Below are 113,777 nucleotides of genomic sequence, written 5' to 3'. Positions count from 1 at the left end.
TCGATGGGGTGACCGCCAGGCAGCAACGCCGGACGGTAGGGCTGCGGGCGACGCTGGAGCGGGTCGGCCGGCGAGCAGCAACCGAACGGCCAACGGCGATAGCAGCCGGTTCGGGCGGAGTTCGCCCAACGGTCGCAGAACGCCTGACCTGGCAAGATCGCGTGCGCGCTCATCGGCATGTCAGTGATCCGGGCAGTCACCTGCGTGACATTCCGTAGCGAGCCGCATCGCGGCTACGTATTGACTAGACCTACGACCGCAGCCCGGCCAGGCTTGGTCGAGGTGACCGGTGGGGTCGCTCGCATCGCGGCTGCCCACAGCGGTTTGGTGTGGCTCACTCATGGCGTGCGTCCTGCCGGTCGCCGTGGCGCGGAGAGGCTCCAGAGGGGTCTGCCCTGCTCGACGTAGCGCTGCCCTCCTCGCCGACACCTGGATCGTCGGATCGAGAGGGACGGCATGGCACGCGTCATCATCGGCATGGACCCGCACAAGCGGTCCGCGACCATCGAGATCATCAACGGCCGGGAGAAGGTCCTGGCGCAGGGCCGGTTCGGCACGGACCGCGACGGCTACCAGGCGATGCTCAAGCTGGGCCGGCAGCACAAAGACCGGGTCTGGGCGGTCGAGGGCTGCAATGGCATCGGCCGGCACATCGCTCAGCGTTTGGTCGCCGACGGCGAGACCGTGCTGGACGTGCCCGCGAAACTGTCCGCGCGGGCCAGGCTCTTCGATACCAACCAGTCCCGCAAGACCGATCCCGCCGACGCCCACTGCGTGGCGGTCGCCGCCCTACGCGCGGCCGGGTTGCGGCAGGTCACGGTCGATGACACCACGGTGGCGTTGAAGCTGCTTGTCGATCGCCGTGACGCGCTGGGGCGGGCTCGGACCGAAACACTCAACCGGCTGCACCAGCTGCTGCTCGAGCTCGTGCCCGGCGGGGCGAAGCAGTTCCTGTCCGCGCCGCAGGCCCGTGCCCTGCTCAGCACGGTCCGGCCGCGTGACATCGTCGGTCGCACCCGCCGGCAGCTGGCCTCGGAACTGATCACTGAGGTCGCCGTGATCGACAAGAAGATCAAGGCCGCCAACGCGCAGCTGACCGAGTTGGTTGCCTCGACCGGCAGCACGCTGCAGCAGCTCAACGGCATCGGTCCGTCCGGCGCGGCTCGGCTCCTCGGTGACGTCGGCGACGTCGACCGGTTCGCCAGCCGGGACCATTTCGCGTCCTGGAACGGCACCGCACCCATCGACGCGTCCTCCGGTGACCATCGGCGTCACCGGCTGTCGCGGGCCGGGAACCGGCGCATCAACCGGGTCCTGCACATCATGGCCATCGTCCAGCTCCGCAACGACACCGAAGGCCGTGCCTACTATCGACGCAAACTCGCCGCGGGCAAGAGCCCGATGGAAGCCATGCGCAGCCTCAAACGCCGACTGTCCAATGTGGTCTATCAACAGATGGTCAACGACGCCAAACGGATCCGGACGGGCCCGGGAGGGCAAACGGGAGCGACTCTGCAATCCAGCGCGGCCGGCTCAATCCCGACAGCCAGCACTTCGGACAAGCCACTTCCCGGACCCGCTAGAGCCCACTCTAGAACACCGGCCCTGGCCTTCTCTTGACACAGAGGGGTGCCATGTGCGGATGCTCAGGCCGGTGGATCGTCTCGATAGAGCTGCGCTTTCACGCCTCGGCCGCCCCCGCGCGTCACGACGAGCTCTGGCCGTGGGCGGCTGGGTTCGCCGAACCCAGCCGTGTTCCTGCTGTCGGGCGCGGCGTCGTCCCAGTCGGCGATCGACGCGAAGGGGCCCGGAGCGAGATCGGCCTCAACGTCGTAGGCCTCGCAAACGACCATGGCCGGGTAGAGGCGCGTCTCCTGGGCGACATTGCAGTCGTCCGTCCGGGAAGCCATCACGGCGCCGCAACGCTCGCAGGCGACGCATGGGCTCGATCCCACCAGCGACCAGCAGCCAATGGCGACGAGGTCATGGACGAACCGTGTACCGCGGACGTCGCCGGGCGAGAGCACGAAGGTGCCGACGACCCGGTCACAGCCGTACGCGCGCTCGTCGATCGCATAGGTGCCCGGGTCGAGCAGCGGAGGGTTCACATGATGGTGGTCCAGCAGCGACCAGTGGGGCTGCGCCGGCAGCTCAACCAGCCGGACCGGAACGCTCACCGCGTTCCCGCACGTCGCGCACCGGAACGTTTCCATCGTGGCAGTGTGACGCACAGGCCGGGCGACGGCATCCGAAATCCCCTCATGCAAGGATTCGGCCAAATCTTCCCGGGTGGCGACCGCGGGATCAAACGCTGGCGGGTCGGCTGGGGGCGCTACGATTTCTCACCCTCCGGCGCCGAGGTCGAGACCGGTCGGGTCGAGTCGACCGACAGTGGTCGGCTAACGCTCCGTCGGGGGCGGGCGCAGGTTCGTGTTACTTGCCGGACTCCTGCTCGGCGATCCACGGTGGTGCCTGTTTGGATCGGACCTCGCCGTTCGATCTGAAGTCCGTCAGCCGGAACGCCGGCTGGCCCAGGCGACCCAGGTCAACGAGTCCCAGCGAAGGGCCCGCTGCACTCCTGTCGGTCCTTGATGCCGAGCCGGTCGTCGAAGGTGGCTGGCGCGTTCCGCGCGAGGGCATCAACTGCGGTTACCCGGGGACGCGCAGAGGTTGGTGCTGTCAACAGCATACCGCCGACATCGTCACCGGTCATTCGGTCATTCAGGCCTGTTGACCTGCGGTTTCTTCCGCCTAAACTCGCCGGGCCACCAGGTGTAAGGAGCACAGATGGCCGTTGGCGGGCAGGACACCGTGGGCTACGAACTCGAGACGTGGGCACGCACGATCCTGATTGGATCGCGCGGGCCGAGCCTCTACGAAAAGGTCACGGCATATCGGATCTTGACCCGGTCCGACCACCGCGCCTACCAGGCCCACCTGGCGAAGGCGCTGCTCGACCTCATCTACCAGGGCGGCCGCCATGCCTCGCCGCAGACCCGGCTGGCGTTGCTGGAGGAGGCAGCCGACGCCGCCCGAAACTCGCGACGCGACGATCCACGACGCGGCGAACTTGTCGTGCAGACCCTCGACTCCTACCAGCGCACCCTGTACGAGCTGGGCCGCCGCACTGAAGGGCTCGCGGTCCGCGAGGAAATGGCTACGGCGAACCGCCTCGCGTTCGCGGCCGGGGAACGCGGCTGGGTCGAATGGGGACTGCGTGCCTGGGCACACGGGCTCGCCGAGGAGGGCCGGCACGCCGACGCGGCGGCCGCCCTCACCGAACTCCTCGACGTCACCCTGCGGGAGGACGCCTGGCGCGCCTGCACCTGGGACCGGCTGAGCCTGACCGCCGAACTCGACGCTGCCGGCCACCCAGACACCGCGGTCACGACACTGAGCGCGATCCTCGACGAGGACCGCGCCAAACTGGCCACAGACGAGATATCCCTCAGCGACGTTTTCCACACCCTGATCTGGCAAGCCCTGCTCCTCGACCGCGCGGGCCGCGCCGACGACGCCGACGCGGCCCGCCGCGAGGCACTCGACCTGCTCCGCCGGCTGGCCGCGACCGGAGAACCCAAAGTCTGGAGCGGATATCAGTACACCTACGCCGGCGTGCTACTGGCTGCTCAGGCCCGCCACGCCGAGCCGCACACAACCGGCCAGTCCCAGCCCGCCTTCGGCGTCCACCCCAGCCACTGGTCACCCGACCTGCGGGAGCGCTACTTCGCCGAATCCGGAATCGCCCGGCGCGACGCCCCCGCCTCCGACCGACCCGACACGCTACGCGACAGGGCCCGCCGCGAACCCCGCCTGCCCGAACTCGCCGCGCTGCAACGCCGGCTAGCCATCCGTACCGGCGTGTACTGGCTGTGGCGCCACGGCCACCGCTTCCTCGAACCGGCCCTACCCGCCTTCAACGACAGCGTCGACGCCGCCCGCCGCCTACACGCCCAAACCACCGCAACCGGCCGGCCGTCGCTCATCCACGCTCTGACCGACCGGGCGATGATCCTCACCGCCGGACACCGCTACCCCGACGCCCTCACCGACTACCACGAAGCACTAACCCTGCACTCAACAACCTGACCGACCGGGCAGCCGCGTCGCCGGGCGGCGCCCCGGCTCGCGGCAGATCCGGACGCGTGCGCTGGGTTGGGTGTCACCGCCACGAGTACGGCCGGCGTCATACGGACGAAGGCAGGCGCGGCCCGTCACGAGCGCCCGTCCTGTCGCGCTCCGAACGGACGACTCATGCCCGGCCGGCCGAACTCAAGTTCACTGTCATCCGGCACCACCGGAAGCCCAACACTGCCAAGAGCTGCCCACGGTCGGTGACGATCTTTAGGCCGCCGCCGAGCGCCCGCAGCGGCATGTGCGGAAACCAAGATCGCCCCGCAGACATCTCGTGCTGGTCAACCATGACGGACGGTCGTCCGCGATGGAGGGCTGGTATTGGCGCACGTCCTGCAGCCATCGCAGATCTTGTCGGCCCTGCCATGGCCATGTACATTGCATCCATTCATGACGATGTGATGCCGGACGGATGGTCGCAGCTCACGCGCTGAGCGGCTGCGCGGGGGTTTGCCGCAATGGACCGACTACTGTCAGATGCGCGAGGGAACATGACACACATCAAGAGAAGAATCGTCAACGCGCTGGTCGCAGCTGCCGTGGGTGCGACATCCGTCGTGGCTCTCGCTGTACCGGCTGAGGCAGCCAACCTGGGCTCTGCCTTGACCAGGGACGAAGGGATGCATGTCGGCGACTACATCCAACGTTCCACCGCGTCGGGCCTGGTCCGGCTCACGCTGCAGGGTGACGGCAATCTGGTGCTGTCCCTTATAAACGCGAACACCGGCGCACAGATCAAGGCATGCTGGGGTGCCGCCACGAACCCCCTTGGCAACTACGCCGTCTACCAGGCCGACGGCAACTTCGTCGTATACAGCGGTACCTTCTACGACCCAAACCATCCAAATGGCTACAGGTACGCGCTGTGGGGCAGCAACACCTACGGCCTTCGGGGTGAGACGGTCGACATCAACGCTAACGGCGTGCTCTACGTCGGGTATACGGCAGTAACTCCCGCATGCCGCTTGTAGCTACAGATCTTAAATCGTCAGGTTGATCGATGCTCTGTCGGCGAGTCCGCGTGACAGTGATCGATGATCTCTCGTAGGCCAGAGGGATGAGGTACCTCGACGGTGGTGGCCCGACCGAGCAGGGGCGGGCAACACGAGAGGTGGCGGTCGACTCTGGCGCGCCGCCGCAGGTCATGGACGAGGCCTCCCGTCGACCGCGCGCGCTCGGCGGCAGAAGCGCGCACCTGATCGTGCATCGAAGCATCGCGACGACGCTCATCGCGATCCCTGCGAGGCCGGAACGTCCGCAGCGGGCGGTATCTTGCGCGGTGTGAAGCGGCTGAGGAACGCCACCGTCATCGTCGTCGTTCTCATGATCGGCGGGCTGGTCATGGTGGGCTTCAGCTACCTTTACCTGGCTGCTCACGTGGGTCCCTGGGCCGATGACCACAAGGCTGCGATCTCGGCCTCCAGCCAGCCTTATCTCAAGGAGGACGTCCTGATCGCCGGCATGATCATGGCCGTCGTCACGGGACTGTTTGCCCTCGCCGGGACTATATTGCTGCGGCTGTACCTCCAGGGTGAGCCCAGCGGGTTCAACGGACTGCGTATCACTGTCTCGCTGTGCCTGGCCGCCCAGTTGACATGTGGTTGGTGGGCGTCGGCGCTCGCGTCGTTCGACGCGGTCGACAGCAGCGGAGTGCCCGTCGTGCTCATTGACGATGCGCCGGGATGGCTGCTCGTGCTCGTGCACGGCGGCCCGATCGCGGTCGCGGTGTGTGCGGTCGTCGCCATGGCGCTGCTCCTGCAGCCGAAGGCCAGACACGGTGTCTACGACACCTTGACGCTGCGCCTGATACCTGTCAGCCGTTCGCGCATGCCGCGCCGATGACGTCGTCCGGGCCGATGATCCGCAGCGCCGGATCGCGGCCATGAGCGGATGTCGGCAACGGCTACCGTGATCCGTGGGTTGCACTCGGCGGACGGAGTGAGCGTGAGTTTGCACTACGAGTGGATGTTGACGCTGCGGCTGCGTCCCGATGTGCCGGCAACGTTCCTGGCCGAGTTGCGATTCCACCTCGGCCTCGCGCCTGAACCGCCTGAGGATCGGGAGTTGGAGTACGGCTGGCCGTGCCTGGTCGCGGACCCCGATGATGCACTGCCCGGCGGCAGCGTCCGGTCGCTGATTGAACAACGCCCGTACCTGGACCACGCCGCATCGTACGGGCTGTTTGTGCGGACGTTCGTGCTGGACGACGGTATGTACGAGTTGCTGAGTACGGTTCCTCAATGGTTGGCCGCTGGTCGTTGACCCAGGGATGGATCGGGTGCGCCCGGGAGGAGTTGGAGCTGCAGCCCTGGCTGCACTTCTACGTGCAAGACGGCCAAGCTTATGCCGGCGAGTCCGGTAAGCCAGTCACCGCACTGAACCGGGAGGCTGCCCCGTTTACCCTGCTGCAGACCAGCGACCTTCCCATGGGCAACGACGGCGACGGTGCTGATCACTTGGCCAGGCGTCCCATCTGAACGCTGGCCTGTGCAAGGCGCAAGCTCGGGGCACCCGTGTCTTCCCCCAGGCCACCGGCGCGCGAACGGCGGCAGACATCCGTGCACGCTTGCGGTCCGCTATCTTGGCGGCCCTTGGGTCAGAATGGCGCGTGATTCATCGAGTAGCAGTGAGCGATGTTCAGCTGTTCGATCGTGCCGCGGCGTCGTTCGGCGTGGTGTCGGGCGGGGGGGCAGACGTTCCTGGAGGCTCCGCATGCGCTGGCGTTCGTGGCTCGTCAGTCCGAACAGATCCTGGGATGGTGTTGGGGGGTATCACCTGGCCCGGCCCGATGCCTCCTCGATGCTTTATCTGCATCGGCTGGAGGTGGCGTCTGAACACCGCCGGCAAGGAATCGGTCGGGCGCTGCTGCGAGCATTCATGTCGGCCGGTGCGCAGGCCGGTGCCACCAAGATGTTCTTTACGACAGGCCAGGGCAACGCTCGTGCTCGCGCCCTGTACGAGTCGCTGGGCGGCGGTCTGGCCGCACAAGGTCCCACGGTGAGCTACTGGTTCCAGTTGCATCCCGTTGCGGGCCCCGAAGCCGTTCAGGCAGCTGCGTCTCGGGCGTTGCTGCTGACCGGTGTCGCCGGGGTAGGCAAGTCGACCGTGGCGGACGCGGTCGGGCGAGTGCTGACCGAAGCGGGTCATATCACGGCCGTCGTTGACACGGACATGCTGGCCCAGTTCGGGCCGCCCCGAAGTACAGGCCTTGCGGGTGGACGCTCCTATGACGAGCTCAAGCGCGTCAACCTTGCGTCCGTATGGTCGAACTTCAGGACGGCCGGTGCACGGTTCCTCGTCGCCGCTGCCATCATCGACACCGTGGCCGAGCGCGAACGGTATGCGCAGAGCCTCGCAGGCTGTGACGTCCTTGTGGTCAAGCTGATCGCGGAGGCGGGCACCGTCCGCCGCCGCCTGCGTCAACGAGACACCGGACCGAAGCTCAAACAGCATCTCGACACGCTGGAGCAGCACGGGACCGCACCAACATCAGCCGCTGTCGAGGACTTCACGGTCACGAACGATCGCGCCGCCGACGAGGTCGCCACCAGCATGCTTGTTCGAGCGGGATGGATCGGCCGTGACAACCAACCAACGGGCGGTCGCACACCGCAACAGTGATCACGTGCGCGCTCATCGGCTAAAGTCGTGCGCCAGCACGAGCGATGTCCGGCTACACCGAGTGACGGCCATACGCGCTCGTGAGCACCATCAGCGGCATGACAGCGCACCTGATCTGATGCGATGGGGTTGGCGGGGCGCGAGCGCCGGTCGGTGCTCGTCCGCTCTGGCGGAGCACCATCGTGTTCCGCCTGCGGTCGAGCAGTAGAGCGGGCCGGACTACCCATCGAGGGCGACGTATGGGAGCCGATGGGTCCGTGACGAGGACTGTCCGCCTCAGTCAGGTCGGCGTGCCGGATGACAGGGCCTACAAGTCTGCTCCGGTGGTGAACATCGCGGCCATGGCGGCGAACATCTGGGTGTGTGCTTGTTCGGCTTCGGTGGCCACGAGCCGCCGCAGCGGCCATGGCGCGTGGATGGTCAGCGTTTCCCGGATGGTGGTCCCGTCGCCGGTCGGGATGAACGTCACCTGCCCGACCAGCCGGATTCGCGGCGCCTGACGCGCGAGCGTGGCGATCGGACCGTCGGGTGGCGCGGACATCCGTACCCGGTAGGTAAAGCGGATCCGCAGGCCCGCCACGACCATCCGGTCGGTGACAAGGTAATCGGTGATCGCGGTACCGTCCGCTGCGAGGGCGGTGCCGACCTGGCGCACTGCGACGATCAGCGGGTGGACCCGGCACAGGTTGGTCAGGTCCAGGTACCAGGCGCGGACCACCGCCGGCCGGCCCGGGATGGTGGCGGTGATGACACGAGACACGATGCGCGACATGGCGCCTACACTGCCATCGAGGGCGTGGCGGTGGAACGGTGCAACGACCATCTACTGATGGCGCACCCTCACCGGCTTCTCCGGACGCCGCGCAGGCGCTCCACGAGGACCGAAACCCACGCGGAGTGACCGTGTGCGGTTGGGCCAGCGCGCACGGACAGCGGCATAGTCCGTGCACCCGATCTTGGGCTTGCGCTGCCGCTCTGACTGGCGCATTGCCATCATCAACGGCACCGCCAAGAGGCACGCACGAACGTGAGCTGAGCCGGTAGGCCGGTGAGCGAAAAGAGGAACCGACGAGGGCTACTATCCTCGGTCGTGCCGGCTCGGACGCCAACCGCTGCGGTGGTGCACCTCCGACAGTCCGACGGGAGGACACGATGGGCGTGCCGACCTGGATCGTGAAGCCGCCGAATATGCGTGTCCGCCTGATGGTCGTGGCGATCGGGTGGGTGGTCATCGGTGCCGTCGGGGCATGCGGTTCGGGATTCATGTTCGTGCCGGACTGGCAGGCCGCGCACGGCGGCGGCGTGACCGGCACGTTCACCCTTACCCAACCGCTGAGTTGCGATCGCTACCCGCCGCCGCGGCAGCGGTGCGGCTGGTTTGGAGATTTCCGCAGCGTTGACGGCACGACTGTGCGCCGGGACATGGAGTTGGCCGGAGGGCTGCCGCCGGGTGCCCAGGCGGGCGACACGGTTCCCGCCCGCGACACCGGCAGCCTGACGGCGATCTACCAGAGCAACGACAGCCAGAGTTGGCGGTCGTCGGCCAGTTTTCTCGCCATATTCTCCGCCGCGTTCCTGATCGGGATCATCCTGCTCCAACCGCGGAGGTGGCGAACCCGGTCAGGCAGGCCGCCGCGCCGGGACGCAGTGGCTGACGGCCGCTTAACCGCTGCCGGCCGCAGGCCGGGAACCGGAACTCCCAAACACACCGATCGGATGCATCCGGAGGACGCTGACCGAGGCGCGGCGACCAGCCGAGCGGTCAACCCGGTCGGCCCAGCACCCCCAAGGGACGCGTTCAGCGCAAAGGCAATCAAGCCGCGAGCGCCTCGGCTCCGTTGCGTTAAGCGTTGACAAGGTCGGGGCAGACTTGAGCGGTGAAGTCGTCGATCCACCTACGCCCGTGGCTGCCGCCGAGGTCGGCGTTCGCCGGCTTCAGGTTCCCGCCGGAGGTGATCGTCGTCGCGGTGCGCTGGTATCTGCGGTACAACCTGTCCTACCGGGACGTCGAAGAACTGCTCGTCGAGCGTGGCGTCGAGGTCGACCACGTCACGGTTTACCGGTGGGTGCAGCGGTTCACCCCTCTGCTGGCCGACGCTGCCCGGTTCGGCCGCCACGCGCCGGGCGACAGGTGGCACGTTGACGAGACCTACGTCAAAGTCAACGGCGTCTGGCGCTACGTGTACCGCGCGGTCGACCAGCACGGGCAGGTCATCGACGTGCTCGTCTCGGCCCGCCGTGACGCTGACGCCGCGCGGAGGTTCTTCCGCCGGGCGCTGTCCACGCTGAAAATTACGCTGAGCGAGGTGGTCACCGACGCCGCCGCGGTCTACCCCGCGGTCCTGGACGAGCTGATCCCGTCCGCGTGGCACCACGTCGAGCAGTACGCCAACAATCCGATCGAGGCGGATCACAGCCAACTCAGGCAGCGGTTGAGACCGATGCGCGGGCTACGAACGGACACGACCGCGCGGGTGATCATCGCGGGGCACGCCTTCATGCAGAACCTCCGCCGCGGTCACTACGAATTCGCCGTCGACGCCCCGCCGACAACGCGGGTCGCTATTGCGTTCTCCGAACTCGCCCAAGCGATCTGACCGCAAACCCAGGCACGGGTTCAACATGTCCGCCGGCCCACAACGCAACGGCGCCCGCATTGCAACGGCCGCCGCAGGACATCGCCGGGCTTCGGGAACTGTTGACCGGTCCGACGGTGCTCGACCCGCCGCAGGGTTGTACGCCCCAGTGAGTTTCAGCTTCTCGCCGGTGGAGCCGCTGTCGGCTGGGCATGCGGTGTCCGGGTTCGACTGCGGTTCGCCGGCCCAGTCGGTGTGGCTCGTCGAGCATGCCCTGCAGGCTCATCGGGCTGGACTGTCCCGCGTCTACGTCGTGCGCGACAACGACCATACCGATGGGCGTGTAGTCGGCTACTACGCCCTGGCGGCCGGCAGCGTGGCCCCCGCCGACGCTTCCCCGCGGCTGCGGCAGGGAGCAGGCAGCTGCCACCAGCCGGTGGTGATCCTGACCCGGCTCGGCGTCGATCTCGCGGTCCAAGGGGCAGGCCTGGGCCGAGCCTTGGTGGTCGACGCGCTGCGCCGCTTCGCCGGCGCCGCGGAGGTCATCGGGGTGCGGGCGGTGCTCATCCACTGCGAGACCGAGGCCGCCCGTGACTTCTACCTGCGCCTGGCCAAGTTCGAGGCCAGCCCCACCGACTCCATGCACCTGCTGTTGCTGATGAAGACCTGCGGCGGGCCCTCGACGGGTAGTGGCGCAGCCCAATGCCGTGGGCAAGCCCTGGGACCTGTGGCGGGCTGCACTGCCGAACGCCCAGAAGCTTCGTTGCGTTGAGCGTTGGCGCCCTCAAGTCTGCCTCGATCGTGCCGACGCGCAACGCAACGCAACGGAGCCGGCCGGACCGGGTCGCGGCCCGGCCCTCATGCCTGGATGAACTCCAGCAAGTCGGCGTTGATGGTTTCCGCCTGGGTGGTGGGCATGCCGTGCGGGAAACCGGCGTACGTCTTCAGCGTGCCGTTGTGCAGCAGCGCGGCCGACAGCGGGGCCGAGTCCGCGTACGGCACGATCTGGTCGTCGTCGCCGTGCATTACCAGCACCGGAACGGTGATCTTCTTGAGGTCCCCGGTGAAGTCGGTCTGCGAGAACGCCACGATCCCGTCGTAGTGAGCCTTCGCGCCGCCCATCATGCCCTGCCGCCACCAGTTCTCGATGATCGCCTCGGACGCCTCGACACCAGGCCGGTTGAACCCGTAGAAAGGGCCCTCGGCCAGATCGCGGTAGAGCTGCGACCGGTGCTGCGCCGTCTGGTCCTGGAACCCGTCGAAGACGCTCTTGGGCAGGCCGCCGGGGTTCGCCTCGGTCTGCACCATCAGCGGCGGCACGGCGCTGATGATCGCAGCCTTCGCCACCCGGGACTCGCCGTGGCGGGCGATGTAGTGCACGACCTCGCCGCCGCCGGTCGAGTGCCCGACGTGCACCGCGTCGTGCAGGTCCAGGTGCTCGGTCAACGCCGCCAGGTCGTCGGCATAGTGGTCCATGTCGTGACCGTCGGCGACCTGCGCCGAACGGCCGTGCCCGCGCCGGTCGTGCGCAATGACCCGATAACCGTGCAGCAGGAAGAACATGAGCTGCGCGTCCCAGTCGTCGGCCGACAGCGGCCAGCCGTGACTGAAGACGATCGGCTGACCGGAGCCCCAGTCCTTATAGAAAATTTCCGTGCCGTCCGTTGTGGTAATCGTTGGCATCCATGAACTCCCTAACTTCCAAGCGCGGCGACCCACGCGCACGGCAGGAAGCTAACCCCGATATTCGGTCGCACACGCGATCCGTGAGCGAAAAATTCCTCACCTATTCAGGTGAGGGGGCCACGCAGACGGTGACGTTCACTGATGTCGGTCGTGACCCAGTGGAGTTCGGCGCGGTCTCGTTCGAGGGCACAGGGGCCGGTTCGTTCGGCGTCGACGCCAACACCTGCACCGGCTGGGCACTGACCTGTGGGCAAACCTGCTCGGTCAGCTTGTACTCCAAGCCCACGGTGGTCGGAGGCCTTGTGCCGGGATGCTGCGGGAGGGCCGGGCCGGGTCGAACACGACCGCCGATCACATCACCGTGCTCGACGACGCGCTCACGCAGATCCCCGACGCCCACCGGCACGGCACCCCGATCCTCATCCGGTCGGACTCCGCCGGCTGCACCCAAGGGTTCCTGACCCACATCCGGGCCTTGCGCGAACACGGGATCGACACCCGATTCTCCGTCGGCATCGCGATCACCGAACCGATCCCGGCCGCGATCCGCCGGGCCTCCGACTGGATCCCGGCCCTGGACAGCGATGGAGACCTGCGCGACGGCGCGGAGATCTGCGAGTTCAGCGGCCGGCTCTGTTGCGTTCGCTGTTCGGCATGATCGAGGCAGGCTTGAGCAGTGAAATTTCCAAGCCGCCGACCGTCGTCGCCGCCGCCCCAGTCAGCGTTCGTCGGGTTCCGGTTCCCGCCGGCCTTGATCGTGGTCGCGGGCCGGCTGTACCTGGGCTACGGCCTGTCCTACCGCGACGTCGAGGAACTGCTGATGGTGGGGTAATCGGCAGCTGTGGCCATGTCATGCCGCCAGCGGCCACGACATAGTCGGTTCACCCGCCCTGTTCCATAGACGAAGGGGTGGCGTTCGATGCTGAGCACCGGACGCCACCCGTGACGGGTCGGCGTTACTTGCGGGCGCCGGTAACGGTGAATTCCTGTACGCCGACCTTCCCGCCACTGTTCGTGTTGCGGACGTACAGCCTGATGTTGGTGGTTGCCAAAGAGGCGGGGGGCTTGTAGACCACCGGAGCGGTCGTGTTGATGGCCTGGTAGGGCATGATGTCGATCCAGGCGTTCTGGCTGATACTCCAGCGCTGGACCTTCCAGCCCGTGATCATCCACGTGCAGCAGTTGTCCTGCTGGATCGTGAAGGTGAACGTCCGGTAGTCGGCCCCGAAGTCGAACTGCACCCACGCCTCGCTCTGCGGGGCGCTGGCCTCGCCGGTCATCGTGGTGCCGTCGAACAGCTTGAACAGCGAGGCATCCCAGGTGCTGCGGTTGACCGACAGGGTGGAGGAGTCGGCGAGGTTGTCGACCACCTTGAACCGCAGCGCGTCGTAGGCGGGCTCCAGTCCGGCTTGGTCCATGATGGACGTTGCCTCGGCCGGCCACGCGCCACCGCTGATCACGTGCGGCCCGCCGTCGCCGTCGAAGATGACCCCGCTTGTCGTGCTGTTGGACACGTCGGTGTAGTTGTGCGACGCGTACACCGCCAACGGACTGCGGTAGCGCGGCGACCAGAGAAACTGCCCGCTCTGCGACACGTTGTAGTCCCAGCGGGTCTCGTAGCTCTGGTTGTCGCTGTAGTAGTTCGCCGTCGACGTGTTGAAGTGCACGTAGTTGTGACTAAATACGCTACCCGGCCATGAGCCGAACGTGTAGACGGCGCCGGAGTCGCCGACACCCCAGCCCTTCTTGGACGTGGCGTTGAACACTTCGTTGTAGCTGAACGTCGTGTTCCCCACGCCGTCCACCCCGTCATCAAGCGTGAGCTCGTCCGATTTGCGCTCATGGAAGCCCATGTACGCGGTGTCGTAGATCAGGTTGTGGGTCACGGTCGCGTTGTGGGTGTTCATCAGGCTGATGCCGGTTGCCGGGAAGTAGTCATCACCGGTGTCCGTCACGATGTTGTCGCTAATGACGAGGTTTTTGGTGCGTGCCGCGCTGCCTACGTGCGCGTCCATCCACCGGCCGGCGATGATGCCGGCAGCGGTGAGGTTGTAGAAGACGTTGCCGGTGATGGTGGTGTTCTCGGCGCCGGTGAGGAGTTGCAGACCGCCGTTGCCCATCATTCGGACCGTGTTGTTCGTGAAGGCGATGTCGTTGGTGTTGGTCAGTTTGATCTGGCCAGGCACCTCGCCGCCGTAGCCGTCGTAGTTGGGCTCGGTGAACGGGTCGTCGGCGAACATCGCCTCTGCCTGGGTGCCGCCGATGAACTGGTCGCGAGGCAGCAGCCAGTTGCCGTGCTCGAAGGTGATGCCGTCGAACCCAATGGCCGTCGCCTTCGCCGTGGTGCTGCTACCCGTGACGTTCACCAGCGTCTCGACCACCGGCACGTACGCGCCGGCGGCGTTCACGTCCTCCCCGGGCTGGGGGTAGTAGTAGATCTTGTTGGTCGCGCGGTTGAGGTACCACTCGCCGGGCGCGTCAAGCTCCTCGAACGCATTGAGGAAGTAGTAGGTGTCGTTGTAGTTGAGCGATGAGCCGTCGTCGCGGTTCAACCGTGCCTGGAAGTGCGGTTGTGCGATCTGGACCCGCTTTTCAGTACCGCTGTTGGTGATGTTGACAACTGGGAAGTAGTCAATCTTGAAGCCGATCTTGACGTGGAGCAGCCGCAGGTCGGTGACGTTGGTGTACGCGGGCACGCTCGCCGCTGGAAACTGGATGCCGTCGTAGGAGCGTTCCGGGCGGGCCGGGTTCGCCGGCGGGTTCGGGATCGCAGGGTCGTCCCAGAACGCGTCGCCGATCGCGCCCTTGCCTATCGCCAGTTGGGCGCGCTTGCCGCCGACGTACAACTGCCGGAAGTAGTCCGCGTAGCCGGCAGACTCCGGCACGTCGGCGACGTAGTACGGCTTCCCGCTGACCTGGGCCCAGCCTGTGACAGCCTTGCCGCCGTCGACGATCGGCGTCTCGCCAGGATAGGCCCGGTAGATGACCCTGAACCCGTTCGACCCGGAGTCCGCGTCAGTCAGGTTGAATGTCGCGGTCCGGGTGTACCGGCCGCCGCGCAGGTAGACGACGATGTCGCCGGTCATGTTGCTGTTCAAGCTGTTCTGCCGGATGTAGTCCCGGGCCTTCTCCAACGTGGCCCAAGGGGAAGCGGCCGTGGTGCCGGTGTTGCTGTTGCTTCCGGTTGGCGACACGTAAAACGAGTACTGGGTGGCCGCCTGTGCTATGTCGACCGCCACGAGGCTGGCCAGAGCGGCCGCCCCGGCCACCACAGTGGCCAAAATCTTCGTTCTCCGTCTGGTCATCGTCAGTCTCACCTCTGCCTCTCGGGGGACGGCGCCTAGGCTGCCCGCCGGACCTCGGACCGATCGGCTCTGGACGGCGATAAAGCGGGTTCATCTAGCCGATTGTCTGAATACTCGGTAATAAACTCGCGTCAATTGGATGACTGTCGAGTCTAGCTCTGCGCTGACATACGTCAATAGCTGGTTAATCCGCTCGCCTCTCGCGTGCTTTGGCCCTCGCGGCGTGCCGCGCGGGGTTAACAATGCGGGGGAAATGAAGCTGAATCATCGCGTGCGGGTACGGCGTGCCGGCCGTTCAACCCACTCGGACCGTGGCTGGTGACTCCGGACGAGGTGGGCGGCCCGCGGCTGCTCTCGAAGACCGACAACCCCGAGGAGGAACGGGTCCGCCTCGCCGCCCGCCAGCCCACCGGACGACTGGTACGGGCCGAGGAGGTCGCCGCGGCCGTCGTGTACCTGGCCAGCCCGGCGGCCGGCGCGACGACCGGCACCTCGCTCGCGGCGGACGGCGGCATGGCCGGGCTGCGGCCGCCGCGGACCTGAGAGCGCAAAGTACGGGGCAGCCGACGACCTCGTGGCGCCCTTTCGCCTTGCTCAACCGGCTGCTCGGGCTGCCCGGCGTCACCGTGCGCGGGGTGTCGATGGTCGAGCCGGGCCAGCTGGTCATCGATGTGGTGCTGCGCGGCCGCCGGCTGGCGCGGCCCGGACTGTGGGGTGGTGACCGCGGCGGTGCCGTTCGCCCGCGGCCACGCTCGGGCGCACCCGCGACTTGCCGCGTTCCTGCGAACGGTGGTGTCAGACCGGCTGGACACTGACCGGCTCGAGGGCCTGGCACACATCGGGTGGACGAGTACAGCCGCCAAACCAACACCTAACGCGTGCACTATGAAGCTGCTCTATCTTGTGGGCTGTACCGTGACAGATGGACGAGCCGCGGGGGGCTCCACAACGGCGTAGCCAGGACAAACATGCGTATCGCTGAGATCGGCACCCACCGTCGTTGCCGACACGTTACAAAATAGAGCCTGTTGATCGTCGGCATGGCAGTGCTACGTTACCCGGCACGCGCAACATGTATGTGGTTCATCTCACGTCTGGATGGTTCAGACCTGGCTCGCCTTGGAGTACCGGTGCGCATCACCCACGTGGAGAGCTTTTCGATCGAGCTGCCGCCCCCCAATCCCCCGTACCAGTGGCGGAGCGGACTGCGCGGCTCGAGCGGCGGTGAGATTGGGGTGCTGCGCATCTGCAGCGACGCCGGCGTGGCCGGCGTGGCGGCGTCGTTCAAACCGGGTTCCGGTGCAACGCTGCAGGGTCTCGTTGACCGCGTCCTGCGCGACGAGCTCCTGGGACAGGATCCGCTGCAGCGGGAGCTGCTGTGGGAACGGCTGTGGAACATCGACCGGACCGAGTACCTGCCCATCCATCTCATCGGCCTGGTCGACACAGCGTTGTGGGACCTCGCCGGGCGGGTGTACGAAACGCCGTGCTGGCAACTGCTCGGCGGCTACCGCACGGAGATCCCCGCCTATGCCTCCACGGTCACCTACAAGACCATCAGCGAGTATCTCGACGTCGCGGACCAGTGTCTGGCGCTGGGCTACCCGGCGATCAAGCTGCACGCCTGGGGCGATGCACGCAAGGACGCGGAACTTGCTCTGGCGCTGCGCGCGCACGTCGGGCCGGCCGTGCCGCTGATGTACGACGGCTCGGCCGGATTCGACCTTCCGGACGCCGTGTATGTGGGTCAGGCGCTGACCGAAGCCGCGTACCTGTGGTACGAGGAGCCGATCCGGGAGTACAGCATCACCTCGTACAAGTGGCTCGCCGAACGGGTCGGTGTGCCGCTGAACGTGGCCGAGACGATTCCGGGCGCCCACATGAGCGCCGCCGACTTCCTCGCGTCCGGCTGCGTCACCTACCTCCGGACGAGCTCGGCGCTGCGCAGCGGCATCACCGGTGCCATGCGGATCGCGCATCTCGCTGACGCGTTCAGGCTGCGTGCCGAGGTGCACGGCAGCACCATCTCGGCACGGCATCTGTGCATGGCGATCTCGAACACCACCTACTACGAGTCGCTGGTGACGACCAACCCCGTACGCAGGGAATGGGGTGTGGATGCGAGTGGCATGGTGCAGGCACCGAAGGACCACGGCATCGGTCTGCCGCCAGGGCCCGACTATCCCGACGTGCTGCGCCCATACCTGCACTCGATCTGACACACCCCGACACACCCCAACCCGCAACGACCACCGCCAACGGAGGCCGAAATGAGCATCGCGACCCTACACACCCCTCCGACGCGACGAGCCTGTCGTGCCGTGGCGCTGTTAGCCACCGCGACCGCCGTGGTCGGCTTGCTCGGCGCGTGCGCGAACGCCGACCCGAACCGGGCCGACGCGCAGAAGCCCGCCGCGTCGTTCAGTCGTGCCCCGCAGGACGAGAACAGTGAGATCACCGTCTGGGTCGACGCGACTCGCGTTGCCGCGGTCGACGCCTACAAGAAGGCGCACCCGAACGTGAAGGTCAAGGCGGTGACCTTCGGCGGCGGGTCCGGCAACGAGTTGCAGACCAAGGTGACGCTCTTCGACCGTACCGGCGAAGGATGGCCCGACGTGGTCTGGCCCGGCAATCAGGACCTTTCCTGGGCCACTAGTGGCAAGACGCCCTTCGCCGCACCGATCAGCGAACTGGTCGACAAGTCGTTCCTCGACGGCTACGCCAAGGGCTCGTTGGACCAGTGCACGATCAACGGCAAGGTGTACTGCGTCCGCCACGACCTGGCCCCGAATGTCCTGTGGTACAACAAGCGGCTGATGGACCAGTTCGGCTACACGGTGCCCGCCACGTGGGAGGAGTGGCGCGACCTGGGCCTCAAAGTGTCAAAGGAGCACCCCGGGTACCTCGTCGGTGAGGTCGGCAGCCCCGGGACACCGGACGTCTACTTCTGGGGCAGCCAATGCCCCGCCAGCGTGCTGACCGGACCGCGAGCCGTCAATGTCGACCTGCAGGACGCCAAGTGCACCCGCGTCGCAACGATGCTCGACTCGCTGCTGGCCGCGAACGTTCTGGGCACCCGCAACAAGTATGACACCGGCTTCATCAAGGACCAGGCAAGCAAGATTCTCTTGATGCCCGGCCCGGCGTGGTACGGACAGACCCTGTTCAACACCACATACAAGACACCAGCCGGTGAGATTGCGGTTGCCGCACCTTTGAAGTGGGCCGGCGACGCCGAGGCGCACACCGGCGCGGTTGGCGGCGGCATGTGGTTCGTCTCGTCGCACAGCAAGAACCTCAAGGCCAGCGTCGACTTCGTGAAATGGGTGACCACCGACCCTGACTACACCGCCGGCACCGGCACCTTCCCGGCCTACACCGCGGCCGCCGACGCGTGGTTGGCCAAGCAGCAAGCCAGCGGGTACTTCGCGAACGACATCGGGCCGGTGTTCAAGGACGCCGCGCCGAAGATCTGGACCGGCTGGGCGGTGTCGACGACGTACTCGCAGGAGGCGATCTACGCGTCCACGATGGTGCCCGCGATCACGCAGGGCAAGACGATCACCTCCCAGCTCGGTCCCTGGCAGGACGCAATCGTCAACCAGGCCAAGTCGCTCGGGTACTCGGTGAACTGAACTGATGACCGAAAGCCAAACGTTGTCCGCCCGGGGACGCACCCGCGTCCCCGGGCGGGCACAGCCCACGCCCCACGGCCGGTCGGTGTCTGGTTCGGCAGGCAAAGCCAGCTACTTCTTCGTGGCCGGTTACGTGACGTTGCTGCTCATGTTCGGCATCGTTCCAGTCGTGTACGCCCTATGGCTGGCGTTGACCAATTCCGACGGACAGCTCGTCGGGGTCGGCAACTTCACCCGGGTTTTCGCCGACTACCGTTTCGTCCCGGCATTCAGCCACGTCGGCCTGTACATCCTGTACTGGTTGATCAGTCTCATGGTGCTCGTGGTCACCCTCGCGCTGATGCTGCACGGCCGGTTCCGCCGGACCACGTCGGTCATCCGCTTCCTGTACTACCTGCCCGGTGCGTTCGCCGGTGCGTCCAGCGTTCTGCTATGGCTCATTCTGCTCGACCCGGTGGCGAGCCCGGCCGGCTTCTTGCTGCGGGCGGCCGGCTGGAAGACTTCGGCGGAAACGATCGCGCCCGGCCATCTGCCCGTCATTTTCACGGTGATTGCGTTCTGGACCGGGGCCGGCAGTTGGATCATCATCATGTACGGAGCGCTCAACGGCATCCCGGAGGAGGTCCTGCAGGCGGCCCGCATCGACGGAGCGAACCCGTTTCAGATAGCAATGCGCATCCAGATTCCGCTGCTGCGCAAGTGGATCGCCTACATGCTCATCCTGGCATTCGCCGGCGGCACGCAACTTTTCGTCGAACCGCAACTGGTCGGCACGGCCAGCTTCGGCCAAGTTCCCGCCCACTGGTCGCCCAACCAGCTGTCGTACGTGTACGCCTTCCAGGCCGGTGACTTCAACGGCGCCGCCGCGATCGCCGTGTGCCTACTCGTCCTCAGCCTTATCTGCGCCGCAATCGCGGTGTTCAAGGCACGCCTGTTCGAGAGGGGCTGACCATGGCCACCGTCATGCTGCGTACCGACCGGCGCCCGGCCCGCCAGTCCGGCGGCACGGCACGACGAACTACGCCGCCGCAGACACTCGGCGCGCGCCTCGCGTGGGCCATCGTGATCGGCCTGTTCCTGGCCTTCTTCACGCTGCCCATCCTCTGGCTGCTCCTGGCACCGACGCGCAGTGACGCCGACATCATCCGGGGCAACCCGCTGGCTTTCGGCTCGTTGTCAGATCTCGGCGCCACCTGGCGGCATCTCTACGACTTCCAGTCGCATGCCATCGTCAACTGGGTCGAGAACTCAGCGGTCTACTGCTTCACGGCGCTGGCCATTATGCTGCCCGTGACCATCACCGCGGGCTACGCGCTGGCGATGACTGAGTTCCGTGGCCGCAAGGCACTACTGACCATCACGCTGCTGGTCATGCTCATGCCGACCGCGACGCTCGTACTGCCGCTCTACCTGGAGATGAACGCGCTGGGCCTGGACGGTTCCCGGTGGAGCGTCATCCTGCCGTTCTCGTTCTTCCCGTTCGGGGTCTACCTGACCTACATTTACTACTCGTCAACCGTGCCGGGCGAACTGCTCGCCGCGGCCCGCATCGACGGTGCCAACGAGTGGCAGGTCTTCCGCTACATCGCACTGCCACTGGCCCGGCCCGTCGTCGCGCTGGTCGCCTTCTTCAGCTTCCTGCACAACTGGAACAACTTCTTCCTGCCGTTCGTGATGCTGCCCGACAGCGACCAGTATCCGGCCACGGTCGGTCTGAGCAACCTGCTCACCTCGTCGCCGATGTTCAACTCCTCGACCGGCATCTCTTCGATCCTGCGGCCCGAGCTTGCGCTCGCAGCGCTGCTGACCAGCATCCCGGTTCTTGTCGTCTTCCTCCTCTCACAGCGCGCGCTCGTCTCGGGTATGACCGCCGGCGCCACCAAGGAATAACGTCCACCGATGGAGACTATTGATGCGCGGGGTGTCACCCAGACCGGTGCGCGGGGAACGGCCGTGGTGAGGACGAGAATCCTGCCGCGAGGGCTGTCCGTGACCGAGGTTGGCCTCGGCGCCGCGCAGTTGGGCAACCTCTACCGCGAAACAACCGAAGAACAGGCGGCCGAGACCGTGGAAACGGCCTGGAACGTGGGCATCCGCTACTTCGACACGGCGCCGCACTACGGCCTCGGGTTGTCGGAACTGCGCCTCGGCCGCCTGCTGGCAGACCGACCGCGGCGCGACTACGTCCTGTCGACCAAGGTCGGCCGGTTGCTGGAGCCCAACCCTGACCCCGATCCTGGCCGGGATGCCGGCTTCGCCGTCCCGGCCACGCTGATCCGACGGTTCGATCTCACCCGTGACGGCATCCACCGATCCATGGAGGAAAGCCTGAGCCGCCTGCGCACCGATTACGTCGACATCGCCTACCTGCATGATCCCGATGACATGGAGGATGCGGCGCTGGCCACGGCGTTTCCGGCCCTCGTCGAGCTGCGCGAGCAGGGTGTCGTGCGTGCTATCGGGGCCGGTATGAACTATGCGGCCCCGCTGGCCAGGTTCGTCCGCGAGGCCGACATCGACGTGGTGATGGTTGCCGGTCGGTTCACGCTGCTGGACCGTTCCGCGCAGGAAGAGTTGTTGCCGGCAGCGCTGGAGCGGGGGGTCGCGGTCGTCGCGGCCGGGGTCTACAACTCCGGGATCCTGGCCACCAGACGGCCCTCCGATGACGCGACGTACGACTACCACGCCGCCGACGCAACGGTACTGCGCCGAGCGCGGCTGATGGCGGACCAGTGTGAACAGGCGTCGGTCGAGCTGCCGGCCGCGGCGCTGCAGTTCCCGCTGCGGCATCCCGCAGTGGCCTGCGTCGTGGTCGGCGTCCGCGGCCGTAACCAGGTGCTGAGCACAGTCGATCGCTACAACCTCGGTGTTCCGGACGACCTGTACGACAGACTCGATGAGACGCAACGGTAGTTCCGCGCGCGGATCGGTTCCGACGGTCCGTCGGTCAGACCCTCGTGCTACTACCAGGCAGACAACCGATCTGCCCTTGACGACCGCGAATTCCGCGTCATTCGTTCCTCCTTGCATCCATCCGGCAGCAAGGAACCGTTCACGAGCCCAGCGGCACCGCCATTCGGAAGAGGTGCGCAGTGATGCGCGTGGCGCTGTTCGCCACGTGCCTCGAATACGCCGCGATGAGGGCGGCAACCGCCTCGCTCGCTGATGACCACTGAGGAGATCCATGCTCACCGCTGCCTACGTCGGCGACCGCACCATCGAGGTCGCCGAGGCCGATCCCGTCCCGCCGGCGCCGGGGGAGGTGCAGGTCGAGGTGGCGTACGTCGGGATCTGCGGCACCGACCTGCACATCCTGCACGGCGCGATGGACGCCCGAGTCTCGTTGCCGGCGGTGATCGGGCACGAGATGTCCGGCACCGTGGCCGCGCTCGGCGCGGGCGTGACCGGCTGGTCGGTGGGTGACCGCGTGACCGTGATGCCGCTGGACTGGGACGGCACCTGCCCGGCCTGTCGGGCCGGCCACCAGCACGTGTGCCAGCACCTCAACTTCGTCGGCATCGACAGCCCCGGTGCGCTGCAGGGCCGGTGGAACGTACGCGCCGACCTACTGGTGCCGCTGCCCGCCGGCCTGTCGCTGCAGCACGCCGCGCTGGTGGAGCCGGTCGCGGTGGCCGTGCACGACGTACGCCGGTCCGAGCTGGCCGCGGGCGACTTCGGGGTGGTGCTCGGCGGCGGGCCGATCGGCGCCCTCATCGCCCTGGTGGCGGCCGACGCCGGAGCCCAAGTGCTCGTCTCGGAGCCCGACGCGGGCCGCCGGGCGCTGCTGGGAGGGCTCGGGCTACGCACGTTCGACCCGGCCGCCGCCGACCTGGCGGCGCACGTCGAGGCCTGGACGGGCGGGGCAGGGGCCGACGTGGTCTTCGAGGTCTCCGGTGCGGCGCCCGCGGTCGCCGCGGCGACCGCGGTCGCGCGGGTGCGCGGGACGATCGTGGTGGTCGCGATCCACCCGAACCCGCAGCCGGTCGACCTCAAGCAGGTGTTCTGGCGCGAGCTGCGGATCCTCGGCGCCCGCGTCTACGAACGGATCGACTTCGAGCGCGCCGTCGAGTTGCTCGACGCGGCCGTGGTCCCTGCCGGCGCGCTCATCACCGAAGTCGTCCCGCTCGCCGAGGTGGCCGACGCGTTCAGTACGCTCGAGTCGGGCCAGGCCATGAAGGTCCTCGTGACCGTGCAGGAGCAGACTCGATGAGCCTGTTCGAGCTGACCGGCCGGACCGCCGTCGTGACCGGCGCCCGACGCGGGATCGGCCTCGCGATGGCCGTCGCGCTCGCCGAGGCCGGCGCCGACATCATCGGCGTCTCCGCCCAGCTGGAGGACGAGCCCGAGGTGGGCCGGCTGGTGACGGCCGCGGGCCGCACCTTCGAGGGCCGCCGCTGCAACTTCGCCGACCGGGACGCCGTCGTCGCGCTCGGGGAGGAGCTCGCCGAGCGCGCGCCCGACATCCTGGTCAACAACGCCGGCACCATCCGGCGCCAGCCCGCCGCGGAGCACGCGCTCGAGCTGTGGGACGAGGTGGTCGCGGTCAACCTGTCCTCGCAGTTCGCGCTGACCCAGGCGCTCGCCCGGCCGATGCTGGCCCGCGGCTCGGGCAAGGTGTTGTTCACCGCGTCGCTGCTGTCCTTCCAGGGCGGCATCAACGTGCCGGGCTACACCGCCTCAAAGTCGGGTGTCGCCGGGTTGACCAAGGCGCTGGCCAACGAGTGGGCGGCGCGCGGGGTCAACGTCAACGCGATCGCCCCCGGCTATATCGCCACCGACAACACCCAGGCGCTGCAGGACGACCCGGAGCGCTCCCGTTCGATCCTCGAGCGGATCCCCGCCGGCCGGTGGGGCCGCGGCGACGATCTCGCGGGGGCGACCGTGTTTCTCTGTAGCAGCGCGTCGGACTACGTCCACGGCATCACGCTCCCGGTCGACGGCGGCTGGCTCGGCCGATGAGGTTTCTTGACCGCTTGGCTCGAGACCGGCCGCTTCCGCTGGTCGCGCCCGCCAGTGCCGACGAGGCCCGCCACGCCGTCGAGCGAGCCGCCGCGGGCTCGTTGAGCCTGCTGGAGATCGCGCTGAGGCGCCCGGGCGCGCTCGACGCCGTGCGGGGCCGTGGCCGGTCGTTCGGACGTGCTGGTGGGTGTCGGGACCGTTCTGGACATCAACCAGTTGGACCAAGCCGTGGCCGCCGGCGCCGGGTTCGTCGTGACGCCCGGCTTCCACGCCCCGGTGGTAGAGCGCTGCCTGGAACTCGGCGTACCCGTGCTACCCGGAGTCGCCACCCCCGGTGACGTGATGGCGGCACGAACTCTGGGGCTGGATACATCGGCGTACGACGCCTCGGCGTACCCGCAACCTGGGTGGGCCGGGTCGGCGCCGACACGTGGGGACAGCGGGTGCTGAGCGAACTTCGCGCCGAGGACCTCACCGTGGTCGGGGTGGCCGACCCGGACGCCCCCACGGCGCTGATGACCAAGGAACGCTCGACCCCGCGCTGCGGCATCCCGCAGTGGCCTGCGTCGTGGTTGGCGTTCGCGGTCGTGTGCCCTTGATGACCGCGGATTCCGTGTCGTTCGTTCCGCCTGCGCCGTCCTTTCAGCAATACGGAAGCCAGGTATCGTTTGCGGGTCCAGCGGCACCGCCATCCGGAAGAGGTGCTCAGTGATGCGCGTGGCGCTGTTCGTCACGTGCCTCGCCGACGCGATGTTCCCGCAGGTCGGCCGGGCCACCGTGGCGCTGCTGGAGCGGCTGGGGCACGAGGTGGTGTTCCCCGAGGCTCAGACGTGCTGCGGGCAGATGCACGTCAACACCGGCTACCAGCGCCAGGCCGTCAAGCTCGTCGAGCACCACACGCGCACGTTCGAGCCGTACGACGCGATCGTCGCCCCGTCCGGCTCGTGCGTCGGCTCGGTGCGCCACCAGCACGCGGCCGTCGCCGAGCGCGCGGGCCGGCGCCAGCTCGCGGCCCGGGCCGGCGAGGTCGCCGGGCGCACCTACGAGCTGTCGGAGTTCCTCGTCGACGTGCTCGGCGTGACCGACGTCGGCGCGCGCTACCCGCACCGGGTCACCTACCACCCGACCTGCCACTCGCTGCGCCTGCTGCGCGTCGGCGACCGTCCGCTGCGGCTGCTGCGCGCGGTCGAGGGCATCGACCTGGTCGAGCTGCCCGCCGCCGAGCAGTGCTGCGGATTCGGGGGCACGTTCGCGCTCAAGAACGCCGACACCTCCGCGGCGATGCTCGCCGACAAGTTGCGCAACGTGCTGTCCACGTCCGCCGACGTCGTGTCCGCCGGGGACTCGTCCTGCCTGATGCACATCGGCGGCGGGCTCTCGCGGCGGTCGGTGCAGACTCGTCCGGTGCACCTGGCGGAAATCCTGGCCTCGACATGAGCGGTCCGGAGCGGCGCGGAGGTCGCATGAGCACGTTGCTGGGCATGCCGACGGTGGCCCCGCGCGGGGTCGGACAGCTGCGCGGCGACGAGGCGAGCCCCGGCAGCCGGCCATGGCCGCCCGCGGCCACCTGCGCCACAGGTTCCTCCAAGCGAAGGTCGCCGTGTCCGGCGCCGACTTCGCCGTCGCCGAGACCGGCACCCTCGCCGTGTTCGAGTCCGAGGGCAACGGCCGCATGTGCCTGACCCTGCCGCCGACGCTCATCACGGTGATGGGCATCGAGAAGCTGGTGCCGACCTGGACCGACCTGGAGGTGTTCCTGCAGCTGCTGCCGCGGTCCTCGACCGGAGAGCGGATGAACCCGTACACGTCGCTGTGGACCGGCGTCACGCCGGGCGACGGACCACAGGACTTCCATCTCGTGCTGCTGACCCCGATCATCGTCCCGCCCGTCCTGCCGTTCCCGGTCCCGGGCACGACGGTCGACGACGGCACGCTGGACGCGTCCGCCCTGGACGCCTTCGCGGCCGTGGTCACATGCTGCGCCGCGGCGGTGGCGGAGACCGGGACGATCGCGCTGAACGGCTCACCCGACCAGGGGCGGCGGGCTAGGCACCACCTTCCGCCGGCGAAGCGGGCGCCGGGGCCCCGACGTCGACCCGTGGACCGGATGCTCAGACAACGGCGACGTGCTGCCCGGCGGTGAGGGTCAGCCGCCGGGCGAGGCGTTCGCCGGCGCGATCCGGCCAGCGGACTTCGATCGTGGTGTCCACGGTCGCGGCCAGCGTCGCCGCCACGACGACCCCGCCGGACCAGGTCAGCTCCTCGACGGTGACTCCACCGCGGGCGCGCAGCCCGCTGACGGCGCCGTTTGGCCACTGTGGAGGCAGGGCCGGCAGCAGCTCGATCACCGGCGCGCCGTCCTGCATCAGATGGCTCTGGACCAGCATCTCCGCGATCGCGGCGGTGACGCCGAAGTTTCCGTCGATCTGGAATGGCGGGTGGGCGCACAGCAGCGACGGATAGACGCCGCCCGTGGCGTCCTCGTACTGGATGTCCTTACCACTGGCCGGGGTCAGGTATGCGCCGAGTAGCCGGTGCGCGGCGGCCCCGTCGCCGAGCCGGGCCCACAGGCCGATCTTCCAGGCGACCGACCAACCGGTGCCGGCGTCGCCGCGGTCCCGCAGCGACTGGCGTGCCGCAGCACGCAGCCGCGCGTCGCGGGCGATGATCTGCCCCGGGTACAGGCCCACCACCTGGCCGATATGCCGGTGATGCGGGTCGATCTCGCGGTATTCGGCCGACCACTCCAGGAGCTGACCACGGGAGCCGATCTTCAGCGGTGCCAGGCGGGCCAGTGCGCCACGAACCTCGTCGAGCGCGGCCGCATCCGTCGGCGTCACCGCCAACCCGGCGCTTGCCAGCGTCGCGTGCGCATCGAGAACGAACTCGAACAGCTCACGGGCCAGGGTCAGATCCATCGCGCTGCCCGCGTCCACGGCGGCCGGCCCCTCGTCGGTCAGGAACTGGTTCTCCGGGCTGGTCGACGGCGAGGTCACGAGGCTTCCGTCCGGGCCCTCGACGAGCAGGTCCAGCACGAAGCGCGCCGCGTCCAGGGCGACCGGCAGTGCCACCTGGGCGAGGAAGTCGAGGTTTCGGCCGAAGCGCCAGTGCTCGGCCAGGTGCAGCGACAGCCATGCGCCGCCCATCGGCCAGTATGCCCAATGCGCAAGGCCGTAGCCCTTGCCAACCGGGGCCGTGAGGCGCCACAGGTCGCTGTTGTGGTGGCAGGTCCAGCCGCGAGCGCCGTACACGGACCGGGCGGTCGCCTGCCCCGCTTGGGCCAGGTCCGCGATCAGGCGCAGCATCGGTCCGTGGCACTCCGGCAGGGCGGCGGTCTCCGCCGGCCAGTAGTTCATCTCGACGTTGATGTTGACCGTGTACTGACAGTTCCATGGCGGCGTCACCTGGTGGTTCCAAATGCCCTGCAGGTTCGCGGCCTGCGTTCCCGGCCGGGAGGACGCGGCGAGCAGGTAGCGGCCGAAAGCGAAGGCGAGTACGCCGAGGTGTTCATCGGGGTGACCTTCCGCGCGACGCGCCAACCGCACATCGGTCGGATGATCCGGCACCGGGGCGTCCAGGCCGAACCGCACTCGGTCCATGAGCGCGCGATGCTCGGCGACATGCGCCGCGCGGATCGCCTCCCAGCCGGCAGCGTGTGCCGCAGCCACGTCCCGGGCGCACTGCACCAGGCATCCTTCCGCGTCCGGGCCCGGCGGCACCTGCCAGCCCCGGAACCCGGTGCGGATCCCGACGTAGACCGTGACGCGGGCCGCGCCGCGCACCGCGACCACCGGACCGTCCGCCCGCTCCTCGGCGCGCGCGGCGGCCCGTTCGCCCTCGACCGCGACCGTGAACAATGCGGCCGCCCGCATCGACGAACGCTCATCGTCGTCGACAACTACGGTGAGCGGGCGGGGCCGTGGCGCGACGTGGCGGGGTGCGGCCAGCAACATGGCGAGCCCGTCGTCGCCGTGCACCCGCACCTGCGCTCGCTCCTGCGGCGTGGTCCAGCGCAGGTCCAGATCCAGGCCCTCGGGCCCGTCAGCGGACAGCCGTACCGCCACGACCTGATGCGCCACGGCGGCAAGCACCTCCTGCCGCCAGGGCGCACGGTCATGACTGGCCCGCTCCACCCGGGCCATCCCGTCGCGTAGGTCGAGTGACCGACGGTAGTACGTTGCGGCCGGCACGTCGGTGCCCAAGAACGTGATGTCCAGGTCGCCGACCGGCTGGTACGCCTCGGCATCTCCGCCCTGCGTCGCCCGCAGCAGGTTCCCCGCGGCCACCGACCGGCCGGTGCGGACGAGCTGGCGTACCTCGTCCAGCAGCTGCTTCGGCACGTCAGGCGCAGCGGTGTCGCCGGGACCAGACCAGAAGGAGTCCTCGTTGAGATTGATCCGCTCGGTCGGAAATCCACCCCACACCATCGCCCCCAGCCGGCCGTTACCCACCGGCAGCGCCTCCTCCCACGCCGCTGCCGGTGCCGCGTAGGTCAGTTCCAGACCGTCGTTGTCAGATTCTGTCGGCATGTCCCGCCTCTTTATTGAGCCGCACTTCAAACGGGTTGTGATCGTTGTCTTCGCATGGGCACCACGGCGTGGCAGCTTCCCCGACACCCATCACGAGGATGGTGGCCAAGGCGCCTCCCATGTCGGTTACCAGTCGTGCACGGTGCCGTCGGCGAGGCGGTTGTAGGGCAGGTAGGCCTGCGTGTAGGGGTACTTGCCCGCCTCGTCGAGGTCCAGCTCCACGCCGAGCCCCGGCTGGTCGCCCGGATGCAGGAAACCGTCCTTCCACGTGAAGGACTGCTGGAACACCTGGTCGGTTTTCGTTCCGTGCTGCATGTACTCCTGGATGCCGAAGTTGTGGATGGCCAGACCCAGGTGCACGGCTGCGGCCATGCCGACCGGCGAGATGTCCGTGGGTCCGTGCATGCCGGACTTGATCTGATATTGCGAGGCGTAGTCGAGGATCTTCTTCAGGTGCGTGATCCCACCGGTGTGGGTCACCGCGCTGCGCACGTAGTCGATCAGCTGTTCCCGGATGACCTGCTGGTAGTCCCACACGGTGTTGAAGATCTCGCCGATTGCCAGTGGAGTCGTGGTGTGCTGGCGCACCAGCCGCAGGGCCTCCTGATTCTCGGCCGGCGTGACGTCTTCCAACCAGAACAGGTCGTAGGGCTCGAGTGACTTGCCGAGCCTGGCCGCCTGGATCGGGGTAAGCCGGTGGTGCGCGTCGTGCAGCAGTGGCAGCTCCGGCCCGAATTCGTTGCGGACAGCTTCGAAGACCGCCGGCACATGGCGCAGGTAGCTGCGGGTGTCCCAGTCCTCTTCCTTCGGCCGGACGCCCCGCTGAGCCGGTTCGTAGTCGTAGCGGACGCCGCTGTTCGCCTCGAAGGTGGCGTTCGAGGAGATTCCGTAGATCGACTTCAGCCCCGGCACGCCGGTCTGCACCCGGATCGCACGGTATCCCTGCGCCAGGTGATGCTGAATGCTGTCGACCAGCTCGTCGAGTGTCGTGCCGGACGCGTGGCCGTAGGCCAGAAGGCCGTTGCGTGAGGCACCACCGAGCAACTGGTACACCGGCATCCCGGCCGCTTTGCCTTTGATGTCCCACAATGCCGTGTCCACCGCCGCGATTGCGGCCATCGTCACCGGGCCCCGACGCCAGTACGCGCTGCGGTAGAGGAACTGCCACGTGTCCTCGATACGGGCCGCGTCACGGCCCAGCAGCAACGGAACGACGTGATCCCGCAGATAGCTGACGACCGCCAGTTCACGACCGTTCAACGTGGCGTCGCCAAGACCGGTGAGCCCGTCGTCGGTCGTGAGCTTGAGCGTCACGAAGTTGCGGTCAGGGCTCGTCACGATCACTTCAGCTTTGTCGATGTTCACGACAGGCTCCCTTCGAAAGCTGGTTCGCCGTTCTCACGTTCGATTGCTTCGGCCTGCCGGACGACCTGCGCGACCACGTCAAGGTCCATGCCGAGGTTGGGGTCGAGGATCCGCAGCAGCCGGGGTACGGCGGCGGTGAGCGGACCGCCGGCGTCGGTCGCCCGGGCGTGCGGATCGTTGACCGGAGCCCCGCGACCGCGCAGGTGGCAGACCCAGGCGGCGAGCACCTGTGTGGCGGCCGATGAATGACTGCCGGTCGCATTCTCGGCCTGGAGCACGGGCAGGATGCGGACGGGCAGCTTCTGTGAACCGTCCGCCGCGATCTGGTCAAGGCGATGCTGGATCCGCGGGTTGGCGAAGCGGCCCAGCAACGCCGCCTGGTAGCCGGACAGGCCAAGCCCCGGCCCGGTCAGCTGCGCCGCCGCCTCGACCCACCACCGCTGCAGCCATGCCCGGCACACCGGATCCTCCAGCGCCTGCGCCACGGTGCGGTGACCGCGGATGCTGCCGAGGTACGCCAACAGTGAGTGCCCGCCGTTGAGCAGCCGCAGCTTGCGTTGCGCGAATGGGGAAACGTCGTCGGTGAACACCGCGCCGGCAGCCTCCCAGCGCGGGCGTCCGGCGGGGAACTCACCGGCGATCACCCATTCGGTGAACGGCTCGGTGACGACCGGCGCGGTATCGGTCAGACCGGTAGCCGAACGTGCGGTGCGGATGTCCGCGTCGTCCGCCCGCGGCGTGATCCGATCGACGACCGTGTTGACGAACGTCGCCGTGCGGTCGACGGCTCGTTCCGCCTCGGGTCCGACCTGGGCGGCCAGCTCGCGGAGCACCTGCGAAACCCGGTCGCCGTTGGCGGGCAGGTTGTCGCACGGGACGACGGCGATGGGACCAGTGCCGGCCCGGTCCCGGGCGATCAGACCACCCAGCAGGCGTGCCGGCACCGACCTGACCAGCGCCGCGGGATCATGACGCAACGCTGCGACGTCCGGGTGGTGCGGGTCATGCCGGTAGGCGGTTTCGGTGACCGTCATGGTGATGACGGCGAGTTGCGGGGAGCACATGTACCGTAGCCAGGCCTCGGAAGCGCTGGCCGAATGTACGTCCACCACGCTGCCGACGACCTCCACCGCATCGCCGTCAGGGCCGCGGGTGATCAGTGCATAGAGCCCGTCCTGGGGCCGCAGTGCGTCGGCGACATCGGGGCGCCGGCCGGTGAACGCGGCAATGCCCCAATGGGCGGCATCCGGCGCGTGCTGGGTGTACCAGGCCTGGTGGGCTCGGAAGAAGTTGCCCAGACCGAGGTGCAGCATTCGCACCGGCGCTGCGGGGCCGCTGGTTGCTGTCTGCCGGGAGAGCCGGTTCGCCGGGTGCCCGGCCACATGGTGCCCGGTCACAGCTTGAACACGCGGCGCGGGAGCGCGCCGACCATGTCGGTGGCGATCGTCGTCGCTTCGTCGATGCCGAGACGATGCTCGGCGACAAGACCGGCCAGGTAGCCCGCGTCGAGGCGGCGGGACATGTCGTGCCGGGCGGGGATCGAGCAGAACGCGCGCGTGTCGTCGATGAAGCCGGAGGTGCGGTTGAACCCTGCCGTCTCGGTGATCGCCGCGCGGTACCGCCGGATCGCGTCGGGGGCGTCCAGGAACCACCACGGTGCGCCCGCGTACACGGACGGGTAGAAACCGGCAAGCGGGCCGATTTCTCGAGAGAAGGTGGTTTCGTCCACGGTGAACAGCACCAGATGCAGGTTCGGGTGCGTGCCGAATGCCTCCAGCAGCGGCCGGAGCGCGAGCGTGAATTCGGCGCGGACCGGAATGTCGTGGCCGGTGTCCGGTCCGTGCCGCAGGTAGGTCGGTCGGTGATGGTTGCGGGAGATCCCGGGATGCAGGGTCATGACCAGCCCGTCCTCTGTGGACATCCGGGCCATCTGAAAGATCATGTGCCGGCGGAAGGCGGCGGCCTCCGATGCCGTGACCGCCTGCTCTCGTGCCGTGCGGTAGATACGTCGTGCCTCGCTGTCGTCGATCGGCTCGGCGCGGACGTCGGTGTGGCTGTGATCGGTGGCCGTCGCGCCGTGCTCCCGGAAGAACGCACGCCGTGTCTCCAACGCCAGCAGATATCCGTCGTAGTCGCCGGTGTCGACGCCGGCCACGTCCGCCAGCCGATCCACGGCCGCTCGCCAGCCGGACTCCGCCGGCTCCAGGTACCGGTCCGGTCGGAAGGTGGGAATCACCCGGCCATGCCAGGACGCATCAGCTGCCAACGCCCGATGCGCCGACAAGTCGTCACACGGGTCGTCGGTGGTCGCCAGGACCTCGATGCCGAACTTGTCGAACAGGGCACGGGGCAGGAACTCCGCGCGGGCGAGGCACCCGACGATCTCGTCGTAGATGCTGTCGGCCGAGGCGACCGTCGGCTGCTCACGCACGCCGAAGATGTCGAAGAGCTCCGACTCCAGCCAGTACCGCACCGGGGTGCCGGCGAAGGCGCCCCAGTGCTCACACAACAGGCGCCAGATGGACCTGGCGACGGACTCCGGCAACGGATCCTGCCCGGCACCCAGCCGGTCGAGCTGGACCCCGGCGGCGTGCAGGAGCCGGGTCACGTAGTGGTCCCGGGTCACCAGCAACGTTGCCGGATCGGAGAACGGCTGGTTCTCGACCAGCAGTTTCGGATCGACATGTCCGTGCGGTGAGATGATCGGTGCCCCGGCGACGTGCCGGTACAGCTCCCGGGCGATGGCCCGAACCGCCGGATCGACGTGGAGCAGCCGGTCGGGATGCGGCGCGAGCGGTTGGTGAAGATCGATCACGCCGCCCATGGTCGGCACGCCGTCACGCGACGGCAACTAGTTGCCGGTTGTTGCCGCCACCGGTGCTGGACCAGTCGAGCCACGGACGACCAGCTGCGTCTGGAAGCTCAGCGACACCGGCGCGGCCTGCCGGCCGACCAGCGCGGCATGCAGGACATCGACTGCGGACCGTCCGACCGTGCCGGTGGGCCCGCTGATCGTGGTCAACCCGGGGGTGACCATGTCGCAGCTGGCTACGTCGTCGCAACCGATCAGGCTCACCTGGGCGGGCACTCGGACTCCGTACCGCTGGAGCTGCTGCAGGGCGCCCAGGGCGATGAGGTCGTTGTAAGCGACCGCCGCGCCGATCCCGGCGCGAACGAGCGCGTCGGCGGCCTCGTACCCGCCCGACGGGTCAGGCACGAAAGGACCGAGCAGTCGTGCCGTAAGGCCGAGTGCGGCTGCTTCGTCGCGTACCGCCGACCACCGCGTGACGTTCGCCCAGGAGTTGCGCGGACCGTACAGGTAGGCAAGCATCCGGTGCCCGTGGGCGGCCAAATGCCGCACCGCTTCCCGCATCCCCGTCGTCGTGTCCGCGACAACGCTGGGCAGACCTTCGACCTGCCGGTTGACGACCACCAACGGCCGGTGCCGCGCCAACGTACGGATCACCTCGTCGCTCAGCCGGGAGGTGGCAAGGATGCCGCCTCGTGAGGTGGCCAGCAGCTGTCGGAGGTTCGCGGCTTCGATTCTGGGCGACTCGTCGCTGTCGGTGAGCACCAGTGTGTAGTTGCGCTCACGAGCCCGAGCTTCCGCTGATTTGATCAACGAGGTGTAGTACGGGTTCGCGATGTCCGACACCACGAGGGTCAAGGTTCGCGACCGACCGGCCGCCTCGGCCCGTGCCAACGGGCGCGGGGTGTAACCGACCTGCACAGCCGCGGCCTGCACCCGCGAGCGCATCCCGGCGCTGACTCGACTCGGGTTGCTGAACGTCCGCGAGACCGTCGACGCGGCCACGCCGCACGCCCGTGCGACGTCGTAGATCGTCGGCTGGTCCTCAGACATGACTCCTCCTGACGAGCTGGCGGTCCTTCGTCTGCGGAGGCAGGCCGAGTGGGCGGATTGTGCTCGGGACGAACTGGGGGCGGATCAGTGCGGGTGGCGCGGGAATACGCGACGTCCGATCTCCACCTGGTACCCGAGCCGGGTTCGTTCCAGATGGGCATACGCTGCCCGGCCGGCCGCCTCGGTGTCACCGTTGCGGATCGCATCGAGGATGGCAGCGTGTTCGTCGCGAGCGTTCATCAATGATCCGCCACTGAAGCCGCCGAATGCGATGACGACGACACGATGCTGCAGGGACTGCGCGGACGCGATGGACTCGGCGAGGAGTTGATTGTGCGAGGCGGCCGCCACAGCGTGATGGAAGGCTTCGTCCGCTTCTGTCGCTGCCGCGAAATCACCGCTCTCGGCAGCTGCGCTGTAGTCGGCGAGCGCGTTGCCGATGGCAACCAACTCCGCGGGGGTCGCCCGGTCCGCGGCGAGCTCGGCAGCTGCCCGCTCCTGAATGCTACGGAACTCGAACAACATCATCACGTGGTCGATGTTCGTCGGGATGAACGCGTTTATGACCTGCTCGCTGAAGTCAGTCGAGTCAGCGACGTAGATCCCGCGGCCTCGCTGGATGGTGATCCGGCCGGTGGCCGCCAGTGTCTTGAGTGCGTCTCGAGTGATGGACCGGCTGATCCCGAGCAGCTCCGCGAACTGTGCCTCGGTGGGCAGACGGTCACCCGGCCCGAACCCGCGCTCGTCGATGTATTGCATGATCTGCTCGGCGGCCCTCGAGTACCCCGGCCGGTACACGAGCCCCGCCTCGGCCACGGGTCCGACGGTTTCAGTCATCAACTACCTCTCAGTCGTCCATCACATATAAGCATGGTTCATGTGCAGGGTCCAACCCGCCTGCCGGGCCGCCGACCTCTTCCTGGTCGCGCTCGTCGCCGGCAAGACCGCGCAGCCGGATCAGACGCGGGTCAACGCCGACGGTTCACCCGCAAGGCCGCTCAATGAACCAGCCTCTTCGAGGCATGCAGCACTATAGCGGGTGAGTCGATCAGCTTCATCCAGGACCGTGAGCGGGCCACCGCCAAAGCTCGACACTGCTGGACATGATCCGATACTCTCCGGCCCACGCTCCGCTGATTCGGCTTCGAGGCGCCGCCTGCAACCCTGGCGCGACTGCTTCGCCGCCCGCAAGAAGCCGGTTCATCTCATGCGTCCGTGCACGACGAGGTGCAGGGTGCCGTCAGCGTCCGTACGACAATGGGAGCCAACGATGCAGCCGGTGCAGCCCGATGAGGCCAGACCAGCAGGCAGTATCAGCGAAGCGCTGCCGATCATCGATACGCACATCCACCTCTGGGATCAATCGCGCATCGAATATCCGTGGCTCGCGCGGTGGCCGCAGCTGGGTACGCAGGTAGCCGCGCACGACCTCGTGGCTGCCGCGCCGGCGTTGGCCGGCGCGGTGTTCATCGAGGCGTCCCCGAAGCCGGCAGACGTCGGCACGGAACTCGCCTGGCTGGCTGAGCAGGCAACCCGATGCCCGTTTCCAGTGCGGATCGTCGTCCAGGCGGATCCGTCATGTCCGACCTGGTGGACATCTGTCGCCGACGGCGCGCAGCTGGTGCGGGGTGTCCGGCAGGTGATGCACATGGCGCCGGAGGGATCGGTGTCCGACCTGGCATTCGTCGAGAGTGCCCGCGCGGCCGGTGAGGCCGGTTTGAGCGTCGACCTGACCGTCCGCTACGAGCAACTCGACGAGGTCGCCTACCTGTGCCGCGCCGTGCCGGCGACGACGTTCGTGCTGGACCACCTCGGTAAGCCGGCACCCCATGACGACCGTTTCGACACGTGGGCCCGCACCATCGAAAACGTCTCCGCGAGCCCGAACGTCGTGTGCAAACTGTCCTCCATCGCTGTGCATCCCGGCAATCCGCCATTCCGACCCGATGTTGCCGGGCGGCACCTGTCCCACGCGCTACAGGCGTTTGGCGCCGACCGATGTGTATACGGAACGGACTGGCCCGTCGTGACGCAGGCGACCTCGTATCAGGTCTGGCTCGAGCTGGTGTTGTCAGCCCTCGCGCCGGCCAGCACCCACGAACGTGCGGCCGTCCTCGCCGGCAACGCCCGACGCGTGTACGGCTTCGATCAGCAGTAGTTCACGTCTCTTCGAGTAATAGACGCGGTCAGTGGTCCGGCTCATCGCCCGACTCCCTCACGTGAGATTCTGCGGTCGCGTCACGGGGTGCCACGACTCGGTGCCCAAGGCCACCTCGCTGACGGCGTCGACCCTCTGGCGACCGAGACGGACGTATAGGGCGGCAGTGGACGAGCAGAGTGCGTCGGGCAACGTGTCCCCCGAGCCGGGACCGATCGGGGTTAGGCTACGCCCCGTGGCAACCCTGGGAGACGTTGCAGCCCGCGCGGGTGTTTCGATCTCAGCGGTTTCGCGGGTGTTTCCAACGCGCCGTCGGCCAGAGTCAGCGAGGCCACGCGACAGCGAATCCTCGATGCTGCGCGCCAGCTCCACTACCGCTCCAACTTCGTCGGCCGTGCGCTGAAGTCGGCACGAACTCAGGTGATCGGCGCCAGCACTGACCCCGCCCCTGGAACTGATCGTTCGAGAGTCGACCGCCTCGAGGTCGTCACCGACGACCGGCTCGACGAGGGCTGGCGCCCGGTGCCCTTCGAGGGCTCCTGGTTCCCCGACGCGTTCAGCGGCTCGATGAGCATCGTGCAGCGCTACCTCGAGGGCTCGATCCCCTCGTTCCCGATGTCCGTCGAGGACGTCTTCCGGACTATGGCGGTCGTCGAGGCCGCCTACGGGTCCGCGTCGTCCGGCGGCACGCCCCCACCGTACGATGCCTGACCCCGCACCTCTGGCCAACCTGCGACGGAAGGAACACCGATGAGACCCGCCCGCCTCGGGCTCCCAGGAGCCGAGATCCCGACCGTGTTCGTCGAGCGCACCGACCACGACCTGCGCCCGCTCCGGGACGGCGCCCATCTCGACGCCGGGTTCTTCGCCGGCGACGTCGTCGAGCTGGAGATTGCCGGCCTCGGCCGGTCGCGGCAGACGGTCAAGCAGGCGATCCGATGAGCGGCGAGTACGCCGGCCTGGTTGCCGCCGTCACCGGCGGCGGTGATGGCATCGGCCGGGCGATCGCCGAGGAGCTCGTCGCCCGGGGTGCCCGGGTCGCCGCGCTCGACCTCGACCCGTCCAGGGTCGCCGCCCCCGTGCTGGGCGTCACCTGCGATGTGACCGATCGGGCATCGGTGGATGCGGCGGTCGCGACGGTCGTTGAACGCCTCGGCGGACTTGACGTCCTCGTCAACAACGCCGGCATCAGCGCCGTCGGAACCGTCGAGGAGCTCAGCGACGAGGACTGGCATCGGGTGCTCGACGTGAACGTCGTCGGCATGGCCCGCGCCTCGGCGGCGGCGATGCCGCACCTGCGCCGGTCCGCGCACGCGGCGATCGTGAACCTCTGCTCGATCGGCGCCCTCAATGGGCTGCCGCAGCGAGTGCTCTACAACGCCTCGAAGGGCGCGGTGCTCTCGCTGACCTACGCGATGGCGACCGACCACGTGGCCGAGGGGATCCGCGTCAACTGTGTCTCGCCGGGTACCGTGCACACCGGCTTCGTGGACCGGATGCTGGCGAGGTTCCCGGACCCGGTGAAGGAGAAGGCGGCCCTCGACGCGCGCCAGGCCACTGGCCGAATGGTGACGCCCCAGGAGGTCGCCGACGCGGTCGCCTACCTCGCCAGCCCCCGCTCGGGCTCCACGACGGGCACAGCTCTCGAGGTCGACGGCGGCGTCACCCACCTGCGGCCCCGCGTCGTCCAGCAGACGCAGGAGGTGTGACCATCCTCGACTTCAGCCGGTTCCTGGCGGGCCTGGTGGCTGCGCTGCGGCTCGCCGATCTCGGCGCCCGCGAGGACGCCGCCGACGTGGCCCCGGCCTAGGCGTCCGTGACCGCCGACCGCGCCGCCACGGTCGTGCCCGCCGCCGCGCCGGTCATCAACGCGGTCAGGATCAGCTCAACCTCAGATACAAAGGTCACCTTCCGTCACAGGACGCGCCGATTGTGTCACCACCCGGCACGGACTCCCACCGACAAACGGCCAGCAACCCGGACCGGTCGGGGATGTGCGAATCGGCGATCCCTCGACCAGGCATGCGTGCTTCACGGTCCGGGCGCGTCATGGATGCGGGATGCGGCCTGATCGAGTTCGCCGACCAGCGCGGCGGCGCTGTCGATGGCCGCGTCGAAAGTGTCCGGTCTCAGGGATCATGTCGTTTGATCAACGTCTGACCTGGGGCATGACAAGTTGGTTGAGATGCGGAAGGCGTGTCCTGTCCCGCCCGCGAAGTGGGCAGGACAGGACGACCGGGCATGCCTCGGGCGGCGACGCCGAGTTCCGTGCGGGTGCGGTGGATGAGCTCACGGACGGCCGGCTCGCGCCGCCAGGGGCGAGGGCCCCGTTGAACTTGGCGACGTAGTCGACCTCGAATCCCCCCGCGCGGCCATGGATGCGCTCGACGACTCGGCCTTGGCGGCGATCGGCCTGGTGGTCGAACGACCACCGGCGCCGCCCTCCCCACGAAGCCATCCGCCGGTGCCGATGAGCGCCTTGACCTCCAGCGCCAGGGCGGTCATCAAGAAGGCCGTGAGCGCGACCACCCCTGATGGCAGGTCAACGTCGGCGAGGATGAGCCGCCCGGCCGGGTGCATTGCCGTCTCCCAGCTGTGGTCGGCCTCGATGCGGGCAACTTCGGCGTCGTAGGCCACGGCATCGAACAGCATCGTGCGCTGCTCGCCCACCCAACGAACGCCGCGCCGGTCACCCAGTTCCCAGCGGACGACGTCGCCCTCACGGCGGACACGCGCTTCGATCGCGCAGCATTCCGGGCCGCAGCTCGGGCAGCAGGCAATCGTCGCGGTCGTGAAGTCGTCGGTCGCCACAAAGCGGTTCACCGGCACCAAGGCATCCCACAGGTCTAGGCCGTCGTCGCCGTCAGCATGGCTGACGTCAACGCCGTCGATACGCACGATCACGCGCACATGCTCGGCAGACGGCGCATGCAATGCCCGCTCAATCGACAACGACAGCAACGACAGCACGACCGCATGCTACCGCTGTTGGCGCATGTGCTGCCGTGAATGTCGCTACGGAACGTAACGAACTGCCCGCGGCAGTCCACTCCCCGACATGCCGATGACAGTGCACGTGATCTGGTCGCGTTCGGCCGCCGGTCCGAGGCGAGACAGGCGGCACGCCCCACTCACGTTCAGTCGTCGACCATCGGTCGGCCGATCGTCGCTATGGTGCGATGCTGCGCAGAACGCAGAACTCGTTGCCTTCCGGGTCGGCCAGCACCACCCAGCTCTGCTCACCTTGACCGAGGTCGACTCGCCTGGCGCCGAGACGGATCACCCGCTCAACCTCGTCGTCCTGGCTCACGTCGATCGGAATCACATCAAGATGGAGCCGGTTCTTCTTCGTCACCTTGCCCTCAGGGACCTTGATGAACATGACAGTCGAGGGCATCGGCTCCCGACGTACCGCTTCCACGGTCGGCTCCCATGAGGCGATCTCGACCTGGTCGCCCTTGTCCTCGATGACCCGGTAGTCGAGGACGGCCGCCCAGAACTCTGCCAGCCGATGCGGGTCCTGGCAGTCAACCGCCACTTGCAGCAGCCTGCTCGTCATGCAGCCCCTCCTGATCAACACTGCCGACAGTGCACAGCGACCTGTCGGTCTTCGAACTCGAAGCCGCGGCGGCGCCCGATTCGCGCGATCGTAGCCGCAATCCAGAGCGAGTTCGACCCGTGCCCGCCTGCGATCTTGGCTTCCGCACATGCCGCGAGTCGAGCGCTATCCAACGCCACAATCCTGCGCCACCACAAATGGCCGCGAGTGGAGCACCCGCCGCCTCGATCCCTAACGGTATGAGCCGACGTCGCCCGGCATGCCGAGGACGCCGGGCTGTCGCACGTCGTCCTCGGTGAGCCCGTGCGGGTCGATACTCCAGGCGCCGGCCACCTGCATCACGTGCTCTTCGTCGCCGGCCAGGCGGAACCAAGTGTCGTACTCGTCGTCGCTCCAGGAGTCCAGCGGCACGACGCCGATACCGAGCTCACGTTCGATCGCGGTGGGCTCGCCGACGTTGAGGACCACGCCGTCGTCACCCGTGTAGGCGTATCCACGCTCCAGCGTGCCGCCGCGCGCCAACGCCCACGCGACATAGTCGACCGCGCGATGCGAACCGAAGAACTGCACCTCGCCCAAGCGAGCGCTCACCGCGCTCAGCCACTCGGGGAACCCGTCCATCGAACCGTCCACGCCGTGCCCGGGCAGGTGCTGGACTCCGTGAGCAAGCGTCCAGTCATCGCACACGGACACCACATACACACCACGCCGGTACGCCTCGCCGGTTCCATCGGCCCAACCCGCCGGCCGCCGATCGACGAGCCCGAGCTCGTCCGCCACAGCCGCTACCGAACCACGCCGTACCGCCAGCCATGACGTCTTGAAGCCGAATCCGGCCATCGCTCACTCCCGCGCCCGCATACCAGCGCGGCCACAACCCGGCACCTCTGCCAGACCGCGCGCCTGGACACATGATCGCATCCGATCCGGCAGCCAATCGACCTCGAACGGCGGATCGAATCGCCACAAGATCACGTGCGCTGTCATGCCGCTGGTCGAGTGCGTCGGAGCGGTCACCTGCCAGCGAACCAAGGAGACACCCCATCGCCGACCTTCAGCCATACGATGAACCGGCAGCTCGCTCGAGGGCGGTGCGGATCGGTCGACGTCGCTCAAGTACCACCGCGTAGCCGTCCTCCCACAGGCCCGGCAACGCCGAGTTGGCGCCGTCGATCCGGTCCAACGCCCGCAATGCCAGCGACGGCAGGCCGTCCGGCACGTCGACGGTGCCGCCCGCACGGACGAAGTCAGGCGCGTACGGGGAGTCAAGACGGGGGCCGCCGGGCAGTTGCGCGGCGACGACCGCCGCCGCCGCGATCGCCTCGACCGCGAAGTCGTCGTCCAGGTAGGCGCCGGCGTCGTGGCCGACCACGACGGTCAACGCGTCACGAATCATTGCCACCCGTTCGCCCGCCGGAGCGTCGTGCAACTCGCGGCACCAGTCGGCGGCGGTGTCGTTGTCCAGCGGACCGACATCCCAAGTACCCACGCCCTCGATCATCGCCGACCCGATGGTCGAGCCTGTCATCAGCCCTACCGTGCAACACGATCCGGGCAGGGTGGCTTGGACCGCCTCGATCAGGTGCGCGGACATGCCGCCGATGGCACGCGTCAGTCGAGCTGGGCGTGGTCGGGTCAGCGCATGTGGATCATGCGAGGTTCAGCGACGGCATGTCTCCGTGGGTACCATCCAGTCCATCCGGTAGCCCAGCCACAGGACCATCATGGAAATCCTCTCTGCACTTGAAGGCCGCGGCGAGGCGTCGCCGTTGTGACCGGCGTTGCTGTGCGGATATCGCCCTGGCTGCGGTGGTCGCTGGTCGCCGTGACGGCCTTGACGGTCGTCGCCGCGTTGGTACTGGCGCTCGTCAATCGGTCACTGGCCGGGCCACGTAAGCCGGTCGAGGCGCTCTTCGTCGCGCCGGCCGATGTGCAGCTGCTGGTGGGCGAACAGTGGCGGGCCGGTGCCTCGCTGAGCGACGGTGGTCTCACGGTTCGACGGTGGCAGAACCTCAGGACTCGGTCCAACTACGAGCAGTCGGTGACGGCGCATACGTCGGGTTTCGGTGCGCTGTACGACTACAGCGCCGCGGATCCCCGCATCAACGACCTTGAGGACTTCGGCAGCGAAGGGGTGCAGGACGCATCCCTGGACGTGACGTTGAAGGCGGATCAGGCCCGGATCTACTGTCGCCAGCTGATCCCTCCAGCCCGGGCCTCGGGGCCGTGCTCCGGCTGGGTCTACTGGTCGCGGTACGGGCGCTACACCATCGAGGTCGCCTACCGGGAGCCCGAGCTCGACGCCCGTCGCTTCCAGCAGATCATCCAGCAGGTCGACGCGAAGATCGCGACGACGCTGAGCCGCTGAAGCTACTGTCCATCGCGGGGGTGCAGCACTATCGGCAGGCCGTCGGCCGAGGCCGGCAGGGAGGTGAAGCGGGGCAGCCATGCGCGGGCCGCCATGACGAGGACCAGAACGCGATTGCGTTACCGCTCATGCCGCGTGGCGGCCCGCGCGATGATCGTCACTTTTCGTGATCGCACGCGAGGCGGCGTACCGCGACGTCGGCTCCCGCTCGTACCGAATTGAGGGCGCCGGGTCATGCAAGACCATCGCTACCATCGCTTTCGTGCCGGATGGCCGTGGTGATGCCGTCGGGCCGATGAGGCGCGGTGTGGACGAACGCCTACAGGGAGGTGCGGTTGTCGTTGCGCAAGCGCGGATCGTGGCCGTAGCCCGCTCAGACTCGGCGGGGCCACCGTTCGGTGGCTGCGCGGGCGTCCTGGGTGTCCGGATGGGTTGGACCTACCACGGCCAGCGCGTCGGCCAGGAGCTCGGCGGCGAGTTCGCCGGCGTGGCCGGCATCGCCCGCGGCCCCGACCGCGTCGACGAGCGTGACCCGGAGCGGCAGGGTCCAGGCGTGGGCCAGGCCGGCGGTTTTGACGGCCGCAGCGACTGCGCGTTGCGCCGCGTCACGGGCGGCGGCGGGTTCGTCAGTGTCCAGCCGGCAGTCGGCCAGGTTCCAGTAGCAATCGGCGAGCAGACCCCACGGTGTCGGATCGATGGTCTCGCCCTCGGCGGCGAGTTGCTCGAACGCGGCCGCGCCGGCCGCCGCGCCGTGCACACGTCGCGTCCAGATAGCGACCTCGAACCGCGCCGACAGCAGGTCACGATCATGCGGTCCGACCTGGGTGCGCAGACGGGCCGTGGCGTCGGTCGCCAGCGCCAGCGCCGCGTCGGGGTCGCCGAGCGCGCCGACCTGCCGGGCCAGCAGCTGCCGTGCGCGTAGCAGACCGACGTGCTCGGCACCGAGGGACGCCTCGGCGTCGCGGATCGCCGCGCGCAGGACCTGCTGTGCGCGGGCCGGCTGGCCCCGGCCGCCGATCTTTTCGCCGAGGTGCCAGGCCAGCACCCACTGCATCGATAGCAGGTCCTGCGGGCTAATCGCGGCATCTTGCCGCGCGGCCGCGACGACCGCTTCGAGGCCCGCGACCGCGTCGTCGTCACGCCCGGCTTCGCCGAGGGCGTGCGCGATGCCGGCCGCGGCCAGGTAGGCCTTGGCGCTCAGTGCGCGGTCGAACGCCGGGCCGGCCACCTCGGGCAGTCCAGCGATCGACGCCTGCCATACCACATCAACCAAGTCATCAGGCTCGGCGTGGTCCAGCACTGCCAGCCACGTGAACTCGGGCACGGCCGTTGTGCCCGGGTCGTTCTCGGCCGCGTCGACAAGGTAGTCGAAGGCTAAGTAGCCGCCGCCGGCCGCCGGTTCGAGCAGGCTGCTCGCGCCGTAGAGCGGCTGGGTTGCCCACTGCACCGCCTGCTGCCACGGTCCGGGCCGCAGTGCCGCGCCGCCGCGATCCTGCAGGTACCGCTCATGCAACTCCTGCAGCCGGCCGAGTGGGAAGGGCCGGTGATAACCGGTGCGCCGCACGTCGATCGCCGCGGTGACCAAGGCGGCGGCGCGGGTGTGCGGGCCGACCGCCCAGGCGTCGCGCAACGCCTCCAGCAGGCGTGGACCCGCAGCCAATTGCTCGGCCACGCCGTGCCGATCGGCACCGTCCAAGGCCTGGGAGATCCGCGGATCGTAGCGGACCCGGGCCGCCCGGGCCAGCTCGTCGTCGCTCCATTCCCGGTCCAGGCGGATCTCGTCGGTGACCGCGGCAAGCACGTCACGTCCGGTCCGGGCGGCGAGCCGCTCCCCGGCCAGGCGATCCAGGTCGTAGCGCTGGCTGAGCGCCTCACGCTCGTGCGCGCGGATCGTGGCCAGAACGACCACATCCCCGGCCGGGCCCAGCAGTTCGGCCAGCGTGGCCGCGGTCAACCCACCGGGACCCAGATACCGCTCCAGATCGTCCAGCCACAGCACGCTCGGTCGCTCCCGCCACACGGCGGTGAGCGCCGCGGCCAGCCCGTCCGGACCGGCCGGATCGACGCACCGCCAGTGGGGCAGCGCCTGACGCAACGCCTCCAGCGCCAGCCGGGTCTTACCCGCGGTCGAATCACCGCTGATCAGCACGAACCCGCCGACCCTAAGCGCGGCTACCACTTGGGGCATGCGGTCGCGCGGCACGAACGGCGGCACGCGGTCCCGGGTGCCCTCGAGCCGCTCCGCCGGGTGCACACCCAGCCGGATGGGATCGGCGATCCGATCCACCCTGGTGATGAACGGCCCGGGCGGTGTCGGTCCGGCCGCGGTGCCGCCAGCCGGGCCCGGCCACGTTCGGCGACCACCGCGGCGAGTGCGCCACCGACCGCGACGATCACCGCGGCGCCGAGACCGGTGTACCGATGACTGGCGGCAGTGAGCAGCGCCGCCACCACAGCGGCCGCGCTGAACAGCCACCACCCGCGAACCCGCACCCACCAGCCGCGCACCGCCCGCCGCACCTCGACGAACCTCATATCCAGCAGTATCTCTCCCTCGACGGCCCCCGTCGCGCCCTCGCCCCGACACCAACGAGCCCGCCCGCGTCGACGATCTCGACAGCTGTGAGGCCGGAGCAGTGCTCGGCCGGGCTATAGCTATAGAGCCTGTTTCGGAACCCTTTGGGCGGTGTGTGTTATGGGAGTTGGGCTCGGCGGCGACCGGGTTCGAGTTTGGATGCATCGTAGCGGCGATCGGTGCGCTGGCCGATGACGGACGTCCAGCCGGAGCGATGCCGACCCCGGCTACGGGAAATCGTCACGGTGTACGACCAGAGCGGCTTCTCGAACTGCTTCACCACATCCATGGGGAGGCGATGCGTCGACGCCGGCGGGGCCGCAACGGTGAGACGTTCGACTGCCCGGGACGCCTGCTCGGCTGTAGGCGGGAGAATTCTGGTCGCCGACCATGTCGTCGGGTTGGGCCATGTGCGGCTGCCATGTCGAGGGCCCCGGCGCGTAGCACCGGGGCCCAAGGGTTGTGGGTCAAACACCATCTACCGACAGGTTCGTCGGTTTGTCGTGTCCACACCGCGCGCCACAGACAGCGCCGGGTGTGAGGATCGCATAAGCGTGACCGGAGACCACCTCTCGTTCGATGGAAACCTGCGGTGTCCGCCCGGCTGAACTACGGCCGGTACGGGCGATCCAACGGTGTACGGCCCTCCCTTTCCTCTGCTTCTCTGTCGTGTTCCTTGTGCTGCTTCGTGCCGAATCCGCAGGTGCAGCGGGGTCCACGCAACTTCACGACCCCACCCGCGGGTGGAACTGTCCCACAGGCGATGCCACCAACATGATCTCTGGCTCACCTACTGCGGCCCCAGGTTTCCGGGCCTCCAGCTCCTACTGCCATGCCGAGCGGGCCTGTGGTACTGCTGGCCCTGCCCCCTCGCCCAGCGGATGGGGCGGTTCGTCAGCGTCTTTTGTGCTCTCTGTTCATGACCCGAGAAACGTTAGCTGACCGCAGTGAGCATGTCTAGTTCCTCCAGCATATATTTTCTATCTGGTTCGCTCCAGCTCGGGGCGACTTGCTGCTGCCTGGCGCGGTGCGCCGCCCCCACCCCGACATGCCGCCGCGGCGCCATACGAAGGACGCCAAGGAGCTGTAGGTGTGTTGGCTGACTGCGTGCTTGTAGTAGTTGGCCGATCCGCGCATGATCTGGTTGAGCCGGATCAGCACGTCCCTGGGGCGCTGCGCGACCACCTGTCGGTGAGGGCACGGACTTTTCCTTCAACGACCGGACCGGCCAGTCGGCGATGAAGGTGGAGACGTACCACTTGCTCGTGCCTCGCTTGCGGCGCCACTGGATGCGGAACCCCAGGAAGTCGAGCGGATCGCTCATGTGCACGATCAGGGTCTTGGGCGGCGACAGCCGCAGTCCCGGCAGAGCGAGCACGATCGCGATCTCTTCGTGCGAGGCTTGACGTCGTCGCGGGTGCCGTGCCCGAGGATGACGAAGTCGTCGGCGTAGCGGACGATCCGCCAGTTCGGCAGGCCCTTGGCGCGACGCCTGGCGCGTCGGCCGCGACGACCCCTCTTCTCCGACGACGCCGCCACCGCCATCCACCGATCCAGCCGCGGCTATCCCGCGCCGTCAACAACCTCGCCGTCCAAGCACTCATCGCCGCGTTCGCCGACGGCAAAGCCATCGTCGACGACTCCTCCACCCACGCCGCGATCAGCGAAGTCATGACCGGATAGCCCAATCCGGCACCACGAGCACCGCCATGTCACCACGATGACCAACGCCCCGCCCAGCACCCGCTGGCGGGGCGTTGCCCTGCCCATCCGTCTTCACCACGAACGACGGCTACGTCCTCATCGAATGCCGGGCAACAGCCGTTGATCGGCACGAATCGTGCTCGGCTCGATACATCTGGGGTTGCGCAGCGGCCTGCCGTTGTGCGCCGCGTCGAGTTGCGGGTGGCGGGCAGGTCGGTACCGTCGAACCCGCTCGCGGAAGGGATGGGAGTGGACGATGCCGCTGTCGGTCGAGTTGGGCACACCATCGGCGGGCCGGGTCCCGATCATCCTCAGCGGGGAGTTGGACCAGAGCAATGCCGGCCTGCTGCGCGACGCGGTCCGTGCGGCATTGCACCTGCGGCCGGCAGTTGTGTGTGTGGATTTCGCTCTGGTCACGTTCATGGACTCATCGGGTCTCGCATCGATCGTGGCCGCGAAGCGCTGGTGCAACGACGCCGGCTGCGGTCTGAGTCTCGATGCGTTGAGCCACAGCATGCTCCGACGGTTCCACATGAGCGGCTTGACTGAGCTGCTCGGTCTGCCGGCACCACCGCCGTGACGACGCCTGCCCAGTTGTGCAGATTTCGTTGCCCTCGCCGGCGAGACTCGCCTGCGGATTGGGCGCGACCTGCACGACTCGGCGGGACTTCCGGATGGGGACGCTGATCGGGTCGTGACCTCGCACGAAGGGTCGGCGCGGTGCCGGGAGTCGCCATGAGGCGTTGCGGATGTCGTTGGCGATGTACGCGTCAGTTCGGTGAGCCTCTCGAGGGTCTCCGGGTTGCTCGCCCGGTACCTCGGGTGGAAGGTATCGGCGCCGTCGCTCGGTAAGAAGATCAGGTTGGCTCCGGATTGCCGCGAGCCCGATGTCGCACATGACTCGATCGCGCCGTGGTGCGCCTTCCGAACCGCTCCCTCGATGGTCCGAAGTTGCCGATGGTCGCCGAGAAAATCTGTGCCCAAGGCGCTAGACATTCGGGACGTGTTTGGCTAACATTTGCGGGAGTTGACAACAGAGATCGCACAGACGCGGACGATCAGACCGAGCATGAAGCAGGGCCCGGATGTGTTCGTGGCTCGCTCGGCACAGCGGTGAAATACGTGTCACCGTTGCAGTGAACATGGCAGGTGCAAGGCAAGACCCTGACGTAAGTCCAGGTCAGGGCGCATCGGGCGGACTGAGATTGGTTGCGGTTCCGCCCGGAAGAACGTCCGCGGCACGGAAATGCGAAGCAGAGGAAAGGGAGGGCCGAACACCATTGGATCGCTCCCCATCAGCTCGTCATCTAGGCGCTGGGGTGGACACCGCGGTTTCCATCGAACGAGAGGTGGTCTCCGGTCACGCGTACGCGATCCTCGCACCCGACGCCGTCACTGACGGTGGGTGTGGATTCGAGAACCCGACGCTCCTGTCGGTAGATGGTGTTTTGACCCGTAACCCTTGGGCCCCGGCGCGCAAGCGCCGGGGCCCTCGTCACGGAGGTGTGCATGGCCCAATCCGATGACATGTTCGGCGACGAGGACTACCCCGCCTACACGATGGGCCGCGCCGCGGAAATCGTCGGCGCATCGCCGGACTTCCTACGCCGCCTCGATGAGGCGAAGCTGTTCACCCCGTTCCGCTCGTCCGGCGGGCACCGCCGCTACTCCCGCTACCAGTTGCGCCTCGCCGCACGGGCCCGGGACATGGTCGACCAGGGGACCGCTCTGGAAGCCGCCTGCCGGATCATCATCCTCGAAGACCAACTCGAGGAAGCCCTGCGCCACAACGAACACCCTCAGCGGCGTACAGACGCCGCCTGAACCGAAGCCCCTCGCGGTCCCTTCGCCGCCAGGAGAGGGGACCGTCCGCCGTACCCGTGGCCGGCTCGTCCACGCGGTTCCTGGACATTGGCATCCGCCGGTGAGTACCCAATTTGCCGGGCCGCGCACGGGCTGTCTTCCAGCCTGGTACCTGCCCCGCCACGGTGACGCTGCCGAGGTCATCGGGTCACCCTGCCCGGCTAGGCGATCGGGCACGGCTGCCGGGCGATTGCCACCCGGCTCCTCCCGCCGCCACCGCGCGCGGCTGGCTGCGCCGAGACCGTCCGGGCGGAAGGAGGCCGTGCTACGGCCGACGTTTCTGGCGCTGCAGTCCTGATTCGAGTCGTCGGATGCGCTGCCGAACATCATCCGGCGCCTGGGCGCATCGTCCAGGTCACCCTGATATGCGGCGGCGCTCGTCGGATGCGGCGACCTCTTCGGTGCTGCTGACGGTCCAGCGTTCGGTGCGGCTGTCGTAGAGGATGATGCTGCCGTCGTACAGGACGATCCGGTCGCGGTAGTCGTCGGGGTCCGCGGCGGTGGTGGCGTCTTGGTCGAACTCGGCGAGTGCGGGGATGACGTCGGCGAGCAGGATCGGCATCGTCATGGCGGGCTCGTCGAAGGCGCGGTTGAGCGTGTCGGCGATCTCGTGGGCGGTGGCGGTCATGGTGAGGCCCTTCGTCATGTGCGTGTGGGGGCAGATCGCCGTGTCGGCGTTCGGCGCCGGATCGCGGTCGCGGCCCGCTTCCGATGCGTATTGTCCGTCACGCCGTGGACCCCGCTTCATCGGCCCGTGAAGAGCCGGGGCGACCCGGACGAACGCGACCGCTGGCGCGCCAGCACCAGCACGCCACGGGACAAGGCATGCGCCGGTGGAGTCTGCTATTTACGTTAAGCGGGCACGTGGCCGCACGGGCCCAACGACGTGGAGGGGCGAACGATGGCCGGCACAACCAAGTCAGGTAACTGCGCTGACGTCCGGCGCCGTTCGTATGGATGCGTGTGATGGCCGGACTGGCGGAGGTGTCACTGACCACCCGCCAGGGTCGTGGCTGCACCGTCGTGCAGGTGGACGGTGCGCTGGATCTGGCGTCCGCGCCCGGCGCTGCGCGCGTACCTGCAGCAGGCCATGGACGAGGGCGCCAGCGTGATCGTGCTGAACCTTGCCGGTGTGGGGTTCATCGACTCCAGCGGGTTGGGCGCGGTCTTGTCGGGATACAAGGAGCTGCGGCAGCGGACGGGCCGGTTGTGTCTGGCGGCGGTGCAGCCGATTGTGCGCCGGGTGTTCGAGTTGACGTCGGTGGACCGGCTGGTGACCATCTATGACAGCGTCGAGGCGGCCGAGGCGGATCCGGGCGTCGGCAGGGAGCGTTGACAGGCGGTCCAGCGAGCTGATCAGTCGGCTGTTTCGTCGGTGAGGGGTGCGCTGGCTCGGGCCGGTTCGGCGCCGGCGGTGCTGTGTCGGAGCTGCCCGTGCCCGCCGTACCAGTCGATGATCATGATGGTGGCGTCGTCGGCGAGTGTCGGGCCGGCTACCTGCAGGACCGCGTCGCCCAGGGCGCGGGTCGCCTCTCGCGGGTGCAGATCGGTGAGCCGGCGGAGCTCGGCGGCCAGGTCCAGGGCGGCTGCCTGCCGTTCGCGCATTCCGTCGGCGAGGACGACGAGTCGATCTCCGGGCAGCAGTGTCACCTCGCCGGCGTGGTACGTCGCGTCCGGCAGCATGCCCAGGGGGAAGTTGTGGGGCAGCCGCAGCGGCTGCACGTCGCCGTCCCGGACGAGCAGCGGCGGCAGGTGTCCGGCGTTGAGGAACTGGCACACGCCGGTGGGCAGGTCTATCCGGCCGAGGATCGCGGTCGGGAAGGTGCTGGTGACGGCGGCGTGTTCGACCACGGCAGTGTTGGCGGTGCTGGCCTGTTCGGTCAGGCTGTGTCCGCGGTGGCGGCTGTTGCGGAGGCTGCCGACTCCCGGCGTCGCGGTCAACGCGCTGGCGACGCCGTGACCCATCGCGTCGGTGATGCTGAAGTGCAGCCGGCCGGCTGGTGTCCCGACGGGCCGCGGCTCAGCGAGCGGAGTGTTCGTCGCGGGCCGGTGCACCCACCTGGTGCAGGTACTGCAGGGCCTGCCGGTACGAGGTGATGAGGCTGGTCTGTTCGTAGGCGACGCCGATGTCGGCGCAGTACGCCTGGACGATCGGCTGGGCCCTGCGCAGGTTGGGGGCCGGCATGCCGGGGAACAGGTGGTGCTCGATCTGGTAGTTCAGGCCACCCAGCGCGGCGTCGGTGAGCCATCCGCCGCGGACGTTGCGGGAGGTCAGCACCTGCTTGCGGAGGTAGTCCTCGCCTCCGGTCGGGTGGGGCATGCCCTTGTGGTTGGGCGCGAACGTCATGCCGAGGTAGACGCCGAACAGCGCCTGGTGGACCAGCAGGAAGGCGACGGCCTGCAGGGGCGACAGGACGACCAGCAGCGCCGACAGATAGCCGACGGCGTGCAGGATCAGCAGCGTGGTTTCCAAGCGGGGGCGCTTGACCGTGCCGTTGCGCAGGGCCTTGATGCTGGACACCTTCAGGTCGATGGCGAGCAGGGTGAGCAGCGGGAAGAACAGCACGGCCTGGTGCCGGGTGATGAAGCCTTTCAGCCCACGCCGCCCCAGAGCTGACCGCTCGGCCCAGATGAGCACCTCGGGTGCGACGTCGGGGTCGAGGTCGTCGTGGTTGGGGTTGTTGTGGTGTCTGGTGTGCTTGTCCATCCACCAGCCGTAGCTCATCCCGATGCCAAGGTTCCCGGCGATGCGTCCGGCGACTTCGCTGGGGTGTTTGGTGCGGAACACCTGGCGGTGCGCCAGGTCGTGCGCCACGAGGGCGACCTGGGTGAACGCGATGGAAAGGAACGCTGCCGTCACCAGTTGCCACCAGGACGAGCCGATGAGGAAGAACGCGGTCCAGCCGCCGAGCAGCATGAGCGCGACGACGCTGATCCGGGCGAGGTAGTAGGCCGGTCGGCGCTGCATCAGCCCGTCGTCGTTGACCCGCCGGGCCAGGACGGCGAAGTCGCTGCCGGTGGTTGTCGGCGACTGCGTCGACGCGGTCGTCGGTGTCACGGTGGTCGTCATACTGCTATCAAACCGTTCGCGGTGCGGAACGTCAGGAGCGCTATCGCCTGCGGTGTGGTGGTGCTGGCACCACCATTGAACGGCGCGCCGCAGGGCACTATGTGACCTGTGGACGTCGTTTGGGTCGGTGTACGGATGGGCCGCTGGGCCCGGAGTGGTGTGCGCGGTGTCCTGCGCGGCATGGCCGCGATCGGTCTCGCGTTCACCAACATCGGGCTGCTGGCCGGGTCGGTCGTCGTGTTCGTCCTCACTCCGGTGCCGTTCCTCGGTCTGGCGCTGGTGCCGTGGATGATGACGCTGGTCCGGATGCGCACCGACCTGGAGCGCAGGCGCGCTTCCCGGGCCGGTGTGCTCGTGATACGGCCGTATCATCCGCCGCCGGAGCGTGCGCCCGCCGGCGGCTGGGCGCGCTTCCGATGGGTGGTGACCGACCCGGCGACCTGGCGCGACCTTGCCTGGCTCGGCCCGGGTGCCGTCGTCGGGTTCGCGCTCGGGACGATCGGCGTGCTGGTGCCGCTGTACGGGCTGGCGGGTCTGACGCTCGCACCAGTGTGGATCTGGCTCGGCACCGGCTGGTACGGCTACGGTGCCGTCTGGTTCATCGACACCCTGCCCGCCGGACTGCTCTGCCTCCCGCAAGGCGCCATCATCCTCGCCGGGGGGCTGTGGGTGGCACCGTGGCTACGCCGCGTCGATGGCTACTTCGCCCGGCTCTTCCTCGCACCGACCGGAACCGCCCGGCTCCGCCTACGCGTCACGGAGCTGACGCTCACCCGCGCCGACACGGTCGACGCCCAAGCGGCCGAGCTACGCCGCATCGAACGCGACCTGCACGACGGCGTCCAGGCCCGCCTCGTCTCGCTGAGCATCATCATCGGCCTTGCCGACACCCTCATCGACCGCAAGCCGGCCGAGGCCCACAAGCTGCTCGCCGAAGCGAGGGAGTCCAGCGGCGCGGCGCTGGTAGAACTGCGCCACCTCGTCCGGGGCATTCACCCACCGGTGCTCGCCGAACGCGGACTCGGCGGCGCGGTCCGAGCGCTGGCGCTCAGCCTGCGGGTCCCGATCACCGTCGACGTCGATCTGCCGGGGCGGGCCGAAGCGCCCGTGGAGTCGGCGGCGTACTTCGCCGTCGCCGAGGCGCTGACCAACATGATCCGGCACAGCCGCGCCCGCACCGGATCGGTGTCCATCCGGCACCTGGACGGCGCGCTGAGCATCGTGGTCACCGACGGCGGCGCCGGCGGCGCGGACCCCGCCGCCGGGACCGGGCTGCGCGGCATCGAACGACGCCTCGCCGCATTCGATGGCACGATCGTGCTGTCGAGCCCGCCCGGGGGACCGACCGTCATCACCATGGAGGTGCCGTGCGTGTTGTCATCGCTGAGGACCATGCCCTCCTCCGGGACGGGCTGACCCGGCTGCTGCAGGCCTTCGACTTCGACGTCGTCGCGACGGTCGACAACGGCCCTGACCTGCTGCCCGCCCTGATCAGGTATCGGCCGCAGGTCGCCGTCATCGACGTCCGCCTCCCGCCGACCTTCACCGACGAAGGTCTCCAGGCGGCCATCGCGGCCCGTAACCAGCTGCCCGGCCTGCCGGTCCTCATGCTCTCCCAGCACGTTGAGCCCCTGTACGCCCGCGAACTGCTCAGCACCCCGCACGGCGGGGTCGGCTACCTGCTCAAGGACCGGGTGTCCAACGTCGAGGAGTTCGTCGACGCCATCCGGCGGGTGGCCGGCGGCGGTACCGCCATGGACCCCGAGGTGATCTCGCAGCTCCTCGCCCGCCGGGAGCCCCTGGCGGTGCTCACCTCCCGGGAACGTGAGGTGCTCGGCGAGATGGCAGAAGGTCGATCCAACGCCGCGATCGCGGCCAAGCTGCGTATCACCGAGAAGGCGGTGAGCAAGCACATCAACAACATTCTCACCAAGCTGGACATGCCGCCCTCCGACGACGACAACCGCCGCGTCCTCGCCGTCCTGGCATACCTCAACGCCTGAACGCGATCGTGTCACGCTCCGGCGGTAACCGAACGGGCATCGAGGTCGGTGAGACAGAGCCGGCGATCCGCCGGTGGTGGCCAACCACTCGGCCCAGGCCTGGCGCGCGGCGGCCCGCGACGGGTAACTGCCACAGCCGGCGCGTTCCGGGCGGCCGAACGGGTTCGTGGCGGAGCGGTGGAAGCACCAACTGCCGCGCTCACCCCGCTGAACGGCACGCCGCGCGACGGCGTCTGCACGGGCGGCGCAGGGGTGTGGTACAACGCGCCGGGCGGCTTCTACAGGGTTCATGTCGTCACCACCGACAAGGCCGGGAACCGCCTCGACCGAACCATGCCGGACCCGGTCTTGGTCGCCGCCAAGGTCGGCGACTACACCGCGGCGGAGGTGTCGGACGCCAAGGTCGAGCCGGCGCAGATCGCGGCCGGTGCCACCACGACCGTGACGGCACATATCACCGACGACAACCCCATACAGCTGGCGCCCGAGGCGACGGCCTGGGTGGCCTGGCGCAGTCCGGGCGGCGAAGCCGGCGCGAGGTACGAAGCCGCCTCGTTGCGACCGGCGACACCTACCGTGCCGCCATCACTGTTCCCGCATATGCCCCCAACGGCGAGTACCAGGTGTACGTGCGGACCGTGGACATCGGCGGCAACACCAGGTGCAGCTGCTCAATCAGCGGCTGACGGTGCGGGGAGGCCGCGACGCCACGGAGTTCCCCGACGTCATGGTGGTCGACGCGCAGGGCACCGCGGAGGTGTCGAAGCTTGGGGCGGACGTACGGGTCGCGGCGTCAGCGGGGTCGCTGGCCGGTGTCCGGGAGTTCGTCGTGTCGGCGGCGCACACCAACGCCGACGACAGCACCGCACGCTACGAGGCGGCGTTCGCTACGACCTCGCCCGCCGCGTACACGGCGAAGATCGCGATCCCGGCGGCGCCGCGCGGCGCTTACCGCATGGATTTGCGCATCGTCGACAACGCCGGCATCGTCATCGACTTCGCACTGGGGGAGCGCCTGTCGGTGGTGTCCGCACCGCCACGGCCGCAGGTGCCGCCGCTGCTCCTCCCCGAGGACCTGACTGTCGAGGCCGTCGGCGCTGACGGCACCCGGATCGCCTTACCGGACGTGGGCTGTCGAGGGCTGCGCCGGGATCGGCCGGCACATCGCCCAACGCCTCGTCGCCGACGGTGAAACGGTGCTGGACGTGCCGCCGAAGCTGTCATCGCGGGTGCGGGTGTTCGACACCGGCCAGGGCCGCAAGACCGACCCGGTCGACGCGCACAGCGTGGCCGTGGCCGGCCTGCGCAGCCCCGGCCTGCGCCAGGTCCGGCTCGACGACGCCACCGTCGCGCTGCGGCTGCTGGTCGACCGCCGCGACGAACTCGGCCACGCCCGCACCGAGACGGTCAGCCGCATCCACCAGTTACTACTCGAGATCGTGCCGGGCGGGGCGAAGAAGTTCCTCACCCGCGGCCAGGCCAGCTACCTGCTGCGCACCGCACCGCAACCGGTCGGCATCGTGGCCGAGACCCGCCACCGGCTGGCCCGCGAGCTCATCGACGAACTCACCACCATCGACGACAAGATCCGAGCTGCCGACAAACAACTACGTGACCTGGTCGCCGCAGCCGGCAGCACCCTGACCGGACTCAACGGCATCGGCCCGTCCGGCGCAGCCCGCCTCCTCGGCGACATCGGCGACATCGACCGATTCCGCACCCCAGGACACTTCGCGTCATGGAACGGCACCGCCCCGATCGACGCCTCCTCCGGCGACCAGAAACGCCACCGGCTGTCCAGAGCTGGCAACCGGCGCATCAACCGAGTCCTGCACATCATGGCCATCGTCCAGCTCCGCCACGACACCCCCGGCCGGGCCTACTACCGGCGCCGCCTCGCCGAAGGCAAGACCACCATGGAAGCCATCCGCGCCCTCAAACGCCACCTGTCCGACGTCGTCTACAAACGCATGCTCCACGACAACCAACAGGCCCGGACGAGCGAGGCGGCGGGTCCAGCAGGACAACCGGGAACGACTCTGCAATCCAGCGCGACCGGCCCAATCCCGACAGCCGGCTCTTCGGACAAGTCACACGCTGAACCCGCCTCCGATCAGCCTAGAACATTCCCCACTCCAACCCCTTGACCTAGAGGGGCGCCATGTCCGGAAACGTGATCATGCGCGCCCGGCGGCATGAGCGGACGTCAAGATCGTTCTTGTCTGGCCGTAGTGTCCTCATCCGGTCCGCTTGAAGTCGTCGGGCCGTTCGGCGAGCTTGCGTTCCAGCGCTTCCCACAGAACTTCGTGATCGTCCACCACGATCATGCTCATGTACTCGCGCAGCAGGACCGAGTACTCGGTCACGAACGCCCGCTCTGGCAGCCGCCGGATCCAGGCGCCAAGGTGCGGCAAGCCGAAGTAGTCGTGTGCCGTGGCAGCCTGCTCGATTTCTACGGCCGTACGCTGCTCGACCGTACTCTCGGTGCCGTCCGCAGAGATCGCGGTGAAGAGGTCCACCACCGCCCACAAATGCCGGTCGCCCGCCAGTCCATCCGTCGGCGGCGCCGCGCACACCCTGTTCCACACGGCACGCGGGTCAAGCTCCATCCCAAGACTCTTGCACGGCCTCGGTATGCCCGAGGCCCCGCGCCCGACCCACTGCCAGACGGGGTTCAACAGCCACGACCAGCTGCATGCTCATCCGCACAAGCGGTGAGTCGTCCTCGCGCCGCGGCGTCAGGATCTCGACCGCGCATCGTAACGACCATCAAGGCGACCGGAGTGCTTGAAGCATGGGCCGCAAAGCTGCCGTTCCCGGTTGAGCCGAAGCTGTAGAGCCGCGGCTGCCAACGGCACGCTTCCCAGCAAGGTCGCCGGTCGTCGTTGGTCGACATCGGACGGCCTGGCGACGACCTGACGGCCCGGCGACGGCCTTGCGACGGCTTCCGTACCGATTCGACGTCTGAGCCCGTGAGCTACGGCCCAACGACGGCCGGAAAGCCGCCGTGCTCGTGCCGTGATTGGGACGTACGGCCCATTTGGTGGACGGTGCATTTCGCAGGCGGCAATTATCGTGTCGGTGTGGCTATCGCTGAGGACTACGCGTGGAAGTCGGCCATTGTCCGGGTGACGCTGGTCATCGTCGCCATCACCGCCGCCTTCGTGCTCCTCGACGTCGTCTGGCCGGAGACCCCCGGCACGCTCTGGCCGTTGGTGCTGTTCAGTGGGTTAATGACGGTCGGCATTACGCTCGGCCCGGCGTTTCGGGACAAGATCGTTCCCTTGGCACCGGCTGTAATCCTCGTCGGGTTGATCGTCGGTCAAGCCTGGCCTCTCGCCTCGCAGCCCGCGTGGGCCTATCACCTCAGCACCGCATTCGCGGGATGGGTGGGTTGCCTGGCCGTGATCTGGGTCAGCCAGCTGCGTGCCAGACGGCGGCGCGCTAAAGCAATTGCCAGCAGCAGCCCATCCCGGACAACGCACGAGCGATAGCGAAACCGCTGGCGCGGCTCAACGCGGAACTCGCAGCGACCCACGAAAACGTGCTGCGCACAGTGCGGGCAGTGGACAGCGCCGCTGAGGCGTTCGACGACCCCCTGCAGATGGCAAGGCACCAGGTCGGCTACATCCTCGAGGTGGATGTTCCGGCGAGCTTGCACGAGTACGCCGCCACCTGTGTCGCCGCGATCTCGTTCATCTACGCGGCCGACGACCTGGCAGCCTAACTGGGCGACGAGGGCGGCTGCCGCGGCTACATGTCGGTGCCCCCGGCGGATGCCTGCAAGCGGGGCGGCGCCTGAGCCGCTCACACCTGCCGCGGCGACGCGCTCGACTTGGAACCGTGTCATGTTGCCGGCGCCGTGTGCCGAGATGTTTGCGCGAACCGGCACCAATTGTGGATCTTGGATCCGGTGGTTCCGGAGCCCGTTCACCCTCCGTGCAATTAATCATGAACCGAGCCGGGGCCGAGCGCGCGGATCTGGCCGATGAGCGCGCACGTGATTTTGGCTGCTCAGCTGAAGTGGTGCGCCAAGAATGCCGTCCCATTGGCGGGAGTCTCATGGCGGATTGTCGAGTTCCTCGGGCTTTGTAGTCGCGGCCTCTGAATGAGGTGGGTAGTGGATTAGGCGCGGACTGTAGATCCGTTGCGAGAGCTACAGAGCTTCCCCACCAACTAGGCATGGCAGCCGCCGCGAGACGCAAGCCGTCCCGTGCCCGCACGGCCTCGGCCCGCCCGCCGTCCCTCTCGTCCCTGCTGTCCCTGAACCAGCTATGACCTGCGCATTCTTCAGGGACACCTTGATCACGACTTTCCCTGGCGCACGCGCCGGCTGGTGCAGAGGGGGCGCTCAAGTCTCATCTCGGCGGTTCTGATCTTTTGTAACGCGCGAGGCCGCTTGGCGCGGTTGGGAGTGAAGGGCGCGGTGCAGTCTCGTGCAGGCCCGTATTGCGTCCACGGGAAACCGGCTGGCCGTCCGAGGCGCCGGATGGCGCTCATGGCTCATCATGCGTGTTATGCGGAGAGGACGGATCGCGACGGTGCTGCTGACGGCCGCCGGGGTGCTTGCCGTGGCCGCGGTCCTCGGCGCGAACCGGGTCTCGGCCTGGCAGGTATGGGCGGCAGCTGGGCGAGCCCTACACGAACATCCGGTGGTCCGCGGGGCCATCGCGGGTTCGGTGCTGCTCGCGGCGGCCGGCGTTGTCCTGCTGCGGCGGCACGAACCGGGCGTGCAGCGCGGCAACGACAGCCCGCGTCGAGCCGGATCACGGTGGGCATGGCTGCTCACCGACCGAGGCGTGGCCACCACCGTGGCAGCGACGGTCGGTCTCGGCGTGGTGGCGCTGCTGTGGATGCTGACCGTGGCCAGCGCCGCCCCCGCCGGCAAGGACCAGGCCACCCTGCGTATCGAAGCAATCAAGTACGGGCTCGGCGCGATCGCGGCCAGCGGCGCGATCGCCGCGCTGCTGCTCGCGGTACGCCGGCAACGGCTCGCAGAGGAAACGCAGGCGCTCGCCGAACGTGCCCACGAGTTGGCCCGGCAGGCCCAGACTCACACCGAGCTCGACGCCCGAGCCCGGCGGGTCACCGACCTGTACACCAAGGCCGTCGAACAGGTCGGGTCCGCCGACGCCGCCGTCCGCCTCGGCGGTCTCTATGCACTCGAACGCGTCGCCCAGGACAACCCCGACCAGCGCCAGACCATCGTCAACGTCGTCTGCGCCTACCTGCGTATGCCGTACATCCCGCCGCAGCCGATGAGCACCACAAACCCGAAAGATCACAATGAGGCTGCACCCGACCCCGATACTCCCGAACCCCTACCCGTCGCCGCGCCACCGGTCCGCGATCCGGAGCAGGAGCAGCAGGTCCGGCTGACCGCGCAACGCATCCTCGCTACACACCTCATCGCACCAACCGGAACCGACCCCGAACAGGCCCAGCACGTCCCGGCACACCCCGACCAGGCGTTCTGGCCGGGCATCGACCTGGACCTGACCGGCGCCACTCTGCTGGACTGGCAACTCCACCGCGGCTCCCTCCAGGGTGCGACCTTCCACCGGAGCAGGTTCATTGGCCGTGCCGACTTCGGCGGGGCGGCCTTCGCCGGCGCCGCGGGGTTCGGCGAGGCGACTTTCACCGGCGACGCGTGGTTCGGCGGGGCGACCTTCGCCGGCGCCACGGGGTTCGGCGAGGCGACCTTCACCGGCGACGCGTGGTTCGGCGGGGCGACCTTCGCCGGCGCCACGGGGTTCGGCGAGGCGACCTTCACCGGCGACGCGTGGTTCGGCGGGGCAACCTTCGGCGACGCGTGGTTCGACGGGGCGACCTTCGGCGACGCGGGGTTCGGCAAGGCGACCTTCACCGGCGACGCGGGGTTCGGCGGGGCGACCTTCGCCGGCGCCGCGGGGTTCGGCGAGGCGACCTTCACCGGCGACGCGCGGTTCGGCGGGGCGACCTTCAAGCGCGCTGCGTGGTTCGGCGGGGCGACCTTCAAGCGCGCCGCGTGGTTCGGCGGGGCGACCTTCAAGCGCGCCGCGTGGTTCGGCGGAGCGGCCTTCACCGGCGACGCGGGGTTCGGCGGAGCGACCTTCGCCGGCGACGCGTGGTTCGGCGAGGCGACCTTCGCCGGCGCCGCGGGGTTCGGCGGGGCGACCTTCGGCGACGCGTGGTTCGGCAAGGCGACCTTCACCGGCGCCGCGGGGTTCGGCAAGGCGACCTTCGGCGACGCGTGGTTCGGCAAGGCGACCTTCACCGGCGCCGCGGGGTTCGGCGGGGCGACCTTCAAGCGCAACGCGGGGTTCGGCGAGGCGACATTCACCGGCGACGCGCGGTTCGAAAAGGCGACCTTCACCGGCGACGCGCGGTTCGATGAAACTCAGGTCATATTGCGCCCCGGCCGCAACGATGTATGGCCGGCGGGCTTGAGTATGCGGCCAAGCCTGACCAACCCGACGGCGTTGGGGCTGCTCACGATGTCGATCGCTGCCGCGGCCGCTGATCCAGGTCCAGAGCCCGCCGGGCAGCCCGGTGGTTAATGTGACTATCTGCTGAGCTGGCCGACATGAGCACCTCGTCCGCGGGGCGCCATTCTGACCGCGCCAGCTCCGTGAGACGGGTTGCAGCTGAGCGCAGAGTGCTGCGGTGTGCTGGAGCGTCGTTGACAGCGCGGCATGGGCTGACGAGGCCCGAGAGGGCTGGAACAGAGCGGTCCGCGCTCCGTCTGTTCCAGCTCTCTCGGGCCCGGCGCGCAGCTGCCATCTTGGGTCGCACGGAGATTGCACGGAGAAGGGCGACAATCGGACCTGTTCCACCGCAGGCCAAGTCCCGTTACGCGCATGGGCTGTAAATCCGTCGCATGTCAGCCAGCATCCGCTATGCCGCTGGTCCTGCGCGGCCGTCGGCCAGAGCACGTCACCGGTGGTGACCACCCCGCGAGACCGCGGCTTCCTGTCCTGTCCCGATGTGCGGATGCTGGCGCCACGACGTCAGCTTGTCGATGAGCAATCGACACATGCTGTGCTCTACTGCCAGCATGAAGCGACGGGCGGGACTGATTCTGAGCGTGGCGATCCTCCTCGCCGGAACTGCCGGCGTGGCTGGCTGGCGCTGGTGGCACAACCGGCCGCCGTACGGGCCTGACGCGCTGAACGCCCACGCGACGCTGCAACTCGTTAACCAGGCGACAGCCGACGGCCGCACTCAAACCGGTCAACGCGGTGGTGGCCGGTGACGGCGACCAGATCTTCCTCGGGCGCGTCACCTGGAACCGGCCGCCAGACCCGCAGAAGGGCAGTTCCTTTCACATCGTTGTGCTGGACAAGCGCAGTCATCTCATGCCGAGCTGCATCGCGGCGACCTCGGCCCGGCCCGACAAGGTCGTAGCAGGGGCGGACGGATCTCTCGACATCGCCGAGAAGCGTTACCCGTGGCTGCGAGGCATTGGCCTGCGGAAGATCAACGGGTCGTTCTCGAACCCGGGCTGCGCCGTGTCAGTGCGGTCGGTAGACGCATCACCGGTGACGTTCCAGACCGTACTCCGCCCAGCGCGCCCGGGAACACCGCCTGAGCACATGGTGGCTACGGCACCCGCGGCGGTGGAAGACCTGTTGATTGCCCTGATCAGCGTGGGCCCCGACGGCCAGGTCTATTGGGCGCAACGGCTTCTGCACTGACGAACGCCGGCCAGCGTCGGACGTCGGGCACCCACACGGGAGCGACTCTGCAATCCAGCGCGGACGGCCCAATCCCGACAGCCGCCTCTTCGGACAAGTCACAACCCGGACCCGCCGCCAAGAAGTCTAAACAAAGTCGCCATGATCCCTTGACCAAGAGGGGAACCAGATGCGTGCACCTGATCTCGGCGGTACGTACGTCAGGCGATGCGGCGGATGCGGCGGACGGCGAACCAGAGCAGCAGAACGGCGAGCGTTATGAAGAGGCCGGCCTCGATCAGTTGGAAGGTCCAGAACCGGTCGGCGGGTTGGAAGACGTGGTGGTTGTAGGCGCCGGGCTGCAGGCCGAGTCCGGTCTCGGCGGGGCATGAGGTGTTGCCGGTGGGGCAGCGGATGCTGCCGGTGGTGACGACCGTGCCGTCGGGCTGGCGGACGTCGCTGGACAGGAGCCAGCTGCCGTCCGGGATCGCGGTGGTGCCGGCGCCGAGAATCTGGTCGGCGACGGCGGGGCGCTGGTAGTGCGGCCGGGCGAGGAGCGCCACGAGCACGCGGGTGATGGTGAAACCCGCCAGGGTCAGCGCCATCGCCGGCAGGGACTTTGGCACGACGGTGCCGGCGAGGACACCCAACGCCACCGCGAACAGCGTGTAGCCCACCGGCGCGACGCCCTGCAGGTCGAAGAAGACCTCGGTGAAGCGGCTCTCGCGGACATCGATGTGACTCAGGGGTGCGTACCACCAGGACAGGCCGGCGCCGTAGACGACGGCGAACATGGTTGCCGCCGCCCCGAGCATGCCGCATTTCACCAAGGCCCAGTGCCGACGGCTGATGCCCTGCGTCCAGATCATCCGGTGGGTGCCGTGCTCCACCTCGCGGGCAACGACCGGTGCGCCCCAGAACAGGCCGACCAGGAGCGGGACGATCAGCAGCAGGACGCTGACGAAGACGAGCGGTCCGTATCTGTCGCCGAACTCGTCGAGGCTCAGTCTTCCGTACGCGGCGCGCATGGATGTTCCGGTCGGGATCAGGAACGCGGCTAGGGCTGCGAGCGCGGCTACCGTAGCCAATGCCTGCTTGCGGTGCTGCCGCCAGGTCAGCCAGATCATGCTGCAACTCCCCATGCGTCGTGGTTGGGTTTGGCGCCACCGTCCTTGAGGTACGCCAGGATGAGGTCTTCCAGACTGAGTTCGTGTGCCGTCCACGACGGATCGAGGACCGTCGCGTCGGTGCGCACGAGCAGGGTCGACTGCCGGTCGGTGTGCCGGGCCCGCACAACGGTCTCGACGCCGGCGATCGGCTCGCCCAGGTGTCGCGGGCCGGTCAGTTGCCGGTGTGTGGCCACCAGGTCGTCGACGCCGGAGGCCAGCTGCACCGTGCCAGCCTGCAGCAGCACGAGGAAGTCGCAGGACCGTTCCAGGTCGGCGAGGATGTGTGAGGACAGCAGCACCGTGGTGCCGCTGTCGGCGACACTGCCCATCAGCGACTGCAGGAACTCACGGCGGGCGAGCGGGTCGAGGCTCGCGACCGGCTCGTCGAGCAGCAACAGCCGGGGCCGTTTCGCCAGCGCGAGAGCGAGAGCGACCTGGGCCCGTTGCCCGCCGGACAGCTTGCCGACCGGTGTGCGGGGCGGGATGCCGAGCTGCGCAAGCCTGGACTTCGCCAGCGTGGCGTCCCAGCGCCGGTTGACCTTGCCGCACATCCGGACCAGTTCGTCGGCGGTGAAGTCCCGATAGACCGGCGTGTCCTGCGCGACGAACCCGATGTCCGCCAACACCGTCGTGTTCTCGAACGGTGTGGCGCCGAACACCCGCACCTCGCCGGCGTCAGGGCGCAGTAGACCCACCGCGAGGTGCAGCAGGGTGCTCTTCCCGGCACCGTTGGGACCGACCAGCGCCGCAACCCGCCCGGCCCGCAGCCGCAGCGCGCAGTCGCGCAGCGCCCACCGTCCCCCGTACCGCTTGCCGAGCCCTTCAGCCTCCAGCACGTGATCCATCTGTGGTCTCCTCCCGTTGTTGCTGGCGATCCGCGCGCATCGACGTGTCGATCAGCGCGGTGATCTCCACGTCGGCCAGGCCGGCCGCCTGCGCCTTGTGTAGCCAGACGAGAAACTCCGCGCGCAGCCCGGCCTGATCGGCGAGCGAGTCACCGGCAAGCGTCCCGGTGACGAACGTGCCGACGCCGGGCCGGCCCTCAGCGAGTCCTTCGAGCTCGAGCTGGCGGTAGGCCTTCAGGACGGTGTTCGGATTGATTGCCAGTGACTGCGCGACATCGCGGACCCGCGGCAGCCGGTCGCCCGGCACCAGCAGCCCGACCCGGAGCGCCTGCCGCACCTGCTGCACCAGCTGCAGGTAGGTGTTCGTCGCCGACCGGCCGTCCAGCACGAACTCGATCACCAGCAAACCCTTCCTCACTTGTCCTACGACAGTAAGACAATAGGACAAGTACTTGCGATCACGCTACGGCAGATGCACGGAACTCGGCACGATCGGAAGTCCGACCTCACTGACCGCACTCACGGTCGGTGACGATCTTCGGTCGGCCGCCGGGCGCCCGCAGCGGCATGTGCGGAAACGTGATCTAGCTATGGGCACCCGTAGCGGCTGCGTGCACCTGACCTTGGTAGACGAGCGCCGGGATTGCCGGGGCGTCGTGTCAGGCCGCATGATCGACTGATGGAGGCGCTCACGGACTTCTTGTCTCAGATGCACCTTGCCGCGGTGGAAGAGTCGCCGCTGTACGAGATCCCTCGGGGTTCTATCGACCTAATGCGCGACACGCCGGTAGTCCATGGCCCCTGGCCAGCAACTACGTGTGCGGCGGTGCTGAGGATCTGGTATGGCCTGGGCTGGATCGCTCTGTACTATCCCGAGCCACCGCCAGGGTGGAACATCACACCAGCCGATTGGTGCGCTCAGCTTGTAGACGGCGATGTCTTGCCTCAAGCGGTCGCGGAGACACTCCTGGACCACCCTGAACGCTGGATCGCCGACCATGCGGACGGTCAGGCCTGCCTGTACCAATCGGACGCGGGGGAAGCGACGCCGTGGCAGCAGTGGTACGAGGCGGTAGCGGCGACGGCTCAGCGGCTTCCGCTCGCCGACCCGAAGCATTGATCAGCTGCCGTTTCCGCTCTTCGGCAGGACAGCTGCGCCGCGAGGCGCCCTGGTGTATCCCCAGCACAGCTGGGAGGAACTCGGAGGGAGGTTCCTGGGTCTGATGGCTGACCTGGATCCGAAAGGTGAAGGGGACCAGAGCATGCCAGGAAAGCAGGGGCCGTGCCCAGGCGTGAGGGGCGGCGCGCTGCGGGACCCGCGGAATATGGCGAGAGCTGAATTGCCCGAAGCCAAATCTCCAGACGATGCAAGCCGACATCCACTGGCAAGGCGTCCGAAGCCGGTGCCGTGCTCTGCGCTGGTATTCCTGATCTGCCGGCGCACCCTTCGGGGCATGGGCGATGCCCAGTGAGGGCATTCAAGGAGATGAGTTGGCCGCCTACGTTCCGCTCGATACGTACAACAGGGACGAACGCGGGATCGCCTACGGGACGCGAGTCCTATGGCGACGGAGGCCTGGTAGTAGTCGCAGGAGTTACGACCTGCCAAGGGGTCCGGGAAAGCCGGGCACAGGGCGAAGCAGGCCAGGTGACCGGGCATCACCAGCCGGGAAGGTAGGCGTAATGCCGAGCGTCGAACCGGAACGTGATGCCCTGCGTGGACGCAGTCGTTGACCCGTCCTACGTGATGGTCGCTGGAGAGCCCGTTGCCGGGAAACTGGCACGGCGGGTTCGGGCCGGGGGCCGCTGGAAAAGGACCCGAAGGGGTACCTCGCCAGCGGCCTACCGGTGCGAAGCCTGGGTGCCGCTTCGGCCTGTCACTCACTGTGACGACGACGGTCCCGTCGCAGCGCAACACTTGCGGCATGAGCGTGCACCATTAGATGGGCCACCACGGCAGGTGGCCGACTCTGCCAGAACCCGACGGCGCCCGGTGCCCCCGCCGGGAGATGCGGTCGCAGCGGACAGGTCCTCGCGATCAGGCCGGGCACTGCTTCACGAGCCGGGCGCCTGGATGCCGTGCTCGTCGTGCCGTGCTCGTCGTCGCACGGGTGTGCTGGTGGCCTAGGGTCGTGGAGTGCGCGCACAGCCTGGTGCCCGGTGGTCCGCCGCAGCGTTCGATGTATCGGTCGCCGTGGTGGTGCTGCTGGTGTCGCTGGTCTTGGCGGCGGGCGCCGGTCGTAGCCAGCCAGGCACCCGACCGGTCGACGGCTGGGCCTACGGACTGGTGGTGGTGTCGTGCGCCGCGCTGCTGGTCCGCCGCCGCTACCCGCTGCCGGTCGCCGGGGTACTGGGTGCGGCGTTGCTCGCGTTCGCCGTGCGGGACTACCCCGGTGGCCCGCTGGTGGTGGCGGTGATGGTCGCCCTGTACACGGTGGGTGTGCGCCTGGGCCGCCGCCAGGCGTTGGCCGCCGCCGCGGTCGCCGCGGTGCTGGTCGCGGCACGGTCGGCGACCGCAGTGGCCGCGCATGGGCAGGTGTCGGCGTTCAGCTGGGCCGCGCCCGGCTGGGTGGTGGCCTGCCTGCTGGCCGGGATGGTCGTGCGGGCCCGCCGCCAGACGGTGCAGGCGCTGCGGGACCGCGCCGAGCTGGCCGAACGCAGCAAGGACGAGGAGGCCCGAGCCCGGGTGGCCGAAGAACGGCTGCGGATCGCGCGGGACCTGCACGACGTCGTCGGACACAGCTTCGCCGCCGTCCACGTCCAGGCCCGCGCCGCCGCCGCACTGCTGGACACCGACCCCGCCGCCGCCCGCCACGCCATGGCGGCGATCGAGGCCACCAGCCGGGACGCGCTACGGGAGATCCGCGCGACGCTGAGCACCCTGCGCCACACCCCGACGACCCCGGCCGTGCCGGCGGCCACCGCGCGACTGCACGGACTCCTCGGCACCGCCCGCGCGGCCGGGCTGACCGTGCACACCGCCATCGACGAGACCATCGCCGCGCTACCGGCACCGGTCGAGGAGGTGGTCTACCGGGTCGTGCAGGAGGCGCTGACCAACGTGCTACGCCACGCCGACGCCACCACGGTCACCGTCACCATCGCTACCGACGCGGACGGGACACGGGTGGACGTCCGCGACGACGGCCTCCGCGCACCCCAGACCGACGGCGGCCACGGGAACACACCCGGACACGGGCTCGCCGGGATGCGGGAACGGGTCGCCGCCGTGCACGGCCGGCTGGACACCGGCCCGGTCGAAGATAGGGGCTGGCGGGTCACGGCATGGCTTCCTGTGCAAAGCTGACCGGCGATGATCCGCGTCCTGCTCGCCGACGACCAGGCCCTGGTCCGCTCCGGGTTCCGGGTCCTGCTGCAACTCGCCGGGGACATCGACGTCGTCGGTGAAGCCGGCGACGGCCGCCAAGCCATCGACCTGGCCCGGCAGCTGCACCCCGACGTGGTACTCATGGACATCCGGATGCCGATGCTGGACGGGCTGGCCGCCACCAGAGCGATCAGCAGCGACGCGGACCTGACCGGGGTACGGATCCTGATCCTGACCACCTTCGACGAGGACAGCTACGTCTTCCAGGCACTCCGCGCGGGCGCCGCCGGGTTCCTGGTCAAAGACGCCGACACCGACGAACTGCTGCACGCAATCCGCGTCGTCGCCGGCGGGCAGGCACTGCTGACCCCGGGCGCCACCCGCGCTCTGATCGAGGCATACGTCGCCCGACCCGAACCCGCCACACCACCCACATCCGACACGGTGCTGCGGGTGCTGACCGACCGGGAACGCGAAGTCCTCGCCCTCATCGGCGTCGGCCTGTCCAACGACGAGATCGCCGCGAAACTCGTCCTGTCACCGGCAACTGCCCGCACCCACGTCAGCCGGATCATGACCAAACTCGGCGCCCGCGACCGCGCCCAACTCGTCGTCACCGCCTACGAATCCGGCCTGGTCCACCCGGGCCAACACTGACCCACCCCGGACCGGGCGGTCGCCTGGTGACGTACCTGGGGCGGCGGGCGTACGTCCTGGCGCGTATCCGCAGGTGTCGCCCGCCGCTGGACGCGAGCTACCCCGCCGGTCGCGATGCTGGCCCCATCACCCGAGCAGCGACCCGAAGGGCCACCACCATGGACGCCACGACCACGACCACGTCCGCATCGCCCAGCCGGCGCCACTCACCGTGGCTGACCGCCGCCTGGATCGGGCTACTCACCCTCGGCGGCCTCTACGTCTTCGGCGCGACCAACGACCTGATCGCCGACGCCCGCACCGGCCTACCCGTCGACCACACCGCCACCTTCACCGCCGTCACCGCCACCAGCTGGAGCACCGCCCAACACACAGACCCCGGCGTCACCGGCTACGTGACGCTCCTGGAACGCGGCTACGCCCTGCACGAACTCGTCTTCGCGTTCCTGTTCCTGATCATCGTGGCCGTCCCGTTCCGCCGCCGGCAACCATGGGCCTGGTGGGCGTGCTGGATCCCCACCATCGCCAACGCCGGCTACACCCTCAGCTTCGGCGCCCACGACACCACGATCCTGTACCGCAGCCTGATCGCCCTCATCGGACTACCGCTCCTGCTCCTGGTACACATCCCCGCGTTCCTCACCCGCCATCGCCAGCCCCAATAGCCACGACCTACGTCTTCGTCGTTCGCCTCACCGCTCTGCGGCCCACGTACCTATGCTCGCCACCGGACGAGCGGCAGTCGACAACGAGCAACCCGACAGCGGACTTGCCGAATGAACGGGTGGCGGGAGCCACAGCCCGGCGTTGACGTGGTCGACGAGCAGGATCCGCCCGTCCGCGGCGACCGGCACCACGTAGGACACCAGGTGCTGCGGCGGGGACGCTGGTTTCACCCGGCGGAACACGTCGTCCGTGCTCGCCAGCCAGGCCAGCGCTGCGGCGCCGAGCTCGTCGAGCGGTGAGAACCGGGACACCAGGTCATGGACGACCGCTACGGACTCACGCATCCGGGAATGCTGCCACGAGCGTCGCGGCGTTGTAGAACCGGCGCGCGTTGTTTGCGGCATGACCGCGCAGCCGATCAAGCGATCCCAACGGCCGGGCCGCCCACGATCGGCGGCACAACGGAAACCTGACGCCACCCTTCTGTTACGAGCGCTCCGCGGCATGGGCAGTCGGCAAGCCTGAGGAGTTGGCTCGAACTCAGGTATGGCAGCAGCCGGACTATCCGCCTGATCCACGGAGAGTGATGGCGCCTCTGCGGCCGACGCACTCGGACGGCGGCATAGCGTGCACTGAGGCTGTTTAGTATCGGGCAGGCTCGACAACTTCGGGAGCACGCATGCGGGACCTCAACGCCACGTTGACGCCGGCCGGGCGCCGTCAGGCGGCGGCGCTGGCCGGTGTGCGGTACGCGGCACTGACCGTCGGCATGCCGCCCGTACGCGGGCTTGGCCACGTCGACGCCCACCTGCGTCGGTTTCTCGAAGCGCTTGCCGCCGAGGTGCTTTCGCTCGGTGACCCGGCGGTGGTTGGCGAGCTGAAGCGGCGTGTCGAGGGGTACCTCGACGCCTTCGACGAATATGAGGAGGTGCCGACCGGCGTCGGCTACTACCCGTACGAGTGCGTGATGCAGCTGCTCAGGGCAACGGAGGTGCTTTCCGGGCGGCCGCTCGCTGCGCGGTCGTTTGACAACTTGTGGGAGTACGGCGAGCGGTTCGCGGGACACGTCGACTGGGAGTTGGAGCGCAGTGGGGTCGCGCACGACCTGGGGCAGCCGTTCGAGTCGGCGGAGCGCGACATTTGGCTCGCGCACGTCCGACTGACGGGCGCGGACGACGACGCGTACTACGGGGTGCGTGGCCTCGGTGAGCGCTTCGTCCGGGCGGCGGTCGACAGCCTCGCCGCGGTCTATCGGGCGTAGGGCCAGCTCTGCGAGCCCGAGCCCTTCCAGGATTCCGCCAAGTTCCTCGGCACAGGCCTCGTGGCGAATACGTCCTAACGCGAGAGAAGTGCCTGCTGATACATCCGCTCATCAAACAAGATCGGGTGCGCGCTCATCGGCCAGAGTCGTGCGCCTGTGGGACAGGTCGACGGCCGGGCCGGACTCCCCGGAGAGTGACGGGCGCTCTGCGGCCACGCGCGAGGTCAGCGGCAGATCCGTGCGGCGTGCCGGCATGTCGTCTGGTCCTGATCCGGTGGCGGAAATCGGATGGCGGTACGGCCCGGGCCGTTGTAACTTCTCTGAAGCCGTGGCAATGCGAGGAGGTGAGACCCATGACGCTGTACGCACGTGGGTGCTCCCTACCGGTCCACACGGCTGGCGGTTGACGTAGGAGTCACCGGGAGCGCCCGATCATTGCGGCACTCCCGAAGGGCAAGTCCTATGAAATCTATGCGTTTCACCACGAAGGCTTCATCGAACGGCGTCGTCGAACGCGAGTTCACCCTCGGCGACATCACCGGGGTGCAATGGTCCCCGGAAACCTCCACCAACCGCGCGCCCCTGGTGTTGATGGGTCATGGTGGCGGCCTGCACAAGAAGACACCCGGCCTGGTGGCCCGGGCCCAGGAGGCCGTGACCAGCTGGGGCTTCATCGTTGTCGCCATCGATGCCCCTGGACACGGTGATCGCGTCCGCACCGGCGAGGACGAACAGGCTCGTGGTGACCTGCGGCAGGCTGCGACGGCAGGCGATACCGAGCGCTTCGCGTCGGTCAGCATGCGCTACATGGACTCGTTGGCCGAGCGTGCGGTACCCGAGTGGCGGGCGGTCCTGGACGCGTTCCAGGAGTTGCCCGAGATAGGCGCCGACGCGCCGATCGGCTATGGCGGTGGCATGTCGCTGGGCAGCGCGATCGGCGTGCCGCTGGCGGCGGCAGAGCCGCGGATCGCCGCTGCCGTCTTCGGCGGCGGGTTCTTCGTGTCCGAGGCGGTGCTTGAGGCGGCGCGACGGATCACTGTTCCGATCCAGTTCCTGCTCCCGCTGGACGAAGAGAACGTCGACCGCGGATCTGTTCTCGCGTTGTTCGACGCCTTCGCGTCGAAGGACAAGACGTTGCTCGCCAACCCGGGCACGCATCGCGCGATGCGGTGGGTCGGCGTCGACAAGGAGTTCCTGACCCGGCAGCTCAGTCAGACCGGCGCTTCGCCGGTCTAACCCGACAAGTATCGGCGTCCGGGTGCCCACCCGGACGCCGACACCAGCACCCAGCCCACGGTCCGACATCCGCTCATCGGCTTCGAGCGGAAGCCCTGCCGCAGAAGCTCGACCACTCGTTGTCACGATGGATCGAGCGCCGGCGAGCGCGGTCGGCGGCATAGCGGATGCCATGCCGCACACTGTTGATCGTGTGGTTGGGGGGCGACGGTCACGGCGTAGCGTTGCGTGTAGTTGGATACCAGTTCCCGGATGCGGACGCTCCAGCCCAACGCTTCAGCTGGCACATGCTCGAGGGAAGCGCGACTTGCGTCGACGGTTCCTGGCAGTTTCGCTACCCAGCGTTGACATGTGATGAGTCACCGCGGGTCGGTGGATGGCTGCGCAATGTCGCGGCAGGTTGCGTGATGGCCGTCGCCGTAGGAGACAGTGGATCATCGGCCGAGCTGGCGTTTACCGAGCCCAACCTGTCGTTGGCGGCGTTCCCATCTGGTCGGGCCACCGCGATGCTCGACATCGGCCTGGCCCTGGAGTTCGCGCCGCCTTGGTGGTCTGGACATGGGGCCGATGCACCGTACGTGATCAGGTGCGAAATGAACCGCGAGCAACTCATGCAAGCGGCCGCGGATTGGGAAGCTGAGATCGGGCCGTATCCCGACCGCTGACAACGCAACGAAGCCGGTTTGCGGCATAGCGGATGCCCCAGCATTCGCGCTTGGCGTTCGCGGTGTCGGCTGAGGCGGGCGATCTTGGTCGTCTTGTTTTGTGAGACTCGTTCGGTTAGAGATGTCTCGTGCCTGCGAGCCGTGATCCGCTGTCGGGGCTCGGGGAGGTTCCGTGGGACAGGCTGTATGGCCTGGACGGCTCGTCGAGCCGGGTGCCGTCGTGGCTGTGGACGTTGTCGGCAGCGGACGCGTCAGACCGGGAGGAGGCGCACGCCGACCTGGCCGGGCACATCTGCGGGCAGGGGCGGTGGCCGGTCAGCGCGGTGGTGGTGCCGTTTCTGGTCGGCCTCGTCGACGAGGCCACGACCCCGAACCGGGCGGATCTGTTGGACACGCTGGCCAGCACGGTGCTGGGCGACTGGGACATCGTCGCGTTGCCATTCTGCGCCGAGACGTTCTACCCACAAGCCGACGACCTGACCGATGAGCAGGAGCAGCGGCTGATCCAGTGGTTGTATCACCAGGACGGTACCGACGCGGACGAGCCGTTCTTCTGGGACCTTTCCGGCCCCGATCGCTGGGCGTACCGTGCGTACCAGGCCTGCGCCGAACGTTCCGCGACCGTCGCGCGGTGGGTCAGCGACCCCGATGACGAGGTTGCGGCCCGCGCGGCGGCGTTGCTGGCCTGGTTGCCGCCGACCAGGTGGGCCGTCGATGCGTTGCTGGCCGCGGAAGGTCGATTGGTGCAGGCCAGCGCCAACCTTGCCCTGGCCACCCTGCACGTCCGTGATCGGCGCATCGATGAGCGACTGCACCAGTGCTTGCATGCCGATGACGGCTGCGTCGCGGCGACCGCTGCCGTCGCCCTGTCGTACCGGCACGGTCCAAACGTGTCCGCCACGGTACGACGCATACTCGCCGACGCCGCCGAGCCGGACCTGCCGCAGCCGGCGCGCTTGGCCGGCTGGGATGACCGCCGCCCGCCATGGGAGAGCCGCGCGCTGCGGTACTTCGCCTCGACCGCGCTGGCCCGCGCCGGGCGAGCGGATCTGCCGTGGAGCCTGGTGGTCGGCTTCACGCCACGTACGCCGACCGACAAGGACGACGTCAACGCCGCCCTCGCTGGACAGGACGCCATCATCATCACGTCGCACGGATACGACGGATCAGACCTCATCATTCGCCTCGAGACGACCCGTCCCATGCCCCGAGAACACGCGCTACGGCTCGTTGCTCGCCTGTTGCGTGGCGCCGGCCTGCCGGAAACGACCTCTGTCGACATTACGGAGACCGGTGAACGGTTCTGTCTGACTGACATCCCCTGAAGCAGCGACCCATAGGCCACCAACGCGCTACTCGGCGGTGGACGTGCCGCGGCTGTGGTCCGTGGAGGTGACCCCGGGACTGCGCGCATGGCGGACTCACATGCCGCATAGCAGCAGGCACATGAACGACCTGCTCCAAGACGGGCATTCCCTCCGCTAGCACGCGCAGGGCATCGATGCTGCGGGGCAACGAACCGGCTCGACGCCACGAAGCGTGACGACCTCCGAGCCGACCGCGCGCAAGACCTGCGGCATGAGCGCGAATCCGATCTTGCTTCTATTGATGGCGCCGCGGCGAATGAAGCCCCGTACCTTCAGGGCGTGGACATCTACCTGCTGCGGCACGTGCGGCACGCCCCCTTTTGTGACGGAAGACCGACTCGCCACCGCAACGAAGAGGGCACGTTGGAATGGGACGAAGAGGACGGTGACGACCTGAAGATCCTCGGGGCCTACTCCACACAGCACAAGGCTGAGGAGCGGGTTGTCAGTGCACGATCGTTGCCCGGCTTTCGTGACGAGCCTGACTGCTTCCTGATTGATCACTACACGCTCGACGAAGACCGGTGGACCGATGGCTTCGCCACCATTCCACGGGTCGACCAGGCGGGCCGCGACGGTTGATCGCCGGCAGCGGCCCCATAACGCCTGCATCGGCGGCAGCACACCGGACTCAGCCAATGCGGTACACCGCCGATGGATGCAGCTGTCGGCGCCGCGTGAAAACTGGGCTGTAGTCGTCGCAACCTGCTCAGCTTTCAACCGTCGTTGACAGCAGCCGATCGATCTGATCGAGCGCATGTCAGCTGCACCACCGGATCGCGGCAGATCAGGATGTACAAAGCCGGTTGTGGTTCCCCTCGTAACGTGGAGGCCAGAACTTGAGGGATAGAGGTTCATGGCTGAGACGAGACGTCGGTTCGATCCGGAGTTCCGTGCGGGTGCGGTCCGGATCGTGCGGGAGACTGGGAAGTCGATCGCGCAGGTAGCGCGTGATCTGGGGATCAACAGCGGCACCCTGGCCAACTGGGTGCACCAGGATCGTGCGGCGCTTGGCGAAGCGGCTGCCGGGCTGCTGGCCGAGGACGAGCGGGCTGAGCTCGCGCGGTTGCGGCGGGAGAACGCCGAGCTGGCGACGGAGCGTGATGTCCTCAAGCGATCCGTGGTCCTGTGGGTCAAGGAAGCGACGGGCCGGTGAGCGTGGCCGCCTTCATCGCTGCCCAGAGGGCCGAGCATGACGTGCCGCACGCGGTGGCCTGCCGGGCCCTGGGGGTGTCCGAGTCGTGGTTCTACAAGTGGAGGGACCGGCCGCCGACACCCCGCCAGGACCGTAGGGCCGGGTTGACGGACGCGGTCCGGCGCGTCTTTGACGCCTCGGGCGGCAGCACCTACGGCAGCCCGCGTATCGGCCTCCAGGTGCGGGCGCAGGGCTGGCGGGTGTCGGACAACACGATCGCGGCGCTGATGGCCGAACTCGGCCTGGTCGCCCGGGTCAAACGGCGCCGGCGTGGGCTGACCCGGCAGGGCAAGCGATCAGCCGCCCCGGACCTGATCAAGCGGAAGTTCACCGCGCCCGCGCCGGACGTGGCCTGGTGCGGCGACATGACCGAGATCGTCACCGACGAGGGCAAGCTCTACCTCGCCACCGTCATCGACCTGTACTCCAGGCGCATCCTCGGCTACGCCATGGGCGACCGGCACGACGCCGGCCTGGTCGTCGCAGCGCTGAACATCGCCGCAGTCACCCGCGGCGGCGACGTCACCGGCGTGATTTTTCACAGCGACCGGGGCAGTGAATACTGCTCGGCCGACTTCGCCCGGGCCTGCGCCCGCTGGAAGGTGCGCCAGTCGATGGGCCGCGTCGGGTCGTGCTTCGACAACGCCGTCGCCGAGGCCACCTTCTCCACCATCAAGGTCGAGTACGTGCATCGGCGGCAGTTCCGCACCCGCGCCGAGGCACGACTCAAGATCGCCACCTGGATCACCGACTTCTACAACCACCGCCGCCGGCACTCCGTCTGCGACGGCCTCTCACCTATCGACTACGAACGATCAACAGCTTGGCCGCTGGAGGCTCAAGCCGCATAACGGAGTCCTCCACGATTCCAGGGGATTGACATCGGGCGGGCAGCGCTGCGAGTCCTAGCCGCGATCAACCAGTACTTACCGTAGGGTCTCCCGCGGTCCACTCGCGTGGCGACCAGCGCTCGCGCGCGACAGCGAGTCGCCCATAACAGCCATTTCGGTGCGCGGCTCGGCGCCCAGCAGCTGCTCGAACGTCGGCGCAGGCGAACGCCGGCTCACCGCTCAAGCATCCCCGATCTTGCGCACGGCTTATGCAACAGCGCCTGGACCTTCCGGTTTGCCCGTTGATGCCTGGACATCGAGGAGCTATGTGGACGCTTGGGTGATCGACGATGCTGTGGCGAGGCCTTCGGCTGGATTGAAGAAATCCTCCATCTGCTCTTCGCTGGGAAAGCCATGCCAGGTGATCCGCACGTGGCTCCCGCCTACGTCGGTCGGTGGGCGGTTTAGTAGCGCCAGAATCCGTTCAATACGCCGGACACGTTCGGCACTGTCGACAAGCTGCCGGTCGAGGTGGTAACGGGTGTCGTCGAGCGGGCCTCGACCAGGACGGGTGGTACGGGTCATGTCGTCCATGGCGGCATCACGACGCACGGTCAACTTTGTGTGGGTGTCACGCTGACGACGCAGCTCCCGCTCCGCGACATTGATCATGTCGAACAGCGCCAACCGATGGACCACGAGTTCGCGGATCCTGTGGGCGGGCGGCGCGGCGCTGTCGCTGGCCTGTAGCACGGTGGCGTCACTGACTGGAGCGTCCAGATACCGGCGTGCGTACCACAGCAGCGTCTGCGGCTGGGCCAGCACCAGCGGCACACCCGCGGCTTGGCGGGCCTCAGCCTGCAACGCCGGCAGCGCGCACATGGTCCGGCCCTTGATGGTCAGGAACCAGTCGCCCTTGTCGTCACTGGTCACGAACAGCAGCGGCAGGCCACGCCGTCGGGCCTCCTGCAACGACTGCGCCCACACGATGTAGTCGCCACAGGAATCGGGCTTGGCCCGGTCCTGGAAGCCCGGCGGGACCTGTTCCGCCACCCGCCGCCCAGCCTCGGCCCTCAGCTGCGCGGACTCTTCGCCACTGGGTGCTGGGCCGACCTTGCCGGCGAGGAGCTTGTCCAAGCGATGCAACACCGGGTCGTTGCTGGCCGAGCTGAGACCTCCGTCGTGACGTTGCCGCAGCTGCTCCAATGTGTCTGTGATCGCGGTGAAGCCGTCCGTCAGGTGTGTGAGCAGCAGGTCACGGGTGGCGTCGTCAATGGCCACCCGGTTCACCAGAGTGCGAATCTTCTGACCGAGCTTGTCCTCGGTGACCGCCCGGTGCTCGGTGACGGCATCGATGACTTGTTGGTAGGTGGTGTCCAGGCTGGCCATCACCGTCAGCCGGTTTTTGAAGAACTCGAGTGCCACCTGGTGCGGGATCCACAACCGCTCACCGAGACGCTCAAGCACACCAAACAGATCATCCCGGGTGGCCGGGTGGAATCGGTAGCCGTCGAGCAGCACGTTCGTGTCTAGCACGACCAGTCCGTGGACTACCGCGTCCTCGACGAGCGCGTCGTCCGGGACGAGGAAATGCTCGAAACCTTCGCTGAGACCGTGCATCGCGCGATATCCCTTTCGCACGTGATCAACACACAGAGGGCACCCGTGCGGGCGCACGCGCCCGGTTCCACCTTCTTCGACACTTTTGTCGGATGCGCCGTTCTTGGGGACATGTTCCGGTCGTAGACGTTCAGTGGCGCCGCGCCCTCGGACGGCGAGCACCTGGGTGGCGGCGGCCGCCGACCTCAAGCCCGCCTCGCGACCGCCTGAATGAGTGCGGCGACGCCGGACGGGATGGCCGGAACCACCACGCCAGTCATCATGCCGCCCTTCACCCAACAGAGCAAGTGCAAATGCAGGCGCGAATGCACGTGCAGTGGATTGTGCACCCCTCACGCCAGCGTTCACGCCTCGGCGTCGTGGCTGATCAACATGACCGCCATCGCAGATGACGGCCGATTGAGGGATCGACGCGGATGGCGATCCATCGTGACCGCAAGACATCAACCTCGTCATCTGCAATCGCGTCAGCCGGTGCTGACGCGACGGCCTGTGTGACCGCACCGCGCTCGCCAACGCACGCATCGGTATCCCGCCCCAGGTGGACAGCCCGGTGTCCCGAAGCGGTGTGTTTGTGTGCGGCGGCGGGCGCGAGCCCGCCGGTCGGTCGCGGTGGCGCCGTCGAAGACGCGGCTGCGGGGCAGGCATCGTACGCGGACGGGCCAAGGTCAAGCGGGCGAGGGTCGCCCAGGAGTTCAATGTCCGCGGACGGTAGATACTCCCCCGTAGGCGGCCATTTACCGCCCCGCTAGTGCCAGGGATCTCCCCGTGGATGGCCAGATATCTCCCCGCTGATCACGTTCATGTGCTGGTCGACAAGGGTCAATCAGCACATGGTTGCCCACAACGCAAAGTCTCGGGAAGCAGGGCAGACCCTGGAGACGCGGACGCATCGGACTAGTCCGATCGACGAGTACCTGCCGAGGACCGAGGAGCTGGTGGCCCGCTCGGGTGGGCGGGTCCGGGCGGACGTGGTGCGACTCGCCAGTCGGGCGGGCGTCGAGTCCGAGTCCACAGTGGATACATCGAAACTTCTGCATATGATGTGCCCTCGTCGAGCACGGCGGGGACAGGCCGGCGCCACGACAGCGACCACCTCGGTGGGCGTCACCATTGGGCTGGGCACCCAAACCGGGCGGTGACAGGCTCTTTCCGGCGTAGCGCCGGAGAGAGCCTTCGTCCCACCTTCAGTGCTCGCGCCGGTCAAACGCCAGCGAAAAGTGGTAGCTTCGCTCCGGTTGCTTGGCCCGGAGATAGGTCCGCGCACGTCGCCCCGGCATCCGCCACGGCTTGCCCATCGTTCTGTGCTACTACCGTCCGTGCGGGCAGTGGACCGCGTTGTCGACGGAGGCGCCGTGCCGGCCTCGAGATCGCAGCTCTTGTGGATGACCAGCGTGGCGGGGTCGGTCCTTGCCGCGCAGGCGGTCCAGCTTGCCTGGGCGAGCGTTGGGCCACGATCACCGACGACGGTCTGCAGTTCGCCGCCGGCGCGGGGCCGTCCACCGCGATCGCAATGTGTTCCGGCGGTGATCGGATGTCGCGCACGCCGCGAGCATCAACCGAACAGAACCGGCACGTCTGCCTTGGCCATCACCGTCAGGAATGATGCTTCGCCGCCGCGCCTCGCGTAGACCAGCGGCTACGGATGTGCGCTTCCGGAGCACAAAACCGTCCGTAACGACACGCTGGGACCCTTGTTTACCAGGGTTATAACTCTTCGAAAGCATCTGACTACGGATCAGATGCTTTCGACGGCGGATTGCGCTGCACGCGGTAACTAGCGCCGCTCTCCATGGGCGACTTAATTTACGACGTAAACCGCCAGCCACGAATTGCTTGGCTCCGTAACAAGTCAATGCGATACCGCCTTGACGGGACAAGCTGGGACCCATGCGCGAGATGGTTGCCGCTGGATGAAATTTGGACGCGGCCAGCCGATCACCCACGGAGCACCCGGAGATTGGGGGTGCATATGCAAACGGCTCCAACCCGGCGGTAATCGCAGGTCAGAGCCGTTTGAAGTGGTACGCCGCGTAGGACTTGAACCTACAACCCGCAGATCAAGAGCCAGCTTCGAACGTGCTTTTCCATTCTGCTGAGTCCCGCCGATCCCTGTTGTGTCCGACTCTTCCGTTTTCCAGCGCGCGGGAGTGCCGCACGGTCCAGCCCGTGCCGAGCCTGTCCTACGGCGACCGAGCACCCGTGGAGCACCCAATTGAGCGGTTCCGCTAGCGCCGCCCTGTCGGCGATGCGCAGACCTGAAGGACTTCGGACAGGTGTAAGCGCCCGCCGCCCGAGGTTCCCTGCAGGCGCCAAGGGCCCACGGCGCGGAGCGCAAGGCGCTCCATCAAGGCGGATCAGGTATGGCGCCTCCGGACTGTCCGCCTGCCCCGAGCGCGCAATATAAGTTTGGTTTATACTGTGGTCGTGTGGGAGGTCAGACTGCATCCCGAGGTTGAGGCGTGGTTCTTGGAGCTATGCCGGGCCGATCCGGTCACGTCCGACCCTGGTCGCCGAGGCGATCGATGTTCTTGCCGAACAGGGATCAGCACTCGGTCGCCCATTGGTAGATCGGCTGAAGGGCAGCCTGTATCACAACATGAAGGAGCTACGGCCGGGCTCGGCCGGCGCCACCGAAGTACGGATGATTTTTGCCTTCGATCCAGCGCGGGAAGCGGTCTTCCTGGTGGCAGGAGACAAGTCCGGCGAATGGCAGACTTGGTACCACAAGGCGATCCCGCTGGCAGACGCTCGGTTCACGGAGCATCTCACGGCGTTGAAAGAGGAGGGCGAGTCATGACTGAGGCCGCGAACTGGCGGGACGTCAAGGCGAAGGCCCGTGCCGCCGACCCCACCTGGGACAGCGCTGAGCGGGTGGCTCGCCGTCGGCAGATGCGCGAGCAGATGCTCGCCTCGGTTAGCGGCGCGCAACTCGCCGAGATCCGCCAGCAACTTGGGCTGACCCAAGTGCAGTTGGCGGAGGCTACCGGGCTGACGCAGGCCAGGATCAGCCAGATCGAGAACGGTGACGCCGTCGCGCTGGAGACGTTGCGCGCCTATGTCGTCGGGCTCGGGGGTCACCTCGACATCGTCGCTCGCATCGGCAACATCCAGCTCAACGTGGCCTGACCGGAGTCCTTGGCCCCGACGCGTGTCTGACCGAACTGCGAGTGCGGCACAAGCGGCGGCCGACGTTCCTGAAGACGTTGGACACGGCCGGGTTCTGGCCGTCGGCTACCAGCGGCAGAGTTGCTCGACCGTGTCGATCCCGGCGGCGCCGAGCAAGCGGGCGTACGCCTGAGAGACATCGGGGAGGGCGTCGTACTCGCATTCACCTTCGACTGCGGCGCACTCGCCGATACCGCCGCCATACGGCTCCCCGTCGACGAGCTGTCGACCTGGGCCTTCTTGGAGCCCGGCGACGCCATGATCCGACTCCCCGCCAACGTTGCGGTTGCCGAAAACTTTATCCGTGCAGGTCACGCGGCGTGTTCGTACTCGTGGAGGACGCCGCCAAGGCGATCGCGTCTTCGGATGTCGAGGCTGTCGAGCCGGGTCAGCCTGTCCGGGTCAGCGCCCGGTCACTGGGGTGAAACTGTGGCTTCTGGGAGCCGAGTTGCCGCTGCAACACGCTGAGCTGGTGGCGCAACGCGAGGCTCTCCGCGTCCTTGTCCCGGTTGCTCATCGGCAGTAGGCGCAGCATGGCGAACGCGTTGGTCACGCCGAGGTAGGCCAGTCGCAGCAGCACGGCTGACATCATGCCGTGGCGATCACCAGCCGCGCGTTCGCAGCGTACGGATCGACGTCGAGCACGATGCCTGTACGCGGGCCTTCACCAGGGCGGATGAGGTTTTCGGCAGGCGCAGGGTGCCGCTCGGCGTGGTGACCCTGGACGACGTGCTGACCGCGGTCGTCTGCCAGTCGGTGTCGGCCTACGCCTCGAGACGGATACCCTGAGGCGGACGATCGGCGGCCCGGCCGTCGATAGCTTCGGCGCATGCTGAGTCGCCGGCAGTTCCTCGAGGTGGCGGGCGCCGCGGTGCTCACGGGACTGCGGTAAGTGCGGTTGGCGGCGCATAATCCCCGCCGTGCGCAATCGAATCCTGGCCGGCGTCACGGCATCGGTCGTGACCGTGGCCGCGGGTCTCGCCATCTCGGCGGAGCCCGCGGCCGCGCTGACGCTCAAGCCACTCATCTACGTGACCGGCAGCGGGCCGGGTCGGCTGACGGTGCTCGACGCCGACACCGGGCAGAACGTCAACGACATCGACGCCGGCCACGGTTCCGGCGAGGTGGTCCTGGTGCCGGACGCCGGCTACGCGTTCGCCGCCGACGAGAGCTTCGACACGCTCGACGCGGTGCTGCTCGGCAACAGCCGGGTCGAGCGGGAGATCCCGGTCGGCCACAGCCCCCACGGTGTGGCGGTCGACGCCTCCCGCGAGCACATCTATGTCGCCAACTGGGGCAGCAACACCGTCACGGTCGTCCGCGGCGAGGACTTCAGCGTCGGGGCGACCATCGCGGTCGGCACGAACCCGCACGGCGTCGCCACCACGCCCGACAGCAAGCACGCCTATGTCACCACCGCCGACGGCCTGCAGGTCATCGACGCCGCCACCGGCGCGGTCACGACGACGGTGCCGGTCGGCGCCCGCCCCTACGGTGTCGCGATCACCCCGGACGGCAAGCGCGCCTTGGTCACCAACTGGGGCGCCGACACGGTCTCCGTCGTCGACACCGCCACGGACACGGTCACCGCCACGATCACCGTCGGCGCCAAGCCTTACGACGTGGCCATCACGCCGGACGGCACCCGGGCCTACGTCACCGCCCAGACCACCGGCACCGTCTCGGTCATCGACACGGCGACGAACGCGGTCGCGAAGACGGTGACCGTCGCGGCCCACCCGTACGGCATCGACATCCCGCCGGACGGCAAGCACGCCTACGTCACCGCCTTCGGCAGCGGCGGCGTCGTGACCCCGATCGACACGGCCACGAACACGGCGGGCGCGAACATCCCGGTCGGCAACAACGGGCCCGGCATCGCCGCCGGCACCTACGACGCGACCACCCCGGAGCCCACAGTCGCCTTCGACAGCCCGTCCGTGGGCGCCGACTATGTGGACTTCGACACCAGCGCAACGATGCCGGGGTTGGCCCGCGTGGTCTCCTATCAGCTGAACTTCGGTGACGGCACGCCCACGGTCACCCAGACGTCGCCGCACTTCCGTCACGCCTATGCGCACGGCGGCCACTACATCGTCACCGTTTTCGCCGTCGACGCCTTCGGCCAGACCGGCTACTCCATCCCGCACGGGCTCGACGTCCAGCCGCGGGTCGGGGTGATGTCGCTGCTGTCGCTGTCGAACCTGCGATTCGTCACCGCCGAGGCGGGCGGCAGTCAGCCGCTGGTCGCCAACCGCACGTCCATCGGCGAATGGGAGCGCTTCGACGTCATCGACCTTGGCGACGGCGATGTGGCGCTCCGGTCACACGCCAACAACCTCTACCTCGGCTACGGCGGCGGCAACACGCTGATCGCCGGCACGAACGGCCGGGTCCCGTTCCGGATCGTGCCCGGCGCCAACGGCACCTTCGCCCTGCAGGACAAAGCCTTCGGCCGGTACGTGAGCAGCAACAACGGCGCCGGGCCGCTGACCGCGGACCGCACCTCCGTCGGGCCGTGGGAGCTGTTCGCCAATGCCACGACCGCTGACGTCACGATCACGGCCGGGGCCAACGGCCGGATCGTGACCGCGGAGAACGGCGGCGGCGCCCCGCTCGTCGCGAACCGCACGGCCGTCGGCACCTGGGAGACCTTCGACGTCGTCGACGCCGGCGACGGCTGGGTGGCGTTCTTCTCCCACGCGAACTACCGCTTCGTGACCGCCGAGAACCAGGGCGGCTCGCCGCTGATCGCCAACCGCGCCGCGGTCGGCAACTGGGAGCGGTTCAAGGTGGTGCGCAACGCCGACGGGACGCAGTCGCTGCTGGCGAACGCCAACGGCCGCTACGTCACCGCGGAGAACGGCGGCACGCAGCCGCTCATCGCCAACCGCACGGCGATCGGGCCGTGGGAGCAGTTCACGGGACTGCGGTGAGCGGGGTGCAGCCCGCATAATGCGTCCGTGCGCAACCCCTTCATCGCCGGACTGACGGCGGCGGCGGTCGGTGCGTCGGTGGCCCTGGTGGCCATCGCCGAGCCGGCCGCCGCCGCCACGCCAAGGCCGGTCATCTACGTCGCCGCCGCCTCGTCGCTCACCACCGGGGTGCTCGACGGGGCGACCTACCGCGACGTCAACACCCTCACCGCCGGCGGCGGCGAGGGCGAGATCGCTCACAACCCCGCCGAAGGCCTGACGTTCGTGGCGAGCGGCAACTACGGCATCTCCGTGATCGAGGCCGCCACGAGCCGGCTGCTCTACAGCGCCATGGTCGGCGCCGACCCTCGCGGCGTGGCCGTAGCGCCGAACGGCCGGGCGGCCTACGTCGCCGACTTCGGCAGCAATGACGTATACCTCCTCGACGGCCGCGGCTATCCCGCCGGACGCCACCCAGTCGGGGCCGGCCCGCAGGACGTCGTCGTCAGCCCGGACAACCTGCGCCTTTACGTCACCACCGCGGCCGGCGTGCAGGTCGTCGACGCCAACCGGTTCACCGTCACCGCGACCATCCCGGCCGGCACCCGTCCGTACGGCATCGCGCTCACCCCGGACGGGAAGCGTGCCTACGTCACCGACTACGGCACCGACAACGTCTCGGTCATCGACACCACCACCAACACGGTCACCTCGACGATCACGGTCGGCGCCAAGCCCTACGACGTGGCCCTCACGCCCGACGGCAAGCGGGCCTACGTCGTGAACTCGGCCGCGAACACGGTCTCGGTCATCGACACCACGTCCGGCAGCGTGATTGCCACGGTGCCGGCCGGCCCCGACCCGCACCGCGTCGCGATGGCCCCGGACGGCCGGCACGCCTACGTCACCACGACGGGCGGCGGCGGCCGGCTGATCGCGATCGATACCGCCGGCAACACCGCGGCCGCCCCGGTCGCCCTGGGCTTCCCGGCCATCGGCGTCGCCGTCGGGCTCGTCGACCCGGCCGGGCCGCAGGTAGTCCTCGACGTCTCGACCAGCGAGGGCGACAACCTGGTCTACGCACACACCTGGGGCACGAAGTCCGGGCTGGCCCGCCTCTCGACCTACACGATCGACTTCGGCGACGGCACCGTCGTCGGCGGCGCCTACGACAACCCGAACCTCGGCGCCGGCCACACCTACGCCGCCCCGGGCGCCTACACGGTCACGCTGACGCTCACCGACGTCGACGGCCGGGTGGGCAGCACGAGCCGGCCTGTGCGGATCACGACGTTCGTGCGCTCGACGGCGCTGCTGTCGTTGTCGAACCTGCGCTACGTCACCGCCGAGGACCAGGGCCGCCGCCCGGCGATCGCCAACCGGACCGCGGTCGGCGCCTGGGAGGGCCTGGAGCTCTTCGACTACGGCGGCGGCGCGGTCGCGCTCCGCTCGAAGGCCAACGGCCTCTTCCTGTGGGTCGACCCGGACACGAAACAGCTGATCGCGTACCGCACCGAACCGATGCCATTCGACCTGCTGAAGGCCCCGAACGGCGTGCTGAGCCTGCGCGATCCCGCCACCGGCATGTACGTCAGCAGCAACAACGGCGCCGGCCCACTGACCGCGGACCGGCCTGCGATCGGCCCGTGGGAAAAGTTCAGTGCCGTCCTCGGTACCGCGAACGCCGCCCTCCTGGGCGTGAAGGGCTATGTCACCGCCGAGGCCGGAGGTACTCAGCCCCTGCGCTCCGACCGTTCCCAGATCGGCCAGTGGGAGACCTTCGACCTGATCGACGCGGGCGACGGCCAGGTCGCGTTCCTCGCGCACGCGAACTACCGGTTCGTCACGGCGGAGAACGGCGGCGCGGCACCGCTGATCGCCAACCGCACGGCCGTCGGCGACTGGGAGAAGTTCAGGATCGTCGACAACCCGCTGGGCCTCGGCAGCAAGGCCCTCGTGGCGGCCGCCAACGGCCGGTACGTGACAGCGGAGAACTCAGGCTGGCTGCCCCTGATCGCCAACCGCACCCAGGCGGGCGACTGGGAACGCTTCTGGTTCGAGTACCACTGACGAACGGCCAAGATCGGCGCCGGGGACAACGCCCCCGGCGCCGATCTTGCATGATCGCGCCGTGCAGAAGCCTCATCTCGTAAGGCTCACCGCAACCGTGTGGGGTGTCTTTACTTCGCTTCAGTGCTGACCTGGACTTCTATGCGGCTCGTTCGTACTCGTTGACGAGGCCGCCGAGGATCGGTCGGCGTTTGATCCGTTCCTGGGTTAGATCGACTGTTGGGCGTTCAGATCGGGGTTGTTGCAACTCCAGGGCGCGGTGAGGTCTCCATCCGTTGTAGTGGGGCGTAGTCGGCCAGGACCCTGCGGAGGTGCTGTCCGCTGAAGATCAGCATCCGGTCGGTGACCTCCGTCCTGATGGTGCGCACGAATCGTTCGGCGTGGGCGTTCGCGCGGGGACACCGGGGTGGAATCTTGACGGCGGTGGTCCCGGCATCGGCGAGGGTGGCGTCGAAGACGGTGGTGAACTGTCCGGCCCGGTCGCGGATGAGGATCGTGAACTGGCTGGCGCGTTCGCCCAGATCCATGAGCAGGTTCCGGATCTGCTGAACGGTCCACGGTCCGTCCGGATTGGTGGTGATCCCGAGGATGTGCACGTAGCGGGTTCCGACCTCCATCACGAAGAACACGTACCACCCGCGCAGCGTGACCGCGCAGTCGACGTGGAAGAAGTCGCAGCTCAGCGTGGTCGATGCCTGGGTGCGCAGGAACCGTCGCCACGTGGTGTGATCGCTGCGGGTCGGTGCCGGCGGGATCCCGGCTCGGTTCAGGACTCTGCGGATCGTCGATGCGTCGACCCGGTGGCCCAGCGCCAGGAGCTCGCCGCGGATCCGCTGATATCCCCAGCCTGGGTTGTCCCTGGCCATCTGCCCGATGAGCGTGGCGACAACGGGATCCAGGGGTGGGCGTCCCGGCTTGTTCGGATAGGTCCAATGCACCGCGACGAGTCGGCGATGCCAGGCCAGAACCGTGGCCGGAGTGACCAGCCGATGCAACCGCAGCACTCGCGGGAGTCGCCGGATCAACGCGGCGAGAACGAACCGATCAGCCCAGTCCAGCTTCGGTGTGGGATTGCCCCGTCGCAGGACCGCGTTCTCGTGCCGCAGGACGAGAATCTCTGCTTCCAGGCTCGCACGGCTTCGTCCAAGGATGGTCACCCCGTCGAGGAGCCGGCAGAATGCAAGGTAGAACACTCGCATCGACACAGCCCCGATCATGCCGACATCCTGACAGGACGTCACGTCCACCCAGGTCAGACACCATGACCGAGTAAAGACACCCCACAGGCCGCCCTCGCCGGCCGAGGCGATCACTGGTGATCGGTGCACTGCCTGAGTCCTTCACCGAGGCGTCGCTACCGCCGACCCGGTCGCCACGATTGCCCGTCGGCACGGTGCCACCCGTACCCAGATCGCCCTCGCCTGGTTGCTGCACCGCTCGCCCGCCATGCTGCCGATCCCCGGCACGTTCTGATGCACCTACCTGGAGGAGAACATCGCCGCCGCGAGCCTCTCGCTCACCGCCGACGACTTCGCCAACTCGGCGGTTGAACGCAGGCACACCGAGGCACTCACGCGCACACCGCTGGATGCGCGACGCGGTGTCGCAGGAGGACAGCTTCGTTGCGGCAGGCGGCAGCGGCCCGGCCGGCTACACGTTGGCGAGGCGTTCGTCGAGCTCGGATGCCCGATGGTGTCCCTCGAACTCGTGGCAGAGTCTTCGGGCCCGTCCGTACATCTCCCGCGCGGCGACCGGATCGTCGCGAGCCGCAAGCACATCGCCTAAGCCGGACAGCGGGCACACCATGTTGTAGCGGTGGCCGTCCTGCTCGAACAGCTCCAGCGATCGCCGGTAGTGCGTTTCCGCCTTGTCGAGCTGCCCCAGCCGCAGATGGACCAGGCCGAGACTGTCGAGCACGAACGCGGAGCCATGGTTGTCGGCGTAGGACAGTTGCAGCGCGAGCGCCCGGTTGAGCGGGTCCAGCGCGTCGGCGGGCCTGCCCAGGTCGGCCAGTGTGCAGCCGTAGGTGTTGAGGCTTCGCGCCTCGTCGGCGGCGTCGCCGTGCCGGGCGCACAGCGCCGCCTGGCGCCGTGCGTACTTCAGGGCCTCGGCGTGGCGGTCCGCACGCGACATGGCGTGGGCGATGCTCCCGTACGCGTGTGCCTCGGCGACGTGCAGGCCGGCATCGCGGTAGATCGAGGCGGCGTCCGCGCCGGCGGCCTCGGCCGCGTCAGGGTCGCCGAGGCACGCCTGGGCCCACGCGATCCCGTCAAGGGCCAGCCCTTCGGCCAGCCGGTTCCCGTGCCGCCGGGCTCCCGTCACGGCGAGGCGGTGCAGTGCGAGGCCGTCGCTCCAGCGTCCGGTGCGCTGCTGGAAGGCGCGAAGCCAGTGGGCGATGCGGGCGGGGTATGCGGCGAGATCGGGGTCCGACAACTGCGTCACCCGCGACACGCACGCCATGAGCGTGCGGTACTCGGCGGTGAACCACTCCATCGCCTGGTCCGTGCCGGTGAAGACCGCCACGACGGCGCCGGGCGCCGCTGGGTCGAGCGGTAGTGGCAAGCGGAACGCGTCGAGCTGCCCGGCGGCGGCCGCGGCGCTGTGCACGTAGTGCTCGAGCAGCCGGTGCAGGGCCGTGGACGTCGTGCCGGTGTGCGGCGTCCCGGCCAGCTCCGTGGCGTAGGCGCGCAGCAGGTCGTGCAAGGCGTAGCGACCCAAAACCGGCTCCATGAGCAGGCCGGCGTGGTTCAGCTCGGCCAGCATCCGTCGGGCCGCCGCCGCCGGGACCCCGGCCAGACTGGCCGCGGCGAGCAGGCCGATGTCCGGGCCCGGATGCCGGCCGAGGAGCCGGAACAGCCGCGCCACCTCCGGGCCGAGGTGCCGGTACGACCACGAGAACACCGATCGCACATCGGTCGCCGGGCTCTCACCGGCGAGGACGTCGAGCGCACCATCCTCGTCGCGGAGCTGCCCGGCGAGCATGGCCAGCGACGACCGCGGATTGGTAGCGGCGCGGGCAGCGACGATGCTGAGCGCGAGGGGGAGCTGCGCGCACCGGGAGACGATCTCCTCGACGGCGTCCGGCTCGGCGGCCACCCGGTCCTCGCCCAGCCGATTGGTCAGGAGCTGCCGCGCGTCGGCCCGATCTAGTACGTCGAGCGTCAGCGGTTGCGCGCCGTCGAGCGCGACGAGATCGGCCATGCGGTTGCGGCTGGTCACCAGGACCAGGCAGGACGGTGAGCCGGGCAGGAGCGCCCGCACCTGCTCGGCGTCCCGTCCGTTGTCGAGCACGACCAGCATGCGCCGCCCGGCTGTGTGGCTGCGGTACAACGCGGCCTGCTCGTCGAGGTCGGCGGGGATGCGCCAGGCGGGGACGCCGAGCGCGTCGAGGAACCCGCGTACCGCCTTCGCCGGTTCTGTGGGCGCCTCCTCCGGGTCGAAGCCCCGCAGGTTCACGTAGAGCTGACCATCGGGGAACTGATCGGCCCGCAGGTGGGCCCAGTGCAGGGCCAGGGCGGTCTTACCGACGCCGGCCGTGCCGGAGACCGCCGAGATGACGACCGCCGTCGGCTGTGCGTCCCCGTTGTCGAGGACCGCGTCGAGGCGGGCGAGTTGATCGACGCGTCCGGCAAAGCCGCGTACATCCAGCGGCAGCTGCGCGGGCGCCGGCAGCGGTGCCGGCGCCCGGCTCGGGGATGACCCGGTCGCTTCCGGGTCGAGCAGCGCCCATGCGGCGTCGTCGTCGGCTGCGAGCACGGCCTGGCGCATCGCCTGCAGCCCGGGCCCAGGCCCCACGCCGAGCTGCTCGGCCAGGACGCCGCGGGCCTGCTCATAGGTCTCGAGGGCGGCGGCCGAGTTGCCGGTGAACCACGACGCGGCCACGAGCAGCGACCAGCCGCTCTCGCGCAGCGGCTCGGCTAGGACGTGGCGCCGCAGCCCGGCGACCGTGTCGGTGTCCGCGCGCAGGCGCAGCTTCGCTCGGGCGAGCCGCTCCAGGACGGCCGGCCGGCGTTCACCCAGCTCGGCCCGGACCGCGTCCAGCACCGGCCCGGTCCGCAGGCCCTCGAAGGCGTGGCCGCGCCAGGTCGCCAGGGCGCGCTCCCACTGCTGCGCCGCGGTGACGGGATCACCCGCGCTCCAGGCGGTGTTGCCGCGCTCGGCATGGCTCAGGAATCGCTGCAGATCGACCGACTCGGGCCGTGTATGCAGCACGTATCCGACGGCACGACGCTCCAGCGTGCACCCGGTGTCAGCGAGGACCCGGCGCAGGCCGCTCAGGTAGGTGATCACGTTCGGGGTCGCGGAGCTGGGCGCGTGGTCGGGCCACAGTTCGTCCACCACCCGGCTCACCGGCACCGGCTGACCGGGGCGCACCAGCAGCAGGGCCAAGACGGTGCGCTGCTTGGGACCGCCAAGGTGAAGCGGGGTGCCGCCATAGAGCGCATCCACCGGTCCCAGTACCCGGAACTCGACGTCCATCGGCCTCCCCAGGTGTGGTTCGACGCTCATGTATACCCGATTTCAAAGCCGATCGTGGACCCGGCCGTGCTACCCGGACGCCGGCCTATCGGATTTCTATCGACGCCTGCCGTACGGTCCCGGCTCGGGCCCATCGACACGGTGGAGCCCGGCGGAGGCCAGCCCACCGGCCCGTGGAAGGGCCCTTCTGGCCGATGACCACGGAGCCGGCGCCCCGCACCACGGGACCCCGGGCGGCCGGTATCCGCCACCGAACCTCAGCGACATGCCACTGTGAGGAGTTGCTCATGACCGACCATTGCACGGGAAGCCGGCGAAGATGGCTACGGACCTTGCTGGTGCCGCTGGCCGCGTCACTCGCCATCGCCACGCTGTCGGCCACGCCGGCCTCGGCCGTGGAGCTGCTCATGGGGGCGCCCGCGAACGCGGCGCCGCCGGGCGGTGACGACACCGGCTGGGCGGGTCGCGGCACCGCCGGACACGTGGCGCCAGCGCCGCGTGGGCTGGCGGTGGTGGCTCCGCCGCGGGCGATCAACGGGCGGGACGTGTCCAGCCACGACCACAACGGTGGCAGGACGGTCGACTGGCCGGCGTGGCGGGCGGCCGGCGAGGAGTTCGGGTTCGTCAAGGCGACCGAGGGCACGACCTACACCAACCCGTACTTCAGTGGCGACTATCGCGCCGCGAAGTCCGCCGGCATGTACGTCGGGGCATATCACTTCGCCCGGCCGGACCTGGGCGATCCGGTCGGGCAGGCGAACCACTTCGCCGACCAGATGCAGTGGACCCGCGACGGCCGGACGCTGCCGCCGTTCCTGGATGCGGAGTGGCCGTACGACAAGGGGATACCGGACTGCTATGGCCTGTCGCAGGCCGCGATGCGGTCGTGGATCAGCTCGTTCCTGAGCCAGGTCGAGAGCCGGATCGGCACGACGCCGATGATCTACACGAACGTCAACTGGTGGAACCCGTGCACCGGCAACAGCGGCGCGTTCGCCCGGTACCCGCTGGACATCAGCAGCTGCCTGAGTGCGCCGCCGTCTGCGCCGGGCTGGGGCGGCAACTGGACGTTCTGGCAGTACGACATCCCGGACTGCCGGCGGGGCGCGACGCAGGACTTCGACGTGTTCAACGGCACCCTGGCCGACCTCGCCGCGCTGGCCGGTGGCGGCGTGACCCCGACGCCGGGTTCGCCGGCCGGGGCGTCGGTGGTGCATGACGGGTACACCAGCGAGTTCACCGTGAACGCGGCCGACGGGCATCTGCAGGAGACGTACCTGGCCCGCCTCGGCGGGGCATGGGGGACGCAGGACCTTTCGGCGTCGGCGGGCACGCCGGCGGTCGCGGGGCAGCCGGTGGCCGTGGTGCACGACGGGTACACGAGCGTGTACACGGTCGACGCTGGCAACGGGCATGTGCAGGAGACGTACCTGGCCCGCCTCGGCGGGGCATGGGTGACCCAGGACCTGGGGGCGGTGGCGGCGGCGCAGACGCCGGCGGTCGTGGTCCACGACGGGTACACCAGCGTGTTCACGGTGACGCCGGGCGGGCAGCTGCAGGAGACGTATCTGCCGGGGCTGGGCGCGGCGTGGACGACGCAGCCGCTACCGGCGGCCGGGAGCGCGCCGGGGCTGTCGGCGGTCGTGCACGACGGGTACACCAGCGTGTTCTCGGTCTCGACCGGCGGGCAGTTACGGGAGACGTTCCTGGCCCGGATGGGCGGGTCATGGGTGAGCGGGGATCTGGGCGCGGCTGCGGCCGCGCAGACGCCGGCCGTTGCGGTGCACGACGGCTACACCAGCGTCTACACGGTGACGTCGGCCGGGCAGCTGCAGGAGACCTTCCTGCCCCGGCTGGGGGCGGCGTGGACGACGCAGCCGCTGCCCGCGACCGGGGTGACACCGGCGTTGTCGGCGGTCGTGCACGACGGATACACCAGCGTCTTCTCGGTGACGTCGGGCGGCCACCTGTCCGAGACGTTCCTGGCCCGGCTCGGCGGCGCCTGGATCAGCCAGGACCTCACCACGGGGGCGGGGACGCCGAACGCGGTCGGCCGGCCCTCGGCGGTGGTTCACGACGGGTACGTCAGCGTCTTCACCGTCGGCGCGACCAGCGGGCACGTGTCCGAGACCTACCTGCCCCGCATCGGTGCGGCCTGGGCCAGCCACGACCTGACCAGCACCGCCGGCACTCCGGCCGCGCGGCCGTGAACCGGCGAGAGGGAGCGACGATGTTCATCACCAGGACAATTACCGCGGTAGCCGTCACCGTGCTGGTCGCGCTCGTCGCGCCGGGCGTGGCGTCGGCGGCACCGGCCGGTGGGCCGGAGGTGGCACGGCCGCAGGGCGTGAGCACCGATGGACGGGCGCTGCAGCCGGGCGGCGCGCCAGCCGCGCCGAGGACCGGGCTCGCGGCGGCCGATCCGGGGCCGCGGCTCACCCGCGCCGAGATGCTGACCCGCGCCCGGACGTGGGCCGACAACCCGGTGCCCTACAGCCGGGAGGTGTTCAAGAACGGGTATCGCACGGACTGCTCCGGATACGTGTCGATGGCCTGGCACACCGACCGCAACTACTGGACCGGCGACCTGGACACGATCGGCGTGTCCATCGGGTACGACGACCTGCGCCCCGGCGACATGCTGCTGTACCACAACCCCGAAAACCCGGTGAACGGCTCGCACGTGGTGCTGTTCGACCACTGGACCGGTGCGGTCGGCGGGGACTTCCTCATGTACGAGCAGACGAAGCCGTCGACGAAGCACCGCACCTGGTCTCAGGCGGGGTACAGCCGCAGCAAGTACAAGCCGTTCCGGTACGTCGGCGTCATCGAGGACGCGCCGGCGGGCGGCTCGACCGGTGGGCAGTCGGTCGTCCATGACGGCTACACCAGCGAGTTCACGGTGAACGCGGCCGATGGCCACCTGCAGGAGACCTTCCTGGCCCGCCTCGGCGGGGCGTGGGGGACGCAGGACCTGTCCGCGTCGGCCGGTACGCCGGCGGTCGCGGGGCAGCCGGTGGCCGTGGTACATGACGGCTACGTCAGCGTGTTCACCGTGAACGCGGGCAACGGCCACCTCCAGGAGACGTTCCTGGCCCGCCTCGGCGGGGCGTGGGTGACCCAGGACCTCGGGGCGCTCGCCGGGGCGCAGGCCCCATCGGTGATGGTGCACGACGGCTACGTCAGCGTCTTCACCGTGACGCCCGGCGGGCAGCTGCAGGAGACGTACCTGGCGAGGCTCGGCGCGGCGTGGGCGACGCAGTCGCTACCCGCGTCGGGGGTCTCGGCGAACAGCGCGGCGGTGCTGCACGACGGCTACGTCAGCGTCTTCACCGTCGGCACCGGCGGGCAGCTGCGGGAGACCTTCCTGGCCCGGCTCGGCGGCGCCTGGACCACCCAGGATCTGGGCGCGGCGGCGGCGGTGCAGGCCCCGGCGGCCGTGGTCCACGACGGCTACGTCAGCGTGTTCACGGTGACGTCCGCGGGGCAGGCGCAGGAGACGTACCTCGCCCGGCTGGGCACGGCGTGGGGGACGCAACCGCTGCCCGCGACCGGTGTCACTGCGGCGCCGGCCGCGGCGGGGCACGACGGGTACGTCAGTGTCTTCACTGTCGGCACCGGCGGGCAGCTACGGGAGACGTACCTGCCCCGGATGGGTGCGGCGTGGGTGACCCAGGACCTGGGCGCCGGGACGCCGAGCGCGGCCGGCCGGCCCGCGGCGGTGGTCCACGACGGCTACGTCAGCGTCTTCACCGTCGGCGCGACCGGCGGGCACGTGTCCGAGACCTACCTGCCCCGCATCGGTGCGGCCTGGGCCAGCCACGACCTGACCAGCACCGCCGGCACCCCCGCCGCGCGGCCGTGACCCGGCACTGACCGGAGCAACCGTGACCGTCCGGGTGGCCGTGCGACACCGGCCGCCCGGACGGCACGTGCAGTTCCGCCCCAGCCCGGCCGCGCGCTCCCGCCGGGCCCGGGCGTCGGCGGCGTCGCTGCGGGCAGCCGAGGTCCGGCACAGCTCGCGGATCTCCTCTCGGCCGGCGGCGCCGAGCCGGGCGGCGCTCGGCCGGGCAGCCGCCCCGACGATCAGCGCGTCGACGATCAGCATGCCGTAGCCGTGCTGGCGGGCCAGGTCCGGCGCGCGACCGGCGTGCTCGACGGCGGCGCCGGTCTCCCCCGCGCCGCGTGCCCCTCCGCCAGCCCGATCGGGGCCCGGCCAGCTCGTCCGCAGCGGAACCAGCAGGGCCGACCGGGTAGCGTCCTGGCGCTGCTGCCGGCCGCGCTTGTACCGCCCCTGGCCTTGCCCAGCAAGGCCGACCCGTCCGGAAACCTACCAGTGCCGGGTGGCCGCTCCGGAGTTGCGGGTGATGGCCTCCGAGCTGGTGTGGTGGAACACCGAGGAGACCGCGCCCCGGCCTGGCCCAATGAGCCGCAGCCAGATGTTGCGCTGGCTGAACGACGAGCGCCATGAGATCCGCTGGGTGCCGCGCGGGTACTCCAGGTGCAGGTGCGTCTGGACCGACACGTCCCGGTAGAGCAGCGACCCCGGCTGCACCAGGATCGTCTCGCCCGGGGCCAGGTCGCGCAGGAACGTGTTGCCCGGCGAGTGCAGCAGCAGGCCGGGGCTCTGCTGGGCGGTGAACAAGTCGCCGAACTGCCCCAGCGGGTAGTGGGTCTCGCGGTCGTCGCCGGTGCCGGTGTCGTACCAAACGCCGGTCGGCTGCCAGGTGTAGGTGATGTTCCCGGTGGCGGTGAGGAACCGGTGCTCGCGGGTCCACACGTGCCGGCCCGGCATCAGCGGCAGCGCGATGAGCTCGCCCGGCCGGTCGCCGGACAGCGCCAGCCGGCCCGGGCCGCGGGCCTCCACCATGATCAGCGGCAGGCCGGCAAGCATCCGGTTCCAGCCCCCGGCGAGCGAGGTGTTGCCCAGCTGCACGCCGGCGTCGCTCCACAGCAGCGCGTGGTGCGAGAAGTAGATCCACTCCTGGCCGGACAGCGCGAAGTCGGCGACCGGCACGTACTTGCCCTCGAGCTGCACCCGCGACTGCCCGAACTGGATGCGGGCCATGTCCTTGACCGGCGGCTGCTCGATCCATCCTGAGCGGGTCACGATCTGCCGCACGTCCAGCGCCACGCCGCAGCTCGGGCAGGACGGCCCGCTGGGCGGGTGGGACATGCGGCAGTACCGGCAGACGACGTACCCCTCGGTCATCGGGCCCTCATTCCGACAGTCCGGGCGCCTGGGCGCGCAGGAACGTGCGCCAACTGGTGTCGATCTCACGCGGCGCGGGGCCGGTCCTTGATCGGGCGAGGATGCGGCGGATGGTGCCGGCACCGATGCGATGGCCGAGGCCGACGAGTTCGCCTTGGATGCGGCGATGTCCCCAGCCGGGGTTCTCCTTGGCCAGGCGCAGGATCAGGTCACGCACGTCGTCGCTGATCGGTGGTCGTCCGGGGTCGGTTCGGGTAGGTCCAGTGCCGGCGGACCAGCCGGCGGTGCCAGGCCAGCAGAGTGGCCGGGGTGACGATCCGATGCGTCCACAGTTCCCGCGGCAGAGCCCGGACCAGCGCGGACAGCACCGCCCGTTCCGGCCACGACAGCCGCGGCCGACCGACCTGCCGTCGCAACACGGCCACCTCGTGGCGCAGCACCAGCAACTCGGCGACCAGCGTGGACTCGCTCCGCGTGGCCTGCGGCAACCAGCCGAACACCCGCACCGCACTCAGGTACAGCAGCCGAACAAACACGCCTACCATCCTGCGCCACTGTCGCGAAACAGCAGCTCACACCATGTGCGACGAGTTTTGGCACGGTACAGGGCCTCGTTGTACCAGGCCACGAAGTCGGTCATGAACGCGCGGGCGTGGGCCAGGCCGGCGAACCGGTCGGGGAACACCGGGGCGTACTTGAGTGTCTTGAACCACGCCTCGCTGTAGGCATTGTCGGTACTTTAACCGGCCAACACCAGAAACCCGGCCCGTTAGCCGGTTAATGCCAACGACAATCCGTTTTCCGAGGCCCAGTTCAAGTCGTTGAAGTACCGCCCAGCCTTCCCCGGCCGGTGCGGCTCACTCGCCGACGCCCGCGCGTTCTGTCACACGTTCTTCAACCACTACAACCACGTCCACCGGCACAAGGCCCTCGGCCTGCACACCCCGGCCTCGGTGCACTACGGCACCGCCGCCGACATCCGCGCCAACCGCCAGGTCGTCCTCGACGCCGCCCACGCCCGCAACCCCGAACGATTCAGCAAACCACCCACCCCATCCCTACTGCCCGTCGCGGCGTGGATCAACCCGCCAACACCGGCCCCTCAGATACAGACCGCATAACCAGCCCGTGTCTCACTTGACAGCTTCCGATTTTCGAGCGATGGACCGACGCAACCATGAGCAAGTACGTCAGGTACGAACAGTCCGGCGACGGCGGCACCCACCACCGGGCCATCCCGTACCCGTACTTCGGCGGCTACCAGATGAGCCCGTACCGGTTCTCGAACTAGCGAGCCGATGTCGCCGGCTCAGGCGTTGCGCGGCTGGATTCGTCTCGATACACGCGTTACCGCCACGCTCCGTCGAACGGCGCTATTACTCTACCCGCACCACTCACTTGCTCGAAGGTTCATTTTGAACAATTTCCATCTATAAATGTCCATCTAGATCCGATAGTGTCCTCGCCGGACATACGCCTACGAGGGGATCGGATATGTCAAAGATCAGAGGGGTGGTCGCACTGATGGGTGCGATCGCCCTGTCGGTGGTGGTGCCGGACATGCCCGCACACGCGGCAGACGCTACGACCATCCGTGGCGGCGCGGTATCGGTATACACGCCGGTCGGCTTGTCGGCTCGCGGCGCCGTAACGTCCGGCTCCGTGTCGTCCGGTGATCTGGACTTCACCATCCAGAACTGTGGCGGGCGTTACGAGGAGTTCAAGGTCTTCAGCGACCGCTCGGTACAGCACCGCTGGCAGATCGCGGTCAACGGTGAATACAGTCGGTGGGACCCGCTCAACGGTCAGGTGCTGTACAGCGAAATCAGCGGCTTCGTGAACGACTGCCGGATCGAGATCTTCGGTGTCGGCCTCGACATGCAGATGTACACCACCTTTCAGTACCTCAACAGCGGCGCTACCCCGCCGGGAGGGACCGCCTGGCCGACTAGCTGGGCCAGCCTCGCTGGAGGGTTTCATGGCGGACCGACCAGCCGGCTCTGGTACACCGGCAGTACCTACCTCTACGGTGTCTGCGCGACAGGTCTTGACTACCAACGGTGGTGCAATCACCACACCCAGCCCTATGGCTCCCCTTGGACCGGTTGGTACCTCGATGCGTAGGTATGCCCCGTTCCCATACGCACCCGCTGCACTTGTCAACCGGAACCACGCCGTCCACGCCATGTGGTGAACAATCCAGCCGCCACGCCTGTCACTGCTGCGAGCGCAGCCGGCCCGGTGGCCAGAAACAGGACGCTGCACAACGCGAGCAGAGACAGAAGCGCGATCAGATCAAGCAGTCGCTCTCTCGGTGTCCGCGGCCGCGGCAAAGTCCCCGCTCGTGGCCAGTGAAAGTCCCCACCTCGCAGGGGATTAGTTGATCTTTGGGGTCCTTCGGGGCCGAGACATGCGGCGCCAACCAGTACGTCTGCAGGCCCCGAAGGACCCCCCGCGGGCATGGCCTCCACATGATCGGTTGCTCGCTGGCTGCTCGGATGTTCGCTACCTGGCACGGACGGAGCCGTACGGCTCAGGAACTTGCCCGTTCCATCCAAAGTGGGCATCGGCATTTGCGGAGACCCGAGCCCGCTGACCAGCACGGACGTAGTCGGACTACTTCGGAGGTGCCGAGTCCTTCACGGACTTTTGGTTGCTATGCTTGAACTTGAGCGAGTTTATCGTCCACTTCGGACTTTTAATCCGTTGGTCAGGCGAGTGAGGTCGGCGGTGTGGCCTCGTCCTTGCATTGCGCGGAATCCAGATCCCGGCTGCGCGCAGACGCCCCAAGGCACCGAAGATCCCGCCGCGGTTTCCGCTATCGTCCCCAGCACGCCCGCCCGGGGTCGCTCCATGCCGGGGGCCGCGAGGTACGCGCCACTTGCCTCCCCGCGTGCGTGGCGTGGGTCATGCCTACCGGTGGCCATGGGACTACGTGTATTGGCCACACCTCCGCAAGGCGCGGGTGTCCTCCGGTCCTTGCGATCGTACGGGGCCGATCACCGGTTCCCGCCCGAAGATCATCTTGTCGATGAGCCCATCCAGAGCGTCGCCCGTTGTCATGAGCTGGACGGCTGTGTTACCCGCTGCTCGACGGTCAGTTGAGACAATCGTCGAGCGCCGTCGAACGGGTGGGATGTTCTGTGTGCCCCCGGCAGGATTCGAACCTGCGCCCGCGGCGATATTGTAATCCGACCGTTGCCTGCGTTCATCCGGTGTCGGCTGATGCCGGCCCGTGACGCATTCTGCAGATCACACGAACGTCTATTGTAGATATGAAACAAGCCATGATCGCTGAGTATGTGCCCAGGTCATGGCTTGCGTAATGTTGTACGCCGCGTAGGACTTGAACCTACAACCCGCAGATTAAGAGCTTGATCTTCGGCGACTCGTTGCTGCTGCACGTCCAATCGGTGCCCGATTTGACCGCTATAAGGGTATAAGCGGCTCGCGCGTTGGGCGTTCGGTTCCGGCGCGTGTTACCTAGTCCCGGCGCGATGGAGCGCCCGCGGAGCACCCGCTGAACCGCCGTCACCACGCCGACCGTCGATGGTGCTGCTCCGCGGTGTCCACGACCAGGTCGGTGAAGTCGATACGGTCCAGCTCGACCGGTTGCGTACCGCGTCGTCGGTCAGGTGAAGCAGCGAAACCCGGCGCGTGATCCGGGCCGCGTGCCTCGTCATCGCCGGCGTGTGGCCGGCACACCATCAGTGCGGTGCTCGGGAAGCCGATCGGCACGCCGGCGCAACTCGTCGGCGTCGTGGCCCACGAGTTGGTCCCGATCCGCGAACGCGGTTATGACGCTGGCCCTGCTGAGCTCGTCGAACAGGTCGAACCCGATTGACGACTTCCAGCCGCGGACGAGCCGAGGAGGCACAGAAATGGGTCGTGTCGCCACGCGCCGCCACGACGATCTCGACTGGGTTCAGGCACGATCGGCGGCATGACAGTGACTACCGTGATGCTGGGGGCCGCGTGGGGCCTGTGGCACGTGCCGCTGTACTTCCTCAACGGAACCGGACAGCACGACGAGGGGCTGTTCACCCAGCAGGGTGCGGTGTTCTTCCTGGGGCTCTTTCCGCTGACCTGCCTGATGTTGTTCGTCGCCGAGCGCCTCCGCGGTGGTGTGCCCGCGGCGATTCTGCTGCACGCGGCCTGGAATCTCACTGACGCACTCGTGCGGCCCCTGGGCGTTGGCGGTACGTGGCTGAAGCTCGTCCTCCTTGCCGGCGCGGCAGAAGCGGTCGGCGTCTCTTGGCAACGAACAGAGCGATGAGCCGCCCTGCGGCGAGTCGACCGTCGCGCACGACTCTGCTGCGGCAGGTTGCGCAGATCGGCCGCGGTCGCATGAGCCGAGATGTCGATGGGTGACTCCTCCATTCGTCGTGCTGGCATGACCTTCACCGAGGAGCATGGCATGACGACCGAGGGCCCAATGACGCCGGAGGCAGCGGCACTCCGGCATTTCCTCGACGTTCAACGGACCAGCGCACTCGCCATCATCGACGGCCTGACCGAGGAGCAGTTGCGTACGCCGGTCCTGCCGTCAGGGTGGACGCCGCTCGGGCTGATCGAGCATCTGGGGCATGCCGAGCGGCACTGGTTCCAGGAGGTGGCTTGCGGAACAGCGGTGGATTTGCCGTGGCCCGATGAGGGACGGCCTCACGTCTTCAGCACCAGCCATCCGGCCGCAGAGGTACTCGCCTTCTACCGCGAGCAGTGCGAACGTGGCAACGCCGTCCTGGCGACCATGCCACTGGACGCCCAGCCTGTCGGGCGGCACGGCGGCTGGCTCGACGCGGAGGTCACCGACCTACGTCGCATCGCGCTCCACGTACTCGAGGAAACCGCTCGCCATGTCGGACATCTCGACGCCGCGCGGGAGCTTCTCGACGGACGCACTGGACTCGGATCCCGGTAGGTCAAGCCTGTCGCCGCCACTGCAGGCGGGCGCCCGCGGCGCGGGTCGTCACCGTGTCGAGCGGGCCGCGATCCGGGTTGTGCCCAACATCGCGGTCGGTGGCAACCCCTGCGACCTCAGTTTCGGCGCGAAGGGATCGTGGGCTAGTCGTCAGTCCCCGCATGAGCGAGCCAAGCACCGCTGCGAGCACGAATCCGCCGTCGCGGAGCGCCGCCGAGCCCCCGACGGCGCGGGCGCTCTCATCCGGGCGCAGCACCACGTCGTGGCCCTGGAAACCGCGGTCCTCGAGAGGTTCTCGGACGCCAGGCCGTGCAAGCACAAGACCCGACGGCGCCCACCGGCGCCGCGACGGCCGAGGCCGCCCGGCTGCGTGGCCTGTCGGGCGACCGAACCGGCCGCCGGGTGGTTATTGACATGTCGACCTACGCCGCCGCAGCTGCCCGCCTCGCCCGCCCCACACCGCTAGGCAGTGTCTTCAAAGGATCACGGGTCAGGCATGATCTGGGTCCGTTGCATTGATCGATGCCCTGCTCAGGCAGGCTTGAACGGTGAAGCACTCGAACCGCCGGCGCCCAGTCCAGCTACCGCGGTCAGCGTTCGCCGGGTTCCGGTTCCCGCCTGACATCATCGTGGTCGCCGTCCGGCTCTGCTTGCGCTACAACCTGTCGTACCGCGACGTCGAGGAACTGCTGCTCGAGCGTGGTGGCGAGGTCGACCATGTCACGGTCTTCCGGTGGGTGCAGCGCTTCACGCCGCTGCTGGCCGACGCAGCCAGATTCGGCCGGCATGCGCCTGGCGACAGGTGGTGCACCGATGAGACCTATGTCAAGGTCAACGGCGTCTGGCGGTACGTGTACCGCGCCGTCGATCAGGATGGCCAGGTCATCGACGTGCTCGTCTCCGCCCGCCGCGACGCCGCGGCGGCACGACGGTTCTTCCGCCGGGCGATGGCCACGTTGAAGGTGTGTCCCACCGAGGTGATCACCGACGCTGCGCCGGTGTACCCGGCGGTGCTCGATGAGCTGGTCCCGTCGGCGTGGCACCACGTCGAACGCCACGCCAACAACCGGGTGGAAGCCGACCATAGCCAGCTCAAGCACCGGCTCAGACCGATGCGCGGGCTACAGACCGACCGGACCGCGCAGACGATCATCGCAGGACACGCCTTCATGCAGAACCTCCGCCGCGGACACTACGAACTCGGCATCGACGCCCCACGCGGACTCCGCGTCGTAGCGGCGTTCACCGAACTCGCCACCGCCATCTGAAACCGGTCGGCACTCGCGTCAACGCGCCCTCCGATCGGCAAATGCAACGGCGCCCCTGGGTCGGCGGCGATGCGGTAGGCGTCGAGCGGACGGTCGCTCGGTCAGCCCCACGTATCGGGCGCATCGACGACAAAGGCCGGCGGGCCGGTCCGGGCGGCGACTGGCTCGGCCGCGTTGGCGGAGAGGACGTCCTCGACGCACGCACGCGGGGGCCGAAATCCGCATCAGCAGGTCGGCCTCCGGGAGCCTCTCGATCGAGCGGCGGCTCCCGCGCTGTGTACGGGTTGTGGGCGAAGACCTCAGGGGCTCTGAGGCATGGCGTTGCAGAGTGAGGTCAGGGTGGTTTCCCAGGCGCTGTCCGAGACGGCCGAGTAGTTGACTACCAGGGCGTCAGGTGAGGATGACCTGGGCAGCGATTCGTGGCGGAAGTCGGAGAGAGAGCTGATCTGCAGGCCGTGGCGACTGGCGGACGCCAGGACCGCGGGTTCGGTGTGCGATGGGAGCTGGAGTACTGCCTGGAGGCCGGCCGGGGTGTCGGCGACCCGCACGTCGGGGGCGTTGCGGGCCAAGGCGGCGATCAGGTGGTCGCGGCGGCGGCGGTAGGTCTGGCGGCGGGTGCGTACGTGGCGGTCGAAGGCGCCTGAGACGATGAAGTCGGCGAGGGTCAGTTGTTCGAGCACGCTGACCGTCTCGACGTGTCCCTTGGCGGCCGCGACCTCCGGCAGGAGGTGGCCGGGCACTACCATCCAGGCCACGCGGAGGGCCGGTGCCAGTGACTTGCTGGCCGTGCCGAAATAGACGACGCGGTCCGGGTCGAGGCCCTGCATGGCGCCGACGGGCTTGCGGTCGTAGCGGAACTCGCCGTCGTAATCGTCCTCCAGGATCAGGGCGCCGGTGGTACGGGACCAGTCGAGGACGGCCGCCCGGCGTTCCGGAGACAGGACAGCTCCGGTGGGGAACTGGTGGGCGGGGGTCAGCAGGGCGGCGCCGACGCCTTTCAAGGCGACCAGCTCGTCGACTCGCGCGCCTTGGTCGTCGACCGAGAGCGGTGGGATGGTCAGGCCGGCGTCGCGCAGAAGCGCACGGTACAGATCCAGGCCGTAGGCCTCGACGGCCACCGATCGGGTACCGCGTGCTTTGAGCGCCTGGGCGATCAGTGTCAGGCCGTGGTGAAAGCCGGAGCAGATGACGATGCTCTTCGGGTCGGCCGACACGCCGCGGACACGGGCGAGGTAGCCGGCCAGAGCGATGCGCAGTTCCATCCGGCCGAGGGGATCGCCGTACCCGAAGGCCTCGTGCGGCGCCGTGCTCAGCACCCGGCGGGCGGCGGCGAGCCAGGCGGTGCGCGGGAACTCTGCGAAGTCTGCGGCGCCGGGCATCAAACCCTGCGTCGGCCGGGGCCGCTTCGGTGCGGCCGCGACGGGCGTACGGCGTAGTTCGGCCCGCCGGGCGACCCGGGTGCCGGAGCCTTGCCGCGCGGTAAGCCATCCCTCCGCGACCAGTTCAGCGTAGGTCTCCGTCACGGTGCTCCGGGAGACGCCGAGGTCGGTGGCAAGCGTGCGCGACGCGGGCAGGCGCGTCCCCGGCGCCAATCGTCCCGAGCGAACCGCCTCGCGCAGGGCGTCGGACAGCCCCGACCGTAGTCCGCTGCCGGTCAGCTCCAGGTAGAGGTCGACGCCGGCTTCAGCGAGCGAATTGGTCTGCGATTTTCCCACAGAAATGGATTCTACTACCAAACCATTTGCTTCCTAGCGTGGAAGGTACAACGTCGGATCTAGGAGTTCCCATGTCGTCCCATCGGATTTCCCCCGGTCTGGCCCTGGCAGGTGCCGCGCTCGCGTTCAACAGCCTCTATCTCGCCGCGGGCGCCCTGACCCCGCTGCTGGTGGTCTACCGAAAAGCGTGGAGTTTCCCGCCGGTACTGCTCACGGTGGCCTTCGCGGTCTATGCGATCGGGTTCCTCGCCGCCGCCCTCACCCTGGGGTCACTCTCCGACCACCTGGGCCGGCGGCCGGTGCTGCTCGGCGCCCTGGTCGTGCAGCTCGCGTCAAACCTGATGTTCCTCTTCGCCCCCGGCATCGGCTGGGTGATCGCGGGCCGGGTCGTGCAGGGGGTGGCCAGCGGTGCGGCGACCGCAGCGTTCACCGCGGTCCTCGTCGAGCTCGCGCCGGCCCAGCGGAAAGGTCTCGGCCCGCTCCTCGGCAGTGTCGGGCTCACCGGAGGCCTGGCCGCGGGTTCCCTGCTCGCCGGCCTGGGCATCCAGCTCACGCCACACGCCAACACCATCGTGTTCGTTGCGCTCATCGCGTTGACCATCGTCGGCGGCATCGCCATCCTCTTGTCGCCGGAGACGATCGGCCGCGGGCCCGGTGCGCTCGGCTCGATGATCCCCAATGTCGCCGTCCCTCCCAGGGCCCGCACGGAGTTCCTCGCCGCCGCACCGGTGGTCGCCGCGGTCTGGATGCTCGCCGGGCTCTCCGGAGGCCTGGCCCCGAGCATGGTTCAGAGCGTCTTCCACCGCGACAGCGGCCTGCTTGACGGGCTCGCCGGGTTCATCGCGCCGGCGGTCTCGGTGGTCGTCGGCCTGTCGTTCGCCAACGTCCGCGCGCGTACGGCGATGACCGCCGGCATCATCGCGTCCATCATCGGTCCGGTCGGCATCGCCGTCGGCGCCGCGGCCGGCAGCCTCGCCACGATGTTCGCCGGGCAGGCGATCGCCGGCCTCGGGTTCGGTGCGGCCTTCACGGCCGCCTTGGGCCTGATCGTCCCGCTCGCCGACCCGGACCAGCGCGCGGGAGCCGTCGCCGGGATCTATGTCGTCTCGTACCTCGGACTCGGGGCGCCCGTGGTGATCGCCGGAGCGCTCACCAACGTTCTCGGTGTCGTTGCGACCGTCGGCGGGTACAGCGCCGTGGTCGTGCTCCTCGCCCTGATCAGCCTTACCGCACAACGACGCCTCAAGCGGCGTACCCACCGGGAAGAAAGCAAGGTAGACACATGCCCTCCACCCACCACCAGCGCGTATTCCTCGCCGGAGCGTCCGGCGTGATCGGACTGCGACTGATCCCCCTGCTCGTCAAGGCCGGCTATGTCGTCGGCGGCATGACCCGCTCGGCCGGCAAGGCCGAGCAGCTGCGCGAACTCGGCGCCGAACCGATCGTCTGCGACGTCTTCGACCGAGACGCCCTGATGGAGGCCGTTCGGGACTTCGCACCCCACGTGATCCTCAACGAGCTGACCGATCTGCCGGACGACGTGGCAAGCATCGGCATCCACGCGCAGCGGAACGCCCGCATCCGTACGGAAGGAAACCAGAATCTGATCGACGCCGCACGGCAGAGTGGATCACCCCGGATTCTGGCCCAGACCGTGGCATGGCAGCTACCTGAAGGCCCCGACGCCCAAGCAGTGCTGGAGCTGGAGCGCTCCGTGCTCGCCGAGGGCGGTGTCGTGCTGAGCTATGGCCAGTTCTATGGGCCCGGTACCTATAACGAGGATCAAACGCCAGCGGATCCGCGAGTCCAGATCGACCGCGCTGCCGAGCGGACCGTCGAGCTGCTGGACGCGCCGTCGGGCGTTATCGTCATCACCGACTGAGAGCTGCCGGGCCGGGTTCCCCGGCCCGGCTCGGGTGATCGTAGAACCGTCCTGTGGCGCCAGCCGTCATCTTGTGACGGCTCGCAACGGTGACCGGTAACTTTTGTCCGTAGCGGTGATCCTTTTCCGGCTTCCGCTGGAGCAAGATCCACCGGTGATCATCGCCCGTCGCCTTCTCGTTGTCGTCGCTGCCGCCGCGCTGTCGGGCTGCGGCAGCAGCAGTACCCCCACCAGTGCGCCCGCAGCCGCGCCGTCCGTCCCAGCGACGACCGCTTCGAGCCCATCACCGTCCCCGACCGTGGCGAAGATGGACGCCAAAGCCGCCGCCGACGCGCTTGCCGCCGCTGGGCTGCCTGTCACCAACGTCGCGGCGCAGGACGAAAACACCGACCCGAACAACCTCCTCGGCAGGCCCGGCGGCTACCTGTCCCGGGCATCGTTCGACGTGCCCGGCGGTGACAAGGACGCCGAACCGTACGACATCGATCACGGCGGGGTGGTCGAAGTCTTCGCCGACGCGAGTGCGGCACAGGCCCGGTCGAAGTACATCCAGGACGCCCAGAAGTCGATGCAGATACTCGGCACCGAATACCACTACCTGAACGGGTCTGTTCTGGTCCGGATCACCGGAAAGGTGAAGCCGTCAGTGGCCAAGCCATTCGAGGCGGCCGTCGCCGGATTGAAGGTGGTGTAGCGGTCGACACCGCCGCGACGGGCGGCCACCAAACCCGGACCTGGCCGCCCACACCACTTGAGGAATCGCTGGGTGAGGTAGGACGGGTGCAGTGGCTGGCCGTCGACGCGGGTGAACACGTAGCCGGTGCCCTGCCAGGCTCTGTCTGCGGCGAGTCGTTCGAGGCGTTGCCGACGGGCGTGCTCGCGGAGGGCTTGGACGGTATGCCGGTCCAGGGCGATGACGCGGCGGCTGGCGGCGCTCTTCGGCGGCCCGATGAGGATCTTGTAGCCGACGCAGGTGAGTTGCTGGGCGATGGTCATCGTGCCGTGTTCGAGGTCGACGTCGCACCAGCGCAGCCCAGCCACTTCGCCGCGGCGTAGCCCGCGCAGGGCGATGAGCCACCACATCGCAAAGAGCCGGTCGGCGGCGACCCGGTTCAGGAACGTGGCGAGGCTCGGCGGTCCAGACGGCGACCTTTTCCCGGACGCCTTGCTGCCGCCATGCCTCGACTCGCTGCGGTGTCCAGGCGATGGCGTCCGAACGGGACCGGCTGGGCAGCTCGATCCGGCGGCGCGCGGTCCGAATCACCGAACTCGCACTCGTCGCCCCTGTGGACGACGCTGTCGACGGCCGACCAACAACACGCTTGATCACGTTTCCGCACAAGTAGGCTCCCCTCTAGGTCAAGGGGTTGGGGCGGCGAATGTTCTAGGTTGGTTGGTGGCGGGTTCGGTTTGTGACTTGTCCGAAGTGTCAGGTGTCGGGATTGGGCTGGCCGCGCTGGATTGCAGAGTCGCTCCCGGTTGTCCTGCTGGGCCCGCCACCCCGGATCGAGCGTGTTTGGCGTCGCGTGCCATGCGTTTGAAGACCACGTCGGACAGGTGACGCTTGAGTGCGCGCAGGGCTTCCATGGTGGTCTTGCCCTCGGCCAGCCGCCGGCGGTAGTAGGCCCGGCCGGGGTGTCGTGGCGGAGCTGGACGATCGCCATGATGTGCAGGACTCGGTTGATGCGTCGGTTCCCGGCGCGGGACAGCCGGTGGCGGCGTCGGTCGCCTGAGGATGCCTCGATGGGGGCGGTGCCGTTCCAGGACGCGAAGTGCGCGGCGGTGGGGAAGCGTTCGATGTGACCGACGTCGCCGAGCAGCCGGGCCGCTCCGGACGGGCCGATGCCGTTGAGGTCGGTGAGGCGGCTGCCCGCCGCACTGACGGACTCCCGCAGCTGCTTGTCCGCGGCCCGGATCTTCGCGTCGATCGCGGTGAGCTCGTCGATGAGCTCGCGGGCGAGCTGGTGACGGGTTTGCGCCACCATGCCGACCGGCTCGGGTGCGGTGCACAGCAGATAGCTGGCCTGGCCACGGGTCAAGGACTTCTTCGCCCCGCCGGGCACGAGTTCGAGCAGCAGGTGGTGGATCCGGCTGACGGTCTCGGTGCGGGCCCGGCCCAGCTCGTCGCGACGGTCGACCAGCAAGCGCAGCACGACCGCCGTGTCATCGGCTTGGACCTGGCGCAGTCCTGGGCTGCGCAGGCCGGCCACGGCAACGCTGTGCGCGTCGACCGGGTCAGTCCTGCGCCCTTGCCCGGTGTCGAACACCCGCACCCGTGCTGACAACTTGGCCGGCACGTCGATGACGGTCTCACCGTCGGCGACCAGACGCTGGGCGACGTGCCGGCCGATCCCCGCGCAGCCCTCCACCGCCCACGTCCGCTCCGCGAACCGGCGGCCGGCCTCAAGCATCCGCGTGTAGCCGCCGGTGTCCGTGCCGTACCGGCCCTTCGCCAAGACCTGCTCGCGCTCGTCGATCACTTCGATCGTCGCTGACCGCTTATGCGGGTCCAATCCGATCACCACACGGCCTATCCGCTCCGCCTCCTCGTTCGTACACTGTGGACGATCGGCGAGGAGGGCAACGCTACTTCGAGCTGGGCAAGCCCCTCTTGAGCCACTCCCGGCCACGGTGACCAGCGGGCGCAGGCCAAATGAGAGTCACACCCAACTACTGTGGACAGCCGATGATGAGAGCAACCCGCTGATCACCTCGACCCAGCCTGGCCGGGCTGAGGTCGTAGATCAAATTGAACAAGTAGCCAGATGAGAGTCACACCCAAACTCAGGTGGACAGCCGCAGAAGAGAGCGATCCCACCGGCTACCTCGACCCAGCCTGGCCGGGCGCAGGTCGTAGATCCAATTAAAGAAGTAGCCGCCGGGCGCGAGCGCAAGGACGTCGGCGTCGGCCCGGATGTACGCGAACCGTTCGCCCGTCGGTGTGGTGGCCGCTGTCGTACGTCAGGTTGAGATCCACGGCGACGAGGTACGCGTAGCCGAGCAGCAGCACCCACAGGGCACCCAGTGCCGGCACTGCCGACACCCGGTCCGCGCTTCCGTCCGTCCGGTTGGCGTACCGGGCGCAGAGCACCATCGGGGCGAGCAGGAACACGCGATCGCCACGCCGCCCACCGCGGCCGGGACCAGCTCCTACGCGGGCCCGTCCGGTCCGCACAACACCAGCACGGCCAGCGTCAGCGCCGCCGCGGCCGCGACGCGCTGCCAGGCGCGGGCCAGCAGGACCGGGGCCCGGCCGGGCCGGGCGTCGGCGGTCCGCGGGCCCGGGACGCCGCGCACGGCCCCGACCAGCACCGCCCCGGCCGCGACGACCAGCGCCACGGTGGCCACCGCGAAGCACGCCACGGCCACCAGGTGCGGCGTGCGCCATCGGCCGGCGGCTCTTTACACTGCCAGCAGCAGTACCACCGCGGTCGGCAGCGCGAGCCCGACCGGCCACACCAGCGGCGAACGGACGCCACGGCGGTACGCCAGCAGCGGCGGCACCAAGGCCAGCACGCACAGGCCCGGCACCCCGGCCGCCGCGAACGCGTACACGTCGACGTTCGGGCTGTACACGCCCGTCTGCCAGGTCAGCCCGGCCATCCACAGCTGGACCACCGAGGCCGCCCCGAGCGCCGCCAGCGCGATCCACGTCGCCGCCACCGCCAAGCTCCCGCGCCGTGCCATCGCATCGCCTCTCCGTCTGCCGCCGGCCCCGAGCGGTCCGGCATCGGTGTCATTCTTGGCGCGGCCGCAGCACGGTGACTCACAAAATTGTGCCACCGGGGCGCGCAATGTGGCGCCGCCTCCACTCGTCTAACAGGCAGGAGGTGGACGTGACGTACGAGGACTTCGTCAACTCCCGGCTCGCGGCCCTGGCCAGATATGCCGTGATGTTGACCGGAGATCGACATGCGGCGGAGGACCTGGTGCAGGAGACGATGGTCCGGGCGCAGCTGCACTGGAAGAAGGTCAGCCGAGCCGACGTGCCCGAGCGCTACGTCAAACGGATGATGGCGAACCTGTACGTCGACTGGAAACGCGGTCCCTGGTGGCGGCGCGTGCTGCTGCGCGCCGAGCCCGACGCGACGGTCCCGGTGGCCGCCGACATCGCCGAAGGCGCCGCGGACCGCGACCTGCTGTGGACGGCCCTCGCGCGGCTGCCCCGCCAGCAGCGGGCCGCCGTGGTGCTGCGCTACTACGAGGATCTGCCGGACGCGGAGATCGCCGCGGCGCTCGGCTGCACAGTCGGCACGGCGCGGGGCTACATCTCCCGCGCGCTGGTCACCCTCCGATCCCGTCTGAACGGCCGGGATCTCATCGCGGAAGGAGCACGGTGAACGACGACGACCTGCGGGCCGCGTTCGCTCGCCCCGAGCTGGAGCTGCTCGACATCGCACAGCTTCGACGGAACATCGACGCCGAGGTGGTGCGCCGCCGCAGACGCCGCGCCGCAACGCTCACGAGCGTCCTCGCGGCCGCGGTCGTGCTGGTCCTCGGTGTACCCACGGCGGTGTGGCTCGGGGTGAGCCCGGAACGGAACATCGGCCTTCCCGCCCAGGGCGTCGCGGACAGCATGATGCCCGCCCGCCCGCTGAACATCCTGCTGCTCGGCATCGACCCCTACGAGTTGGGCCATTCCGACACGATCATGATCGTGCACGTACCGGCCGGCGGCACCCGGGTCGACCTGATCTCGATCGAGCGGGACGTGGTCACCGACATACCCGGACACGACCCCGACAAAATCAACAGCGCGTACCACGTCGGTGGGGCGGATCTCGCCACGAAGACGGTCGAGAAGCTGACGGGGGTGCCGCTCGACGGCGCGGTCGTCGTGCGCCTCGGCGCCGTCGAGAAGATCACCGATTCCGTCGGCGGTGTCCGGATCTGCCTGGAACGCCAGGTCACGTCCATCCACACCGGGCGGGTCTACCCGACCGGGTGCCAGACGATCGACGGCGCCATGGCGGCGGACCTGCTCCGCCAGCGCCGGGACCAGCCGCTCGGCGCGTACGACCGGGATCGCAACGCGCAGCGGTTCCTCGCCGCGCTCGTGGCGAAGGTCGTCGCGCTGAACCTGCTCACGGACTTCGACAAGGTCAACAAGATCGCCCGGACCGACGGGCTGACCGTCGACCTTTCCGGCGTCACGCTCTCGCAGCTCTACCTGCGACTGAAGGACGGCAAGGCCACCGACATCGTCGGAATCGGCGTACCCGAGTTCCACACCGTCGTCAGGGACGGCTTGAACAGCGAGGCGCTGCCGAAGGACGCCGCCCAGCTGTTCGCCGACGTCCGGGCCGACACCGTCGACGAGTTCGTGGCCACCCACCCGACGTGGGTAACGCCGATCCGGGTCTGACCGTCGGAGCCGCCGAACCGCCCCACCCGGTTTACGCAAGCACCCGGTGGGGCGTTTCCGGCCGCGGGCGCACCGCCTTCGGCCGGACATTGAACTACGCTGTCGTTTCCACCGAGCCGATCGACACCTCTGTCGCACACCCCGCGCGGCGTTACAACTACTGGCTCGGCGGCAAGGACAACTTCGCCGCCGACCGGGCGTCCGGCGACGCCATCGCCGTCGCCTGGTCGAGCGCGCCGATCGCCGCGCGCGAAAACCGCCGGTTTCTCCGGCGAGCGGTGCGCTACCTCGCCGGTGAGGCGGGCATCTGGCAGTTCCGCGGCGGAGGTTCTGCATGAACGCGACGGGCCCGTCCCGCGTAGTCCAGGTCCGTACGGGCCTGTCCCACGGCGACCGAGCACCCGCGGAGCGCCCAATCGGACGGTTCCGGTCAGCGCCGATCCTGTTGGGATGTGCACGCAGCCGGCGCGGGTCCGGCACCTGCCGCAACCGCTCCAGCAGCGACGACGCCACCGACAACGGCTCGGTCCCAGCAGGGCCGGCCGTGAGTTCGGCCTCCCACAACGCCAGATCAGCGAGGTGGTCAACAACCGGGTCGAAACATGATCTTCAGGCGTAGACACCCGAAAGATCATCAGAGTCGCGCTCGTCCCACAACTCCCGCCTCGTCCGGCCCCGGAACGAACAAAAGACCTCAAGCCGGAACAACGCCGGGGCCGTGGGGTTAGATCAGACCCCTGGGGGTAGCGCGAAATCCGCGCCGATCCGGGAGGATGTCATGGCCACAGTCGGTTTCGTGGGCCTCGGGGACATGGGTTCCCGCATGGTGCCCCATCTGCTGCGCTCCGACCACCGGGTAGTTGTCTTCGACGTCGTACGGGACCGAATTGATGCGATGACGGCGCTGGGGGCCGTCGCGGCCGATAGCCCAGCCGCAGCCGCACGCGACACGGATGTGGTGATCAGTACCGTGATGTCCGACGACATACCGGTGGCACATCTGGGACAGGACGGCATCCTTGCCGATATGCGACCCGGAGCAGCCCTGGCGGTCCTGTCGACGACGACTCCGGACATGCTGCAGTCGGTTGCGTCGAAGATGCCGGCGGGCGTACACCTCGTCGACGCCCCGCTCATCGGCGGCGTGCGTTATGCGTCGGAAGCCGCGTTGACCGTGTTGCTGGCGGGCTCCGACGACGCGATGGCGTTGACCGAGCCGATCCTCAGAACTTTCGGGGATGTCGTTCGTGTCGGGCCGCTCGGGTCCGGCGTGGCCTACAAACTGATCACCAATGTGGTCGTCATGGCTGCCGAGGCGGGGTTGCGCGAAGCACTCGACCTGGCCGACATTCTCGGTGGCTCGTACCAGACCACGCTCGATCTGCTGGCCCGCGGTCCGATGGCGGCGGTGGTGAAGCGTGCGTTGGATCGTGACAATCCGCGTCCCCTTCGCGATTCGGCCCTCGACTTCGATGTGCTGGTGGCCGCAGGCGGAGAGGACAACTTGCCGATCTCGGCGGCCGGGCGTCGCCGGCTCTGGGCCGCCGCGGAAGCCGCTTCCCCACCTCCGGTCTTCGTCGACCTGACCTCCCGCATCACAGCGCTTCCCAGGTTCCGCGGCGAATAGACAAGTGGTCGGCTGCGCGAACACGGGGGGTAAGCCCTCGCCGGTTGCGCCGCGATGAGGTACCCGCCCAAGGTCGGGCGCCCGTTTCGCCCGGACCACAGCGGGTAGCGCACATGCGAAGGCTGGTGACCATTCGGGAGAGCTTCTCCCGCTCGCTTTCACAGCTAGGAGGAATGCGATGGTAAGCCTGCCCAAGCGTGACCCGGCAAAGGACAACCTGCTCAGCCCGGGAAATGCGGCGCTCATCATCATCGACTATCAGCCGCCGCAGATCACCACCGTACGGTCCATGAACACCGGGCGGATGCTCAACAACATGATCGCGCTTGCGCGCCTCGCCAGGGTGTTCAATGTGCCGACCATTCTTTCGACCGTCAACGTGAAGTCGGGCGTGAACCAGGACACGGTCCCGCAGCTGAAAAACGAACTCCCCGACATTCCCTCGTATGACCGGACGCAGATCAACGCGTGGGAGGACAAGGAGTTCCTCGACGCGGTGAAGGCCACGGGGCGCCGGAAGCTGATCATGGGCGCGCTGTGGACGGAAGCGTGTCTGCTGTTCCCCAGCCTGGACGCGCTCAACGAGGGATACCAGGTCTTCCCGGTGGTCGACGCGCTCGGCGGTACGACGATCGAGGCGCACGAGAATGCTCTCGAGCGTATCAATCACGCCGGAGCGCAGCCCACGACGTGGAACTCGGTGGCGTGTGAGCTCCAGCGGGACTGGGCCCGCACGGAGACCGTGGAGGGCTTCCTGCAGACCGTCATCGACCAGAACGAGGACTGGGGTTGGTTCGAAGAAATGCGCGGGCGCGGCAAGCGCCAGCAGACTCCGGTCGCCGTGTAGCGCTGGACTCCGGTCGCCGTGTAGCGCTTCCTGGTTAGCCGGTGAGTCAGCCCGAACATCCAGCTACGGCGGCCGTCACCCGGCCGGCGGCACCGCACGGAGCCGCCGGATCGGCGTGGCAGCCGCTGCGGCTTTACGCGTTCCGGGTCCTGTTCGTGGCTCAGCGCGCGCACCGACGCGTACCTGGAGACAAATGTCGACCGCGAAGCACAGCGCGCTGGAGTTCCTGCTGACGTTGATGCTGCTCTTCGGCGTGACCACGATCGTGCGCTGGGTCGTCGGGCCGTCCGTCATCTCCGACGCGGTCCCGCAGATCCAGCTCCAGTTGCTGATCGTCGGCGTTTGCGTGGGGCCGCTCCTGGCCGGGCTGATCCTCAGCAAGCCCGGGAAGATCACGGGAGGCCACATGAATCCCGCGATCTCATTCGCCATGTGGCGGTTCAGGGTCTTTCCCGGTGCGTCCGTCGTGCCCTACATCGCCGCACAGCTCGCCGGATCCGTGCTCGGCGTGCTCGCGGCGCGGGCCCTGTGGGGCCGGGCGGCCGATGCCCCGCCGGTGGCCGACGCCGTGCTACGGCCAGGGCTCGGTTGGTCGGCCGGTGCGCTCTTCGCGGCCGAGGCCGCCAGTATGGGCGTCATCGTCTACCTCGTCGGGACGTTCCTGAAGAGCCCGCGAACGGCACCGCTCGTCCCGTGGTTGGTCGGGCTGCTCATCGGGGCGGCGATCCCCGTGCTCGGCACCACCACTGGAGGGTCGGTCAACCCGGCACGCCAGTTCGGCCCGGCGTTGATCTCGGGGCACCTCGACTACCTCTGGGTGTATCTCCTCGCCCCCGTGGTGGGCGCGGCGGTGGCCGCTACCGTGCTCGACCTCGTACACAGGCGCGGCGTCGTGCTCACCCACCGGCTCTGCGGCACCAACCCGGACGGCTCCCGCCTGCGCCGACGACCCGGATGACCGTGCCGCCGGGTCGCCCGGCAATCTGCGGCGTTCGTGCGTTCAGCCGATGCGGTCCAGCAGCGCGCGCAACGCTGCGCAAAGGTCTTCCTTGGCGTGCCAGGCTGTGGCGATCGGTGCGGCGATCGCCTCGGGCAGGTTGGACAGCTCGTCGAGGAGGGCGTCGACGTGTTCGCCGCGCATCCGGGGGCGTTGCGGGTCAGCCGGATACGTAGGGGTCATCGCCGGCGAACGGCACCTGACGAGCGTCCTGACCGCGTACACCGCGCACTACAACGGCCACCGCCCACACCGATCACTCGGACAACGACCACCCAACCCACCACCGCAGGTCGTTGACCTCGACGCCGCCCGCGTCCGACGACGCCCGATCCTGGGTGGATTGATCAACGAATACCCGCAGGCAGCGTAGCCGAATCTCATTTGCGAGCCCAACACGTTCAAACCCAACCAGTAGCTGGCGGCGCCACTCGCCTGTTCACCGGCGCGCAGTCGCTCCCCAGCGCACCGCCACAGCCGGAACCCCAGCCAGCTCGGGCCGGTGAGCGGCCTTCGCCAGCTCGTGGCAGAGTACGAAATTGATCGAGCGCGGGCACCGGCTACTTGAGCGGTCACGTGATCTTGGCTGTCTCCGTGTCCGATGGAGGGGTTGACTCGTTTGCAATGACGCATGATCGACTGTCGGGGTCACTGTGGGAAATCCGGTTGACCGGCGTGATGGGGTGGCGCCATGGTCAACCTCTCCGCTGGACTGTCCCCGGCTGCCCTGCATGCTATTGCTGATCTGGAGCGCCGTGTGGTCGCGGCCGACGGCGGGCGGCTGAAGCTGGAGTGGAATGCGTTGCGCCACCGTTCCGGGCAGGACGTCGAGGATGTCCTGTGGTGGGACGGTGAGCGGCTGCTGGGGTTCTTGGGTATCTATACGCACGGCGCGCCGACCATCGAATTGGCCGGCATGGTCGATCCCGCCGCGCGGCGGCGCGGGATCGGCACCGCACTGCTGGATGCCGGGCTACGGGTATGCCAGCAGCGCGAGCACGCCTCGGTTCTGCTGGTCGTGCCTCGCACCTCGGTTGCGGGAGGATCACTCGCGCAGCGGCGGGGCGGTAGCCTCGACCACAGCGAGCATGCCCTCCAGTTGCTCGGCGAACCCGCCGACGTCCCCGCCGATCCCCGTGTCACCGTCCGCACCGCCGTCCACGCTGATCAGCAGGCCGTACGAGAACTGCTGCGCCTGGGATTCGGTTGGGAGCCGCCCGAGGACGCCCTCCGCGACCCCAACACCCTCGTGGTCGAACGGGACGGCCAGCCGATCGGTACCGTCCGGTTGATCCGCGAAGGGGATCGGGCTGGCGTCTACGGCTTCGTCATCCACCCCGGCCACCAAGGACGCGGCATCGGGCGGGACGTGCTGCACCGCTTGTGCCGAACGGCCCGAGCCGACGGCGCCACCGCCGTCCACCTCGAGGTGGCCACCGGCAACGACCGAGCCCTGAACCTCTACACGTCCCTCGGCTTCCAGCCGGTGATCACCGAGGACTACTACGCGCTGCCCGGCCAGTGACGGCGACCCGCGTCGCCGGGCCGCGGGGTGCGCCGTGCAGGTCCGCGGAATCGCGGTCCGCGCTGGCCTTCGCGCCGGATGGTGTGCTGGCGCTCGCGGTGGTGGCGGCGGCGGCGAGGCAGAGTCCGTCGGGCAGAGCCCGCCCGCTCGCGGTAGAGCAGCTCGGTGATGGTCTGCCTGAGGACGTCGACGGTGCCGTTGCGGTAGGTGCGACTGCTGACCAACCCGTCCACCGTTAGCGTCGCGGACGTGCGGCAAGGCCCTGTCCGAAGATCGTGATGGTGGTGTGCGTTTGAAGCGCTGGTTGCGCAAGCCGGGCG

110 protein-coding genes and 6 pseudogenes are annotated in these 113,777 nt (G+C 68.6%); 76 read left to right on the top strand and 40 right to left on the bottom strand.

Translation table 11 applies throughout. The features are described from left to right. Positions 1 to 456: 456 nt before the first annotated feature. Complete coding sequence (locus ACPPVO_RS54420) at positions 457 to 1,620, top strand: IS110 family transposase (RefSeq protein WP_426505202.1); 1,164 nt, start codon at positions 457 to 459, stop codon at positions 1,618 to 1,620. Between the two features lie 26 nt (positions 1,621 to 1,646). Here the strand turns inward: ACPPVO_RS54420 and ACPPVO_RS54415 are convergent, their stop codons facing one another. Then, positions 1,647 to 2,213 carry a hypothetical protein gene (locus ACPPVO_RS54415; protein ID WP_426507392.1) on the bottom strand — a complete coding sequence of 189 codons (567 nt, stop codon included), beginning with the start codon at positions 2,211 to 2,213 and terminating at the stop codon, positions 1,647 to 1,649. Between the two features lie 574 nt (positions 2,214 to 2,787). Between ACPPVO_RS54415 and ACPPVO_RS54410 the strand changes: the two genes are divergently transcribed. The 6 genes from ACPPVO_RS54410 to ACPPVO_RS54385 all read left to right on the top strand — a co-directional run bounded on the left by ACPPVO_RS54410 (position 2,788) and on the right by ACPPVO_RS54385 (position 7,755). Further along, a complete protein-coding gene (locus ACPPVO_RS54410) occupies positions 2,788 to 4,089 on the top strand; it encodes a hypothetical protein (RefSeq protein WP_426507390.1) in 1,302 nt (433 codons plus the stop codon). A 536-nt stretch (positions 4,090 to 4,625) separates the two neighbouring features. Beyond that, the gene (locus ACPPVO_RS54405) at positions 4,626 to 5,105 is read left to right on the top strand and encodes a hypothetical protein (protein ID WP_426507388.1); all 480 of its coding nucleotides are present in this window, start codon (positions 4,626 to 4,628) and stop codon (positions 5,103 to 5,105) included. A 310-nt stretch (positions 5,106 to 5,415) separates the two neighbouring features. After that, positions 5,416 to 5,976: a hypothetical protein gene (locus tag ACPPVO_RS54400; protein ID WP_426507387.1), complete on the top strand. Its 561-nt coding sequence runs from the start codon at positions 5,416 to 5,418 to the stop codon at positions 5,974 to 5,976. Positions 5,977 to 6,078: 102 nt separating this feature from the next. Then, a complete protein-coding gene (locus ACPPVO_RS54395) occupies positions 6,079 to 6,396 on the top strand; it encodes a hypothetical protein (RefSeq protein ID WP_426507386.1) in 318 nt (105 codons plus the stop codon). After that, the gene (locus tag ACPPVO_RS54390) at positions 6,375 to 6,611 is read left to right on the top strand and encodes a hypothetical protein (RefSeq protein WP_426507385.1); all 237 of its coding nucleotides are present in this window, start codon (positions 6,375 to 6,377) and stop codon (positions 6,609 to 6,611) included. Before ACPPVO_RS54395 ends, ACPPVO_RS54390 begins: the two co-directional genes overlap by 22 nt. A gap of 235 nt (positions 6,612 to 6,846) precedes the next feature. Beyond that, the gene (locus tag ACPPVO_RS54385) at positions 6,847 to 7,755 is read left to right on the top strand and encodes a GNAT family N-acetyltransferase (protein ID WP_426507384.1); all 909 of its coding nucleotides are present in this window, start codon (positions 6,847 to 6,849) and stop codon (positions 7,753 to 7,755) included. Between the two features lie 307 nt (positions 7,756 to 8,062). On the opposite strand, the gene ACPPVO_RS54380 is transcribed toward ACPPVO_RS54385, so the two are convergent. Continuing rightward, positions 8,063 to 8,527 carry a hypothetical protein gene (locus tag ACPPVO_RS54380; protein ID WP_426507383.1) on the bottom strand — a complete coding sequence of 155 codons (465 nt, stop codon included), beginning with the start codon at positions 8,525 to 8,527 and terminating at the stop codon, positions 8,063 to 8,065. A gap of 380 nt (positions 8,528 to 8,907) precedes the next feature. On the opposite strand from ACPPVO_RS54380, the gene ACPPVO_RS54375 reads away from it, so the two are divergent. The 3 genes from ACPPVO_RS54375 to ACPPVO_RS54365 all read left to right on the top strand — a co-directional run bounded on the left by ACPPVO_RS54375 (position 8,908) and on the right by ACPPVO_RS54365 (position 11,103). Then, entirely contained in the window at positions 8,908 to 9,609 is a 702-nt protein-coding gene (locus ACPPVO_RS54375) for a hypothetical protein (RefSeq protein ID WP_426507381.1), read from the top strand. Between the two features lie 53 nt (positions 9,610 to 9,662). Beyond that, positions 9,663 to 10,352 (top strand): IS6 family transposase, encoded by a 690-nt coding sequence (locus tag ACPPVO_RS54370; RefSeq protein ID WP_426514872.1) that lies wholly within the window; start codon positions 9,663 to 9,665, stop codon positions 10,350 to 10,352. A gap of 148 nt (positions 10,353 to 10,500) precedes the next feature. Next, positions 10,501 to 11,103: an N-acetyltransferase gene (locus ACPPVO_RS54365; protein WP_426507380.1), complete on the top strand. Its 603-nt coding sequence runs from the start codon at positions 10,501 to 10,503 to the stop codon at positions 11,101 to 11,103. Between the two features lie 86 nt (positions 11,104 to 11,189). Here the strand turns inward: ACPPVO_RS54365 and ACPPVO_RS54360 are convergent, their stop codons facing one another. After that, the gene (locus ACPPVO_RS54360) at positions 11,190 to 12,014 is read right to left on the bottom strand and encodes an alpha/beta fold hydrolase (RefSeq protein ID WP_426507379.1); all 825 of its coding nucleotides are present in this window, start codon (positions 12,012 to 12,014) and stop codon (positions 11,190 to 11,192) included. Between the two features lie 307 nt (positions 12,015 to 12,321). Here ACPPVO_RS54360 and ACPPVO_RS54355 point away from each other — a divergent pair. Both ACPPVO_RS54355 and ACPPVO_RS54350 read left to right on the top strand, forming a co-directional pair. After that, a pseudogene (locus ACPPVO_RS54355) lies at positions 12,322 to 12,645 on the top strand (IS1380 family transposase); the annotation flags it as partial. Between the two features lie 48 nt (positions 12,646 to 12,693). Continuing rightward, a complete protein-coding gene (locus ACPPVO_RS54350) occupies positions 12,694 to 12,849 on the top strand; it encodes a hypothetical protein (RefSeq protein WP_426514950.1) in 156 nt (51 codons plus the stop codon). Positions 12,850 to 12,973: 124 nt separating this feature from the next. On the opposite strand, the gene ACPPVO_RS54345 is transcribed toward ACPPVO_RS54350, so the two are convergent. Continuing rightward, positions 12,974 to 15,289, bottom strand: coding sequence for a right-handed parallel beta-helix repeat-containing protein (locus ACPPVO_RS54345; RefSeq protein WP_426514871.1), 2,316 nt, complete (start codon positions 15,287 to 15,289; stop codon positions 12,974 to 12,976). Between the two features lie 351 nt (positions 15,290 to 15,640). Between ACPPVO_RS54345 and ACPPVO_RS54340 the strand changes: the two genes are divergently transcribed. The 12 genes and pseudogenes from ACPPVO_RS54340 to ACPPVO_RS54285 form a co-directional block, all read left to right on the top strand. Beyond that, positions 15,641 to 15,865, top strand: coding sequence for an SDR family oxidoreductase (locus tag ACPPVO_RS54340; protein ID WP_426507378.1), 225 nt, complete (start codon positions 15,641 to 15,643; stop codon positions 15,863 to 15,865). A gap of 587 nt (positions 15,866 to 16,452) precedes the next feature. Further along, positions 16,453 to 17,541 carry an enolase C-terminal domain-like protein gene (locus ACPPVO_RS54335; protein WP_426507376.1) on the top strand — a complete coding sequence of 363 codons (1,089 nt, stop codon included), beginning with the start codon at positions 16,453 to 16,455 and terminating at the stop codon, positions 17,539 to 17,541. Between the two features lie 102 nt (positions 17,542 to 17,643). Continuing rightward, positions 17,644 to 18,957, top strand: coding sequence for an ABC transporter substrate-binding protein (locus ACPPVO_RS54330; RefSeq protein ID WP_426507375.1), 1,314 nt, complete (start codon positions 17,644 to 17,646; stop codon positions 18,955 to 18,957). Positions 18,958 to 18,961: 4 nt separating this feature from the next. Next, positions 18,962 to 19,906 carry a carbohydrate ABC transporter permease gene (locus ACPPVO_RS54325; RefSeq protein WP_426507374.1) on the top strand — a complete coding sequence of 315 codons (945 nt, stop codon included), beginning with the start codon at positions 18,962 to 18,964 and terminating at the stop codon, positions 19,904 to 19,906. 2 nt (positions 19,907 to 19,908) lie between these two features. Continuing rightward, entirely contained in the window at positions 19,909 to 20,847 is a 939-nt protein-coding gene (locus ACPPVO_RS54320; RefSeq protein WP_426507373.1) for a carbohydrate ABC transporter permease, read from the top strand. Between the two features lie 9 nt (positions 20,848 to 20,856). Next, positions 20,857 to 21,870 carry an aldo/keto reductase gene (locus tag ACPPVO_RS54315; protein WP_426507372.1) on the top strand — a complete coding sequence of 338 codons (1,014 nt, stop codon included), beginning with the start codon at positions 20,857 to 20,859 and terminating at the stop codon, positions 21,868 to 21,870. Between the two features lie 271 nt (positions 21,871 to 22,141). Beyond that, complete coding sequence (locus tag ACPPVO_RS54310; RefSeq protein WP_426507371.1) at positions 22,142 to 23,167, top strand: zinc-dependent alcohol dehydrogenase; 1,026 nt, start codon at positions 22,142 to 22,144, stop codon at positions 23,165 to 23,167. Then, complete coding sequence (locus ACPPVO_RS54305) at positions 23,164 to 23,916, top strand: SDR family oxidoreductase (protein WP_426507370.1); 753 nt, start codon at positions 23,164 to 23,166, stop codon at positions 23,914 to 23,916. The genes ACPPVO_RS54310 and ACPPVO_RS54305 overlap by 4 nt, the downstream gene beginning before the upstream one ends. 159 nt (positions 23,917 to 24,075) lie before the next feature. After that, positions 24,076 to 24,366: a hypothetical protein gene (locus tag ACPPVO_RS54300; protein WP_426507368.1), complete on the top strand. Its 291-nt coding sequence runs from the start codon at positions 24,076 to 24,078 to the stop codon at positions 24,364 to 24,366. Continuing rightward, a complete protein-coding gene (locus tag ACPPVO_RS54295; protein ID WP_426507366.1) occupies positions 24,324 to 24,515 on the top strand; it encodes a hypothetical protein in 192 nt (63 codons plus the stop codon). The genes ACPPVO_RS54300 and ACPPVO_RS54295 overlap by 43 nt, the downstream gene beginning before the upstream one ends. Positions 24,516 to 24,627: 112 nt before the next feature. Next, a complete protein-coding gene (locus ACPPVO_RS54290; protein ID WP_426507364.1) occupies positions 24,628 to 25,353 on the top strand; it encodes a (Fe-S)-binding protein in 726 nt (241 codons plus the stop codon). 106 nt (positions 25,354 to 25,459) lie between these two features. Further along, positions 25,460 to 25,783: pseudogene (locus tag ACPPVO_RS54285) on the top strand (LUD domain-containing protein); the annotation flags it as partial. Between the two features lie 244 nt (positions 25,784 to 26,027). On the opposite strand, the gene ACPPVO_RS54280 reads toward ACPPVO_RS54285, so the two are convergent. The 7 genes and pseudogenes from ACPPVO_RS54280 to ACPPVO_RS54250 form a co-directional block, all read right to left on the bottom strand. Continuing rightward, positions 26,028 to 28,532 carry a glycosyl hydrolase family 95 catalytic domain-containing protein gene (locus ACPPVO_RS54280; protein ID WP_426507363.1) on the bottom strand — a complete coding sequence of 835 codons (2,505 nt, stop codon included), beginning with the start codon at positions 28,530 to 28,532 and terminating at the stop codon, positions 26,028 to 26,030. 39 nt (positions 28,533 to 28,571) lie between these two features. Continuing rightward, positions 28,572 to 29,810, bottom strand: a complete 1,239-nt coding sequence (manD, locus tag ACPPVO_RS54275; RefSeq protein WP_426507362.1) for a D-mannonate dehydratase ManD — start codon at positions 29,808 to 29,810, stop codon at positions 28,572 to 28,574. Next, positions 29,807 to 31,123 carry a mannitol dehydrogenase family protein gene (locus tag ACPPVO_RS54270; protein WP_426514870.1) on the bottom strand — a complete coding sequence of 439 codons (1,317 nt, stop codon included), beginning with the start codon at positions 31,121 to 31,123 and terminating at the stop codon, positions 29,807 to 29,809. The genes manD and ACPPVO_RS54270 overlap by 4 nt, the downstream gene beginning before the upstream one ends. Positions 31,124 to 31,203: 80 nt before the next feature. After that, the gene (uxaC, locus tag ACPPVO_RS54265) at positions 31,204 to 32,625 is read right to left on the bottom strand and encodes a glucuronate isomerase (RefSeq protein ID WP_426507360.1); all 1,422 of its coding nucleotides are present in this window, start codon (positions 32,623 to 32,625) and stop codon (positions 31,204 to 31,206) included. A gap of 36 nt (positions 32,626 to 32,661) precedes the next feature. Further along, positions 32,662 to 33,468, bottom strand: a complete 807-nt coding sequence (locus ACPPVO_RS54260; RefSeq protein ID WP_426514869.1) for a LacI family DNA-binding transcriptional regulator — start codon at positions 33,466 to 33,468, stop codon at positions 32,662 to 32,664. Between the two features lie 111 nt (positions 33,469 to 33,579). After that, positions 33,580 to 33,672, bottom strand: a pseudogene (locus tag ACPPVO_RS54255) (LacI family DNA-binding transcriptional regulator); the annotation flags it as partial. A gap of 84 nt (positions 33,673 to 33,756) precedes the next feature. Beyond that, a complete protein-coding gene (locus ACPPVO_RS54250; protein WP_426507359.1) occupies positions 33,757 to 34,509 on the bottom strand; it encodes a FadR/GntR family transcriptional regulator in 753 nt (250 codons plus the stop codon). A 433-nt stretch (positions 34,510 to 34,942) separates the two neighbouring features. On the opposite strand from ACPPVO_RS54250, the gene ACPPVO_RS54245 reads away from it, so the two are divergent. The 4 genes from ACPPVO_RS54245 to ACPPVO_RS54230 all read left to right on the top strand — a co-directional run bounded on the left by ACPPVO_RS54245 (position 34,943) and on the right by ACPPVO_RS54230 (position 37,539). Next, entirely contained in the window at positions 34,943 to 35,830 is an 888-nt protein-coding gene (locus tag ACPPVO_RS54245; RefSeq protein WP_426507358.1) for an amidohydrolase family protein, read from the top strand. A gap of 420 nt (positions 35,831 to 36,250) precedes the next feature. Then, positions 36,251 to 36,541, top strand: a complete 291-nt coding sequence (locus ACPPVO_RS54240; RefSeq protein ID WP_426507356.1) for a hypothetical protein — start codon at positions 36,251 to 36,253, stop codon at positions 36,539 to 36,541. A gap of 39 nt (positions 36,542 to 36,580) precedes the next feature. Next, positions 36,581 to 36,772, top strand: a complete 192-nt coding sequence (locus tag ACPPVO_RS54235) for a hypothetical protein (RefSeq protein WP_426507354.1) — start codon at positions 36,581 to 36,583, stop codon at positions 36,770 to 36,772. Then, positions 36,769 to 37,539: an SDR family NAD(P)-dependent oxidoreductase gene (locus ACPPVO_RS54230; RefSeq protein WP_426507352.1), complete on the top strand. Its 771-nt coding sequence runs from the start codon at positions 36,769 to 36,771 to the stop codon at positions 37,537 to 37,539. The genes ACPPVO_RS54235 and ACPPVO_RS54230 overlap by 4 nt, the downstream gene beginning before the upstream one ends. Positions 37,540 to 38,119: 580 nt before the next feature. On the opposite strand, the gene ACPPVO_RS54225 is transcribed toward ACPPVO_RS54230, so the two are convergent. From ACPPVO_RS54225 to ACPPVO_RS54210, 4 genes are all read right to left on the bottom strand, one after another. After that, the gene (locus tag ACPPVO_RS54225; protein WP_426507350.1) at positions 38,120 to 38,800 is read right to left on the bottom strand and encodes a hypothetical protein; all 681 of its coding nucleotides are present in this window, start codon (positions 38,798 to 38,800) and stop codon (positions 38,120 to 38,122) included. Positions 38,801 to 38,999: 199 nt separating this feature from the next. Beyond that, entirely contained in the window at positions 39,000 to 39,389 is a 390-nt protein-coding gene (locus ACPPVO_RS54220) for a VOC family protein (protein WP_426502975.1), read from the bottom strand. Between the two features lie 231 nt (positions 39,390 to 39,620). Beyond that, positions 39,621 to 40,229: a DUF6928 family protein gene (locus tag ACPPVO_RS54215; protein ID WP_426507349.1), complete on the bottom strand. Its 609-nt coding sequence runs from the start codon at positions 40,227 to 40,229 to the stop codon at positions 39,621 to 39,623. Between the two features lie 214 nt (positions 40,230 to 40,443). Then, a complete protein-coding gene (locus ACPPVO_RS54210) occupies positions 40,444 to 40,983 on the bottom strand; it encodes a DUF4259 domain-containing protein (protein WP_426507348.1) in 540 nt (179 codons plus the stop codon). Between the two features lie 177 nt (positions 40,984 to 41,160). Here ACPPVO_RS54210 and ACPPVO_RS54205 point away from each other — a divergent pair, with 177 nt between their 5' ends. Further along, positions 41,161 to 41,757, top strand: coding sequence for a hypothetical protein (locus ACPPVO_RS54205; protein ID WP_426507347.1), 597 nt, complete (start codon positions 41,161 to 41,163; stop codon positions 41,755 to 41,757). Between the two features lie 373 nt (positions 41,758 to 42,130). On the opposite strand, the gene ACPPVO_RS54200 is transcribed toward ACPPVO_RS54205, so the two are convergent. Both ACPPVO_RS54200 and ACPPVO_RS54195 read right to left on the bottom strand, forming a co-directional pair. Further along, positions 42,131 to 44,044 carry a hypothetical protein gene (locus ACPPVO_RS54200; RefSeq protein WP_426507346.1) on the bottom strand — a complete coding sequence of 638 codons (1,914 nt, stop codon included), beginning with the start codon at positions 44,042 to 44,044 and terminating at the stop codon, positions 42,131 to 42,133. 1,222 nt (positions 44,045 to 45,266) lie between these two features. Beyond that, on the bottom strand, positions 45,267 to 45,710 hold the full coding sequence (locus tag ACPPVO_RS54195) for a hypothetical protein (RefSeq protein ID WP_426507344.1): 444 nt from the start codon (positions 45,708 to 45,710) through the stop codon (positions 45,267 to 45,269). A 44-nt stretch (positions 45,711 to 45,754) separates the two neighbouring features. Here ACPPVO_RS54195 and ACPPVO_RS54190 point away from each other — a divergent pair, with 44 nt between their 5' ends. The 3 genes from ACPPVO_RS54190 to ACPPVO_RS54180 all read left to right on the top strand — a co-directional run bounded on the left by ACPPVO_RS54190 (position 45,755) and on the right by ACPPVO_RS54180 (position 47,860). Next, the gene (locus tag ACPPVO_RS54190) at positions 45,755 to 46,015 is read left to right on the top strand and encodes a hypothetical protein (protein WP_426507342.1); all 261 of its coding nucleotides are present in this window, start codon (positions 45,755 to 45,757) and stop codon (positions 46,013 to 46,015) included. Between the two features lie 277 nt (positions 46,016 to 46,292). Next, positions 46,293 to 46,616 (top strand): STAS domain-containing protein, encoded by a 324-nt coding sequence (locus ACPPVO_RS54185; RefSeq protein ID WP_426507340.1) that lies wholly within the window; start codon positions 46,293 to 46,295, stop codon positions 46,614 to 46,616. Between the two features lie 929 nt (positions 46,617 to 47,545). Then, positions 47,546 to 47,860, top strand: a complete 315-nt coding sequence (locus tag ACPPVO_RS54180) for a MerR family transcriptional regulator (protein ID WP_426507338.1) — start codon at positions 47,546 to 47,548, stop codon at positions 47,858 to 47,860. A gap of 394 nt (positions 47,861 to 48,254) precedes the next feature. Here ACPPVO_RS54180 and ACPPVO_RS54175 read toward each other — a convergent pair whose 3' ends face one another. After that, positions 48,255 to 48,527 carry a hypothetical protein gene (locus ACPPVO_RS54175; RefSeq protein ID WP_426507337.1) on the bottom strand — a complete coding sequence of 91 codons (273 nt, stop codon included), beginning with the start codon at positions 48,525 to 48,527 and terminating at the stop codon, positions 48,255 to 48,257. A gap of 408 nt (positions 48,528 to 48,935) precedes the next feature. On the opposite strand from ACPPVO_RS54175, the gene ACPPVO_RS54170 reads away from it, so the two are divergent. Further along, on the top strand, positions 48,936 to 49,235 hold the full coding sequence (locus ACPPVO_RS54170) for an STAS domain-containing protein (RefSeq protein ID WP_426507336.1): 300 nt from the start codon (positions 48,936 to 48,938) through the stop codon (positions 49,233 to 49,235). Between the two features lie 20 nt (positions 49,236 to 49,255). On the opposite strand, the gene ACPPVO_RS54165 is transcribed toward ACPPVO_RS54170, so the two are convergent. Further along, the gene (locus tag ACPPVO_RS54165) at positions 49,256 to 49,864 is read right to left on the bottom strand and encodes a PP2C family protein-serine/threonine phosphatase (RefSeq protein ID WP_426507334.1); all 609 of its coding nucleotides are present in this window, start codon (positions 49,862 to 49,864) and stop codon (positions 49,256 to 49,258) included. A gap of 55 nt (positions 49,865 to 49,919) precedes the next feature. Next, a complete protein-coding gene (locus tag ACPPVO_RS54160; RefSeq protein ID WP_426507333.1) occupies positions 49,920 to 50,969 on the bottom strand; it encodes a fatty acid desaturase family protein in 1,050 nt (349 codons plus the stop codon). A gap of 108 nt (positions 50,970 to 51,077) precedes the next feature. On the opposite strand from ACPPVO_RS54160, the gene ACPPVO_RS54155 reads away from it, so the two are divergent. The 4 genes from ACPPVO_RS54155 (at position 51,078) to ACPPVO_RS54140 (ending at position 55,119) form a co-directional block, all read left to right on the top strand. Further along, complete coding sequence (locus tag ACPPVO_RS54155) at positions 51,078 to 52,385, top strand: sensor histidine kinase (protein ID WP_426507331.1); 1,308 nt, start codon at positions 51,078 to 51,080, stop codon at positions 52,383 to 52,385. Further along, on the top strand, positions 52,337 to 52,972 hold the full coding sequence (locus ACPPVO_RS54150; protein ID WP_426507330.1) for a LuxR C-terminal-related transcriptional regulator: 636 nt from the start codon (positions 52,337 to 52,339) through the stop codon (positions 52,970 to 52,972). Before ACPPVO_RS54155 ends, ACPPVO_RS54150 begins: the two co-directional genes overlap by 49 nt. A gap of 661 nt (positions 52,973 to 53,633) precedes the next feature. Beyond that, positions 53,634 to 54,164 carry a hypothetical protein gene (locus ACPPVO_RS54145; RefSeq protein WP_426507329.1) on the top strand — a complete coding sequence of 177 codons (531 nt, stop codon included), beginning with the start codon at positions 53,634 to 53,636 and terminating at the stop codon, positions 54,162 to 54,164. After that, the gene (locus tag ACPPVO_RS54140) at positions 54,052 to 55,119 is read left to right on the top strand and encodes an IS110 family transposase (protein ID WP_426514868.1); all 1,068 of its coding nucleotides are present in this window, start codon (positions 54,052 to 54,054) and stop codon (positions 55,117 to 55,119) included. The genes ACPPVO_RS54145 and ACPPVO_RS54140 overlap by 113 nt, the downstream gene beginning before the upstream one ends. Before the next feature lie 90 nt (positions 55,120 to 55,209). Here the strand turns inward: ACPPVO_RS54140 and ACPPVO_RS54135 are convergent, their stop codons facing one another. Next, positions 55,210 to 55,581, bottom strand: a complete 372-nt coding sequence (locus ACPPVO_RS54135) for a hypothetical protein (RefSeq protein WP_426507327.1) — start codon at positions 55,579 to 55,581, stop codon at positions 55,210 to 55,212. Positions 55,582 to 56,055: 474 nt separating this feature from the next. Between ACPPVO_RS54135 and ACPPVO_RS54130 the strand changes: the two genes are divergently transcribed. From ACPPVO_RS54130 to ACPPVO_RS54110, 5 genes are all read left to right on the top strand, one after another. Further along, positions 56,056 to 56,466: a hypothetical protein gene (locus ACPPVO_RS54130; RefSeq protein ID WP_426507326.1), complete on the top strand. Its 411-nt coding sequence runs from the start codon at positions 56,056 to 56,058 to the stop codon at positions 56,464 to 56,466. A gap of 71 nt (positions 56,467 to 56,537) precedes the next feature. Then, the gene (locus ACPPVO_RS54125; protein ID WP_426507324.1) at positions 56,538 to 56,699 is read left to right on the top strand and encodes a hypothetical protein; all 162 of its coding nucleotides are present in this window, start codon (positions 56,538 to 56,540) and stop codon (positions 56,697 to 56,699) included. A 790-nt stretch (positions 56,700 to 57,489) separates the two neighbouring features. Then, on the top strand, positions 57,490 to 59,511 hold the full coding sequence (locus ACPPVO_RS54120; RefSeq protein ID WP_426507323.1) for a pentapeptide repeat-containing protein: 2,022 nt from the start codon (positions 57,490 to 57,492) through the stop codon (positions 59,509 to 59,511). A gap of 497 nt (positions 59,512 to 60,008) precedes the next feature. Further along, entirely contained in the window at positions 60,009 to 60,206 is a 198-nt protein-coding gene (locus ACPPVO_RS54115) for a hypothetical protein (protein ID WP_426507321.1), read from the top strand. Continuing rightward, a complete protein-coding gene (locus ACPPVO_RS54110; RefSeq protein WP_426507320.1) occupies positions 60,193 to 60,648 on the top strand; it encodes a hypothetical protein in 456 nt (151 codons plus the stop codon). Before ACPPVO_RS54115 ends, ACPPVO_RS54110 begins: the two co-directional genes overlap by 14 nt. Before the next feature lie 200 nt (positions 60,649 to 60,848). On the opposite strand, the gene ACPPVO_RS54105 is transcribed toward ACPPVO_RS54110, so the two are convergent. The 3 genes from ACPPVO_RS54105 to ACPPVO_RS54095 are packed head-to-tail and all read right to left on the bottom strand — an operon-like array spanning position 60,849 to position 63,041. Beyond that, positions 60,849 to 61,754, bottom strand: a complete 906-nt coding sequence (locus ACPPVO_RS54105) for a transporter (protein WP_426507318.1) — start codon at positions 61,752 to 61,754, stop codon at positions 60,849 to 60,851. After that, the gene (locus tag ACPPVO_RS54100; protein WP_426507316.1) at positions 61,751 to 62,641 is read right to left on the bottom strand and encodes an ABC transporter ATP-binding protein; all 891 of its coding nucleotides are present in this window, start codon (positions 62,639 to 62,641) and stop codon (positions 61,751 to 61,753) included. The genes ACPPVO_RS54105 and ACPPVO_RS54100 overlap by 4 nt, the downstream gene beginning before the upstream one ends. Beyond that, positions 62,619 to 63,041, bottom strand: coding sequence for a GntR family transcriptional regulator (locus ACPPVO_RS54095; protein ID WP_426507314.1), 423 nt, complete (start codon positions 63,039 to 63,041; stop codon positions 62,619 to 62,621). Before ACPPVO_RS54095 ends, ACPPVO_RS54100 begins: the two co-directional genes overlap by 23 nt. A gap of 279 nt (positions 63,042 to 63,320) precedes the next feature. Here ACPPVO_RS54095 and ACPPVO_RS54090 point away from each other — a divergent pair, with 279 nt between their 5' ends. From ACPPVO_RS54090 to ACPPVO_RS54075, 4 genes are all read left to right on the top strand, one after another. Continuing rightward, entirely contained in the window at positions 63,321 to 63,761 is a 441-nt protein-coding gene (locus ACPPVO_RS54090; protein WP_426507313.1) for a hypothetical protein, read from the top strand. Positions 63,762 to 64,835: 1,074 nt separating this feature from the next. Beyond that, positions 64,836 to 65,948, top strand: coding sequence for a sensor histidine kinase (locus tag ACPPVO_RS54085; protein ID WP_426507312.1), 1,113 nt, complete (start codon positions 64,836 to 64,838; stop codon positions 65,946 to 65,948). A 6-nt stretch (positions 65,949 to 65,954) separates the two neighbouring features. Beyond that, positions 65,955 to 66,626: a response regulator transcription factor gene (locus tag ACPPVO_RS54080; protein WP_426507310.1), complete on the top strand. Its 672-nt coding sequence runs from the start codon at positions 65,955 to 65,957 to the stop codon at positions 66,624 to 66,626. 158 nt (positions 66,627 to 66,784) lie between these two features. Then, the gene (locus tag ACPPVO_RS54075; RefSeq protein ID WP_426507309.1) at positions 66,785 to 67,291 is read left to right on the top strand and encodes a hypothetical protein; all 507 of its coding nucleotides are present in this window, start codon (positions 66,785 to 66,787) and stop codon (positions 67,289 to 67,291) included. A gap of 27 nt (positions 67,292 to 67,318) precedes the next feature. On the opposite strand, the gene ACPPVO_RS54070 is transcribed toward ACPPVO_RS54075, so the two are convergent. Continuing rightward, positions 67,319 to 67,636, bottom strand: coding sequence for a hypothetical protein (locus tag ACPPVO_RS54070; protein WP_426507308.1), 318 nt, complete (start codon positions 67,634 to 67,636; stop codon positions 67,319 to 67,321). A gap of 335 nt (positions 67,637 to 67,971) precedes the next feature. Here ACPPVO_RS54070 and ACPPVO_RS54065 point away from each other — a divergent pair, with 335 nt between their 5' ends. From ACPPVO_RS54065 to ACPPVO_RS54035, 7 genes are all read left to right on the top strand, one after another. Then, a complete protein-coding gene (locus ACPPVO_RS54065; protein ID WP_426507307.1) occupies positions 67,972 to 68,553 on the top strand; it encodes a hypothetical protein in 582 nt (193 codons plus the stop codon). A gap of 471 nt (positions 68,554 to 69,024) precedes the next feature. Further along, positions 69,025 to 69,789, top strand: a complete 765-nt coding sequence (locus tag ACPPVO_RS54060) for an alpha/beta hydrolase (protein ID WP_426507306.1) — start codon at positions 69,025 to 69,027, stop codon at positions 69,787 to 69,789. 167 nt (positions 69,790 to 69,956) lie between these two features. Next, positions 69,957 to 70,454 carry a WapI family immunity protein gene (locus ACPPVO_RS54055; protein WP_426507305.1) on the top strand — a complete coding sequence of 166 codons (498 nt, stop codon included), beginning with the start codon at positions 69,957 to 69,959 and terminating at the stop codon, positions 70,452 to 70,454. Between the two features lie 128 nt (positions 70,455 to 70,582). Further along, positions 70,583 to 71,779, top strand: a complete 1,197-nt coding sequence (locus tag ACPPVO_RS54050; protein WP_426507303.1) for a hypothetical protein — start codon at positions 70,583 to 70,585, stop codon at positions 71,777 to 71,779. Positions 71,780 to 72,100: 321 nt separating this feature from the next. Next, a complete protein-coding gene (locus ACPPVO_RS54045; RefSeq protein ID WP_426507301.1) occupies positions 72,101 to 72,403 on the top strand; it encodes a DUF7336 domain-containing protein in 303 nt (100 codons plus the stop codon). Between the two features lie 274 nt (positions 72,404 to 72,677). Beyond that, complete coding sequence (locus tag ACPPVO_RS54040; protein WP_426507299.1) at positions 72,678 to 72,977, top strand: transposase; 300 nt, start codon at positions 72,678 to 72,680, stop codon at positions 72,975 to 72,977. After that, entirely contained in the window at positions 72,974 to 73,867 is an 894-nt protein-coding gene (locus ACPPVO_RS54035; protein WP_426507297.1) for an IS3 family transposase, read from the top strand. Before ACPPVO_RS54040 ends, ACPPVO_RS54035 begins: the two co-directional genes overlap by 4 nt. Positions 73,868 to 74,170: 303 nt before the next feature. On the opposite strand, the gene ACPPVO_RS54030 is transcribed toward ACPPVO_RS54035, so the two are convergent. Then, positions 74,171 to 75,466 carry a PIN-like domain-containing protein gene (locus tag ACPPVO_RS54030; RefSeq protein WP_426507295.1) on the bottom strand — a complete coding sequence of 432 codons (1,296 nt, stop codon included), beginning with the start codon at positions 75,464 to 75,466 and terminating at the stop codon, positions 74,171 to 74,173. A 2,455-nt stretch (positions 75,467 to 77,921) separates the two neighbouring features. On the opposite strand from ACPPVO_RS54030, the gene ACPPVO_RS54025 reads away from it, so the two are divergent. Both ACPPVO_RS54025 and ACPPVO_RS54020 read left to right on the top strand, forming a co-directional pair. Further along, on the top strand, positions 77,922 to 78,266 hold the full coding sequence (locus ACPPVO_RS54025) for a type II toxin-antitoxin system RelE/ParE family toxin (RefSeq protein ID WP_426507293.1): 345 nt from the start codon (positions 77,922 to 77,924) through the stop codon (positions 78,264 to 78,266). Then, complete coding sequence (locus ACPPVO_RS54020; RefSeq protein ID WP_238010356.1) at positions 78,263 to 78,595, top strand: helix-turn-helix domain-containing protein; 333 nt, start codon at positions 78,263 to 78,265, stop codon at positions 78,593 to 78,595. Before ACPPVO_RS54025 ends, ACPPVO_RS54020 begins: the two co-directional genes overlap by 4 nt. A 105-nt stretch (positions 78,596 to 78,700) precedes the next feature. Here ACPPVO_RS54020 and ACPPVO_RS54015 read toward each other — a convergent pair whose 3' ends face one another. Both ACPPVO_RS54015 and ACPPVO_RS54010 read right to left on the bottom strand, forming a co-directional pair. Further along, positions 78,701 to 78,949, bottom strand: a complete 249-nt coding sequence (locus tag ACPPVO_RS54015; RefSeq protein ID WP_426507290.1) for a hypothetical protein — start codon at positions 78,947 to 78,949, stop codon at positions 78,701 to 78,703. Positions 78,950 to 79,022: 73 nt separating this feature from the next. Further along, positions 79,023 to 79,214: a hypothetical protein gene (locus ACPPVO_RS54010; protein ID WP_426507288.1), complete on the bottom strand. Its 192-nt coding sequence runs from the start codon at positions 79,212 to 79,214 to the stop codon at positions 79,023 to 79,025. A gap of 340 nt (positions 79,215 to 79,554) precedes the next feature. Between ACPPVO_RS54010 and ACPPVO_RS54005 the strand changes: the two genes are divergently transcribed. Both ACPPVO_RS54005 and ACPPVO_RS54000 read left to right on the top strand, forming a co-directional pair. Next, complete coding sequence (locus tag ACPPVO_RS54005) at positions 79,555 to 81,570, top strand: PKD domain-containing protein (protein WP_426507286.1); 2,016 nt, start codon at positions 79,555 to 79,557, stop codon at positions 81,568 to 81,570. Positions 81,571 to 81,597: 27 nt separating this feature from the next. Continuing rightward, positions 81,598 to 83,619: a beta-propeller fold lactonase family protein gene (locus ACPPVO_RS54000; RefSeq protein WP_426507284.1), complete on the top strand. Its 2,022-nt coding sequence runs from the start codon at positions 81,598 to 81,600 to the stop codon at positions 83,617 to 83,619. Positions 83,620 to 83,846: 227 nt separating this feature from the next. Here ACPPVO_RS54000 and ACPPVO_RS53995 read toward each other — a convergent pair whose 3' ends face one another. Together ACPPVO_RS53995 and ACPPVO_RS53990 are read right to left on the bottom strand one after the other, a co-directional pair. Beyond that, positions 83,847 to 84,932: an integrase core domain-containing protein gene (locus ACPPVO_RS53995; protein WP_426507282.1), complete on the bottom strand. Its 1,086-nt coding sequence runs from the start codon at positions 84,930 to 84,932 to the stop codon at positions 83,847 to 83,849. A gap of 337 nt (positions 84,933 to 85,269) precedes the next feature. Beyond that, positions 85,270 to 88,008: a BTAD domain-containing putative transcriptional regulator gene (locus ACPPVO_RS53990; protein WP_426507280.1), complete on the bottom strand. Its 2,739-nt coding sequence runs from the start codon at positions 88,006 to 88,008 to the stop codon at positions 85,270 to 85,272. A 428-nt stretch (positions 88,009 to 88,436) separates the two neighbouring features. Between ACPPVO_RS53990 and ACPPVO_RS53985 the strand changes: the two genes are divergently transcribed. Genes ACPPVO_RS53985 through ACPPVO_RS53975 form a run of 3 tightly spaced genes read left to right on the top strand, consistent with a single transcriptional unit; the run spans position 88,437 to position 92,213 of the window. Continuing rightward, positions 88,437 to 90,308 (top strand): GH25 family lysozyme, encoded by a 1,872-nt coding sequence (locus ACPPVO_RS53985; protein ID WP_426514867.1) that lies wholly within the window; start codon positions 88,437 to 88,439, stop codon positions 90,306 to 90,308. Between the two features lie 20 nt (positions 90,309 to 90,328). After that, positions 90,329 to 91,963: a hypothetical protein gene (locus ACPPVO_RS53980; RefSeq protein ID WP_426507278.1), complete on the top strand. Its 1,635-nt coding sequence runs from the start codon at positions 90,329 to 90,331 to the stop codon at positions 91,961 to 91,963. Positions 91,964 to 91,985: 22 nt separating this feature from the next. Continuing rightward, positions 91,986 to 92,213 carry a hypothetical protein gene (locus ACPPVO_RS53975; protein WP_426507276.1) on the top strand — a complete coding sequence of 76 codons (228 nt, stop codon included), beginning with the start codon at positions 91,986 to 91,988 and terminating at the stop codon, positions 92,211 to 92,213. Between the two features lie 215 nt (positions 92,214 to 92,428). On the opposite strand, the gene ACPPVO_RS53970 is transcribed toward ACPPVO_RS53975, so the two are convergent. The 4 genes and pseudogenes from ACPPVO_RS53970 to ACPPVO_RS53955 all read right to left on the bottom strand — a co-directional run. Continuing rightward, on the bottom strand, positions 92,429 to 93,310 hold the full coding sequence (locus ACPPVO_RS53970; protein WP_426507275.1) for an AIM24 family protein: 882 nt from the start codon (positions 93,308 to 93,310) through the stop codon (positions 92,429 to 92,431). A 7-nt stretch (positions 93,311 to 93,317) separates the two neighbouring features. Then, complete coding sequence (locus tag ACPPVO_RS53965) at positions 93,318 to 93,527, bottom strand: hypothetical protein (RefSeq protein ID WP_426507273.1); 210 nt, start codon at positions 93,525 to 93,527, stop codon at positions 93,318 to 93,320. Beyond that, on the bottom strand, positions 93,520 to 93,846 hold the full coding sequence (locus ACPPVO_RS53960; protein WP_426507271.1) for a hypothetical protein: 327 nt from the start codon (positions 93,844 to 93,846) through the stop codon (positions 93,520 to 93,522). The genes ACPPVO_RS53965 and ACPPVO_RS53960 overlap by 8 nt, the downstream gene beginning before the upstream one ends. Before the next feature lie 77 nt (positions 93,847 to 93,923). Then, a pseudogene (locus tag ACPPVO_RS53955) lies at positions 93,924 to 94,049 on the bottom strand (integrase core domain-containing protein); the annotation flags it as partial. 34 nt (positions 94,050 to 94,083) lie between these two features. Between ACPPVO_RS53955 and ACPPVO_RS53950 the strand changes: the two are divergent. From ACPPVO_RS53950 to ACPPVO_RS53925, 6 genes and pseudogenes are all read left to right on the top strand, one after another. After that, positions 94,084 to 94,431: pseudogene (locus ACPPVO_RS53950) on the top strand (integrase core domain-containing protein); the annotation flags it as partial. Between the two features lie 373 nt (positions 94,432 to 94,804). Then, positions 94,805 to 95,434 (top strand): hypothetical protein, encoded by a 630-nt coding sequence (locus ACPPVO_RS53945; protein WP_426507269.1) that lies wholly within the window; start codon positions 94,805 to 94,807, stop codon positions 95,432 to 95,434. A gap of 1,591 nt (positions 95,435 to 97,025) precedes the next feature. Further along, positions 97,026 to 97,154: a hypothetical protein gene (locus tag ACPPVO_RS53940; protein WP_426507267.1), complete on the top strand. Its 129-nt coding sequence runs from the start codon at positions 97,026 to 97,028 to the stop codon at positions 97,152 to 97,154. Positions 97,155 to 97,253: 99 nt separating this feature from the next. After that, positions 97,254 to 97,586, top strand: a complete 333-nt coding sequence (locus ACPPVO_RS53935; protein WP_426507262.1) for a CPBP family glutamic-type intramembrane protease — start codon at positions 97,254 to 97,256, stop codon at positions 97,584 to 97,586. 117 nt (positions 97,587 to 97,703) lie between these two features. Then, positions 97,704 to 98,231 (top strand): DinB family protein, encoded by a 528-nt coding sequence (locus ACPPVO_RS53930; protein ID WP_426507260.1) that lies wholly within the window; start codon positions 97,704 to 97,706, stop codon positions 98,229 to 98,231. A gap of 548 nt (positions 98,232 to 98,779) precedes the next feature. Continuing rightward, the gene (locus ACPPVO_RS53925) at positions 98,780 to 99,499 is read left to right on the top strand and encodes an IS6 family transposase (RefSeq protein WP_426507258.1); all 720 of its coding nucleotides are present in this window, start codon (positions 98,780 to 98,782) and stop codon (positions 99,497 to 99,499) included. A 299-nt stretch (positions 99,500 to 99,798) separates the two neighbouring features. On the opposite strand, the gene ACPPVO_RS53920 is transcribed toward ACPPVO_RS53925, so the two are convergent. After that, positions 99,799 to 101,214 (bottom strand): PLP-dependent aminotransferase family protein, encoded by a 1,416-nt coding sequence (locus ACPPVO_RS53920; RefSeq protein WP_426507256.1) that lies wholly within the window; start codon positions 101,212 to 101,214, stop codon positions 99,799 to 99,801. A 71-nt stretch (positions 101,215 to 101,285) separates the two neighbouring features. Here ACPPVO_RS53920 and ACPPVO_RS53915 point away from each other — a divergent pair, with 71 nt between their 5' ends. The 3 genes from ACPPVO_RS53915 (at position 101,286) to ACPPVO_RS53905 (ending at position 103,790) form a co-directional block, all read left to right on the top strand. Beyond that, positions 101,286 to 102,548: an MFS transporter gene (locus ACPPVO_RS53915; RefSeq protein ID WP_426507254.1), complete on the top strand. Its 1,263-nt coding sequence runs from the start codon at positions 101,286 to 101,288 to the stop codon at positions 102,546 to 102,548. Beyond that, positions 102,497 to 103,096 (top strand): SDR family oxidoreductase, encoded by a 600-nt coding sequence (locus ACPPVO_RS53910; RefSeq protein ID WP_426507252.1) that lies wholly within the window; start codon positions 102,497 to 102,499, stop codon positions 103,094 to 103,096. The genes ACPPVO_RS53915 and ACPPVO_RS53910 overlap by 52 nt, the downstream gene beginning before the upstream one ends. A 154-nt stretch (positions 103,097 to 103,250) precedes the next feature. After that, entirely contained in the window at positions 103,251 to 103,790 is a 540-nt protein-coding gene (locus ACPPVO_RS53905) for a hypothetical protein (protein ID WP_426507250.1), read from the top strand. Here the strand turns inward: ACPPVO_RS53905 and ACPPVO_RS53900 are convergent. The 4 genes from ACPPVO_RS53900 to ACPPVO_RS53885 all read right to left on the bottom strand — a co-directional run bounded on the left by ACPPVO_RS53900 (position 103,691) and on the right by ACPPVO_RS53885 (position 106,759). Then, positions 103,691 to 104,179 (bottom strand): tyrosine-type recombinase/integrase, encoded by a 489-nt coding sequence (locus tag ACPPVO_RS53900; protein ID WP_426507248.1) that lies wholly within the window; start codon positions 104,177 to 104,179, stop codon positions 103,691 to 103,693. The genes ACPPVO_RS53905 and ACPPVO_RS53900 overlap by 100 nt on opposite strands. Positions 104,180 to 104,208: 29 nt before the next feature. Then, the gene (locus ACPPVO_RS53895; protein ID WP_426507246.1) at positions 104,209 to 105,621 is read right to left on the bottom strand and encodes an IS110 family transposase; all 1,413 of its coding nucleotides are present in this window, start codon (positions 105,619 to 105,621) and stop codon (positions 104,209 to 104,211) included. A gap of 625 nt (positions 105,622 to 106,246) precedes the next feature. After that, entirely contained in the window at positions 106,247 to 106,465 is a 219-nt protein-coding gene (locus ACPPVO_RS53890; RefSeq protein WP_426507244.1) for a hypothetical protein, read from the bottom strand. Between the two features lie 33 nt (positions 106,466 to 106,498). Then, positions 106,499 to 106,759, bottom strand: coding sequence for a hypothetical protein (locus ACPPVO_RS53885; protein ID WP_426507242.1), 261 nt, complete (start codon positions 106,757 to 106,759; stop codon positions 106,499 to 106,501). 173 nt (positions 106,760 to 106,932) lie between these two features. On the opposite strand from ACPPVO_RS53885, the gene ACPPVO_RS53880 reads away from it, so the two are divergent. The 6 genes and pseudogenes from ACPPVO_RS53880 to ACPPVO_RS53855 all read left to right on the top strand — a co-directional run bounded on the left by ACPPVO_RS53880 (position 106,933) and on the right by ACPPVO_RS53855 (position 111,893). After that, positions 106,933 to 107,436: a SigE family RNA polymerase sigma factor gene (locus ACPPVO_RS53880; RefSeq protein ID WP_426507240.1), complete on the top strand. Its 504-nt coding sequence runs from the start codon at positions 106,933 to 106,935 to the stop codon at positions 107,434 to 107,436. Beyond that, on the top strand, positions 107,433 to 108,461 hold the full coding sequence (locus ACPPVO_RS53875) for an LCP family protein (RefSeq protein WP_426507238.1): 1,029 nt from the start codon (positions 107,433 to 107,435) through the stop codon (positions 108,459 to 108,461). Before ACPPVO_RS53880 ends, ACPPVO_RS53875 begins: the two co-directional genes overlap by 4 nt. Positions 108,462 to 108,550: 89 nt before the next feature. Continuing rightward, positions 108,551 to 108,778 (top strand): annotated as a pseudogene (locus tag ACPPVO_RS53870) (SAM-dependent methyltransferase); the annotation flags it as partial. A gap of 479 nt (positions 108,779 to 109,257) precedes the next feature. Then, positions 109,258 to 110,088 (top strand): NAD(P)-binding domain-containing protein, encoded by an 831-nt coding sequence (locus tag ACPPVO_RS53865; RefSeq protein ID WP_426507236.1) that lies wholly within the window; start codon positions 109,258 to 109,260, stop codon positions 110,086 to 110,088. Between the two features lie 178 nt (positions 110,089 to 110,266). Continuing rightward, complete coding sequence (locus ACPPVO_RS53860) at positions 110,267 to 110,935, top strand: hydrolase (RefSeq protein WP_426507234.1); 669 nt, start codon at positions 110,267 to 110,269, stop codon at positions 110,933 to 110,935. A gap of 193 nt (positions 110,936 to 111,128) precedes the next feature. Then, the gene (locus ACPPVO_RS53855; RefSeq protein ID WP_426507233.1) at positions 111,129 to 111,893 is read left to right on the top strand and encodes an MIP/aquaporin family protein; all 765 of its coding nucleotides are present in this window, start codon (positions 111,129 to 111,131) and stop codon (positions 111,891 to 111,893) included. A gap of 42 nt (positions 111,894 to 111,935) precedes the next feature. On the opposite strand, the gene ACPPVO_RS53850 is transcribed toward ACPPVO_RS53855, so the two are convergent. Beyond that, positions 111,936 to 112,076 carry a hypothetical protein gene (locus ACPPVO_RS53850; protein WP_426507231.1) on the bottom strand — a complete coding sequence of 47 codons (141 nt, stop codon included), beginning with the start codon at positions 112,074 to 112,076 and terminating at the stop codon, positions 111,936 to 111,938. 547 nt (positions 112,077 to 112,623) lie between these two features. On the opposite strand from ACPPVO_RS53850, the gene ACPPVO_RS53845 reads away from it, so the two are divergent. Then, on the top strand, positions 112,624 to 113,457 hold the full coding sequence (locus tag ACPPVO_RS53845) for a GNAT family N-acetyltransferase (RefSeq protein WP_426507229.1): 834 nt from the start codon (positions 112,624 to 112,626) through the stop codon (positions 113,455 to 113,457). The last annotated feature ends 320 nt before the right edge of the window (positions 113,458 to 113,777 follow it).

Origin of the sequence: Dactylosporangium sp. McL0621 (assembly GCF_049995355.1) — a bacterium.
In the GTDB taxonomy this organism is placed as follows: Bacteria; Actinomycetota; Actinomycetes; order Mycobacteriales; family Micromonosporaceae; genus Dactylosporangium.
This window is presented reverse-complemented; position numbering and strand designations above follow the sequence as displayed.

Excerpts from the sequence above, each read along its gene's own strand:
- ACPPVO_RS54380 (WP_426507383.1), bottom strand. The coding sequence starts at position 8,527 with ATGTCGCGCATCGTGTCTCGTGTCATCACCGCCACCATCCCGGGCCGG.
- ACPPVO_RS54290 (WP_426507364.1), top strand. The coding sequence starts at position 24,628 with ATGCGCGTGGCGCTGTTCGTCACGTGCCTCGCCGACGCGATGTTCCCG.
- ACPPVO_RS53915 (WP_426507254.1), top strand. The coding sequence starts at position 101,286 with ATGTCGTCCCATCGGATTTCCCCCGGTCTGGCCCTGGCAGGTGCCGCG.
- ACPPVO_RS54245 (WP_426507358.1), top strand. The coding sequence starts at position 34,943 with ATGCAGCCGGTGCAGCCCGATGAGGCCAGACCAGCAGGCAGTATCAGC.
- ACPPVO_RS53980 (WP_426507278.1), top strand. The coding sequence starts at position 90,329 with ATGTTCATCACCAGGACAATTACCGCGGTAGCCGTCACCGTGCTGGTC.
- ACPPVO_RS54135 (WP_426507327.1), bottom strand. The coding sequence starts at position 55,581 with ATGGAGCTTGACCCGCGTGCCGTGTGGAACAGGGTGTGCGCGGCGCCG.
- ACPPVO_RS54115 (WP_426507321.1), top strand. The coding sequence starts at position 60,009 with ATGAAGCGACGGGCGGGACTGATTCTGAGCGTGGCGATCCTCCTCGCC.
- ACPPVO_RS54420 (WP_426505202.1), top strand. The coding sequence starts at position 457 with ATGGCACGCGTCATCATCGGCATGGACCCGCACAAGCGGTCCGCGACC.
- ACPPVO_RS54270 (WP_426514870.1), bottom strand. The coding sequence starts at position 31,123 with ATGCTGCACCTCGGTCTGGGCAACTTCTTCCGAGCCCACCAGGCCTGG.
- ACPPVO_RS54385 (WP_426507384.1), top strand. The coding sequence starts at position 6,847 with ATGCGCTGGCGTTCGTGGCTCGTCAGTCCGAACAGATCCTGGGATGGT.
- ACPPVO_RS53845 (WP_426507229.1), top strand. The coding sequence starts at position 112,624 with ATGGTCAACCTCTCCGCTGGACTGTCCCCGGCTGCCCTGCATGCTATT.
- ACPPVO_RS54410 (WP_426507390.1), top strand. The coding sequence starts at position 2,788 with ATGGCCGTTGGCGGGCAGGACACCGTGGGCTACGAACTCGAGACGTGG.
- ACPPVO_RS54320 (WP_426507373.1), top strand. The coding sequence starts at position 19,909 with ATGGCCACCGTCATGCTGCGTACCGACCGGCGCCCGGCCCGCCAGTCC.
- ACPPVO_RS54040 (WP_426507299.1), top strand. The coding sequence starts at position 72,678 with ATGGCTGAGACGAGACGTCGGTTCGATCCGGAGTTCCGTGCGGGTGCG.
- ACPPVO_RS54105 (WP_426507318.1), bottom strand. The coding sequence starts at position 61,754 with ATGATCTGGCTGACCTGGCGGCAGCACCGCAAGCAGGCATTGGCTACG.
- ACPPVO_RS54405 (WP_426507388.1), top strand. The coding sequence starts at position 4,626 with ATGACACACATCAAGAGAAGAATCGTCAACGCGCTGGTCGCAGCTGCC.
- ACPPVO_RS53930 (WP_426507260.1), top strand. The coding sequence starts at position 97,704 with ATGACCTTCACCGAGGAGCATGGCATGACGACCGAGGGCCCAATGACG.
- ACPPVO_RS54100 (WP_426507316.1), bottom strand. The coding sequence starts at position 62,641 with ATGGATCACGTGCTGGAGGCTGAAGGGCTCGGCAAGCGGTACGGGGGA.
- ACPPVO_RS53860 (WP_426507234.1), top strand. The coding sequence starts at position 110,267 with ATGGTAAGCCTGCCCAAGCGTGACCCGGCAAAGGACAACCTGCTCAGC.
- ACPPVO_RS54030 (WP_426507295.1), bottom strand. The coding sequence starts at position 75,466 with ATGCACGGTCTCAGCGAAGGTTTCGAGCATTTCCTCGTCCCGGACGAC.
- ACPPVO_RS54180 (WP_426507338.1), top strand. The coding sequence starts at position 47,546 with ATGGCCCAATCCGATGACATGTTCGGCGACGAGGACTACCCCGCCTAC.
- ACPPVO_RS53910 (WP_426507252.1), top strand. The coding sequence starts at position 102,497 with ATGCCCTCCACCCACCACCAGCGCGTATTCCTCGCCGGAGCGTCCGGC.
- ACPPVO_RS54185 (WP_426507340.1), top strand. The coding sequence starts at position 46,293 with ATGCCGCTGTCGGTCGAGTTGGGCACACCATCGGCGGGCCGGGTCCCG.
- ACPPVO_RS54220 (WP_426502975.1), bottom strand. The coding sequence starts at position 39,389 with ATGACGAGCAGGCTGCTGCAAGTGGCGGTTGACTGCCAGGACCCGCAT.
- ACPPVO_RS54230 (WP_426507352.1), top strand. The coding sequence starts at position 36,769 with ATGAGCGGCGAGTACGCCGGCCTGGTTGCCGCCGTCACCGGCGGCGGT.
- ACPPVO_RS54325 (WP_426507374.1), top strand. The coding sequence starts at position 18,962 with ATGACCGAAAGCCAAACGTTGTCCGCCCGGGGACGCACCCGCGTCCCC.
- ACPPVO_RS54165 (WP_426507334.1), bottom strand. The coding sequence starts at position 49,864 with ATGGGTCACGGCGTCGCCAGCGCGTTGACCGCGACGCCGGGAGTCGGC.
- ACPPVO_RS54060 (WP_426507306.1), top strand. The coding sequence starts at position 69,025 with ATGCGTTTCACCACGAAGGCTTCATCGAACGGCGTCGTCGAACGCGAG.
- ACPPVO_RS54310 (WP_426507371.1), top strand. The coding sequence starts at position 22,142 with ATGCTCACCGCTGCCTACGTCGGCGACCGCACCATCGAGGTCGCCGAG.
- ACPPVO_RS54075 (WP_426507309.1), top strand. The coding sequence starts at position 66,785 with ATGGACGCCACGACCACGACCACGTCCGCATCGCCCAGCCGGCGCCAC.
- ACPPVO_RS54375 (WP_426507381.1), top strand. The coding sequence starts at position 8,908 with ATGGGCGTGCCGACCTGGATCGTGAAGCCGCCGAATATGCGTGTCCGC.
- ACPPVO_RS53970 (WP_426507275.1), bottom strand. The coding sequence starts at position 93,310 with ATGACCGAGGGGTACGTCGTCTGCCGGTACTGCCGCATGTCCCACCCG.
- ACPPVO_RS54120 (WP_426507323.1), top strand. The coding sequence starts at position 57,490 with ATGCGGAGAGGACGGATCGCGACGGTGCTGCTGACGGCCGCCGGGGTG.
- ACPPVO_RS54055 (WP_426507305.1), top strand. The coding sequence starts at position 69,957 with ATGCCATGCCGCACACTGTTGATCGTGTGGTTGGGGGGCGACGGTCAC.
- ACPPVO_RS54305 (WP_426507370.1), top strand. The coding sequence starts at position 23,164 with ATGAGCCTGTTCGAGCTGACCGGCCGGACCGCCGTCGTGACCGGCGCC.
- ACPPVO_RS54250 (WP_426507359.1), bottom strand. The coding sequence starts at position 34,509 with ATGACTGAAACCGTCGGACCCGTGGCCGAGGCGGGGCTCGTGTACCGG.
- ACPPVO_RS53850 (WP_426507231.1), bottom strand. The coding sequence starts at position 112,076 with ATGCGCGGCGAACACGTCGACGCCCTCCTCGACGAGCTGTCCAACCTG.
- ACPPVO_RS54070 (WP_426507308.1), bottom strand. The coding sequence starts at position 67,636 with ATGCGTGAGTCCGTAGCGGTCGTCCATGACCTGGTGTCCCGGTTCTCA.
- ACPPVO_RS54315 (WP_426507372.1), top strand. The coding sequence starts at position 20,857 with ATGGAGACTATTGATGCGCGGGGTGTCACCCAGACCGGTGCGCGGGGA.
- ACPPVO_RS54210 (WP_426507348.1), bottom strand. The coding sequence starts at position 40,983 with ATGTCCGCGCACCTGATCGAGGCGGTCCAAGCCACCCTGCCCGGATCG.
- ACPPVO_RS54065 (WP_426507307.1), top strand. The coding sequence starts at position 67,972 with ATGCGGGACCTCAACGCCACGTTGACGCCGGCCGGGCGCCGTCAGGCG.
- ACPPVO_RS53855 (WP_426507233.1), top strand. The coding sequence starts at position 111,129 with ATGTCGACCGCGAAGCACAGCGCGCTGGAGTTCCTGCTGACGTTGATG.
- ACPPVO_RS54215 (WP_426507349.1), bottom strand. The coding sequence starts at position 40,229 with ATGGCCGGATTCGGCTTCAAGACGTCATGGCTGGCGGTACGGCGTGGT.
- ACPPVO_RS54160 (WP_426507333.1), bottom strand. The coding sequence starts at position 50,969 with ATGACGACCACCGTGACACCGACGACCGCGTCGACGCAGTCGCCGACA.
- ACPPVO_RS54415 (WP_426507392.1), bottom strand. The coding sequence starts at position 2,213 with ATGGAAACGTTCCGGTGCGCGACGTGCGGGAACGCGGTGAGCGTTCCG.
- ACPPVO_RS53945 (WP_426507269.1), top strand. The coding sequence starts at position 94,805 with ATGTCAAAGATCAGAGGGGTGGTCGCACTGATGGGTGCGATCGCCCTG.
- ACPPVO_RS54090 (WP_426507313.1), top strand. The coding sequence starts at position 63,321 with ATGGAGGCGCTCACGGACTTCTTGTCTCAGATGCACCTTGCCGCGGTG.
- ACPPVO_RS54080 (WP_426507310.1), top strand. The coding sequence starts at position 65,955 with ATGATCCGCGTCCTGCTCGCCGACGACCAGGCCCTGGTCCGCTCCGGG.
- ACPPVO_RS54020 (WP_238010356.1), top strand. The coding sequence starts at position 78,263 with ATGACTGAGGCCGCGAACTGGCGGGACGTCAAGGCGAAGGCCCGTGCC.
- ACPPVO_RS53935 (WP_426507262.1), top strand. The coding sequence starts at position 97,254 with ATGACAGTGACTACCGTGATGCTGGGGGCCGCGTGGGGCCTGTGGCAC.
- ACPPVO_RS54175 (WP_426507337.1), bottom strand. The coding sequence starts at position 48,527 with ATGACCGCCACCGCCCACGAGATCGCCGACACGCTCAACCGCGCCTTC.
- ACPPVO_RS53900 (WP_426507248.1), bottom strand. The coding sequence starts at position 104,179 with ATGTGGTGGCTCATCGCCCTGCGCGGGCTACGCCGCGGCGAAGTGGCT.
- ACPPVO_RS54360 (WP_426507379.1), bottom strand. The coding sequence starts at position 12,014 with ATGCCAACGATTACCACAACGGACGGCACGGAAATTTTCTATAAGGAC.
- ACPPVO_RS54235 (WP_426507354.1), top strand. The coding sequence starts at position 36,581 with ATGAGACCCGCCCGCCTCGGGCTCCCAGGAGCCGAGATCCCGACCGTG.
- ACPPVO_RS54390 (WP_426507385.1), top strand. The coding sequence starts at position 6,375 with ATGGTTGGCCGCTGGTCGTTGACCCAGGGATGGATCGGGTGCGCCCGG.